Here is a 115,343-nt window from a genome sequence, read left to right as displayed (position 1 = left end):
TTTCCGTGAAACGGCCCGTTCGATCGTTGACTCTCTTAAAGCACCTTCCTGACAGACCAAAATGAGCCCATACGGAGGCAAAGATGAAGGTTAAAGAACAAATCAGCTCGGCGCAAATGTCCGTTTTGTTTTTTGCTTACATGACGGGATCTTCCATCGTCAATATCCCCGCCCCGCTGATCGGCTATGCCAAAAACGGGGCGTGGATATCGCTGCTGCTGTCTCTGTCTGTGGGCACACTGCTTTTATTCTGTGTGCTGTATTTGTTCCGCAAATTTCCCGATCTTACCTTTATTGAATACAGCAACGCCCTGGTCGGCAAGTGGGTCACATTGCTTCTCGCAGTCCCGTTTCTTTCGTTTCAATTTCATATGACATCCGGGATCGTCCTGGACATCGGTCTGTTCTTGAACAGTTCCATGATGCGGCAAACTCCGCTGTCCATTTTTGTATTCTGCGTCTTCGTCGCGGCCGCTCTCACTGTGCGTTCGGGGATCGAAACGTTGGCCCGCATGATATTGGTTCCTTTGATCGGGGTTCTTTGTTTCGTTATTCTGATCATGTTGTTGTCCGGGAACACTTACCGGTACGATCATCTTTTGCCCATTATGCCGGATGGAATCAAACCGGTCATTCTCGGAGCATATTTTTCGTACGGATTTCCCTATGTGGAGCTTGTGCTGATGGCGATGCTCTTTCCATACGTACGACGGGAAGGACGGCCGCATCTGGCAAGGGGAATGTTTCTCGCCTTGTATATGAATGCTTTTTTCCTGATCGCGGTTACGCTGTGTACGATTCTCGTATTTGGGCCGCTTGCAGGGGAGCGAAAATATTCGATGTTTGAAGTGGCGCGTATTATCGATCTGCTGGAAGTGATTCAAAGGATCGAGTCCCTGATGGGCATTTCCCTGATTTTGACCTCTTTTTTCAAGGCGGCGATTACGCTCTTTATCCTGAATTTGACGTTTACCAGGTTGTTCGCTTTAAAGGATGACCGGATACTCGTATTTCCGCTAACGCTGATTTGTTTCATATTCTCCTTGAAGCAAATCGATAAAGGAGCGGCTCACTGGATGTATTCCGTGGCGGTCATTCATCCGCTCTGGGCGACCTGGGCGTATTTGCTTCCGCTGGCGATTGTTGCCGCAGCCGCCGTTCTCAAAAGAAACCGTTCCTGATATTACGCTTTTTTCCGTCTCAGGCGGACCTTACCTACGATCAGCAGCAGCAGCGGCAGCCCGATCATGTTGACAGGGAGCACCACAGGCACCCAGTAATGGTTCAAATACCCCGCAGTCGCTTCCGATACGTTTTGCGGAATAAAGGCAAAGGCTACAGAAATAGGGGCGATGAACCAAATCAAACGCCGCCAGTTCCGGATTTGCAAAAATTGAGCCGTTCCATAGCTGGTAATGAACAGGTAAACCGAGAGCTTGATGAAAACGCTGGTGACCCAGATCACGACGGCCAGCGCGTCGAGGTTTTCGATAAACTCGAAAATTGCGATTTTTTTGGACATTTCAAAAAACGGATACCACGTTCTGGAAGACAGATTGACTCCGCTCGTTAAAATAACCATCATCATCGCAAGCAATGTGGAAAAGGAGGCGATGCCTACGCCCCAAATCGCATACGGCGATCCATTGCGCGGGTTGTTCAAAAAAGATGACAGCATGACGAATTCCACTGCATGACCGAGATAAGATGCGGGAGGCAGCGATCCCCTGAGTATGGCGGATACGCCGCTATCCGCGTAAACGGGCAGCATGCGGTGCCATTGAATGTTATTAACGCTGAAAAGCAGCACAAGAAAAACCATTGACAAGATAATCGGCCCCAATATTTCGCTGCACCGTCCGATGCCGTCAATCCCCCCGGAATAGGTCACGTATACGACGAGCAATATCATAACCGAGATGATGACCGACTTCGGGGTGAAGGGCAGAAGCAAAATCTGGATCAGATCGCTGAATTGGCGGAGAATGATCGGAATGATCGTATACCACTGGACAAGATAGACCATAACAACGAGCTTTCCGAGCCATTTGCCCATGATGGTCTGACTGAATTCGATCAGATTTTGCTGCGGATACAGCAGCACGAGTTTTGCCGAGATGACGGCAATCAGCAGAGCGATGCAGCCGGCCAGCAGCATGGACATCCAGGCGTCCTGCTGCGCAGCCTGCAGTGCGGGGGTATAGGTCATCAGTATGGTCATGCCGAGATCCATGACGGCAATCATCCAGAATGCTTGAATTCCGCTCAGTTTCATTGGCATTCGTCCCTTTGTTCGTATTGGTTACTGAAGTATATGAGCCGGCAATTGGGTTCGGCCGATCCGCGAAATCACAATCTCGACCTTGCAGGCGACCGGAATTTCCGGGTAGAGGTTAATCCACTGATCTTTATGTTTCTTCCAGTAAGCGGGATAGGCCGTATGGATTTTTTCGCCGATTCCGAAGATGTCCGCTTGAAGTTCCTGCTGCGACCGCCGGATCGTTTGTTTGACCAGCTTTTCCGCTTCTTCGGTCAATTTGCTTTCGGCCAGCTTCAAATCGGCTTTTTTACTTAAATCCAGCTTTGAATCGTTTTCGATCACTCTTCCGCCCGCTTTAAGGATGATGGTCATATGCGGCATGTCATTTTTCATTTCAGCTTTCATAGTTGAATGGTTGGTCAGCACCTCGATGCCGATAGTTCCCTTAAAGCCTTCCTCCGGCGGGGTGACCTGAGCTGTAAACCGGGTTTCGTTCAACTTTCCTTTCTGCCATTTGAGAATTTTTTGTTCTTCCTGGGTTAAAAATCCGACCAGTCTCGGCCTGTTGAGCTGGTATACGGCCGCTTCGTCGATCGTAAACGTATTTTTCTCGGTGTCGTTGGAAAAAAGCCGGATGGCGCTGGTAACCGGAGCTTTTCCGGGCAGCGAAAGCTCGTTGAGAAACTCGTCAACCTTTAAGGAATATCCGAGGCCGGACATTTGAATTTTTTTAATGCCGATACCCGGGATCGATTCGAGCAGGTAAGGAGTTTGCAAAATTTTTTTGGCTGTTGTGCCTCTGGCCGTCAGCACGTACATGTTGTATCGGCTGCCCGGGTAACGCAGCGTCTGGTCCAAAACCTGGTCCATGCGGGTTCTTGCGTATTTTTCGCCAATGACAAGGACGCCGCGGTGACCTAAAAAGATATGCCTGGACAAACGTTTTTGCATTTTATGCAAAATGTCCGCACCGTCCTTGCCTTTCTCCGAAACGACCAGAACCGGTTGATTATTTCCGCCTTTGCCCAGTTCGAGCGCATTCGGAAGTTGAGTGGGCAGGGCGATTTGCAGCGTGGATTCCAGCTGTCCGTCCTCTGCGACATCGATCCCGCCGGCAAGCACGAAGGCCAGATCGCTGATTTCGGTGCGATCCCAACAGCCGGTCAAAAGGCACAGGCAGAGGATCGGGAATATAGCGCTCCGCGATAAATTAAGCATCATTGTTTACTCAGCTCCTGTGTCGGCCAAACGCGGTTTTTCCGCTTTTGCATGATCCACCAGGGCGCTCTGCCCAAAACGTCCTTAATGCCGTCCCGGTCGAACGGAGCAAGCGGAGCCATATAGTAGACTCCAAAGGAACGCAGATTGACCAGATGAATCAGGAGGGCGATAAGTCCGGCGCCTACGCCGTACAAGCCGAAGATGCCGGCACACAGCATGAGCGGGAACCGCATTAAACGGATTGCCTGGCTCATATTATAGTTCGGTATCAGAAAAGAAGCGATTCCGGTCAAAGAGACGATGATGACGATCGGCGCCGATACGATCCCCGCCTGCACCGCAGCTTGTCCGATGACAAGCACGCCTACAATGCTGATGGTTTGCCCGACCGGGCGGGGCAGGCGGATACCGGCCTCGCGGATGGCCTCAAAGGCGATCTCCATCATCAAAATTTCGATAAGGGTCGGGAAAGGCACCGGCTCTCTTGCCGCAGCAAGCGTCATCGCCAGGGTGGTTGGTATGAGCTCCGGATTGAACTCGGAAACGGCTACATAAAAAGACGGCAAGGTCAAGGAAATGAAGGCGAAAAAGTAACGCAGCCAGCGCAAAAAAGTCGCAAAAATATAATTCGTATAGTAGTCCTCGACCGTTTGAAAGGCGTGCCATATATTAACAGGAACGATCATCGACACAGGAGACCCGTCCACCAGGATGACAACCCTTCCTTCGAGCAGAGAAGCTGCAGCCGAATCCGGCCGCTCCGTTACGTGTATGACAGGAAAAGGCGAATACGCGGCGTCGCGGATTATTTCTTCTATGAAAGCCGATTCCAGTATCGTATCCAGTTCAATTTGCGACATGCGTTTCTTCACTTCGGCAATTACCGCGGGCGAAGCTGCGCCTTCCATGTATGCAAGGGCTACCTCCGTTTGCGAAACTTTTCCGACAAGCATCTGCTCCATTTTCAGCCGCGGGGTCCTGATGTTCCGGCGGAGCAGCGCCTGATTGATCCCGATATTTTCGATAAACCCGATCTTCGGACCGCGGATAACGGATTCCGTGCTCGGTTCCGACAATGCGCGGTGCATAGTGGATTTTACATTAATAGCGAGGGCCTGCGCGGAATTGTCGGCGATCAAAACGACTTCTCCCTTGATGATCCGGGCGACCGCATCTTTTTTGTTGTCGATGATTTGGGTCAAAGCAACCGGAACGAGATCGCTTTTGATTTGTTCCATGAAAGATATGTCGTTATCTCCGCGTTCCGGCCGCTGCCGCATTAGCGGTTCCAGCAGTTCCTCGTCCAATTGCCTGGCGTCGACCAGCTCTTTAAAATAAACGACAATTCCGGGGACGGAGTGGCGTAGATGCAATTTCCTGACCGTCAAATCGGAACAGTTGGAAAACGTATGCTTCAACCAGGCTTCGTTGTCGGCCAAGCTGCCGGACAGAGGTTTCGCAGCCCCTTCCGCAGCCGCGTCCGGATCTTCAAACATCGGCATTTTCGTTTTGCGGGAGGCGATCATTTTTTTTATCGGCATCCGGTTCACACCCTTTGGATAAGCTTTAAAATGGGCAAAACATCAGCGAAGGAGAGAAGCGATCCATACAATTAGCTTTATCCTGATTTGTGGAAAATATATTGGAATATTTCCCCGCAGGACAGACATTCCAAGGATAGGGACAAGGAGGGCTCAGGCCAATGAACGGACGCATGATCGGAAAAATCGTCGGATTTATATTCATCGTCGGCTTATCGGGTATAGTGCTTTATTATTCGGTTTCCAGGGGATGACAAAACGGGCAGCGGAGCGATGGCTCCGGACTGCCCTTTGTTTGCCCTGAAATCAGGTGAAATAGGCATCCGCCAGCTTATCCGCCGTGCGCGTTGCCAGCGCCTGCGTAGTGAGCGTCGGATTCGGCCCGCCGATTCCGTTGTAATGCACGCTGTTGTCGGCAATAAACAGCCGTTTGACCTGGTAAGCCTCGCAGTTAGTATCCACGACAAAACCCATTCTCATCGTGCTTTCGATATGGAGCAAAAAGCCGGCCGGCGTATCCGATCTGAAAATCTTTCTCGCGCCCGCGGCTTGCAGCGTTTCGCAGGTATAGCGAACGAGCTGATCGCGCCTTTTGAGCGTTTTCTTATTGGGGGTATAATAAATGACCGGTATCGGACCGTGCTCATCTTTCAGCAGCGGGTCCACCTCCACCCGGTTGTTGTATAACGTATCATCGTCCGTCAGCAGCAGCACCGTCATGGTTCTGTTATAGTTCAGCATCAGCTCCTTGAGCTCGGGTCCGACTACCCTGCCCCGAATGTCCCAAGGTTCCCCCGGTTCGGGAGGTGTAAAGGCATCGTAGCCTGCTTCGCTGAAGCCGTACGACAGAAAGGCCATAAGTCCCGGACTCAGGCAGGAAACCTGAAAAACTCCGGTTCCCGGAATATCGACACGCGCTCCCGACGTATGTCCCATGTACGGATACACTTCGGGCAACCCCAAAATGCTCATCAGATCTTTTTCGTCAAAAACGCCGCCGACCCAATCGAAGTAATGATTGGTAAGTCCTCTGCCGACCCAGGCGTTATAAGGCAGTGCGGAGTTGAGCCAGAGCCGCGGCGACTCGAGACACCCGGCGGCCATGACGACCGCCCTGGCCGTCAGTTCGCCGATTTCGCCCGTCCATGTATCGCGGAACTGCACGCCGTTGGCGCAAAGACCGTCTTTTGGGTCGCGCCGCGTTAAAATTTTGACCGCAAAGGAGTTCGGGCGAATGGCGACGTTGCCGGTTTTGAGAGCGAGCGGAACGTAGCTGACCAGCGTGCCCCGTTTGGCGATCCGATCGACCGAGGGTCCGGCGGAGCAGCCGTTGACGCAGTGCCCCTTTAACGTGCATCCTTCCATATTGAAAAGCTGCTCCATCGAATAGTTAGGGTCCATCAGATGTTTGTTCGGCGGCAGGATCGCGTTCGGATTCGGTCGGTACCCCGGGGTCACCACATCGAGCGTCGGGATCAAAGACCAGCCGGCTTTTTTGGCGCCGTAATAAAACAGCTCTTCCTTCGGGGTTGTCGGCGAAAACTGTACGGGGAGCGTCGCTTCCACCTTCTCGTAATACGGGATCAGCTCCCGGTAGCTGATCGGCCACACATTGTCAACCGACGCGGGAAAAGCGCGGGGCGACTGGGCCCAGTAATGCTGCGTCGTTCCGCCGACGCCGGCGAGCTGCCATATGTCGCCTTTCTGCCGCATGACCCGGTGCCAAGGGGCACGGCGACGGTCGGCCGGTCCGAAACGAAACGTGCCGGAAACGACGTCGTTCATATTGTTTTCGTGCGCATTGTAAATTTTTTTGTAAAGATTTACGTCCAGATCCGCATAACTTGAGCTCCATTCCGCTCCGCGATCGGTGTTGGGGCTGGGCCATTTGCTGTTGCCATACCAAGGGCCGGCTTCCAGAACAAGCACCTTGAGCCCTTTTTCCCCGAGCTCTTTGGCGATAACGGCTCCGCCTCCGCCGGATCCGATGACGATGACGTCGGCATCATACATGGGAGGGCCCTCCTCCCGTATGGTTAATCGTCAATAAAAAGCCGCGGAGGGCACGGTACCCCAGCGATGCGCCCGGATATCCGACCTGCCGCCAGCTCACCGGAAAATACTCCAGCCTCCGGGCAGCCGGAGTGTTCAGCCGCGTCGTTCCGTATGCGGACCATTCCGAATAATTGCCGAACATCGTCCCCCGGTTTAAATAATCGATAATAAACTTGACGAGGCCCCCGTCGTCTTTATAGGGGGGAGGCAAGCTTCCGAGATCGATTCGGAGCTGTTCCAGACAGGCCATCGTGCGGATTCGATCGCGGGGGGATAGACTGGCGAAAGGGCCGCCTTCCATGGCCGGATGAATTGGCGGATCGGCTGCCTGGCCTGAGGAAATGAGCTGTACCGCCGCGCTGTCCAGCATCATCGCGGTTGCGGTCGCCAGCGGGACAGCGGTAAGCGCATAACCGATAAACAGTGCCAGACTATGATCCAATTCCCAGACGATGTACTCATGAACGGCCAAATCCGCCGCGCCAGCAGTCAGGACGGTCGGAGGGGCGTTCGGCGGGTGCATACCCGGAACTACAGCTTCGACCATGGCTTTAAATGTCTCCAATGTATATGGAGATGTAAGCATTTCACGATCGTTCGAATGGTACATGCAATACCTCCTTTTGTCGAAAGTTCCATACATAGAACGATATTTGCCGTATGGGCGAATTATGCATATCCGCACAAGCAGGGATATCCTGTGTCATAGAGCATAGACAACAGCGCAGCGATACCATATAGTAAAAAGAAAGACTTCGAGGGAGACTGGGGACGTTCTCGAAAAGGAGCTGGAAGGGATGAAGCTTGTTTCGCTGCAAGTGGGAAAACCGGGAGAACATCTGTTTAACGGCCGTCCGGTGATGACGGGAATATATAAGGAAGCGGTTCTGCATCCGGTTTATTTGGGGGCCGAGCAGCTGGACGGAGACGGTCAAGCCGATCTGGTCAACCACGGCGGTCCGGATAAAGCCGTATGCGTATATTGCGCGGAGCATTACCCGTATTGGCGGCAGCGGTTAGACCGCGAGCTGGAGTACGGCGCATTCGGGGAAAATTTTACGGTCGCCGGAATGCCCGAAACGGATGTGCGCATCGGCGATATTTATGAGATCGGCGAGGCCGTGGTGCAGCTCAGCCAACCGAGACAGCCGTGCTTCAAGCTCGGCGGCAAGCATGAATTGAACGAGCTGCCGCTGTATGTGCAGGAGACCGGGTACACCGGTTATTACTTCCGCGTGCTGAAGCCGGGCATGGTTGCCGCCGGGCAGCCGCTGCGGCTCGTCGAACGCCATTCGCTGCAGGTAACGGTGGCGTATGCGAACGGGATCAAATACCACGACAAGCAAAATGCCGAGGGCGTTCGGCGCATTTTGCAGGTGGCGGAGCTTGCGCAAAGCTGGCGGGAATCGTTCTCCGAGCGCTTGCGCAAGCTGGAGAGCTTGGCGTGAGTGGGGCAGGCCGCGGGGACGGCGCGCCCGTCACCGGCGTCATCCTGGCCGGCGGGAGCAACCGCCGTATGGGCGGCCGCTTCAAGGCACTGCTGCCGTGGAACGGGCGTCCGCTGATCGAGCATCAGCTGGAGCAAATGCGTCGGCTGTGCAGCGACATCGTCATCGTGACGAACCGCCCGGACGACCTTGCGATGTATGCCTGCGGCACGGTGCGGCTGGCGGCGGATCTTCACCCCGGCGAGGGCCCGCTCGCCGGGATGCAGGCGGCATGGGCGGCGGCGCGCGGCGATCTGGCATGGATCGTCGCGTGCGACATGCCGTTTGTTTCCGCCGCGGCCGCCGAAGCGATGGCAGAGCTGCAAGCCGGGAGCGGCTGCGAGGCGGTGGTGCCGCAGCTGGACGGCCGCGTGCAGCCGCTGCACGGCGTGTACAGCCGCTCCTGCGCGGAGCGGATCGACCGGCTGCTGGCCGGCGGAGAGCGCAGGGTGATGCGGCTCTTGGACGGCGTTTCATGGCGTGCGGCGGACGAAGCTTTTTTTGCCGGAAAAGGAATCGATTTGCGGTTTGTTCTCAATATAAACTCGGTGGAGCAGTATGAAGCTTTGTGTTATGATAAATGATGTGATGATATGTGACATTAATCGTCTTTTTTGACGTTCGGCTTCGGATTTGTTAGGTAATGTGACACAAAGGGAAAACGGGGGTGTTTCGAATGTCCAAAGTGCTGGTGGACCGGTTTAACCGAGTGCATGACTATTTGCGCATTTCCGTAACGGACAGATGCAATTTGCGCTGCGTCTACTGTATGCCGGAGGAAGGCATGACGTTCGAGCCCGAAGAGAAGCTTCTGCGCTTCGACGAAATTGCCGAAGTCGTCCGCGTGCTGGCCGGCTACGGAGTGCGCAAGCTGAGGCTTACGGGCGGAGAACCGCTTGTCCGCAAAAATCTCGTGGAGCTCGTCCGCATGTTGTCGGCGATCCCCGGCATCGAAGATATCGCGCTGACGACGAACGGCGTGTTTTTCGCGGCAAAGGCGGATGCTTTCAAAGAGGCGGGGCTGACGCGCATCAACATCAGCCTGGATTCGCTTCGGGCTGACCGGTTTTCCCTGATCACGCGAGGAGGCGACATTCGGCGCGTGTTGGACAGCGTTGCGGCGGCGCAGCGGGTCGGGCTCGACCCGATCAAGCTGAATGTGGTGTTGATGAAGGGGATAAACGACGACGAGATCGAAGATTTTTTACAGCTGACGTTAAGCGGGCGCGTTCAGGTGCGCTTTATCGAATATATGCCGATCGGGCACGACGACGACGGCTGGAAGACGAAATACGTACCTTTGAGCGCTGTACTGGAGCGGTGCGAGCGGATGGGGTGGCACGTTCAGCCCCACGGCGAAGTGTACGGCAACGGGCCCTCCAAAAACTATCGCATCGAAGGCGCGCCCGGATCGTTCGGCCTCATTCATCCGGTCAGCGACCATTTCTGCGAAACGTGCAACCGGCTCCGGCTGACGGCGGACGGCAACATCAAGCCTTGTCTTTATTGGAGCGACGAATTCAACGTGCGCAAATATATCGGCGATGACGAAGCTCTTGCGAAGCTGTTTTTCCGCGCGCTTGACGTGAAGCCGCAAAACCACGAGATGGCGCAGGCGCTGCTCGGGGCGAGCCAGTCTCACGTCCCGACGATGCGGCGCATGTCGCAAATCGGCGGGTGAACCGTGAGTAGTGGTTCATCCAATGTAACCGTCGGGCAGACTCCGGGGCGGTATAAAAATAAAAGTAAGCGAGGCAGGGCATGAAGTTTCAGAGGGAAATCGTTCAAGTGGAAGAAGCTCAGCGCCGCATTCTTCGCCACGCGGCGCCGCTGCCGGCGGAGCGGGTGCCGCTCGCGGAGAGCTTTGGCCGCCGGCTTGCGGAGCCGGTCGCTGCGGACCATCCGGTGCCGCATTTCCGGCGATCCGGCGTTGACGGCTACGCGGTCATAGCGGCGGATACGGAGCATGCCGCACCGGATAGCCCGGCGACGCTGGACGTCGTCGAGCTCATCATGTGCGGCTCCGTCCCTTCGCGGCGGCTTGGGCCCGGACAAGCAGCGCGTATTATGACGGGCGCTGTCGTGCCGGAAGGGGCGGATGCGGTCATCATGCTGGAGATGACCGACAGCATGGATGCCGCGCACAGCGGCGGCGCCGGCGAACCGGTGCGCGTCAAGAAGCGGATGGCCCCGGGAGACAACGTCACCCCGGTCGGCCGGGAGGTGCAGGCGCGGGAGCAGGTGCTGGAGCCGGGACGCGTTATCCGCGCAGGGGAAGCCGCGGTGCTCGCAACGTTCGGCGTGGACCCGGTTCCGGTATACCGGCAGCCGAAGGTTGCGATTTTCTCCACCGGCTCCGAACTGCTGCCGGTGCATGAGCCGCTTTCGCCGGGGAAAATCCGCAACAGCAACAGCTATATGCTGGCCGCCCAGGTTCGTGAGGCGGGCGGACTGCCTTTCGTCATGCCGGTGCTGCCCGACGATGCCGATGCGGTGCTTGCCGCGCTGGAGCGGGCGTTTCGCGAGGCGGACGCGGTCATTACGACGGGAGGGGTTTCCGTCGGCGATAAAGACGTGCTGGTCGATGTTTTCGCGCGGTGGTCCGGCGAAATGCTGTTTAACAAAGTCGCGATGCGGCCGGGCAGCCCGACGACGGTGGGCCTCCTGCATGGCAAACCGCTGTTTGCGCTTTCCGGAAATCCAGGGGCTTCCTTCGTCGGCTTCGAATTATTCGTGCGGCCGTATTTGCGCAGCCTGCTCGGGGAAGACCGGGTGCTTCACGCGGAATGCGCCGCATTTCTCGACGTCAGCTACGACAAAGGTTCCGCCTATCCGAGATATGTCAGAGGCACCATGACGCTGGCGGACGGACAAGTTCGGGTTCGCCCGGCCGGCCATGACAAGTCGAGCATCATGGTTTCAATCAAAGACGCGGACTGCCTCATCCATATCCCGGCCGGGGGCCGGGGAGCGGCGCGGGACGAGCGGGTACGGGTGCTCCGCCTGCAATAGCCGATGCGGCAAGTTCCCGTTCACGCTTTTTCCCTCAGTGAATTTAAATCGTAACATTGAAAACCTCCGATCACGCGGGCATCGGAGGTTTTTCATATGATATAAAGCAAATTAGTGTAGAGAGCAATCTACAAAATGATGGCGCGGCCGACGATAACCAATAGGATGAACAGCACAAGGACGATACCGGTGGTTGTAAAACCGTAACCTGCTACTGCGCTCATTTCCACATCCCCTTTCAGAAGACTTGATATAAAATATGTCATGCGGGCATTAGCTGATTGGACGTACGCCCGATTTCTATCAAAAATTGAAAATATGATGACGAAGTTGATGCTTGGACGTTGACAAACGGGAAATATTTGTATACAATTATACTGAATTTGGAATGAAAACGATTACAAAATATCGAGGTTTCTATTTCTGAGTTTCCATGTTATGTTATATGACATTTAATATGGTCGCATTATGTCGAAAGTTGTCTGAAAACGAAAAGATTGACACGAATTAAGTAATTGTATACAATTATACTAAATCAAATGTTATGTTTTATTACATGCGTGAGATCGTATATGCCTCCTTTTTCTTATTCGCGATGGCAAAAAACATGATGCGAATTAACTGTAAACAGCAATGGATCTGGTTTTACGGGCAATCTTCGGTAATTATGACTTATTATAAGGAGGCTATTAAAATGGACATTTTCTCTAGGGTCGGAAGCGGCTATCTTCTGCGGGTGAGAGGCTCTGAATTCGAGCAAGGCAAACAGCAGGGAGAACAGGCAGCGCATTTGATTGCCGCCAACGTCGTCCGGTTTAAAAAGAGCTTGGCCCAGTTCAAAATGATGCAATCCGAATATCAGGATTTAATCCGAAAAAACCTGGGGTTCCTGGAGAAAGCGGAGCCGGGCGTTGTGGCGGAAATGAAAGGGATCTCCGAAGGGGCGAATATTCCGTTTGAAGATATCCTCCTCATTAATATCCCATTATATTTTATTCTAAGATGGCTTCCACAGGAATGCAGTTCCATCTTGGCCAGAGGGCAGGCTACCTTTGACGGCAAAACATATTTGGTGAAAAACCGGGATATGGGCGGGGACCGCGTTGAACATGTGATTTTACATAGGGAATATGAGGATGGGGGAGTATCGATCGAGGTCAACGGGGCGGGTATAGTGACCTATCCAGGGAGCGGCTTGAATAAACATGGCTTGGCGGTTTCGACGAGCGGCGTTTGGTCCAAGCAAATGACGTTTGACTTGAATAGAGCTGACAGCGCTCATGCGTTGCTAAACGCCCGGTTGATTTTGGAAAAGTGCCGTGATATCCATGAAGCTATCGATTATTTGAAGGCGGAGAAAAGAATGAGCGGCATGAACTTTGTTTTCGCCGACCATAAGCAGGCTGCCGCCGTCGAGGTTACGGTCGACAATGTTTATGTTTCTCCGGATGAAGACGGGATCATCGTTCGCTCCAATCATTATTTAACGCCGGATATCGCTCATTTGAATCAATCCGGCGAAACTTACCCTTCTTCCTATAGAAGATATGAAAGGGCGACTTCCTATTTGATGCAGAAGCACGGTCAGATCAAATTCCAGGATATGCTGGAAATCGCCTCCGACCACGAGCATGGTCCGATCAATACGATTTGCCGACATTCCGTTGAAGAAGGCGGAGCGGTCACCATTTATACAAGCATTACCGTCCTCGAAGACTCTCAGGTTTGGACAACGCTCACGAATCCGTGTGAGGCGCTGAGGGTAGCTTACATCTGATACGATTGAGTTTTATTTTGTAAAAACGCGTAGGGGTGAAGGGATTGGATAAGGCGTCATTATTAAAGAAAAGAATTTTCGGATTGCGGCAAAAAATGGATCGGGAAGGCATCGATCTGGCTATATTTATGAAGCCGGAGAACGTATTTTATTTCAGTGGATTTAATCCTGTGCTGAACAGCCATAAGACGTTTGTGCTTGTGCCTCTCGAAGGGGAACCGGCCCTCTTGGTACACTGTATCCGCGGAGACCACGCCAAAGAGGAGGCATGGCTGCAAAACATTTACTTTCACGGAAAATGGGGCGACAAAGAGCCTGTCGATCTTAATCCGGTTAAGGCCATCGTCAGCATTGCGCAGAAAAACAATATTCCGCTGCGCACACTTGGTCTCGAGCTTGCGTTTCTTCCCTACAATGCGATGCAGGAGCTTGTTCAAGCGGCGGGAGAACCTAAAGTGGCGGATTTGTCGGGTTATTGCGACGAATCCAGATTGATCAAGGACGATTACGAAATCGACATGATCCGTAAATCGTCGGTATTGGCGGATCGGGCGATGGAAGTCATGATCGAAAATTTGCGCAGCGGCGCTACGGAGGCTGAAGCGTGTACCGAAGGACAGTATGCCATGAGGCGGCTGTGGCAAACCGAATTCGCCGAGTATGAAATTTCCGGATTCGGCGGTCAGGAGGGCGGGATTATCGATGCCTTGAACTGCTGGATACTGACCGATTCGCGAATCGCTTACGGCTGTGACTGTCCTACAGCCAAAAAGCCGGAGAAAGGCCAACTTGTACTGCCGATGGTCTGGTCCAAGCTGGGGGGATACCATGCGGAGAACGAAAGAACCTTGTACGCGGGACAGTTGGACGAGTTTAAAACTCGTGCATACGATGCGATGTTAAGGGCCAGGTCAAGCGTCTTTCGGCTTATCCGGCCTGGAGTTTCATTCGAAAGCCTGTATTTGTCGGCGGTTAAGGTTTACGACGAAGCGGGCTTCGGCAGTATACTGCCCGGCCGTATCGGGCATGGTATCGGATTGTCTGCTCACGAGTTCCCTTCCATCAGACAGGGGAATTTAATCGAGCTGCAGCCCGGCATGGTGTTTACGGTAGAGCCAGGGCTGATGTCGGCCGACTGGGGCGGAGTCAGACATGCGGACACCGTGCTTGTCACCGATTCGGGATACGAGCTTTTGACCAAAACAGATAACGGAAACTTATCGATCTAGGGGGCCGATTCATGAAAAAAAGCTTATGTGCAGTACTCGCTGTCATACTGGTAATTGGTGTTTTGGCCGGCTGTACGAATGCTGGCCCGGAAACAAAGCAAGAGAGCGCTGACGGCAGCAGCGGAGAGATTCAAAGACTCACCTTCTCGCAAAATACGGATACGCAAGATATCGAGCCATACAACGGAACAAGCACAAACTCGGCGACCATCACCTTTCAGATGTTTAATGCGCTAACCCGTACCGATACGGACGGTAAAGTCATCGGAGATTTGGCGGAATCCTTTCAAGCCGTCGATGACGTCACCTGGCAGTTCAAGCTGAAGAAGGGGGTCAAATTCCATAACGGCGAAGATTTCAATGCGGAAGCCGTCAAATTCAGCGTCGAGAGAATGATCAATCCCGAAAACAAGTTTCAGCTCGCTCCCGACTTTTCCATACTGAAAGAAGCTGTCATTATCGATGAAAATACCGTTAACATCGTTACCAAAAATTCGTACAACGGGCTGCCTTTGCGGATGATTTATCTAGTTATGGTCCCTCCCAAGTACATTAAGGAAAAAGGAAACGATTATTTTCGCAAAAATCCCGTTGGAACAGGGCCTTTCAAATTCAAGGAATACGTGAAAGACGATCATGTGACGCTGACCGTAAACGATCAATACTTTAAAGGCGCATCGAAGATCAAGGAGCTCGTCTTCAAGCCGATTCCCGAGGAAGCATCGAGAATTGCCGCGCTGGAGGCAGGCGAAGTTGATCTTGTCACCGGTGTTTCCTCCTCTCAGGTCGAACGTCTGAAGAAAAATCAAAACCTGGAAGTCGTCAGCTTTCCGACGACAAGAGCCGTGTATATAGGATTCAATATGCTGAACAATCCCGTGGTGCAAAAAAGAGCGTTCCGTCAGGCACTCAATTATGCGGTCGACGTGGATTCGATAATCAAGAACGTGCTCGACGGTCAAGGAAAAAGACTTGCCACCGTGTTCCTGGATCATTTCCAAGGGTACACCAGCGATGTGAAGCCGTATCCGTTTGATCAGGCCAAAGCGAAGGAGTTGCTCAAGGAATCGGGCTACAACAACGAGCCGTTGACGCTGGTCATTTCATCGGCTCTCGGCAGCTTAAAGGAAGTGGCGGAAACTGTGTCCAGCCAACTGCGGCAGGTCGGTGTCAACGTAAACGTAGTGCAAAAGGAAAACGCGCTGCTAAGAACGGAGCTTGCGGCCGGAAAGATCGATCCTCTGTTCTTCTATACGTTCGGAGGACCATACAATTCGGCAGATCTCATTTCGAAGGTTGCTTTTGGAACGAAGGAAAGATACTCCACTTATTGGAATAAGGATATGGACGATTTGAGGTCGAAGGCAATTTCGGTGATCGATATGAAGGAGTCCAACGCTCTGTGGAAACAATTCCAGGAAATATTCAAGGATGACGCGCCAGCTATATTCCTGTATCAACAGTACGGAATTACCGCATACAGCAAAAAGCTAAAAAACTACAAGCCGCGTATGGACGAACTGGTTCTTTTTGATAATATAAGCAATTAAAACTGGCATAGGAAAAGAGGAGACAAGAAGGAATGCCCTCCTGTCTCCTTCTATGTAACATTTTGCAATCTGGATTCGATATCCGGGAGGGGTCCTTCTGACAGCATACATTTTGCGCCGATTATACCAGTCCATATTTGTGATCCTGGGGGTCACCATGGTGGTATTTCTTATATTGCATATTGCAGGCGACCCCGTCCAATTGTTTTTACCGCCGGGCGCGTCGACTGAAATGATTGAAGAATACCGTCAGGCCTTGGGTTTAAACGATCCGATTTGGGTGCAGTACTTGCGTTTCTTAAAGGGGCTGGTCGTCGGCGACTTCGGAAAGTCGTTTTATTACAACGAACCGGCTATGAAATTGGTGATGGAGCGTTTTCCGGCGACCTTGCAGCTCACGTTCGCCAGTATGATTATGACGATTGCCATCGGTTTTCCAGCAGGGATTATTTCAGCCGTGATGCGCAACTCCAAAACCGACTTTGTCATCCGAATATTGGCATTGCTCGGACAATGCGTACCTGTTTTCTGGATCGGCATTCTCCTTATCATTTTGTTTTCCGTTAAGCTGCACTGGTTGCCGACGTCCGGGAGGGGCACATTTTTGCATTTGCTGATGCCGGCATTTGCGCTAGGCATGTACTCTGCGGCCACGACAACGCGCCTGCTTCGCTCGTCGATGCTGGAAATTTTAAATAAGGAATACATTTTGGTTGCCAGAGCGAAGGGGCTTCACCCCTATTTCGTGATTTTGAAGCATGCTTTGAAAAATGCAGTCAGCGCCGTGCTTACCGTTCTCGGCATGCACATTGCCGGTTTGCTCGGCGGGGCCGTCATTACGGAAACGGTGTTCGCTTGGCCGGGAATCGGTCGACTGGCCGTGCAATCGATCAATAACCGAGATTTTGCCGTTGTCGAAGCGGTCGTTATTTTGATCTCCGTAAGTTATGTAACCATTAATTTGCTGGTGGACATCTGCTACGCGATCATCAATCCACGGATCAAGTTGAATGGGGGAGGCTAGGTCCATGTGGAAAAACTTGAAGCGCAATAAAGCGGGATTGCTTGGCCTCACGATCATTATCGTCGTGCTGTTTTGCGCCCTGGCAGCGAATATTATATCTCCATACGATCCTCTTCAGCAGGATATCGCCAATAAATTAAAACCTCCGGCGTGGAGCGAGGGCGGAAGCGGCGCGCATTTGCTCGGAACGGACCAATTGGGCCGGGATATATTAAGCAGAGTGATTCATGGCAGCCAGATTTCCATCCTGATCAGCGTAGCGGGAACCTTGGTGGCCATCGTTACCGGACTTGTTCTCGGATCGATCAGCGGCTACTACGGGGGCAAATGGGACTCGGTGATCATGAGATTTGTCGATATCAACATGGCGTTTCCTTTCGTGCTGCTTGCCATTTTTATCGTTGCGGTTATGGGGCCCGGGGTGGCAAATATCATATTAGTCGCCGGACTGAGCGCCGGTGTCAGCCTGGCGCGTTTGATCCGGGGGGAAATATTGGCTGTAAAAGAGCTGGAATATATCGAGGCGATCAAATCCGTTGGAGCCAGAGATTCGGCTGTGATCTTCAAGCACATTATTCCGAACATTTTTAACGCAATCATAGTTATCGCCACGCTGGAGATGGCGCAATTGATACTGGTAGAATCCTCGTTAAGCTTCCTAGGTTTGGGAGTGCCTGCGGAAATTCCCACATGGGGAAAAATGTTGTCCGAATCGAGAACGCTCATCCTTTCGGAGCCGTGGGTGGCGATATTTCCGGGTCTGGCTATCACGCTGACCGTGCTCGGTATCAATTTGTTCGGAGACTGGCTAAGGGACTATTTCGATCCTAAGCTCAGCGGCAGCTCCAAATAAAGAGCCAAACTATCATAAACTGAATGAGGGATGGGTTATGTCTTCCGCCGTATTGAAAGTGAATGACCTGACCGTTTATTTTGATACAGCCCATGGAGTAGCCAAGGCGATCGACCGTTTGAATTTTGAGCTTCAAAAGGGGCAAATTATGGGGATTGTTGGCGAATCGGGATGCGGCAAAAGCTTGACATCAAGAGCGGTTATGGGCCTGCTGCCTTCTGTGGTGTCCAAAGTGAGCGGGCAAATTTATTTTTATGGCGACGATTTGCTCGTCAAGTCGGAGCCCGAAATGCGCAAAATTCGCGGCAACGAGATATCGATGATCTTCCAGGAGCCGATGACCTCGTTAAATCCGGTGTACACGATAGGTAATCAACTGACGGAAACGATCAGGCTACATCAAAAAGTGAACAAAAAAGAAGCTTACGTTAAAGCGATCGAGATGCTGCAGCTCGTTCGCATCCCTTCGCCGGAAAAACGGTTTAAACAGTTCCCCCATGAGCTTTCGGGCGGTATGCGGCAAAGGGTGATGATCGCCATCGCGCTTTCCTGCAATCCGAAAATTCTTATAGCGGACGAACCGACAACCGCTCTGGACGTCACTATACAAGCCGAAATTATCGAACTCATGAAAGAATTAAGAAACAGATTGTCCATGTCCATCATTATGATTTCCCACGATTTGGGGGTTATCTCGGAGATGGCGGATAAGGTGATGGTAATGTACGCCGGAAGCGCTGTGGAATACGCGGATATTGACCAAATATTTGAAAATCCGCTTCATCCGTACACGCAGGGTCTCATCAATTCGCTTCCGACTATGAAGGTCAAGAAAGACAGACTGGAGACGATTGAAGGAACGGTTCCGAATAATTACGAAATGCCTCATGGCTGTAAATTCCATGCGAGATGCAGGCACAGCCGCCCGCAATGCGAAGCCGCGGATCCCGAGTTTTATGACGTTCAAGGCGGATTAGTCAAGTGCTGGATGTACACAAAGGAGTGGAATGCCGTTGACAACTGATTTGGCGTTTATCGATGAGCCGCTGCTTAAAGTTCAGAGTCTAAAGAAGTGGTTTCCCGTAAAAGACGGCTTCGCCAAAAAATATGTTCAGGCAGTAAATGGCATCAGTTTAACGTTAAACCGCGGCGAAACACTTGGGATTGTAGGCGAATCCGGTTCGGGCAAATCGACCTTGGGGCGATGCATCATCCGATTGATCGAGCCGTCGTCGGGGGAGGTATGGCTGGGAGATAAGAACATTTTGTCTTTAAGCTCCCATGAATTAAGAAAGATGCGTCGAAAGTTCCAAATGGTGTTCCAGGATCCGTACGCTTCCTTAAATCCGAGGCAAAAAATCGGCGATATCATCGGCGAATCGCTGAAAATTCACCAATTGGCCGGCAGCAAGACGGAGATGGATATGAAAATCGCCGACATATTGAGCATGGTGGGAATCCGGCCGGAATTCGCCAAAAGATACCCGCACGAAATGTCGGGAGGGCAAAGACAAAGGGTCGGGCTAGCTAGAGCGCTCGCTGTTTCGCCCGAGCTCATTGTTTTTGACGAAGCGGTCTCTGCTTTGGACGTGTCGATTCAAGCACAGATTTTAAACTTGATTAAAGATTTGCAGGACGAACTCCGGTTGTCTTACATTTTTATAACCCATGATTTAAGTGTGGTCAGACATGTAGCTACTCACATCGGCGTGATGTATTTGGGAGAGTTGGTGGAAATGGCGGAAGCGGAGGAATTATTTACGAATCCGAAGCATCCTTATACGAGGGCGCTGCTGTCCGCCGTGCCGGTTCACGACAAGCGGCACAAACGCGAGAGAATCCTGCTGGGAGGAGATATTCCCAGTCCGATGGATCCTCCGTCGGGCTGCCGGTTCCATACCCGCTGTCCGCTGGCGCAGCCGGAATGCTCGCGGAAAGCTCCGGAAGTCAGACAAGTCTCCGACGGTCATCTATATACGTGTTCCGTCGTTGAGCACGATTAAATCGCAATGAGAGGACTGATCGCATGAAAAATGTCGTCACCGCACTTTATAAGGTGGCTGCTGCAGGGGAGCCGATGGTTGCCGTCGACGAAGTCAAGACGATTCCCGGGAAAGGCTTGGAAGGAGACCGCTATTCGTACGGGGCCGGCACATGGTCCCAGCGGTCTCCCGATAGAGATTTGACGATTATCGACACGGCGGCTTTGGAGCGCCTACAGTCGGAATTCGGGATTACGCTGGCACCCGGCGAGCATCGGCGAAATATCGAAACAGAAGGGATCAATCCGCTCGATCTGATCGGAAAAGAATTTACGATCGGTTCGGTATCGTTGTATGGGGTTCGTGTTTGCCATCCCTGCAAATACCTGGAAGATCTTACGGGGAAATCGGGATTACTGAAAGGGATGATGAACAGCGGGGTTTTCGTCCGGATTTTGTCAGAAGGCACCATAATGATAGGAGACGAGGTCAAGATCGTTTCCGAATGAGCGAGGAGAGTATTCCATGAAAATAACGGGAACTATGCGAATCAAAGCAGCATTAAGGGGTGAGAAGCTGGATCGGGTCCCATATAGCTTTTGGACCCATTTGCCGCTCATCGATCTTGATCCTGTGCGGCTGGCCGAGGAAACGTACCGTTTTTACAAAACCTATGACTTGGACTTCATTAAAAATATGCCTAACGGTATGTTTTCCATCGAAGACTTCGGCTGCGTGTCCGATTATGCGAAAGTTCCCCATGGGGGCGTAGCGGAGATCGTCAAATACGGAATCGAATCGCCCGATGATTGGACGCGTCTCGTGGAACCGGATGTGACCGATGGCGCCCTCGGCAGAGAGCTGGATTCACTGGAGCTTCTCCTTGACAAAGTGAAGGGGGAGGCTCCGGTCGTCGTCACTATCTTTACTCCTTTGACGACGGCCTCTAAGCTTTGCGGTCCACTGATGCTTAAGCATATCAAACAATATCCGGAGCAAGTCAAAGCGGGTCTGGAGCTGATCACGCGCGTAACAGTAAACTTTGCCAAAGAAGCTTTGCGAAGGGGCTGCGCCGGCGTTTTTTGCGCGAATCAGATGGCAACTTACTCCCAACTAACGGAAGAGGAGTACATACAATTTGGAGTGCCTTATGATAAGCAGGTCCTGAATTCGATTTCAAATGATTCCTGGTTCAACATCCTGCATATTCACGGTACAGACATTATGCATAAGTTGCTCATCGACTATCCGGTTCACGCGTTTAACTGGCATATTTGGGAAACGGCTCCTTCTGTGAGCGAATTTATTAAGCTGGTTCCCGATAAAACGATTGTCGGCGGCCTCCAGAGATTCCATATTACGAATGGCCGAATGGAAGATTTAAGGCACGAAATCAAAGAGGTATCCGGGCTGGTCAACAACAATAAGTTAATACTTGCCCCCGGATGTGTGATCAGATATCCTGTAAGGCAGGCCGTTCTTGAAGAGCTGACTGGCGAAATTATCAGGTCGACAGGAACAGTCGCCGAAAAATAATTGTATACAAATATTCAATTATTCAAGTGTTCATTGCGAAAGAGAGGGACTCGTCAGATGGGAGAATGGAAATTCGATACTCGACTTATTCACGCGGCACAAAAACCGGATCCAGCTACAAGAGCCATATCGCAAACGGTCACCCCTGCGGTAGCTTACGCATTCACTAGCGCTGAAGCTGCGGCTGCGGTCGTTTCCGGGGAGGCGGAGGGTGTTTATTATGGACGGTACGGAAACCCGACATCCCGCGTATTGGAGCAAAAAATCGCCGAACTTGAAGGCGGTGAAGATGCGCTGGCGGTAAGTAGTGGTATGGCCGCTATTTCGATTTCACTGCTGGCTTTTTTGAAGCAAGGCGATCATGTCGTGGTCACCAAAGATGTATATGGCGGGACATACAGCTTTCTGACCTCGCTCGCCCCCAGATTCGGCATCGAATTCGATTTTGTCGATTGCACGGATATAGAGGCCGTACAGCGGGCTATTAAGCCAAGTACGAAAGCATTATATATCGAAACTCCATCCAATCCGTGTCTTACCGTACTCGACATTCGGGCGTTATCGTCCGTAGCCAAAAGGTTTGCCATTCCAATGATTGTTGACAACACCTTTATGACACCGTACTTGCAACGGCCGATCGAGCTGGGAGCAGATGTGGTCGTTCACAGCGCAACCAAATACATTAACGGGCACGGAGATGTGATTGCTGGTTTGATCGTCGGCAAAGAGCAGCACATCCACATGATGCGGAAAAAGCTGATGGGCGATTTGGGGCAAAATTTAAACTCCTGGGAGTCGTTCCTGGCTCTAAGGGGATTAAAAACGATGGGGCTGCGCGTCGAAAGACATTGCAGCAGCGCTCAAAAAATCGCCGAGTTTTTAGAGATTCACCCGGCTATTGAGAATGTGTATTACCCGGGGCTGCAATCTCATCCGCAGCATCTGCTTGCCAAGAAACAAATGAAAGCGATGGGCGGTATCGTCGCTTTCGAGGTTAGAGGGGGCTTCAAAGAAGGCAAGACATTCATCAATTCGTTAAAGCTGGCCATGATCTCGTTCAGTCTCGGTGATCCGGAAACGTTGGTGCAGCACCCTGCTTCCATGACCCACTATTCAATCCCTCCCGGCGAGAGAGCGAAGTTCGGCATTACGGACGGTCTGATCCGTTTCTCCGTCGGACTGGAAGATCCGGAAGATATTATTGCCGATCTTAATCAGGCTTTGCAGAAAATAAAGCTGCCTAAATCGGTCAACAATTGAATTTGTAAATTTGGATTACAAGCTGGCCTCTACTTAAATTCGCAATAAAGTTGTGAATTGGGAACGGGATGCCGGCTTCTCTTTTTTTCATTTATGTAAGCCGTATGTAAAAACTTGAAAAAGCATCTTGTTTATGTTACGTTAATGAAATTAGTAATTTCCCATTTCCCAAATCCCCTCCCCTAACAATGCTCTGGCTCCTAGCTTCCCGATAAAATATTTGATTTAAAACGATAAGGACTGCTAATTTTATTAATTTATATGTTATATTGTATACAAATATACTGTATGCATAAAGAGGTGCAGATAGTGAGGAAAATGGAGCATCGAGCTCGCAGGGTTTCGAAAGATATAGCTTATCTCGAGTTGAAAGAAAGAATTATTAACGGCAAGATGAAGCCGGGCCAAAATTTTAACGAGGAAAGCATTGCGGCGGAACTGGAAATTAGCCGGACCCCACTTCGCGAAGCGATTCAAAGGCTGGAGATGGAAGAACTGGTTCTTCGCCAGTCGAACGGGCGGCTGAAGGTCGCTTCCATTTCCCGAAAGGAAGTTGAAGAAATTTTCATCGTTCGCAGCATGCTTGAAGGATTTGTGGCGAGAAATGCCGCCAGCTGCGCTGAAGAAAAGCATATTCAGGCACTTACGTCTATCCTGGAGAATATTAAATTCGCGACCGAACAAGGAAACGAAGACGATATCACTTTGTATGGAAGCGAATTTCATTCTTACCTTTATGAATTAAGCGGACGAAGCACGACGATAAAAATATTAAGCATGCTCAACGATCATATCAACCGATACCGTTCGCTTATCAAGCACAGCAGGGGCAGGCAGGGGAAGGCCGTTGAGGAACATCAGCGGATTCTAGATTTCATTGCGGCAAAAGATGCCGACGGTGCGGAACGGGCGATGAAGGAGCATATTTTGAGCAGTCTCGACACGGCTATCAAAAGCATTGAAAATTATGAGAAGAACATGGGACAGCTTTCTTGAGAGATTTTTGAAAAGAGCTGCCAATTAGCGACGAAATTAAAAAGTATCACCCAAAAAGCCATCGGTGCGCCTGAGTGCGGCGGTGGCTTTTTTCGTCGGCGGAGGTTGTCAAAAGCTTTGAAGGAAACTGGATGTGACGTAAGATCAAACGTACGGCATTTTTGAAGTGGAGCTGACGCTGCGGCTGCTTCAACCGGTGTCAGTGCATCCGGAGAAGAAAGGGAATGCGGCATCCGCTGCGCAGGCGAAGCTTGAAGCTCGGAGAAGCTGCAAAAGGGCTGCCCCATCCGTCATGAAAATGACCAAATGAGACAACCCTTTATTCGATTGTATGTTTGATAGAGGAGATACGAATCTCAGTTCCTCTGATTACGGATGAATCCATTTGAGCAATAGCGGAACAAGGGGGGAGACATTGATAGATTAATAAGTAGCCCCGCCGAACATGAAGCGCAGCTCCCATGTAGAGCCGGCGATCGTATCGATGCGAACGCCGCCGGATTCCACGGAATACGTGTGAAGCACGCGTCCGTCGCCCAGGTAGATGCCGACATGCGTCACGGTTTCCGCGGATTTGTCTACGGACGCGTAGTCGCTCGGTTTATATCCTTTATAAGACATGAAGAACATCAGGTCGCCTTTTTTCAGCTGATGCCAGTCGGTTTGCGTCTTGCCGATTCCTTTCACGAAGGCGGCCTGGGCGCGGGAATCGCCGGGTATGAGCTGATCGATGCCGTCCAGGTAAGCCTGGCGCGTAAAGTCCGAGCAATCGAAGGTGGACGTATCGTACCGGCTGGAGCCGAACTCGTAAGGCGTCCCCATATATTTCATGCCCGCGTCGATCACCTTCTGCGCGGCGACTGCAGGGTCCAGCAGCTTGTAAGGCTCGACATAAGTGGTGGATATGTATTTGCTGCTTGTGCTGACATAACCCATGACGCCGTTTTTGTCCTGCACGTAGTACCAGTAATCGTTTGTTTTGTCAAGGACGAGCAGCCTTTCTCCCTGGTTCAAATAGCGAATCCGCTCCGAATCGGTCGAGGCCGCCTTGCGGAACGATACGGATGAGACGACAGTCGCATTGGGCGGCGTCGGGAATGAAGCTTCAACCGGCTCGTCCGGGACGTCCTGGAACTGGGTGTCGATATAAACGGGATTCGTGCTGACGTACCCGATCACATTGTTCGTGTCGGCGATTTTATACCAGTAGCTGTTCAGCTTGTCCAATATCCAGACCGGTTCGCCGCTTTGCAAATAGCGGATTCTGGAGTCGTCCGTGGATGGGCCGGTGCGAAACGAAACGGATTTGATCACCTTGCCGTTGGCCGGCGGAGATATTTGTTCGTTGAATTGGGTTATGTATGTGGCGGACGAGCTGACGTACCCGGTTTGCCCATTGCTATCCTTGACTTGCAGCCAGCTGCTGTTCGGCTTGCCAAGCACGTCCAAAATTTCTCCGACCTTCAAGTACCGGATGGCTGTGCCGGAAGTGGAGGGTTCGCTGCGAAAATTGACGGTTTTGACGACCTTGGCTTTGGGTACATCGTAGGTGTAGGCGGCCATGGATGGCGCGGGGGCGAGAGTGGAGCCGAGCCCGAGAAGAAGCGTAACATAAAGCAGTTGACGTTTCATAAACGATGCCTCCATAATATGAAGTTATGTCAGGGCATTTGCAAGCGTTCACACACCCTGTAAGCCGATCATAGCATAGCGGCTAATAAAACATTAGCGGTAAATATTTCCTCCGGTCCTTCCGGGAAACGGCGTAAATAAACGGACGGACGCATGTAAAAGCTCGCCCGGGACCGGTCGGCACATCCCCTTATGCCGGCTTGCAAAAACATGGTATGATGGAAACTGGGCAGATTATCCAAGCATATCGGCAGAGGCATGAAAAATAGCAACCGGCAATAGATAAAGGAGGATGCGCTAATGGCGGAAGAAATTCGCAATTTGAAAGAGGCGGAGCTGGAAGAGAGCATTCGGCTCTCGGCGTTTGCTTTCCAATACGAGCTGAAGGACGGAGAGCTGGAGGAGCGCAAAGCGAAGCTGAAGCCGGAGCAGCAATGGGGTTATTTTGTCGACGGCAAGCTCGCCTCCAAACTGACGCTGCTGGACCTGAACACGTGGATGCAGGGCAGGCTGTTCGCAATGGGGGGGATTGCCAGCGTCGCTACGTGGCCCGAATACCGGCGCGGCGGCATGGTGGCGAAGCTATTGCTGAAGGCGCTGGAGACGATGAAGGAGCAGGGCCAGATGCTGTCATACCTGCACCCGTTCGAATTTCCCTTTTACCGCAAGTACGGCTGGGAAATGCTGACCGAACACAAGCGGTACGAGCTGGAGCGCATGCACCTGCCGGAGCTCCCTCCGCAGCCGGGCCGCATTGAAAGAATCGGTCCGAATGCGAAGCGCCTCGGACCGATCTATGAAGAGTACGCCGCCAGGTACAGCGGGATGCTGCAAAGATCGGCGGAATGGTGGGAGGAGCGGATTCTTCGCAATAAGAAAGGAACCGCCGCCGTATGGATGAATCCGGAAGGTGATGATCGCGGTTACATCCTGTATGAAGTGAAGGACAGGACGATGACGATTCATGAGCTTATTTTGCTGGATGAAGCGGCATGGCGCGGTCTGTGGAAGTTTATCGCGAACCACGACTCGATGATCCGCACCGTGAAGCTGCAGGCTCCCGCCGAGGACCGGCTGCCGGTCAGGCTAGGCAATCCGCGCTGCAAGCAGGAGACCGTTCCTTATTTTATGGTACGCGTGGTCGATGTTGAAGCGTTTTTGCGGCAGTATCCGTTCGCCCGAACGGAAGAAGGGGCCGAGCTGACGCTGCGCGTGGAGGATACGTTTGCTTCATGGAACGACGGGATATTCGGCATTCGCATAACTCCGGATGGAACGGCTTCCATCGAGCGGCCGGCTGCATCCGATAAAGACTTGGCGGCGGATGTATCCTGCGATATCCAGACGCTCTCGACGATGCTGGCCGGTTACCAGCGTCCGGTTTTTTTGCGGCAGACCGGCCGGCTTCAGGCATCGGAAGGAATGGCAGCGCTCCTCGAGAAGCTCATTCCGGACCGTCCTACGTACTTGATGGACTTTTTTTGAGATATTTCAGCAAATCGTGTTTGCGCAAAAAAGGTGTCAGCTCCGCCTGGGTATCGACCAGCAGGGGCTGGCCTTTTTTTGTAAACAGGAGCAGTTGCGCCGGGCGCCGGGGGTCGGCATGAATGATGACGAACACTTCCGAGGCGGGCTCCCGGCTGATTTCGGGCGGAAGTAATGCCGGTTCGGCGAGCTCGATGCGAAGGACGAGTCCGTCCTTCGGTTCGCCTTTGATCTGCGCGGCGAATCCCTTGATCGCGTTAATCCACTGACGCGCTTCCTGCTGGATTTCCGGGGTATTGGGCAGCGCAGCGACGACTTTGCCTTGGGTTACGTCAAACACCTGCACCGGCCGGCCCACCGTTTCTACCGTTACCGGCAAAATCGAGCCCGCCGCTTGGGCGGCATAAGGCGGGATGGAAAAAATCAGGCTCAATGCGGTCAAAACTATTCCAAACAGCTTCATTTCGTTCACCTCGGGGTTAGGTTTGCCAATGGGACTGCCGACTATGTGCCTCCCGGTTGCATCCTTAATGCATTCTTAGGGCGGACTCGTCCCCCGTCTTAGGTCCAGTTGCAAATACCGCCGCAGGTCCGTTTTGAACGGATGGCTCGTCGTTTACAATAAACCTATAACGAGCAACGGGTTAGCATAAAGATGAAGGTGGTAATGGCGATGAAACATAGAAAACGCGGCGGGTTGCTGGCGATTGTGCTGATTTTGGCGGGATGCGTATTTTTGCTGAATCAAATCGGGGTGCTTGCCGGATCGTGGGCTTCTTATTTAGTGCCTTTGGCATTGGTTGGGGCCGGTTATTTTGCGCTGAACTCCGGGCGAACGCTGCTTGGTCTGGCCGTAGGCGGACTCGGAGCGCTCCTCCTGCTCGGCAAGCTGGCCTCGGGACTCATCGTGGTATTGATCGCAGCAGCGCTGATCGGATACGGATTATCTCTATTGAAAAAGAAACGCTCCGCTTAAGGCGCAGCGATAGAAGGAGAAGAGAACGGGCATGAACGTATGGAGAAGAATGGCGGAAATGACGAAGGCCAAGCTGAACGACATGATGGATCGCGCGGAAGACCCGGTGACGATGCTGAATTATTACATGAGGAATCTGGATGCGGATATCGACCGCGCTGAAGCTGCAGCGGCCCGTCAGGCGGCGGCGGCGACCCGCTTGAAGGAGCGGCACGAGGATGCGCTGATGGTCGCGGCGAAAGCGGAAATGCAAGCTCAGGAAGCGCTGAAGGCCGGACGCGACGCGGATGCCAAGCAGGCGACCTTAAGCCGCATATATTATGAGGAGAAGGCCGTCGAATATGCCGAGCAATTTACGCTGGAGAAGGCAAGAGCCGATGAGCTGCTCATTCGGCTCGCGGAGCTGAAGGAAACGAAGCGGCAGATGATCGCGAAGCATGGCGATCTCGCCGCCCGGGCTGCCCACGCTGCGTCGGTGAAGCGGTTGTCCGGCGGAGCCTCCGCCGCGCAGGCCGGCTTCCGGCGCATGGAGGAGAAGCTGGCCGCCGAAGCGGATGCGGCGCCGAATGCCGGCGGCGACACGGGGTTCGCGCCGGGCAAGACGTCGCCGGCGGATGCGCTCGAAGAAGCGCTGCGCCAGCTTGGCGCGCGGCTGAAGGGCACCTCGGCGCGGTCCGGCGAGAAAGTGGCCGCGGCAAATTAGTCTTTGCCCGTGAAGCGGCAAATATGCTAGGATAAGCCATAGGGCGGGAGCGGCTGCCTATGGCTTTTTTCGCAGATACCGGATACACATAAGGAGGTGACCCCATGGAAAAAAACAACAGGAACCGCGCTGCCGCCATTGTGCTCATCGTTGCCGGGCTGTTTTTGCTGGCAGACAATCACATCAGTTTTTTCACGGTGGTCGCTCTCCTTTTTCTGATGCTTGGGGTAAAAAGGGTCCGTTCGGATTCGCCGCGCAAAGGCTTCGTGTTTTTGGCGATCGGCCTTGTGATGCTGTTCGGCGGGCATTTCTCGCTTATTCTCGCGATTATATTGATCTCGCTCGGGCTGTTTTACATCAAGTCGAGACAGCTGCACCGCAGCGAGGCCTACATCCAGAAGCAAAGGCCGATCGACAGCATCCGCTGGGGCAAAGATCCGTGGATCGTGCGCGACTGCGCGATCTGGAACGTCATCGGCGAGATTCAGATCGATCTCACCTTCGCCATTTTTGAGCAAAAGGAAACGACGCTGGTGCTGCAAGGGGTTATCGCCGACGTGGACATCATCGTGCCGGAAGGGGTCGGCGTATCGGTAACGGCCTCCGTGCTGTTCGGACAGCTGGACGTCGGACCGCAGAAGGAAGCCGGCGTCACCAACAAAATCGTCTGGCAATCGCCGGACTACGAATACTGCGATCAGCAGGTGAAACTCATTATCAGCTATATCGTAGGAGATATCGATATCAAAATCGTGTGATGCGTTAGTCCAGGGCCCGGTCCCCGGGGCGATGCGGAACACGATTTCGGAAAGGACTTTAGCCATGTTAGGGTATAAACGGCGGCTGACCAATATGATATGGCGCAGCATGGGCGAGTCGATCTTGCTCAGCTTTGTGCTGTTCGGCGTCGTTATTTATTTTTTGCACTCGGGCGGGTACTTGAAGGATTTTGCCTCGTGGGAGGAAGGCGTCAGCTTCAGTCTGACGCTGATCGGCATCGTGGCGGCGACCGGCGGGGTGTACGGCTATTGGACAAGCAGCAAGACGACCAGGCGTCTCGAGCAAATCCGCGAGGTGATGCTGTCTCTGGAGAAGGGCAACCTCAGCCGTACCGTACCCTTGCTAGGGGAAGACGAAATCGGACGACTGGGCGAACAGCTTAACCAGATCACGAAAAAATGGGAAGAGCAGGTCACCACGCTGCAGCGGCTGTCCTCGAACAACGCTCAGCTCGCGCAGAAGGCGAAATATTCGGCGATCGTCGAGGAGCGGCAGCGTCTTGCCCGCGAGCTGCATGATGCCGTCAGCCAGCAGCTGTTTGCGATTTCGATGACGGCGACGGCGGTCGGCCGGACGCTCGATAAAGATTTTGACAAAGCGCAGCGGCAAATTTATCTGATCGAAGAGATGGCTTCGGTCGCGCAATCGGAGATGAGGGCGCTGCTGCTTCATTTGCGGCCGGTGCATCTGGAGGGCAAGCGGCTCAGCGAAGGGCTCGTCGAGCTGCTGCAGGAGCTGCGGGCCAAGGTGCCGATGGAAATCAGCTGGGAGCTTGCCGAAGATATCCGGCTGCCGAAGGGGATCGAGGACCATCTGTTCCGCATAGTGCAGGAGGCGATGTCGAACGCGCTGCGCCATTCGAAGGCGAACCGGCTGGAGATCAAGCTGACGCAGCCCGGCGATACGATCCGGCTGTCGATTCGCGACGACGGCGTCGGCTTCAAGCTCGACGAGAAAAAACACGCCTCCTACGGCATCGTGACGATGAAGGAGCGCGTCAACGAGATCGGCGGATCGTTTAATATTATAACCGCGCCGGACAAAGGAACCCGGATCGAAATCCGGGTGCCGATTTTGGCTGAAGGAGGAGATGCGATTGGAACCGAAGATTAAGGTGCTGCTGGTCGACGACCATGAGATGGTGCGCATCGGGCTTGCCGCCGTGCTCGGCACGGAGGACGATATCGAAGTGGTCGGGGAAGCGAGCAACGGTCAGGAAGGCATCCGGCTCGCGCAGGAGTACAGGCCGGATGTCGTGCTGATGGACCTCGTCATGGAAGGAATGGACGGCATCGAGACGACGCGCAGACTGCTGCAGCTGTACCCGGATTGCAAGGTGATCGTGCTGACGAGCTTTTTGGACGATGAAAAAATGTACCCCGTCATCGAGGCCGGCGCCTTCAGCTACCTGCTCAAAACGTCCCGCGCCTCCGAAATCGCCCAGGCGATCCGCGCCGCGGTCAAAGGCCAATCCGTACTCGAGTCGCAGGTCGCTTCGAAAATCATGAACCGGTTCCGCCAGCCGGCGAAACCGCAAACGCTCCCGCACGAGGAACTGACCGAGCGGGAGATGGAGGTACTGAGGCTCATCGCCGCGGGCAAGTCCAACCAGGACGTCGCCGACGAGTTGTTCATCGGCATCAAGACCGTCAAGTTTCACGTGACGAACATTCTCGCCAAGCTCGGGGTAGAGGACCGCACGCAGGCGGCGATTTACGCGTTCAAGCACGGGCTGGCGGAGTAGCGGGTAGTTTCGGAAAGTTCATCATTCAAAAATGGACGTTCGCTGCATAAAAAGGTGCGAGTCGCACTTTTTATGCGGCGAGCGTCTTTTTTTGTAGATCCGACAAGTATAGTTTAGCGTGCCCGGCATAGGATTTTGCGCTGGCAAAATCCATGCCGGGCAAACGCGAGTCCTAGGCACGCATTCACTCCTACGGCACCGCGCTCAAGGTAAAGCGTGAAAGCGTAGGATTCTGCGAGGCAGAATCCACGCTATCGAACGCGAGCACGAGGCACGCAAAATCCTCCCGCGGCACCGCACCAAAAGTGCAGCGTGTCCTGCATAGGATTTATTACCTAAAAGCAATAAATCCATGCCGGACAAACGCGAACTAGCAGCGAGCAGTCCCTCAAACCGGGCGGGTCCAGGGCGCCTGAGCGCCTTAAGGGCTTTGCGGAGCAAAGCCGGCTACGGAAGCCTGGGGTCCCCCTTTAAGGGGGATTTAGGGGGTGGCCCAACTTAGGGGGTGGCCCTACTTAAGAGGAATTATTTTCTTTTTATGTTGCACTAATGCAAAATAATTTCGTATAATTCATAATGTAGGTAAAAGGAAAATAAATTGTATTAAGGGAAAAGTTTGTCCTACATAAAACAAAAAGGAGCGAATGGAATGAATCGCAAACGAATTTGGCACAGAGCGATGAGGAGGTTTGGCACGGTTTTGTTCGCGTTTGTCGCAGCGATTTCACTCAGCGCATGCGGAGCGAAGCAGGCGGCGACAAGCCAGGCCCCTTCGGGGGGAACGGTGAAGGCGACTACTACGATAGGCATGATCACGGACATTGTGAAGCAGGTCGGCGGCGAGCATGTGACGGTAACGGGAATCATGAAGGCGGGTGTCGATCCCCATCTGTACAAAGCGTCGCAAGGAGATATCGGCAAACTCGAGCAGGCGGACATTATTTTTTACAATGGGCTGCATCTGGAAGGAAAAATGGCTGAAATTTTTGAAAAGATGGCCAAAAACAAGCCGACTGTCGCGGTGTCGAAAAACATACCCGTTTCAAAGCTCAGAGCGGGCGACCCCGAACAGGGAACCGAGCACGATCCGCATATCTGGTTTGATGTGCAGCACTGGATGACGGCGACGGAAACGGTCAGGGACGAACTGATCAAGGTTGATCCGGCCCATGCCGACGCTTACAGAAAAAACACGGAGGATTACTTAAAGCAGCTGATGGAGCTGGACGCTTACGCGAGGCAGCAGATCGCCTCCATTCCCGAGGGGCAGCGGGTGCTTGTAACGGCCCATGACGCATTTGGCTATTTCGGCGACGCGTATGCGATCAAAGTAACGGGTTTGCAAGGAATGAGCACCGCCTCGGAAGCCGGAACAAAAGATGTGACCGAGCTGAGAGATTTTTTGGTCGCCAATAAAATCAAGGCGGTTTTCATCGAATCCAGCGTACCGCGCAAAGCGATCGATGCGGTCATTCAAGGGGCGAAGGAAAAAGGACACACGATTACGATCGGCGGGGAGCTGTTTTCCGACGCGATGGGCGAGGAAGGTACGCCGGAAGGTACGTACGTCGGGATGGTGCGCCATAACGTCGATACGATCGTCAAAGCATTGAAATAATCGATATGCAGGAGGAGAGGCGAAATGAAATCTTTACCGTTAGCGGTCAGCGACTTGTCCGTCGCCTATCAGAAGAAGCCGGTGCTGCGCGGCGTTACCTTCGAAGTGCCGGAAGGAAAGCTGATCGGCATCATCGGTCCGAACGGAGCGGGAAAATCGACGCTGATCAAAGCGTCGCTGGGCCTCATTCCCCGGCTGACCGGAGATGTATCGATTTATGGCAAATCGTACAAAGAGCAGAGAAAACTCGTCGGTTATGTGCCGCAGCGGGAATCGGTCGATTGGGATTTCCCGACGAATGCGCTTGATGTCGTCATGATGGGCAGATACGGCCATTTGGGCTGGTTCCGGCGGCCTGGGGCGGAAGAGAAGCGGATCGCACTCGAATGTTTGGCCAAGGTCGGGATGGCGGATTACGCCGGGCGGCAAATCAGCCAGCTTTCCGGCGGACAGCAGCAGCGTATCTTTTTGGCGAGAGCGCTGGCCCAGGATGCGCAGCTGTATTTCATGGATGAGCCGTTCGTCGGGGTCGACGCCGCTACCGAGAAAGCGATCGTTGCGCTGCTCGGCGAGCTGAAAAGGCAGGGAAAAACGGTGCTCGTCGTTCACCACGATCTGGCTACGGTCAAGGAATACTTCGATTGGGTCATGCTGCTGAACGTTCACTTGATCGAATTCGGACCGACCGAAAAAGTGTTTACCACACAAAACCTGCAGCGGACGTACGGCGGCAAGCTGGCTGTTTTGGACCGCGACGATCAGCCGATGCTGATCCCTTCGAGGTGACGGCGATGAACAACTGGCTCTTGATGTTTTCCGATCCGAACGCCAGGTGGATTTTGCTCGGCTGCATGCTGCTCGGGCTGAGCAGCGGCGTAATCGGCTGCTTCGCATACTTACGCAAGCAATCGCTTATGGGCGACGCGCTGGCGCATGCGGCGCTGCCGGGCGTATGCATCGCTTTTATGCTGACCGGCTCGAAGTCGATATTCGGTTTCCTGCTCGGTGCCGCGGTAGCCGGAGTGGCGGCTACGCTTACGATCGGCTTCATGACCCGCTACACGCGCATCAAGCAGGATTCGGCGATTGCTGCGACGCTGTCCGTATTTTTCGGTGTCGGGATCATGCTGCTCACCGAAATTCAGCACAGCGGCAGCGGAAATCAAAGCGGTCTTGACAAATTTTTGTTCGGTCAAGCGGCCACGATGGTATTATCCGACGTGTATACGATGACCGTCATCTCCGCTTTGCTGGTCGGCGCCTGCACGCTCTTGTTTAAAGAGTTCAAACTGATCAGCTTTGACCCTGGCTTCGCCCGCGGACTCGGCTTTCCGGTGGCGCTGCTGGATCAGGCGATCATGCTGCTGATCGTCGTAGCCGTCGTCGTCGGCATTCAGGCGGTCGGGGTTGTCCTGATGGCGGCGCTGCTCATTACGCCGGCCGTATCGGCACGTTACTGGACGGAGAGGCTTGGCGTAATGGTAGGTTTGGCGGGGGTGTTCGGGGCGGTTTCCGGCTTCGCCGGCACATGGATCAGCGCGCAGGGAGCCAACCTGCCGACAGGGCCGCTCAGCGTGCTGTGCGCGACCGGTTTGTTCGCCGTATCCGTCGTTTTTGCCCCCCGGAGAGGGCTGCTGTCCAAGCTGCTTATTCGCCTGTCGGTGAAAAAAAGGGTCATAACCGAAAGCGCGGTCGGATCCGGCAAGGGGGAGACGGCATGAATACGTTTTTTGTGATTTTAACGGGAGTGCTCGTGGCGAGCGCCTGCGGTGTGGTCGGCTGTTTCCTCGTGCTGCGCAAAATGGCGATGATCGGCGATGCGATCAGTCACTCGGTGCTGCCCGGGATCGTCATCGCCTTTCTCGTCAGCGGAAGCCGTGAATCGGTGGCGATGATGCTCGGTGCGGCCGTGATCGGGCTGCTCACCGTCTTCCTGATCCAGCTGTTCCACCAAAGCGGGGTACAGTCGGATGCTTCGATCGGAGTCGTTTTTACGGCATTGTTCGCTATAGGGATAACGATGGTCAGCTTGTACACCCGCAATATCGACCTCGATCTAGACTGTGTGTTGTACGGGGAAATCGCTTATGTGCCTTGGAATACGATCGAATGGTTCGGAACGGATATCGGCCCGAAAGCGGTCTGGCTGGTCGGCTTTGCGTTTGCGCTTAACGTGCTCGTCATCGGTTTGTTTTACAAGCAGTTCAAGGTATGCTCGTTCGATCCGGGGCTGGCTGCGGCCGTCGGCATTCCGGTTGCGCTCTTTCATTACTTGCTGATGGGGCTTGTCTCGGTGACGACCGTCGCTTCCTTCGAAAGCGTTGGCGCCATTCTCGTTGTCGGCATGCTTGTCGTCCCACCGCTCACCGCATATTTGCTGACGGAAAAGCTGAGCCGAATGATCGTCTACAGCGTTCTGATCGGCTCCGCCAGCGCGGTAGCGGGGTACTACCTGGCCATGCTGCTGGACGCCTCGATCGCAGCCAGCATGATTACGGTGGCGGGAGCGTTCCTGCTCCTGGCGATTTTATTTTCTCCTACCCATGGGGTGGTGCTGCGCAAGCTGCGGCAAAAACGCGGTCTGGGAGAGGTGGCTGCGGAGGTGTGAGCCTGTTTTCGGTTGCGACCGACTGCTTACAGCACCATGATGCATGTACAGTTCTTTACGCGAATTGAACAAGCGATGATGAAAAAGGGATGTTCCCATCCGGCGATTGTGCCGGGAGGGGAACATCCCTTTCATTGATAGCTGTTTTCCGGGGCAGACAACTTTCTGTCGTTTACCCCTTGGTGTACAGCTTGATTTCGTTAAAAGCCATAAGCAGCGGCGCCACGCCGTGGCCGTTGTTGTCCACGACCGCTTCGCCGTGAATGTAATAATCGAAGCTGCCGTCGCGGATCACGCCGGTGTCCGGATGCTTGCCGAGGCCTGCACTTTTGCAGATGCCGCCGAGCAGCACTTCGCCGTCCTGCTCGCGCAAGTACTTTTGCAGCGTACCGTCAAACGCTTTTTTGCCGATCGCTGCATACTCTTGCGCCAGGTAGCCGAGGCGCACTGCTTTTAAAGCGGCGTAAGCGATCATCAGCGTTCCGCTGGACTCCAGGTAATTTTCCGGATGGTCGCCCTTATCCACAACCTGGTACCACATGCCGCTTTCATGCTGGTGGGGCAGCATATCGTCGATCGTTTCCTTGAGCAGCCGCTTCAGCTGCGCCGTATCCGCGGGTTCGCCCTCCAGCAGCTCCAGCACGTCGACCAGGGCCATCACAAACCAGCCGACGGCGCGTCCCCATACATTCGGAGAGCGGCCGGTCGTTTTGTCGCACCAGAAAATTTCCCGGCTTTCGTCGTAAGCGTGGGCGTATAGGCGTTTTTCTTCGTCGTAGACGAATTTTCGCACGTTGGCGAATTGGTTCAGCGTGTCCGAGTAGTCCTTGCCGTCTTCGAACTCCTTAATATACTGGATATAAAAAGGCTGGCCCATATAAAGCCCGTCGAGCCAAATTTGGTTCGGGTAGTTTTCCTTATGCCAAAAGCTGCCCGATTTCGTTCTTGGGTACGTTTTCAACTGGTTGAAAATGAGATCGAGCACCCGTTTGTATTTCGGATCGTTTTCTTTTTGGTATAGTTCGAACAGGATGGACGCCATCCGAATTTGGTCGATGCTGTAATAGGAGACATCGATTTCCGGGATGCTGCCGTCGGCGTCATACAGCCGGTCGATGAACTGTTTGACGAACTTGTAATCGGTTTCGCTGGCGGTCTGCCCGCAGCTGTCCAAATAAGATTTGAGAATGCATGCTTCAATATAATGCCACCGGAGAGAATACCATTTTTCGGACGACATATATTGCTCTTTCAGTTTTTCCACCAATGCGTAAGACAAAATCCAACACCTCCCGCCTAATTATAGCAAGCCAAGGCGGGCTTATCCAGCATTGACATGGGAGATCCATCCGGATCTGTCGGGCCGGGGCCGGGGCGGCGTCGGCGGCTCGGTCCAAGTGACCGAAGCGGGCGATCAGACAGGCCCGTTACGCCGCCGCTCGCTTGCTGTAGTTCCCAGGGTGCCCCTTATGTGGCTAGCGTACAATCATGTCGTCGCGGCGCGGACCTACGCCGATCCACTTCACCGGCACGCCGATCTGCTCTTCGACGAAGCGCACATAGCTCTGCGCTTCCGCGGGCAGCGCGGCGAAGTCGCGTACGCCGCTGATGTCGCAGCGCCAGCCGGGGAGCTGCTCGTACACCGGCTTCGCCCGGTCCAGCAGCGGCGCCGGCGGAAAATCCGTTGTCGCGACGCCGTCCACGTCGTACGCGACGCAAACCGGGATGTGCTCGAGATACCCGAGCACATCGAGCAGCGACAGCGCGACTTCGTTCGCGCCCTGCACCATGACGCCGTAACGCGTCGCCACGGCGTCGAACCAACCCATGCGGCGCGGCCGTCCCGTCTTGGCGCCGTATTCGCCGGCGTCGCCGCCCCGGCGGCGGAGCTCCTCGGCTTCCGCGCCGTGGAGCTCCGTCACGAACGGGCCGGAACCGACGCAGCTCGAGTACGCCTTGGCGACGGCGATGATGCGGCCGATCGCCTGCGGCGGCAGACCGGCGCCGACCGCCGCGAATCCGGCGAGCGTCGACGACGACGTCGAGAACGGATAGATGCCGTGATCCGGGTCGCGCAATGCGCCGAGCTGGCCTTCCACGACGATGTGCCGGCCCTGCCGCCACGCCTCGTGCAGCAGCTTCGTCGTGTTGCAGACGTACGGGCGAATCCGCTTGCCCCATGCGGCAAGCTCTTCGGCCAGCGCCGCCGCATCCAGCTTCGGCTGCCCTCCGTACAGATGCTCGAGCAGCACATTTTTCGCGGTCAGCGACGCTTCGAGCCGCGCAAGCAGCCGCTGCGGGTGATACAAATCGGCCACCTGCACGCCAAGCTTCGCGTATTTGTCCGCATAAAACGGCGCGATCCCCGATTTGGTCGAGCCGAACGAATGTTTTCCGAGCCGTTCCTCTTCCAGAGCGTCAAACTGCAAATGATAAGGCAGCACAATCTGCGCCCGATCGGAAATGCAAAGCTTTGGCTCGGGGACGCCTCGCTCCTGCAAAGCGGCAAGCTCCTGCAGCAATCCGGGCACATTCAGCGCGACGCCGGGACCGATCACATTGACGACTCCGGGATGAAAAACGCCGGAAGGCAGCATATGCAGCGCAAATTTGCCGGAAGCGTTGATGATCGTGTGTCCCGCGTTGTTGCCTCCTTGGTAACGCACGACATAATCCGCCCGCTCCGCCAAAATATCCGTCAGCTTGCCTTTCCCTTCGTCGCCCCAATTGGCGCCGACTACCGCCGTAACTCCATGGTTCATGCTTCAACCTCTCCTTTGGTATTTGTGCATGTCCTTGCAACGATAGTATACTAATAGGACAAGCCATTAGAAAAATTAATGTTTTTCATACTCGATATAAACGGTGGTAATGTTGAAGTGGATGTCAATTTGGAGCTATACAGGGTGTTTTACGAGACCGCCAAAGCAGGCAGCTTCAGCAAGGCGGCGGAATCGCTGTTTATTACGCAGCCGGCCGTCAGCCATGCTATCAAGCAGCTGGAGGAGAAGCTGGGAGGTACGCTGTTTTTTCGCACGACGAGAGGAGTTACGCTGACCAAAGAAGGAGAAGTGCTGCTGCAGTACATCGGGCAGGCGTTTAATTTTGTGAAAATGGCCGAAAGCAAGCTGAGCGAAATGCATCAGCTCGAAAGCGGCGAAATTCATATCGGGGCGAGCGATACGTTATGCCGCCATGTGCTGCTGCCTCACCTGGAGACCTTCCATAACGATTATCCGTACATCAAGCTTCACGTTACGAACCGTACATCCCCCGAGACGATCCGGCTGCTGAAGGAAGGCAAAATCGATTTCGGTCTGGTCAATCTGCCGGTTGGAGATCCTCAAGTGAAAGTAACCGAGGGGATGGCCGTGCACGATATTTTCATCGGCGGGCCGAAATACGATTCGCTTCGCACGCAGCCTCTTCCTTTTGCCGAGCTTGCGCGGCATCCGCTTATATTGCTGGAAACGGGCAGCACGACGAGGCGCACCTTCGACCGGTATGCGGAGAGCCGGGGGATCCGGCTTGTGCCCGAAATCGAGCTTGGCAGCATCGATCTGCTGGTGCAGTTTGCAAAAATCGGGCTCGGCCTTGCCTGTGTGACCCGCGAATTTGTGCGCGAGGAGCTGGATAGGGGCGATGTGATCGAAATTCCGCTTACGGAACCGCTGCCTGAGCGGCGCATCGGCATCGTTACGCTGAAGGAAGTGCCCCTCTCGGTTGCCGCCAAGCGGATGATGAGCAGGCTCGGATTTGCGATAACGTAAAGGGACGTGTGTCCCTGACGGGCAATAAACGTAAAAAGACCGGCCAAGCCGGTCTTGTCGCTTAAAAGTAGCTGTTAAGCAGCAGCCCCGTCATCGGAACGGGCATATACGATTGCAGGCTGCCGGCGAACGAATAGTTCATATAGCCGCGGAATATCGGGCTGCGTTTGTTGAGCATTGCCTCGGGAGGCATTTCCTGAAGGCGTTCGGCGGCTTTGGCCAAGCCGGCTGCCAGACCGCCAAGTCCGCTCAAGCTGCGCTTCACGCCGTTAAAATCTTCTACGATGCCTCGTTTGAGATCCTCTTCATCGAGCATCAACGTACCGTCCGCCTGTTTGGCAATGCCCAGCGTTCCCAGGGTAAAAATCGACACTGTTTGCTGAAAGCCGCGGGTGGCCGTACCGTTGATCCAACCGTTCACATTTTTGGCCGTCATCTGAAACTCGTTATAGCTGGCGATCAAATTTTGCACCTGCTTCACAATCGCATCGTCGTCAGGTTTAATCGCAATGGTAACCTCGTCGTCCGCCGGTCGATTCAGCGTCAACTCGACTTTCCCGTCGTCGAGAGAGACGCCGTTGCTTTGGTATGTCAGGCTCGGACCGTCGTTGATCCGGTATACGGCATTGGCCGCGGGCCGGGAAACGGTTCCGATTCCCGTGGCGGTGACGGCTTCGCCCGATACATCGGCAAGAGCGAAAGCGTGATCGGTTCCCGTTTCCGCCGATGCCAGCTCTAAAAATACGGTACTCGTCTGATCGTCGTACCGCAAAACAGCGGCAACTCCCGCATTGGAGCCGTTGATCGCGTTTTTCATTTTCGATAGCGTCTGTTCGTTGGTATCCCCGGCGCCAATGTTGATCGAAATAGCCGTTGTTTTGCCGCCCGTGGTCAAGCTGAATTGATGCGTGCCCGCGGACAAAACGGAAGGGGCCGACTTGTCCAGTTCGAGGCCTGTATTTTTTTGCGATACTGCCGTGTTGTCTACCTTGATTCGGTAAGAGGCCGGTTCCGCCCCCGTGTCGGCTGTCGCCGCGACCGCATCCTTGTTGCCCGAGTCGGCCGTCCGCCGGTTCAGGGAGCCCGCGCTTCCGGTCAGCGCCACCGCCGCCTGCTGCACGTTTTTCGCAGATTGAAAAATCGATGCGACACCTGTTGCGGCAGTTTGCACAAACTGATTGTAGGCATACCGCTGAAACGGATAGACGACGGGCAGTCCCGTTCTCGCCGCCGGAGCAGCCGCTTTATTTCGCCGGGCCGCGTCGATGGCGTAGAAGATTGAATTCGTTTGATAGGCGCTTAACAGCTGCCATGTATTTGCCGCCATCTCAAACACCCCACGATCGTTGGAAAAAGTTACCCTCATTATAGCCGATACAGGGACAACCCGTAAATTGGAACTTGACAAATTTAAGTGGTCTTTCCAGTCACCTGGTGATACTATTGTAATTGCCGATTTTTTAAAAAAGGAGCGAACGATTCATGAATTTGACCCATGGCGTCGTCATCGTTATCGTTATCGCCGTAAGCTTGCTGTTCCTTTGGTTTATAGGGAAAAAATACATAAAATAGATGGGTGCCCCGCTTTAAATCCGAGCAATTTCGCTCTCATCGTCATAACATGATACATACGTTGATGACGGGAGCGAAGAGCATGATTCGCAAGCGAAATTCGTCCCTTGACGATAAATTTATCATGGGGCTTATCGAACGGCTGTTGCTGCCGTTTACTCGGCAAACGATGCCGGATATCAGAGTCGATCTGAAAACGATCCGCAAGCGGCTGAACGGATCGATCACCTTTGTCGCTCAGACGGCCGGCCGCAACCCGGTCGGTTTCATTACTATGAGAAGGCAGGAGCATATGATGCTGATCGATATGCTGGCGGTGGATACCGTTTACCAGAGCAAAGGTTTCGGTTCCATGCTGATGAGAAAAGCGGAGCGGACCGCAAAGCAGCTTGGCTGCACGCAATTATCCCTGTGGGTTGACGAGCAAAACCCGCGCGCGCAAACGTTTTACGGCGCCAAAGGCTACAGCCCCGTTCATTATAATCCGCAAATCCGATGTTATTTGATGAGCAAACATATATCCGACTAAAAAACAAACCAAGGCCTGCGACCTTGGTTTTGTTTTTAAATTAAGACAAATAATAAAGCAATGAGGGCCAGATCCAAAACGATGGCGGGCCCGGCCGGGAAGGCCGGATAAAGAGCGTACGAGGCTGCATTCAATTTGGCCTGCCCCTTCCGACCGGATTTTTTAACGGATTTTTTCTTCTTTCCGGCCCTGTTTGTCTGAACGCTCTGTTCCGAGTTCAAATAAAGCTTGCCGTCCTTTACCTCGCTGAGCACCCCTGTAATCTCGGTGCCGTCGTGCATGACGGCGACGATCGTTTTGCCGCAGTGGGGTCTGCATTGCTCTTCCGTAACCGGGTGAATCATCTTCATGTAGACTCGCCTCCTTCTACGCCGCGTTTTCCATATTAGCCTATTCACCGGCGGCATTACGGCTTGGGTGAACGCCCGTATGCAAGCGCCTATTTTGCAGGTTGTTTGCTTGAAAAATGTTCCATGGCAAATGTTGAAAGTCCCCCTTAACTTCGTTATTCTAATATCAAAAGGCAAGAATCGTGCCTTTCACAAAATAACAGGGAAAGAATGATGAGCGATGAGCAATGCGGTTTATTTAATATTTGGCGCAACCGGCGACCTTGCTCGCCGCAAGCTGTTTCCCGCCTTTTACGCACTTTACCGGGAAGGGAAATTGGCTGAAAACTTTGCCGTGGTCGGACTCGCCCGGCGTCCCCGCTCGAACGAGCAGTTTCGGGACGATTTGCTGAGATCGATCCAGGAGTTCGCCCGTTACGACGTATCCAAAGATGAGAAATGGAACCAGTTTGCCTCGCATTTCGAATATTTGTCGCTCGACATCAATAATGTGGACGGCTTCCGTGAACTGAAGGGGTTGACCGACTCGCTGGACCAAAAATTCGACGTTGGCGGCAACCGGCTGTTCTACCTGGCTCTTGCCCCCGAGCTGTTCGGCAGCGTGGCGCACAATTTGCGCGCCGGCGGGCTGCTTGAAGTGGATGGATGGCATCGCCTCGTCATCGAAAAGCCTTTCGGCTACGATCTTCCGTCCGCGCAAAAACTCAACGATGAAATTCGCCAAGTTTTCAGGGAGAAGGACGTATACCGGATCGACCATTATCTCGGCAAGGAAATGGTGCAAAATATCGGCGTGCTCAGGTTCGGCAATGCGTTTTTCGAGCCGCTCTGGAACAACAAGTACATCGCCAACATGCAGATTACGCTCAGTGAAACCGTCGGCGTCGAGGACCGCGGCGGATATTACGACCACTCGGGGGCGCTGCGGGATATGGCGCAAAACCATATGCTGCAAATGCTTGCCATCATGGCCATGGAGCCGCCAAGCCGGCTAAATCCCGAAGATCTTCGCGACGAGAAGGTGAAGGTATTCCGCTCTTTGCGGGGCTATCAGTCGCCCGATGAAGTTCGCGCTCACGTCGTTCGCGGTCAATACGTCGCCGGCGAAGCGAACGGGAAGCATCTGCCCGCGTACCGGGACGAGCCTTCCGTCGATGCGAATTCGACGACCGAAACATATTTTGCCGCCAAAGTATTTGTGGACAACTTCCGCTGGGCAGGCGTGCCTTTTTACATTCGTACGGGAAAACGGCTTCCGGTGAAAACGACCGAGGTTGTCGTCGAGTTCAAAAACGTGCCGAACAACGTCTATTTGGCCCAGAAGAACGACCTGCAGCCCAATTTGCTGGTGTTCCGCATCAATCCGATGGAAGGCATCTATATGAAGATGAATGCGAAACGCCCTGGCTCCGAGGGGACCGTTATTCCTATAGCGATGGATTTTTGCCAAAGCTGCCAGGTCGGCCTGAACACGCCGGAAGCTTACGAGCGTTTGCTGTATGACGCGGCGCGCGGAGATTCGACGTATTTTACGCGCTGGGACGAGGTGTCTTTGGCGTGGGAGTTCATCGATAAAATCGCCGCCGCCTGGAGCGAAAGCTCTCACGATTTGGCGACATATCCCGCAGGGTCCTGGGGACCGGAACGGGCCCATCAACTGCTTGCGGACGACGGCTTCAAGTGGTGGCCGGTCAACGGCCAGCATGAGGGAGAAGTCGTTTGGGCCACTAATCTCGGGTAAGCAGTTTAAAGACGGGGAGGGGGATACCGATGTTCAAGTTATACGATATTTCGATGACGATTCGGGAAAACATGCAGGTGTGGAACAACAAAGACACCAAGAAACCGTCTTTTGAAAACACGGCCAACCACGAGATCGGGCAAACGTACGAAACGCGCATCAGCATGGACGCACACACAGGCACGCATCTTGATGCGCCGCTTCATATGCTCAAAGGCGGAGATACGATCGATAAAATCCCTCTGGATCATCTGATCGGCCCGGCGCGCGTGCTCGATTTGACCCGTGTGGAGGGCAGCATCGGCCGCGAGCATTTGGAGCCCTTTGCAATCCGGGAGAACGAGTGGATTCTTCTGAAAACGCGCAGTTCGTTCAGCGAAGAGTTCGATTTTGACTTTGTTTTTGTCAACATGGAAGGAGCGCGATACTTGGCCGAGCTGAAAATTCGCGGCGTCGGCACGGACGCGCTCGGCATCGAGCGGGCGCAGCCAGATTATTCGACTCATCGCACTTTAATGAGCAATAACGTGCTGATTCTGGAAGGGCTTCGGCTGAAGGATGTCCCTGCCGGTCCTTATTGGTTCGTGCTTGCGCCGCTGAAACTCGAAGGCATCGAAGCTGCCCCCGCCCGGGCTTTTTTGCTCGGAAGCTGACTTCTATTGCGTTGAAGCCACCGAATGGACTTTTGTTCCTTCGGTGGTTTGTTTTTTCATTTGCATTGTACGAGGCATTCGTGATATATTGTAACTCCGGCCGCGAGAGATGCGGCGGAGCGGCAAGCGAGTGAGTTGATCGTCAGCTGCTCGCAAGAGCGCTGGAAATAAACAACCACTTGCAAAAAGCCGCAGAACATGATAGAGTATTTCCTCGGGTCGCCAAAAACGGTGATTCGACAAACGGAAGAAACTTCATGTTGCAAATTGGTTTTAAACATGTTATATTGTTAATCCGGCTGTTTGAAATGAACGGCTTGGAGGGATAATAAGAAAAGTTTTTGCTTCTAAAATAAAGCTTGCTCTTTGAAAACTGAACAACGAGTAGCGTGCGGATCTCGATTCGAATGAGTCGAATCCAACAATAAGTCAGTAACGTAATTGAGCTATACAAACAGCTTCAATCCCAGCAATGGGACTTTATTGGAGAGTTTGATCCTGGCTCAGGACGAACGCTGGCGGCGTGCCTAATACATGCAAGTCGAGCGGATCTTTCCTTCGGGGAAGGTTAGCGGCGGACGGGTGAGTAACACGTAGGCAACCTGCCTGTAAGATCGGGATAACTACCGGAAACGGTAGCTAAGACCGGATAGATGGTTTCTCCGCATGGAGAGATCAAGAAACACGGAGCAATCTGTGGCTTACAGATGGGCCTGCGGCGCATTAGCTAGTTGGTGAGGTAACGGCTCACCAAGGCGACGATGCGTAGCCGACCTGAGAGGGTGATCGGCCACACTGGGACTGAGACACGGCCCAGACTCCTACGGGAGGCAGCAGTAGGGAATCTTCCGCAATGGACGCAAGTCTGACGGAGCAACGCCGCGTGAGTGATGAAGGTTTTCGGATCGTAAAGCTCTGTTGCCCTGGACGAACGCTTGGGAGAGTAACTGCTCTCAAGGTGACGGTACAGGAGAAGAAAGCCCCGGCTAACTACGTGCCAGCAGCCGCGGTAATACGTAGGGGGCAAGCGTTGTCCGGAATTATTGGGCGTAAAGCGCGCGCAGGCGGTTCTTTAAGTCTGGTGTTTAAGCCCAGGGCTCAACCCTGGTTCGCACCGGAAACTGGAGGACTGGAGTGCAGGAGAGGAAAGCGGAATTCCACGTGTAGCGGTGAAATGCGTAGAGATGTGGAGGAACACCAGTGGCGAAGGCGGCTTTCTGGCCTGTAACTGACGCTGAGGCGCGAAAGCGTGGGGAGCAAACAGGATTAGATACCCTGGTAGTCCACGCCGTAAACGATGAGTGCTAGGTGTCGGGGGTTTCGATACCCTCGGTGCCGAAGTCAACACAGTAAGCACTCCGCCTGGGGAGTACGCTCGCAAGAGTGAAACTCAAAGGAATTGACGGGGACCCGCACAAGCAGTGGAGTATGTGGTTTAATTCGAAGCAACGCGAAGAACCTTACCAGGTCTTGACATCCCTCTGAATGTCCTAGAGATAGGGCAGGCCTTCGGGACAGAGGAGACAGGTGGTGCATGGTTGTCGTCAGCTCGTGTCGTGAGATGTTGGGTTAAGTCCCGCAACGAGCGCAACCCTTGATCTTAGTTGCCAGCACGTGAGGTGGGCACTCTAAGATGACTGCCGGTGACAAACCGGAGGAAGGTGGGGATGACGTCAAATCATCATGCCCCTTATGACCTGGGCTACACACGTACTACAATGGCCGGTACAACGGGAAGCGAAGGAGCGATCTGGAGCGAATCTTTAGAAGCCGGTCTCAGTTCGGATTGCAGGCTGCAACTCGCCTGCATGAAGTCGGAATTGCTAGTAATCGCGGATCAGCATGCCGCGGTGAATACGTTCCCGGGTCTTGTACACACCGCCCGTCACACCACGAGAGTTTACAACACCCGAAGTCGGTGGGGTAACCGCAAGGAGCCAGCCGCCGAAGGTGGGGTAGATGATTGGGGTGAAGTCGTAACAAGGTAGCCGTATCGGAAGGTGCGGCTGGATCACCTCCTTTCTATGGAGTCCATGGCATCAGCAGGATGCCGGACAAATACATGCACGTTACTCGTTGCTCAGTTTTGAGAGAGCAATTCTCTCCGTTCAAATAGAAAGGCCTTGTTCTGCGGTATAGCGGAACTGAGGTGCGCTATTTGGGTGAAACATCGCTATTCGGGCTAAATAGAGGAACTACGTTCCTTTATTTAAGCGAAACGGCGATGGAAACGCCAAAATCGAAGCGAATAGCGGAATACAGTTCCGTTATTTATGGCGAGCGGCGTGAATGAGGTGAAATAACGCACCTGAGGTGCGCTATTTTGCAAAGCTCGCGATCTTAGGGTCGCAATTTGTTCCTTGAAAACTAGATAGCGAAACAACTTCAAGCGAAAGCTTAGAATTCCTTAGTTTTGAATTAGCTGGTTAAGCTAATAAGAGCACACGGAGGATGCCTAGGCGCTAGGAGCCGAAGAAGGACGTGGCGAACGACGAAATGCCTCGGGGAGCCGTAAGCAGGCGTTGATCCGGGGATGTCCGAATGGGGGAACCCAGCCGAGGTAATACTCGGTTACCTCTACCTGAATACATAGGGTAGTTGGAGGCATACGAGGGGAACTGAAACATCTAAGTACCCTCAGGAGAAGAAAACAAAAGTGATTCCGTCAGTAGCGGCGAGCGAACGCGGAGTAGCCCAAACCAGGGGGCTTGCCCCCTGGGGTTGTGGGACGTCAATGTGCGAAAAGCAGAGTAAGCGAACAGGTCTGGAAAGGCCGGCCAAAGAAGGTAAAAGCCCTGTAACTGAAACTTTGCGTATCGCTAGACGGATCCCGAGTACCGCGGGACACGAGGAACCCCGTGGGAAGCAGGCAGGACCATCTGCCAAGGCTAAATACTCCCTAGCGACCGATAGTGAAGCAGTACCGTGAGGGAAAGGTGAAAAGAACCGCGGGAGCGGAGTGAAACAGAACCTGAAACCGTGTGCTTACAAGAAGTCAGAGCCCGTTAAAGGGTGATGGCGTGCCTTTTGTAGAATGAACCGGCGAGTTACGTTCACGTGCGAGGTTAAGGTGAAGAGCCGAAGCCGCAGCGAAAGCGAGTCTGAATAGGGCGACTTGAGTACGTGGGCGTAGACCCGAAACCGTGTGATCTACCCCTGTCCAGGGTGAAGGTGCGGTAACACGCACTGGAGGCCCGAACCCACGAATGTTGAAAAATTCGGGGATGAGGTGGGGGTAGGGGAGAAATTCCAATCGAACTCGGAGATAGCTGGTTCTCCCCGAAATAGCTTTAGGGCTAGCCTCGGGATAAGAGTAGCGGAGGTAAAGCACTGATTGGGTGCGGGGCCCGCCAAGGGTTACCAAGTCCAGTCAAACTCTGAATGCCGCATACTTATACCCGGGAGTCAGACGGTGAGTGCTAAGATCCATCGTCAAGAGGGAAACAGCCCAGATCATCAGCTAAGGTCCCCAAGTGTGTGTTAAGTGGGAAAGGATGTGGAGTTGCACAGACAACCAGGATGTTGGCTTAGAAGCAGCCACCATTGAAAGAGTGCGTAATAGCTCACTGGTCGAGTGACTCTGCGCCGAAAATGTAACGGGGCTAAACACACCACCGAAGCTATGGGTCAGCATCGTTTCCACTGCATCTTTGAGGCTGTGTGCAGCCCGGGGCATTCGCCAGATTCAACCGCTAGGTTGATTCAAGAATCTGGCTAAATGCTTTCAGGGGCAAACACACTTCTTCGAAGCTGGAGTGGAAACGATGCGGGCAGTAGGGGAGCGTTGTATACGGGTAGAAGCTTGACTGTAAGGACAGGTGGACTGTATACAAGTGAGAATGCCGGTATGAGTAACGAAAAGATGGGTGAGAATCCCATCCGCCGAAAGCCTAAGGGTTCCTGAGGAAGGTTCGTCCGCTCAGGGTTAGTCGGGACCTAAGGCGAGGCCGAAAGGCGTAGTCGAAGGACAACAGGTCGAAATTCCTGTACCACCGTGAACCGTTATGAGCAATGGGGTGACGCAGAAGGGTAGTGACGCGGACTGATGGATGTCCGTCCAAGCAGTAAGGCTGGTGCGTAGGCAAATCCGCGCATCGATAAGGCTGAGCTGTGATGGGGAGGGAAACTTCGGGAGTACCGAAGGTCATGATCTCAAGCTGCCAAGAAAAGCCTCTAGCCAGGGAGAAGGTGCCCGTACCGCAAACCGACACAGGTAGGCGAGAAGAGAATTCTAAGGCGCGCGGAAGAACTCTCGTTAAGGAACTCGGCAAAATGACCCCGTAACTTCGGGAGAAGGGGTGCCCCGGTAAGGTGAATAGCCGGAGGGGGCCGCAGTGAAAAGGCCCAAGCGACTGTTTAGCAAAAACACAGGTCTGTGCGAAGCCGCAAGGCGAAGTATACGGGCTGACGCCTGCCCGGTGCTGGAAGGTTAAGGGGAGCGGTAAGGTGCAAACCGAAGCTGTGAACCGAAGCCCCAGTAAACGGCGGCCGTAACTATAACGGTCCTAAGGTAGCGAAATTCCTTGTCAGGTAAATTCTGACCCGCACGAATGGCGTAACGACTTGGGCGCTGTCTCGACGAGAGATCCGGTGAAATTTTAATACCTGTGAAGATGCAGGTTACCCGCGACAAGACGGAAAGACCCCATGGAGCTTTACTGCAGCTTGATATTGGACTTTGGTACGATCTGTACAGGATAGGTGGGAGCCTTTGAAGCATGAGCGCCAGCTTGTGTGGAGGCGACGTTGGGATACCACCCTGATCGTATCGGAGTTCTAACCTGGTACCCTAAGCGGGTATGGGGACAGTGTCAGGTGGGCAGTTTGACTGGGGCGGTCGCCTCCTAAAGAGTAACGGAGGCGCCCCAAGGTTCCCTCAGAATGGTTGGAAATCATTCGAAGAGTGCAAAGGCAGAAGGGAGCTTGACTGCGAGACAAACAGGTCGAGCAGGGACGAAAGTCGGGCTTAGTGATCCGGTGGTACCGAATGGAAGGGCCATCGCTCAACGGATAAAAGCTACCCTGGGGATAACAGGCTTATCTCCCCCAAGAGTCCACATCGACGGGGAGGTTTGGCACCTCGATGTCGGCTCATCGCATCCTGGGGCTGAAGTAGGTCCCAAGGGTTGGGCTGTTCGCCCATTAAAGCGGTACGCGAGCTGGGTTCAGAACGTCGTGAGACAGTTCGGTCCCTATCTGTCGCGGGCGTAGGAAATTTGAGAGGAGCTGTCCTTAGTACGAGAGGACCGGGATGGACGTACCGCTGGTGTACCAGTTGTCTCGCCAGAGGCACGGCTGGATAGCCAAGTACGGAAGGGATAAGCGCTGAAAGCATCTAAGCGTGAAGCCCCCCTCAAGATGAGATTTCCCAGTATGTAAGACCCCTTGTAGACGACGAGGTAGATAGGTTCGGGGTGGAAGCGCGGCAACGTGTGGAGCTGACGAATACTAATCGGTCGAGGGCTTAACCATATTACCCAAGAAAGTGAAGCGAAGCGTTGTAGCTTATGCCGATTACTTTCTCGGGGCCCAAAAAGCAATCCCCACAAAGTGAAGCAAATGCTTCGGAGCCTATTCCGAGTACTTTGCGGGGACCCCAAAAGACAATTCTAACGCAGTACTTGAAGTGATTCGCATCTAGTTTTCAGGGAGCAAGTCTTTCTGAATCATAAAATCGGTGTTTTTTGGCGGAAACATCATTTGCGGTTGTGGTGGAATGGCAGACACGCCATCTTGAGGGGGTGGTGGGCTTCGCCCGTGGAGGTTCGAGTCCTCTCAACCGCACCAATTATACTTTGCGTTCGTGGCGGAATTGGCAGACGCGCTAGATTCAGGTTCTAGTGGTGTAACAGCCGTGGAGGTTCGAGTCCTCTCGAGCGCATAACCAAAAAGCTCGTAAATTACGGAAACGTGATTTGCGAGCTTTTTTGCGTGATTGCACACCTAGCAAAGGCTATTCGGGACGGAATTATGGGGAACTAGCAACCAAGCGAATTTTAAGCGTACTGCAAATCGGCATGAACGATTTTCCCGTCTTTAAATTCAAACGTATAATATGCCTTCCAACCATCCGATCCTCGCGGCGCCCAATGAACAAGCAGCTTGACTCCATGAGCGGCGGGCGTAGATTCCAGCACTTCCAGTTTTCCGCCCATCACTTCGTTTTTGGCCCATTCTCGAATTGCCGTTTGACCGGTGATGTGTCGCGATACATCAACGATGACGGCGTTTTCGGCAAAGCTCTCTACAAGCGCATCAAGATCGTTGCTATTGACAGCCTCCACATATGCCATGAACGGATGCGATGTGGCGTCGGGGGCTGCTTCGGAAATTTCCGTTGCCGGTAATTTTCCGGGTGCCGGCGCATCTTGACCGGGGTTTCCGAAATATTGGGCGCAGGATAGCAAAGCAACGGATAAGAGTGCAACTGCGATACTGCTTCTGATGGTGACCGAGCGGCGGGGCGGTACCGATTTTTTCACTTGGATTCCTCCTGTGTATTATTATGACCTTTGCAATTGAATTATAAGAATAATTGGACGGGAAACGATTGAACAAAACAACCGGGATTTTGTACGAAACGATCATCTTTCAAACAAAAAAGCATCGCTCACTCACCTATTGTAACAAGGTGATTGGCGATGCTTTTATTTCCGTGCTTATCAAAAAACGCCGGTAATGGCGACGATGGCGGGGCCGGTCGTCTCACGCTGCAGCGAAACAAATAACGTACGTTCGTCCGGTGCAAATGCGGCTCCGGCACAACGTGCCCCGCGGGGAGCCGAAGCGAACTGGACCGCTTTGCCATCGGCCTGTTTGCGATTCGGAATCACGTACAGCCCGTTGTTTTGAAACGGAGCGTACGCATTGGATTCCGTCCGATCGACAGGCATATCGCTTGTAGCCCATAGGTTGCCCTGGCGGTCAAAAGCAAGAGCGTCGGGCGAGCTGAACCCGCCCTGCCTTCCCCCTGCGGCAAAGACGTCGAAATGGAACGAAGACGCTCCGGCATCGTCATTTTCCTCGAATAAGCGGATGATTTGTCCGTGAATGCTGCCGCGGGCGGGATTGTTCGGGTAAGAAAGGAACACGCTGTTGTCGATAGGGCAAACCGCAATATCCCCAAACCGATCCGTCGGAGTCGCACCTAACAATAGAGCGGATTCATAGGCATATACATAAACATCGGAAGGATCCGCCAGCTTTTCCTTCAAATCTTCCCGGACGCGTCCTATTCCTGCCGGTATCGGCCGAGTCAAATCGGTTAACACGGCTTTCACCGCGTCGAAATCTAGCTGAATCCACGATCCTTTCTCGAGGTTGGCGGCATATAAAGTCCCGTCCGCGAGCAGCTTCGAATTATTTTTCCCGGCATCGGGATTGTAAATGCCTTTGCTTATGTACTTGTAAAGACAGGCTTTATTGGTCGAATCCCCCATATAAACGGCAACTCTGCCGTCTTTCGTCAGGCTGACCGAAATTCCGCCGTGGCGGAACCGTCCTAATGCGGTATGTTTTTGAGGAACAGATTTGGCATCAAAAGGATCCAGCTCGACGATCCAACCGTAATGGGACGGATCGAGCCCGGACGCGCGGCTCGTATCATCGAATGCAGCTTCGCCCGTAATCAGCGTTCCCCATGGGGTCGCTGCAGCGGAGCGATTGGCAAATGTGCCTTGAACGCGGGTGGCGCCGCGAAGCGAACGGCTGCCGCGAGCTGGGCCCGTCAAGTCGGCGGGATCGAGTCCGGAGATGCGGCGGGCATACGGGGAAGAAGTATCCGGCTGCCAGCTGCCTTCCTTGCTTCGGTATACCTCAAGCACGGATACGCCTTGCCGGGATAAGCTTGACTGAGCGTCTTCATCCGGGGCCTCCGCGTGCCCGACAACGAGCAAACCGTTCGAGCTCGAATCGCCGAGCGGGAAAAAACGGGAGAATGTTGCGCCGGTTCCGAAGGTCTCCCCTTTATCGTTGAGGGGATCGCCGAAGGCGGCGATCGTATCGATTTTATATCCGGACGGAACTATGAACCGGTCGCTGCCGGAGGGCTCGATCGGCGTAAACGAACCGGAAATCACGCTTGTTTTTTTGTCGAACAATCTGTCTGCCGCGGCCGCAGACGCAGTCGTCCCTCCGAGAACAAGCGAAAGTCCCGAAGAGGCGGTGGCAATGGTCGCTGCGCCGGTCCCCAAATAAGCCAAAAACCTGCGGCGGGTAATCTGTTTGTTCTTATCCATACAAGCCCTCCGTAAACCAGATTCATAGGGAAAATAATCCGATTTTACCAACTCATACACCTTAGACTATGTTATTATATTATACGGTTGAACTTTTCTACAAGAGACAAATAGGGACGGGATACGCTGCATGGAAAAAGATAGCTTGGCCGCGTATCAAGCGGCGGAGGGAACGGTTTTTGAAGCGGTATTCGACGACGGCGTGCTGCCGCTTGAATTGATCAAGGTCGCGGTTAAACGGTCATCCGCGGAGACGGAGCTGTTCTCGCTGCTATTTCGCGGTCCGAAGACGCCTTTTTTGCCACAGAGAATCTATCATCTTCGTCATCGCGCGGTCGGGGAGCAGACGCTGTTCATGGTTCCGGTCGGCCAGGATGAGAGCGGGTATTTGTATGAAATAATATTTAATCGGCTCACAGGCCATGCCGGTGGTAAGGAGGAGTGAGGACGGATGGCGGTTCCGTATGTTGGAGAAATCCGGATGATTGCCGGAAATTTTGCACCGGTGGGATGGGCGTTTTGCAACGGGCAAATCCTTAGCATCTCAGAATATACTTTGCTTTATTCCCTCATCGGAACTACATATGGGGGAGACGGGGTGACTACATTTTGCCTTCCCGATTTGCGGGGACGCGCACCGATGCACATGGGGCAGGGCCCCGGGCTTTCGTTTCGCTCGATCGGAGAAAGAGGCGGAGTAGAAGCGGTGACCTTGACGGTTTCCCAAATACCGTCTCATTCCCATGAGGCGGGAGGACAGTCCGAGCGGGGAACGAGCAACATTCCGACGAACGGCGTCTGGGCTCAGTCCACGATGAATCAATATAAAAGCCCGTTTACTCCGGTAGGGAAGACAATGCATTCGCAGGCTGTAGGTTCGGCCGGCGGCGGCGCAGCGCATGACAATATGATGCCGTATACGGCGATTCATTTTATCATTGCATTAGACGGCACTATCCCTCCTCGAGCCTAGGAGTTATGGGATGCGATGAGGCAAGTTGAATATGGAGGAGATTCCGGATGTCCGAGCCCTTTTTGGGTGAAATTCGCATAGTCAGCTTTAATTATACTCCAAGAGGTTGGGCCATTTGTGACGGCTCTCTTCTGCCGATCAACCAAAATCAAGCGTTGTTTTCGCTCCTGGGGACGACTTACGGAGGCAACGGACAAACCAACTTTGCGCTGCCCGATTTCAGAGGCCGGGTTCCCGTGCATGCCGGGAACGGCATTGGTTTGGGGATAGCCGCAGGGAACGAGTCGCATATTTTGACGATAAGCGAGCTCCCTTCGCATTCTCACCCTGTAAGGGCGGGCGGGAGTGCGGCTGCGGAAACGTCGCCCGTAGGAAATCTGTGGGCCGCTACGACGACAAGCTCTTATTATCCGAACGCCAATACGACGATGAGTTCACTCGCTGTACAGCCGTTCGGAGGAGGTCAGCCGCATAACAATATGCAGCCTTTTTTGGTGTTCAATTTTGTGATTGCTTTGGAGGGCATATTTCCCAGTAGACCTTAAGGGAATGGAGGTGAGTTAATGTCTGATCCTTTTGTGGGTGAAATACGGATGTTTGCAGGAACCTATGCACCTAGGGGCTGGGCGTTTTGCAACGGGCAACTTCTGCCGATAAGCCAAAATACGGCGCTGTTTTCCCTCCTCGGAACGAATTATGGCGGGAATGGGACGACTACATTCGCTCTTCCCGACTTGCAGGGGCGGGTTCCCATTCATGCAGGCCAAGGCTCCGGGCCGGGGTTGACCCCGAGAACGGTAGGGGAAAAAGGCGGCGCGGCTGCGGTCACGCTGATGACCTCACAACTTCCGGCACATTCTCACGCGATGAATTGCAGTTCGGAAACGGGAGCAAGCAGCGGCCCCGGTGAAGGGATTTGGGCGGTTCCGCAGGGGCGCCGAGCTCCTGCCGCATACACGAGCGATACGAGCAGCCTTAAGTCAATGGGAGCGCAAGCTCTTTCTACCGCAGGTGGAAATCAGCCTCATAATAATATGCAGCCTTATTTGGCCGTCAATTTTATTATCGCGTTGGAAGGCATTTTTCCGCAAAGGCCCTGATGCTTTTGTTTCTTACATATTTCCAGGAGAGAAGGTCGGGAGAGTGGAGGCCGGTATATCGATAGTAAGGTTCGCGTCTGTAACATGCAGGTTTCGTCTTGCCTTCTTGCTGGCAGCGGCGTTCCTGCTGGGGGGCGTCCCATTCGCAGGGTTCGTGTCGGCGGAGGCTGCTGCTTTTACGGTCAATACGACTGGCGATACGTTGGATGCGACTCCCGGGGACGGAGTATGCGCTGATAGCAGCGGAAAGTGTTCGCTGCGGGCCGCGGTAATGGAAAGCAACGCGCATGACGGCAGCGAGGCGATCAATATTCCCGCAGGAACGTATACGTTAACCTTGGGCGGCGCTTCCGAAAATAATGCCGCCGAGGGGGACTTGGACATTCTCGGACCTGTCTCCATCGTCGGGGCGGGAGGAAACCGGGACGGGGACCCGTCAGCGACCGTCATTCAAGCGGGGAACGGAGCGGGCGGCGGGAATGACCGGGTGTTTGACATCAATCCGGGGTTACTGTCTGCGGGATTTACGGTTTCCATAGAAGCGCTGACGGTGCGAAACGGAAACGTGCCGGCCGGCGATGCATATGGAGGCGGGGGCATAGCCGGCGATACCGGAACCAGCGCGATCAGCTTGTATAATACCGTCGTAGAATACAGCAGCGCTTCGGCGGGAGCCGGTCAATATGGCGGGGGCGTTCTCATCTCCGGGCTGCCCGGAGGGACGTTTTCGCTGCAAAAATCGATTATCCGCCATAATACCTCTGGCGGACGGGGCGGCGGAGTTTACGTCGAAGGGGATATCGACGTCGGCATATCGGAGACGACGATCGACAGTAACAGCGTGACCGCATCTTCCGACGGGATCGGCGGAGGTCTCGCGTTTTTTCCCCAAACTCAAAATCAAGCGGCGGTAACCATCGACCGGAGTACGATTTCACGGAACGCCGTCTTGACGAACGGGAATGGCGGCGGAATGTATTTGGCAGAACCGGCAACGGTGCAAAATTCGACGATCAGCGGCAATACGGCGGCCGATGATGGCGGCGGTTTGTACATATCCAACTTTTTCGGCGCGATGAGGCTGACAGGCAATACGATCTACAACAACACGGCTTCCGGAGGCAGCGGCGGCGGGGTGTATGTAGAAGCGGGGCAGCCTGCTCTGCATAACACGATTGTTGCGGGAAACACCTCGGGCGGTTTGGCCGGCGATATAGGAGGGGCCGACGGCGTCGGACTCGCGGCGGAGAGCGGCCATAATTTGGTCGGTACGGGCGGCTCCGGCGGTTTGGTTCATGGAGCGAACGGCAACATTGTGGGAAGCCCGGACCCGGGGCTGCTGCCGCTGGCGAATTACGGAGGGCTTACGGAAACTCACGCATTGAAAGCAGGGAGTGCTGCACTGGACGCGGGTGACAATGCTCAAGCCGTTTCTGCCGTTGACCAGCGCGGGGTAAGCCGGATAGCCGACTCGGCGGATGCGGATGCGACGGCCGTCGTGGATATCGGCGCGTTCGAGGCGTTTCCGACGATCGCGGCGATAGCGGACCAAACCGTAACGAGAGGCGGAACGCTCTCTATCGGGGTTTCCGTGGGAGATGTCTCCCTTGGCGAATTATCGGTAACCGGGGTTTCATCCAATCCGGTTCTGGTTCCGGATGCCAATATTCAGGCAGCGGGAACGGGAACCGCCTGCACGTTAACGGTGACTCCGGCGACCGGCCAAACGGGAACGGCGGTCATTACATTAACGGTGAGCGCTGTATCGAACGGCGTTACTTATTCCGCGCAAACCTCGTTCACATTGACCGTTACCGGTGCGTCCCCAAGCAGCAATGCGGATTTGAGCGGCCTGCAGCTGTCGCAGGGCAGTCTGAACCCCGCATTTGCCAGCAGCACGACCGATTACACGGTGAGTGTGGGCAGCACGGCGGAAAGCATAGACATAAAGGCGACCGCAGCGGATGCGGCGGCGACGCTAACCGTGAACGGCACGGTGGCAGCCGGCGGAACGGCGGTTAATGTACGGCTGAACGTCGGCAGCACGGCAATTCCGATTGTGGTGACCGCTCAGGATGGAACGACGAAGACATACACGGTCACCGTTACCCGTCGTGCGAAGAGCGGCAATGCGGACTTAAGCAATTTGACCTTGTCGCCCGGCACGATAGCTTTTACCGGTGCGACGAGCTATACGACAACGGTCGCAAGCGATGTTTACAGCGTTGCGGTGACGCCGACCGCAGCGGATACGGCGGCGACGTTAACCGTCAACGGTACGGCGGCGGCAAGCGGGGCTGCTGTGAACGTGCCGCTGAATGCAAATAGCAGCGAGATTACGATCGTGGTGACCGCCGAAGACGGTACGACGAAAACGTACACGATCGTCGTCATCCGTGCGGACAGCAGCAATGACAACGCCGAGCTGACCCAGATTCGGCTGAATGGCGGAGGTACCAGCCAATTGCTTGCTCCGCAAGCGACCAACCGTTACGTTTACGATGTGCTGATCGATCCGGCGATATCGGGCGCGACGATTACGGCGCAAATGCCGGCAAGCGCCGGCGTTACCGTCACCGGCAGCGTATATTATTGGATTGCGGAAACGGCAGGCCAGAGGCAGCTCGTCATTAACGCGCCGGCTTCGTCGCAAACTGTAACAGCCAATGTGTATGCGGGCAGTGCAAGTCGGCTGTATACTTTTAATTTTTATCGCGATACGGCCATCCCGGTCACGATCCCGGATGACGGAAAAGTTACTTTGCCGGGCGGCGTCGCGATCGACTTCTCCGGTGCCGGGCTGCCGCAAGGAACAACCGTAAAAGCGTCGGTCATTGATCCGCCGTCGATCGGCGGGATGAAGCCGGCCGGTGCGACGATGGAAATTACGTTATCCGGAAATGCGGCCATAAATCAGCCGGTGCGTCTGGAAATCCCTTTGACGAATCCGAATGCGGATCCGTCAAAAATCGGCGTATTTTATTACAACCCGGCAGCGAATCAATGGGAATATCAGAAGACGGACGTATCCGGCGGCAAAGCTGTCGCTTATGTACGGCATTTCTCCACCTATGGGGTATTCGAAGCGGAACGGACCGAAGTTTTTCCGACGTTTGCTTATGTGACGGACGATACCGCGGAAATCGGGTACAGCGATGCACCGGCGGGGACGGTCATTTATTACACACTGGACGGAAGTACGCCGACGGAAAACAGCGCGAAGCTGGACGTAACGAAAAAACTGACGGTTTCCGCCGGTCAAACCTTTACAGCTTACGCGGTCAGCCCCGGCAGAACGGGCAGCTTGTTGTTCTCGCTGCATCTGCCTAAGAGAACCGGCATTTCCGATGCGGTAAGTGCGGTCAAACAGCAGACGGATCAAAACGCCGATCAAGTGTTCAATGCGGACGACGTTACACGCCTGCTCGAACAGATTATGCCTTTTACGGTGGTGCCGTCACACTAAAGCTCCAAAGCCGGCTTCGTCGATGAAATGTCGATGGGGCCGGCTTTTTCGATGAGAATCCAAATGAGTGATGCAGCGTAAACGATGCTTCCACGGACATAGTCCGCTCCGAAAAAAACATGTATAATGATGGAAGACGCTAAAACGGGTAGCGGCTTTAGGAGGGGGAGCATGACGAGACGAAAGTTTATCCGCTGGCTGCTGGCACTCGCCGTGCTTGCCGGCGCAGGCATCTTCGGTTTGCCCCGGCTGCTGAGGCGCGGCGGTGCGGATGCGAGTGCGGAGGAGCTGAGGCTGCCTAGAACCGAACCGCCTGCGGCTATCGGCCGGTCGGCGCCCGAAGGCGGCAAAGAGCCGCTGCTGTCTTATTTTATATTAAGCGACCTGCATATATCCCTGGACGATCCGAATACTGTAGAGTGCCAAATTTTTTGACAAAAAGTTTCACTTTTTATGTCACAAAGACGGGGTAGGCGGTTTGGATATATATACAGGATTAACGCATACATTCTCAATGAATTTGTCAAAAACCGCGTTCAAAAATCGCCGCGAGTTAATCCCCAATGACTATTTCCCGAGCACGGCGTTCGCTCAATCCATACTTTTTAGCTAATTCCTTAACGCTCCCACCGGTGTATTCTTTCTTCATTTTGTAGTCCCGAATGACCCGTAGAAAGTATTTGCCGGATGGAATATAAATGGTGTCCCCTTTAGAATAATCGCCCAGTTTAACGAGGTTCTCGACGCCGATCAGTTCCGCGATTGGGCGGTATCTTTCCGGTACATCTTCCGGCGTTAGTTCTGCAACCCACTGTTCTTTCAAGGCTGTCACCTTCTTCATTTTAGGTTAAAAAAGGCGTGCGCAGGAGACGAAACCGCCCCCTGCGTTATGCTCATTGCTTATTCAGAATGTGCCGGGTTTGCCGTTCGCTCAGTCGGAATTTCCGGCAAATTTCAACCAGGTTGTGTCCATTGTATTCCTGCTTGATTCGCTGATTTCTTAGTGGCATAAGCATGGTTTCATCCCTCGGGAAATAGACATTGCTGCCTCCATAATAGGAGCAAAGCTTCAAAAAAGTTTCGATGCCCGTCATTTCAACCAAAGGATGAAGATTATTTGGAATTAAATCAAGACTCAATTCCTTCATCCAGTCTTCCAAAAGAATCGCCCCCCCTTAATAGAATAAGCTTCATGTCTCATTACCGGATGCGATCTTGCTAATGATGACGGGATCATCCCGTACCCACAATACCAGCACCCGATCCCCTGGCCGGAGAGCTTTGGCGAAGTGCAGTTCCAAAGTTGGAATGTGGCTGCTGTCGTCTCCGGCGACAAAATCCATCCTGGAGAGTGGGGAATAGGTCGTCTCCGGCGTATCGTCGCCGGATGAACTGACCGGCGACGCGCTCCGATAGACGCGGGATTCAACCGGAATTGAAGCGTTCACCGTCCAGTCGGCCACCAAGTAGTCACTGCTGGGGATGGAGGGGCCGAATCGGTCTAGCCGCAAGCTGCCATCTTCTCCGATGACTCCTAAATCAACGATGTCCGGTGTCGCGGATTTCTTCTTGACTCTCTCGTTAATTGCATTTGCAAGCTGGCTGATTCCCCGTCCCATAGTCAGCCCCCTTTCTTAAAAGCGGCAAAGGTTATGGTTAGACACCGTTGGCCCAAGAATCCTCTAACCCGCGCTTGATAATACCCGCAAGATCGTCCGCGATTTCTTGCCCATTCCGTCGAATCGTCTCCATCACGTTTTGATCGTCCGATTTCAATTCAAAGGTCACGTTCACGTCGCCCAGTCGTATACCTCCAACATTCACGCTTGGACGCATATCTAAAGCGCCGACGCTCCCCAGCGAAGGAGAATTCAGACGGATCGGCGGCCCGCCCACGAATCCGCCCTGGCCGTAGGGAGTGGCTCCGAGCCATTGTCCGGCCTGCTGCCAAAGCTCCAGGCCACGCCCACGCATAGCCGCCGAAAGGGGAATAATCACTTCCGGTCCAGCTTCACCCACGAGCCCGACATGCGGCCTTGTGATCATGCCGCCGCGAGCGTAAGCTTTCGGCCCGCCTGCGGCCTGCTGTCCGGCCTCTCGGCCTTCCTGGAAGGCTCCGCTAATCTTGCCCCAGAAGCTGCCCCATTTGCCCTTGATGCTCTCCCAGGCGGTAGAGGCCCAATCTTCAACACCTTTCCATTTCTCCTGCCACCATTTGCCGTCAAACAACGTGCTGCTGATGGCTTCGCGCGTATCGCTCCAAATCTGCTGAGCGCCTTCCCAAGTGTTCTTGGCCCAATCCTGCACGCCCTGCCATTTTTCCTGCCACCATTTGCCATTGAAGATCGTGGATTCAATGGCCGCGACCGTGTTGTTCCAGGTTCCTTTCGTCCGCTCCCAGGCGTTTAAAGCCCATGCTTCGACGGAGGCCCATTTCTCATTCCACCATTCCCCGGAAAATAACGTGCTGCCGATGTACCCGACCGCATAGCCAACACCCTTCGCGATAGCCTGCGGGCCGGTATCCGAAATCCAAGTCCAGGTTGTCCTAGCGCCATCTTTGAGCGACGGCCATAAGGTGGAGTCGAACCAGCGGGAAATGTCCTCGCCTTTGCTGCCGATCCAGTCACCGATTGCCCCGCCGCCGATGCTGCCGAGGATGCCGCCGATCAGCCCGCCAACCGCCGTTCCCAGACCGGGGATGACCGACCCAATCGCCGCGCCGCCAGCAGCGCCCGCCGCAAATCCGGCCCATCCGCCCGCAGCGCCGCCGATCGCCCGGTTTCGTTCTTGGCCGGGCTTGGCCGCGACAATGCTCAGCGCATCCATGCCGATGGAGAGGGGGAGAGCCAGCTTCCCGGCACCTCGGGCCAGCAGTCCCAAGCCTCTTCCGCTGCCGCCGGTGGGAAGAAGTCGTTGCCACCAACTCGCTTTAGGCGCTATGGCTCTGCCGAATGTTTTTTCCAGTTCGTTATAGCGCTGAAGTTCTCCGGCGTTTGCCATGCGCACGATGTCGTCGCGGCGGTAAGTATGATCCATCGGGATGTTTTTCCAAAATTGTTTGCCTGCCGGCCTGTAGCCGCGAGAGAATTGCGCGGAAGGCCCAGCCGTCGCCATAGGAATGCCTTCCGCTGCCGTCGCGGTCGTTACGCTTGGCAAGCGTTCCAATAAGCGCCGATACCAGGGCAATCGCCCTGCCGTTTCAGCGGCGGCGGATGCGGTGTGTCTCGCCGTTGTCGCTGCGGCGACGGACGCCGTTGCATCAGCGGCAGTTGCGACGGCAGCCCCGCCGCCAACCCTTCGCATGCCACGGCCTCTTTTGAACGCCCATTTGGAAAAATCGATCAACCCTTTGCCTACGGAGTACGGTCCCTTCAACAGATTGACCGCTTTGGTGACCAACCAGGCATCCATCGCGAGCGCGAGGGCTTGGCCTGCTCCACTGCTCGTTTCACCGCCCAGCCAAGTCGGTTGCAGATTTTTGAACGCTTCGGCAGCTTTTTGGGCAATCCGCTTGGCGTCGAAGGCTTCCAGAAAGGATTCCAAGAAGGCACGCCCCGCCGTTGATCCGGCCTGAATGAATGGGGATTCGCTTACTTGGACGCCGCGCGGATCGGCTGCGCCCAAAGCCGTCATGATGAATCCGCCAATCGTGCCGCCGATGGCCCCGCCAATTTGGCCGGATATTTTTTCAACCTGAGCCTTGCCTTTGCTTTGCCACCAATCCGCAAAGAGGCTCTGTATGTCATCGAAGATAAAGCGGATTTTGCCCGCGAAATCCAGCCGTTGAAATTCAGGGTTGTCCAAATACTTCCGACGAACATGATCCATTGTCCGGTCAAAAAGATCGCCAACGCGGCGACCGAACCAAATGGCCTGTTGAACCCCCCAATCCAGCGCCTTGCCCCAGGCGGCAATCATCCGCTTTGCTCTTTCGCTCGAAAAGAAGTCGTTCAGTTGCTGAAGAACCGGTTTGAGTCGTTCCAACGCTTGGGAACCGGCACGTTTCAAAGCCATTTCCATGTTCGATTTGAGGTTGTCCCATTGCGCCGCCGCCGATCCGTTGACCTTGGTCAAATACGCCTGCGTGTAACCCATTTGATTCAGGATGTTGTCCAGGGCTTTGATGCGACCGGTCATGTCCGTTGCATTCTTCAGGTTGGCGAGCATGGATCGGGGAACGTTAAAGCGCTCCTGGAGCGAAACCATGTCCCCGGACAACGCCTCCCGGATCGAGAAGGCGGCTCCTTGCATCCCCTCATACGGATTGGAAGCCGCGAGACGTTCCTGAAGGCGAACCAATTGGTTGATTTGATCCAAATCTTTGGTCAAAGGCAAAAACGTTTTGGCCCCCTCCAGGAAGTCCCTTTCGGAGAACGTCGATTTCATGCCTAACTGGTTCATCTGTTGGAATAGCTTCTGCGCTTTTTCCGCATTTCCAACGAGCGCTTCAAGCTGCATGGCTTGCAATTCCAATTCTGCCGCACCGCCAATGGAGGTTGACGCCGCCTTGTACGCCCCCACGGCGGCTAATCCCGAAGTGAGCAATCCCGCCGTCGATACCGACAATCTACCGATGGCCCGTAGGGGCCGAGTCGCCAAGTCCATCACGCGAACGGTCAGACGGTAGGAGCCGCTTGCCACTCGGCGGGCTTCGGCTCCGACGCGTTGAATCACGCCGGAAGCCCGATCCAGCGTATGCAGCACAAGCTGCCAACGGGTTTGGTTCATGCGCTCCAAACGCTTGCGGGTGCGGTCTACCGTCTGATCAAAACGACTCACTTTCTTCTCCGCATTGGAAAGGCCGGGTTCGGAATGATCTTCCACGGATACCGGAATTTCAATGCGATAGACTTCTTCCGCCATATTCGTCTTCACCCCTTTCTTCATTTAATGAAAGGCTTATATGGTATGCCGCTCCGCATAGAGCATCCAATCGGGATGCAAGACGGAGGCGCGGCTAGGATCGTATAGGATATACATTTCACCGCTGGACGTTTTCCTTTGCAGCGCTTTTTGCAAGGCTGGAATCAGTTCGGCTTCGGTCTGTACCCCAAGCAGTGTCTTCATTTGTCCGAGAATAGAAAGGGCGGTCGTTCGCTTTGCTGCCTCTTCGGGCGACAGGGCGCGAAGCACTTCATCCAGCGAAATCTCGCCGGATTGCAATTGCTGTTTTAATTGAAGCAGCGCTACGTTTGTTGCACCTCCCTCCGGGGCTGGGCTGTCGCTTCGGCGGATGACATCCATTTCGCCGATGGCGACAATGCGCGTCGGCATGCCCGAACGGTTAAGCGGTGTCCAGTCGATGGACAAGGGCTTATAATCCGTCACTTCGGTTTCGCCGCCGACTGTCCGCAATTGCGGCTGGCCGTAAATGCTCACTTGCTTGATGCGCCCCGCCCGAATCCAGCGCTTCAAGTCTTGCGCCGCCGCGTCGATCACGCCGCGAAAGTAGGCGCGTCCGTTTTCCATCCTTGCCCCGATCCAGTGGGTGACGGGTGTTTCAAAGGCTGTATCCACTTCGTCCGGTTTTTGGTGGCCGAGAAATCCGGACAGGGTATGCCGGTTGACGTGGTTGACGATGGCGTTCAGGCTTTGCGGCAAGTAGTTCCAACCCCGCGCGGATTTTCCCGCCGGAACTTCCACGACAACCTCCATTGGATCGGCGTCCCCGGCTTTAATGGCCTCCACATCAATGCCGGGCGCTGCCGGAATGTCCGCTGGCCGCATTTCGCCGGAAAGGAAGGCGGACAGCCACATGCTTTGACTCATGATTCCGACCTCCTTTCAGGGGTGGTGTCCTGTGTTTTGTCAAATTTATTGAGAATGGGCGGATGCTCACACGCCGCTGTCGTTCTCTTGGAATGCGGCTTCCTTCGCTTGTTGCTCAAGCTCCTCCAGTTCAATCGCCAGCCGTTCGCGCTCGTTTCTAGCCTTGTCGAACAGGGACGAGGGAACTCTTCTCTGCTCCCAATACTCCCGTTGCGCGTTGTGGTATTCGGCTTCCTTTTTCTCAAATGCTTGACGAAGTTTAGCAAGCTCCTGGTTGTACTTCTGCTCCAGCGCCTCGCATTCTTGAATTTTGTTTCGCAAGTAGTCCGCTTTGTGCGGCTGCATCGCCGTCTCCAGGGTGTTGATTTCGATGGAGATGAGCGCCAGCGCTTCCGAAACCTCTTTGATTTGCGCGGCGATTTTGCCCGAAACCTTATCTTCCAAAATCGCCGTTTGAAGCTCGCTTTCAAGCCGCCTCCGCTCTTGTTCCAGTTCCGTTTGCTTTGCCCGTTTGCCTTCGATCCGTTTCTGATACTTCTCGTATTCCGTCTCCTTCGGGGTAAACAGTCCCATCGGTTACACGCTCCTTGTCGGTTTGTTTAATGCCACTTGAAATGATACGCAGCGCCGGGGAATCGTCCCAACGATCCGACGAATTGGCTCATCAGCCGTTGGGTGTTGGCTTGCCGAACTGTATCCAGCAACCATTCGTCCTGGACGACGCCGAACGCTTCTTTGACTTGCTCCAGCAACGCCAATCGCTCGGCGAGAGCGGGATCAAGCTCCGTCAATACCTGGTGGAGCGTTATCTTTCCGCTGGCAATCTCGTCTCTCAGCCTATCGACGATGGACTTCCAATCCATGTTGTTTTCACCCCTTCGCGCTGTTTCATATCCTTATTTTACTAAGGGGAATACCTCGGAAACCGTCATCTTGACGAACAAAAAGAGAGGGTGTATGGAACCCTCTCAGCGGTTAAATTCCAAAATGGTCTGCTATCTTACGAATCAAGCGCATTTTTGCTCGATACACTGTCTTTTCACTCATATGCATGGCGATGGAAACGGCGACATAGGTTTTCTTTTGCCGATAAAACAAGTCCAACAAGCGTTGTTCTTCCTGATCGAGTTCCCGAAGCGCACGCTCGATCCGTTCAACCTGGTCAAAAAGGTGGAAGGTGAACAGATCGGGCGAAGGGGGCAGGTTTTGCTTAATGGCCGGATACTCTTTAATCCAGCGCTCTGCTTCCTTGAACCAAGGCTCCTTTGCTAAGCCCATCCTACCGCCCGCCTTCTCAGCCGCATTGCTTGGCTAAGGGGGAAGAGTGGGGGCTTTTGATCTCGGCCAGCAATGCGGAGAATAGGCGGTAGCCATGCAGCATGCCATACATGAAATACGTTTCTTTTGTGTTTTGAAACAAAAGCAAATACAAGCGTTCCATTTCTTGCAGCAAATTGCTGATAAGCTGTTGGTCGTTACTTGAGGCTTGTTGATAAATACTCAGTTGAAGCCGCCGAATATTCTCCTGTTCCTCCTGAATATCTGCTTGTTCAGCCGAACTTAATTCGCGTTGAAAAATCTCACTTTTAGTGTACTCCAGCATGTGAGTATGAGCGGTGGCTACGGTTACGGCATCAGATTCAAACGCAAAGCTTGTATGCTGCGTTGTGGATTGATAAACAAGGGCGAAGCCTCTACGAAAAAATAATTCACGGTATACACTTCCCCAACGGGCATACGCATCATCCAAATCAAAGAGTATGTCCCCGACATCCGCAAACCCCTGAAGAGCTTCTTTCAGAAGATTTTCCGTTTTTCCGATCATGCAGAAGTAAATATCCAACTGCTCATTTTCGGGGCCTTTCTCACTATCTCGGTTTATCCAATCCGCTACATACTCTTTCAAAAAGGTCATGCATTATCCCTCCCTGTATTCACATTAGAATTTGTCATTTTAATTGAGAGTGGGGCGGCTTATCGCCCCGATTTTCCCAATGACAGCGCGCTTAAGTTTTGCCGAAATCAAAGTCCGGCCTGCCGCCGAAGTTCAGCAATGGAAACGACATTGTTGTAGCCCTGGTGTTCGAGCATCCCTTCAATATAACCCTGAACACGTTCGCGCTGACGTTTGCTTAGCTGATAGCCGAATGTGAGCCATTCCCATTCCTCGGAGAACAGGGCAATGGGGTTTGATTGGTCAATGTCCAGCAGCCCCGACAGTTCCCGGCCTTGCTGGAATCCAAGCAGAAAGCTTTCCTGTTCATACTCCGTAATCATGCGGCGAGTGGCAGAGGCCACAATATCGCATAACTGGACATGCGCAGCCGGGAGCAAGCTCTGGATCGTGTTCAAGCTTTCGGTATGCTGCTGCTTTGCGAATTGCAAGGCCGGATTCTTCCTCAATCGGGCGGCAATCTCCTTATGAGCGCTGCCCATCAAAATGGTTCGTTGTTTTGCCATGAGCGCCCGTCCTTTCCGTTATATAGGGTGATGCATAAGAGGAATGCCACCGCAGACCCCGTTATAACGCGTTATAACGGGGGTGTATAGAAAAACCCGAAGGTTGGATGCCCTCCGGGCGTTGAAACGCCACACAGGGCGATTACGGCGGCTATGCCTTTTCTTTCCTTGCGGCCATGTTTTTCAGCGACTCAATGAGCTTGGAGGCTTTCGGCTGCGTCAGCCAGTCGATATGATCGACCTTGTAATACTTCTTGATGAAGTTCTTCAAGTGCTGCGGTTCGTCCGACCAGCCGAGTTCCTTTTCAAGCTCAGCAATTTTCCATCGTTGCGCCTTCGATATGCGCCCTCTCGGACGAGCCCTCGTCTTCCCGGCAACTTCGTTCATTGTATCAATGATCAAACAAGCTTCCGCCTTGCTTAGGGTGGACAGCCGGGCCTCTCCGGTGATCCGTTCGGCTATCGCGCGTACGTCCTCTTCACTCATTTTGATTTCTTTGGCTAATGCCCATATCTTCTTGAGGAGTTGCGGCGGTGTCTTAATGGATGTACCCGTTTGCATAGTACCACTCCATTTCTGCGGGGGTGATCCGCTCCAGCCAATCCTGCCGATCTGGAGCGTCTGCGTTGAAAATCAAATCCAAGCTTGCTGCCATGTCAAACACTTCATTAGTAAGCACCGAAAATTTCACTCCATTCCTATTCAGAAATCCGTTCTCCGCTTCGGGGGGCGACCAAAGCATTTTACATGCAGCGACTGGATGTCGAGTTCTCCACTTTATTCGATATGTTGTTCGACCTTCTCGCTATAGTCGCGGATAAACACTTGGGAGAATAACTCATGAAAACTTTCAGGCACATCTATTTCCGTAAACGGGTCTTTCTCGGACAACCAACCATCGACAGTTACGACGCGTTCCAAGAGGAGCAATTGCAATTCAATTGGCGCTTTGCGAACTTTGGTTTGCAGACGGTGAAAAGGTTCCGTTTCCATCATGTCAGCAATCTCTTCCAGGAATTGATTTGTTGCTTCTAAATGCTTCATACGAAAATCCTGGAAGGAGCCTTGAACCACCTTATTCATTTCCCGTTTGCATTTACGAGCAACGGTTTCGGGGATGATGTTTCTAAAAGTCTCTCCCAACGCCATTCGTAACGCTAAGACCGGCATTACTTTACGCCCTGTCATTGACTTCACCAACCTTTCTTGACCTGTCATCTTCAGGCGGGGGATGTCATTTCCCCGCGACGCCCGATTAGGGCGTTTCGACTTTGCCGCTATCGCAAAGGAGTCGCTTGTGCTATAATGAAAGGCAAATACTTCGGGGGCGACCAAAGTATTTTACCAGTGAAGGAGCAGGGTATCCGCTTGGCGAATGATGTCGGCGGTAATCCTGCTTCCTTTCTTGTCTGCCAATGATTTCGCCGTTTTTAACAGCTTCATGAACCGCCGCAGGTTGCCGCCTTGATTCAGGGAACGGGCTACCAATTCGTCTTTAGCGTCATGATCCATATCCGGCCTGTCCATAATCGGTTCCACGTCCTTGCGCTCCGTGCCGCCGAATTCTCGTCCCCTGAACACCCGGTTCCAAAGCTGCGTAAGATTTTCCTTCATGCTCGGGCCGTGCAGGAAAAACCCTTTGAAACGTGTCATGCCGCAAAGAATAAGGCCGAATGATTCCGTTTCGTCGTGCAGTGTGCGCAGCATTTCCAATTTCCGCATGGGCGTGGCGCTGTTAGGGTTAATCAGGTATTCCGCCTCGTCGATCAGGAAGACAACATGTTCGGAGGCCAGCTTTTCGATCAGCGCATCGATCATGGAGCCTATATCGTGATAGCGGAACGTTAGCCCGATGGATGCGCCCATTTTTCGAAGTAACGTTTTCTGCGTCATGTTCCCGTGTGCGCGTATGTACACGGCCTTGGGGTTGCTGGCAGCGTACTTCTCCAGCGCAGTCGTCTTGCCGATCCCGGACTCTCCGACGATCAGGCCAATGTCCCGATGGTTGAAGCATTGTTCGCAAACGCCCACGATATCGACCGCAACGCCTGTCGGATAGAAATCGCTGATTCCCGGCGCAGGGGCCGTTTCGCCGTTTTCAAGGTCGCCCCGTCCAATGAGGAAGGCGCGGGCGGCGCTCTCCAACTCGGTGCTATGGTAGTCTTTGCGGATATACCGGGACAGCGAGGAATGAGAGTAGCCCAGCGCCTCGGCAATGTCCTTCAATTTCAACCCTTGCTTATCCACCAAGTCCTCCAGCTTGGCGCGTACCGCCTCATCTTTGCTTGTTGTCATGCCTTGCCAGCCTCCTTTAGTCGTTCAAATACTTTTTGGGCATCTTCACGCAGATACTGCGCAGCCAAATCATCGTGCTGTTCCGCCTGCCGTCTTGTGTCTGCAACCTTACGATGTCGATTCACTTCCCGCGCCTGCCGCTCATGACCGGTAAGCTGTGTCACCTTGCCATGATCCGGCTGCTTGCCTGACTTGTTTTTTTGACTGCCTTCCAGCGTGGAAGGCCCGCGCCGCAAGCGTTTTTCAACCTGTGCTTCCAGTGTGTTTTCCCGGTAGCCCCGAATAGCTTCCTTAATCCGCTTTTTCTCCTGGCCTTGCGCCTTCAGATGAGCTTTCAAATCCTCTTCATTGGCGCCAAGGAACCGCAGGCGCTTGTTGACGGCAATTCCGATGAATTTGCCCTCGTGGTACACGAAGAGTTGGCTTACATCGTCAGGGTCATAGAACACATCGACGTATTGCTCGCGCAGCGGATGCAATTCGTGACACCAATACTCGTGATTCTGGAAGTGAATACCATCGATCAGCACTTTGCGGCGTACCTTCTTCATCATTGTGAAGTTCAGAGCCTGCACGTCTACACTGCCTGGACGTGCTTTCGCGACCTTCTCCATCGCTTCGAACGGCGTGCAACCAAGCTCGCTATGAACGGTGTTATGGTAATCCATGATCGCCTCGTCAACCAATTGAAGGGCTGTTTCCATGTTCACCAGCTTGCCCGCCGCGCATTGCTTCTTCTCGTCGAAGCCGACCGGTCGATTTTTCTTGGCGTCACTTCCGCAGTATCCCGGCCAGAAGCGCGTGTAATTATTCGTCAGTGTCTCGAAAAAGCGTTCAATCGGCTTCGAATTCGGCCATTTGATTTTGCAAAGCTTGTGATCAATTTGAAGACGCTCAAACACCTGTTCCATATATTCGCTGTCATAGTCTTTCCCGTGGTCGGTGTAAGCGATTTGCGGCAATCCGTAGTTCAGAATGCCGTTTCGGAGCGCCCGGCCAATTCGATAGGCGTTCCCTTGCAGCGTGACAGCATATCCGACGATCACGCGCGTTCGAACATCCTGCCAAGCAATCAATTGCGGGCGAATCGGTTTCCCATCCACTTCAATGAAGAAGTCCAAATCGTGCGTATCTCCGTTCCAGACTTCGTTGGCTAACACTTCCTCAAGCGCCCGCCTCATTTTATACAGCAGCTTGCGCTCCCACTCCTGTTCGCCGAAATTGGCAAAGTGCTTGATTGTAGGCTCGATTTGCTCGATGATCCGATAGCAAGTTGCGCGGCTCCCGATCTTCCAGCCTTGTTCTTTAGCTTCTTCAACCAATTGGCGATACACCCATGCGATTTTCGGCGGCGGATTGACCAGATATAGGGAGCGAACAAAGTTCACGGCGCTTTCGTCCATGCTGCGGAAGTTGACTTCCGGTTTGGTCTTCTCCAGATGCTTGCGAATCGGTTTGGATACCAGGCCGATCACACCTTCTTTCTTGTAAGCGTCTATCCAGCGATACAACGTTCGTTTCGATGTTCCGATCCGTTCGGCGAGCGCGGCCTTTTTTTGGTCGGTGCATTCTTCAAACTCATAGTTGATCGCCTGACGAACCCATTTCAGCCGTTTCAATATATCGGTTTCCGCTTCTGCACCAAATTTCTCACGGATTTCTAACCAATCGAATAGCTCATCCTGCCGCTCGGCTTCTTCCAATTTCCTCTTTTCCTTGAGTAATTGACGGTAGGCTTCAGGCGGAAGCTGACTCGCATCAAGGAGGTATGCCTCCTTGTGGTTGATCGTTCCGATTTTTGCTTTTAATTTCCCTTTTGAAACATTATCCTGTATGGTTCTTATTGATTTTCCACACAAAGAAGCGTACTCTTTGACGGATAACTCCACGTAGGGCATACCTCCTTGTCTAATGTAGGTATGTTTAGCGAAAAATGGTTAATACTAGTTTTTGAGGTTAGCTTCTTCTTCAAAAAGTTGCGACACAGTAATTCCAAGCCCTTGAGCTAGTTTGTCGATGGTTTTCAGAGAAGGATAATGCTTGTCTTCTTCAAGTGCTGTCATATAAGAAAACGAAATGCCAGACTTGATAGCCAGCCGATACCTAGTCAATCCTTGGTTTTCCCTCAATTTTGCAATTCGGGAGCCGATTTTCGTCATATGACCACCTCCTGAAATCTATTATATATCAATTTACCGTAATATCAATATACTGAAATAAAGGATAATCCCTTAAATCATTTGATTTCCTCCATAAATCTCCCGATTACTCTGATATTCTCCGATTTCTTGACTATTTTAGTATTGTGAAATAAAATTATTTCTGTATTCAGAAATAAAATTGAAGGTGATTCGCATGGAACTGGTCGAAAAAATAAAAGAGGTAATGAAGTCAAAAGGACTCACGCAATATAAATTAGCAAAGAATTCAAAAATACCTCACTCGACTATGAGCACTCTATTGAACGGGGGCATAAAGAGTCCTACAATTGAATTGATTGCGAAAATAGCCGATACACTTGAGGTTCCTGTTTCTGTTTTGCTTGGAGAGGATGAACTGGGGGAATTATTAACCAGAGAGAAAGAGGAACTTGAATTAAATCAAAAGATATATGTGCTGTTAAATCTCGTTTCCAATAACGGAAAGGTATTTCCTGCCGAAGCACATCAGGAAATTTTTAACATATTCGGGGGATCGTTATTCGCAAAGGTTCCAGAAGTTAATTTGTTTGATGAGTGGTATAGGAAATATCTTGAAGAAGGGGATTCTCTCTATACTTCCAATGAGGCAGAAGAAAAGTTTAATAAATTTTATAACCCTGCTACTATAATGCACAGACTGCGCGAATGGAAAGATGTAGATTTTCGAATAAAGGAACGTTATCTATCGAAGTTGAAACAATTAAAGGTGAGCCTGACTACGCCTTCTTGGATTTCAGAAAATGACAAAGTGTTCCAAATCGAGGATTTAACAAGTTACCAGATTTCATACAAGGGAAAAGAACTCACCAGCGATCAAAAGCAGAAGCTATTGAAATTGACCCAAGCTCTATTAGATTAGTGCAGAAATGTATTTGTGAATATAAATTCATTTATTTCGATTTTTATTCAATTTTACTTATGATAATCACGTTGATTCAAAATAACACGGATTTCCTTGGTGTTGCTGGATTTTTAGAGGATGCGCAAGGTAAAATGATTGCGCAAGTAAAATTGCGTAAGGTCGATAACCGCATTAAGAACGTTGAATCGAGTTTCGAAGCAAAAAAACCGCTATATAACAAGCATTTGCTTGTTACTAACGGTTAGTTACAAAACGAGCAGATTAATTTGATTTCTATGAAATGGTGCCAATCACGAGGTTTTCGCCAAGTTTTTCTCACATTTTATGTCACTCCTTTTTTTGTTTCAAATTTCTCCTTTTTGATCCGCCCCGAAGCCCTTCTATTAAGCTACTATAAGTGGTATAATCCCTTATGTAGCAAGCATTTATCGAAAATTGCCTTGTCCCGCAGAATCCCGTACTGTCCCCCTTTATCCCTCCATTTCCCGCATCGTTTTTAGGTTTTTTTACACTACGTTATGTGACAAGAAAAGTGGAAAGTTACAAATACGATCAAGCATTTGAAAGAAGCCATGGAGGACATGAAGCAGTTCGAATCGAAGATAGAGGCCATCATTATCACCGGGGATATTACCGAATACGGGCGGGACAGCGATTACAGGGAGTTTCAAAAAATATTGCAGGGCTACAAGCTGCCGCCGATTTACGCGAATATGGGCAATCATGATTATTATCACGTATGGATCGATAAAAACGGCGCTTTTAACCGGGATACGTTTCCGAACGGCAAGACGGATGCGCAGTCGCGGGAGAAGTTCATGAAGTTTTTCGGCATGGAAAAACCATATCAAGACATAAAGCTGGGCGGCTACCAGTTCCTTCTCTTGTCGCAGGAAACGTACCAGCAGGAGAAGCCCGAGGTCGGCGAGGGCGCCTGGTATTCCGATGAGCAAATGAGCTGGCTGAAGCAAAAATTAAGCGAAAACAAGGACGGCAAGCCGGTGTTCGTGATGATCCATCAGCCGCTGCCGCCGGCGGGAAAAGATGGCGGATCGCATCAACTTATGCGCGCCAAGCTGTTTCGCGATACGGTGAAGAAGTATCCTAACGTGTTTGTGTTCTGCGGCCACCGGCATCAGGATTTTCAAAACGGGGCGCCGCATTACGAGAAGGAAACGTTTCATCTGTTCCATAATTCGTCCGTCGGCCGCGTGCTGAACCGCAGCTTCCAAAACGAGGCGAAGGAAAAGTCGCAGGCGCTGTACGTTCAGGTATATGCCGACAAGGTGGTCGTCCGCGGCCGTGAATTCGCGAAGCGCGCTTGGGTGGCGGAAGCGAACTGGTCGATTCCGCTCAAACCGGCTGCCAAGAGTTAACGTATTCTTTAACGCAGCCATCAAGATAGAGAGGGGTAACTTGGGTTATATGTCCAGACGAGCGTTTGTCCGCTTGCTAATGATGCTGCTCGGCGCCGTAGCCGCCGGGCTCAGCGGCTGCATGAAGCTGTTCACGAAAGAAGAAGAAGCGGCACTGCCGGTAACGCAAAAGCCGGAGGAGCCGCAGCCGCCGAAAGCGGAGGAGAAGCCGCCCGCACAGCCTGGGGCCGGTGCCGAGCCGCTCGCGTCCTTTTTCATATTCAGCGACCTGCACGTTTCCAATGCCGATCCGAATACGATCAAAAATTTGCGGAAAGCGCTGGAGGATGTAAAGCAGGCCGAGCTGAAGATGGACGCACTGGTCATTTCCGGCGATATTACGGAATACGGCACGGAGAACGATTACAAGGAATACCGCAACGTGATGAAAGATTTCAAGCTTCCGCCGGTATACGCCAATATGGGCAACCACGATTATTACCATGTTTGGATCGACAAAAACGGCGCGTTCAGCACGGAGACGTTCCCGAACGGCAGGACGGACGCGCAGGCGCGGGAGCGGTTTATGAAGGAGTTCGGCATCGGCAAGCCGTATTCCGAAGCGAAAGTAGGCGGCTATCAGGTGATCATGATGTCGCAGGAATGCTACCAGCAGGAGAAAAAGGAAGTCGGCGAAGGGGCCTGGTACTCCGACGAGCAGTTGGAATGGCTGAAGGCGACGCTGGAAAAAAACAAGGACGGCAAGCCGATTTTCGTCATGATCCACCAGCCGCTGCCCCCTGCGGGGCAGGACGGCGGCACGCACCGCTTGATTCCCGCAAAGAAGTTCCGCGAGATTTTGAAGCCGTACCCGAACGTGTTTGTTTTCTGCGGGCATGGTCATCAGGATTTTTTGAACGGGGCGTCGCATTATGAGAAGGAATCGTTCCATTATTTCATCAATTCGTCCGTCGGCCGCGTGTATAACCGAAACTATCAGAAAAACGACCCGGCCAAGTCGCAAGCTCTTTACGTGCAGGTATACGGCGACAAGGTCGTGCTTCGCGGCCGCGAGTTCAGCACGAAGTCGTGGCTGAAGGAAGCCGATTGGACGATTCCGCTGCAAAAGGTGTGATTCGGGGCAGAGCTGCCTTGTAAAAAAGCCCGCGATGCTGATTGCTTGAGAATCGGCAGCGCGGGCTGCTCGTTTATTTCACGATCGACTCGTGCAGAAACGATTGGCCGTTTCGGTAAAAGCGTGGGTCGTAAATGCCGAGCTCCTTGTCGTTGTTCACGACGACAACGAACGGCGCCCAGACGTACAGCGTCCATGCGCGCGGATTGCGGTCGAACAGCGGCCGCAGGTTCGCATTGTCGTCGGAGGCCAGCGTCTCCCGCAGCACCGGCGTCCGCCATGCGGTGGCATCCATAATATCGACGAGGCCGGGATTTTTGCCGAACACCTGGAACTGCCCGGGAACGAAGCCGGCCGATACGGCGATGCGTTCGTAGCGGTCCGCTACCGCGTTATGTATCGTTACAACCTGGCTCACCTGAAGCAGCGAATACAGCGCCATGATCCCCCAGGCGGCGCGCAGCATATAGTGGGAAGGAATTTTTTTCACATACCAGGCCAAAAACCAGCCGAGCAGCATCGCCAGCATGTACACGACGTCCACGATCGGAATGGCTCCGATGCTGACGCGAAACGAGGACGCCGGCTCGAAAAAGCCCGTCCCCCAGGCGTTCAGCATATCGCTCAAGTCGTGGATGAACACGGCGAGCACGCCGAGCCACATGACGCGCCTTTCGCGGATTTTCCAGATCCAGCGGCAGATGTACCAGATCAGCAGCGCCCATACCGGGATCATAAAGACCGAATGCGTTATGCCGCGGTGCCACATTTGATGCATGATATGGCCCGTTTCGGTGAAGCGGGTGACGAAGTCGATGTCGGGAATTTGGCTGCCGGCCAGCGCGGTGAACAGCAGGCTTTTTTTCATGGCGGGGGAGGCCCCGGATTTGTTCAGAGCTCCGTATAAAGTAAGGCCGAATAAAGTATGGGTGACGGTATCCATCGTTTTCTCCCTATTGCAAAATCAATTGTCTGCAGCCTCATGGTAACATACGCCAAAAGGGTGCAGCAAGCCGCCGCGCTGTAGATTTGTGGACGGCAAAAGGTGTATAATGCTTGTTAGCTAAATGAATGATGGAAGGGACTTTTCATACGATGACAAATGTTTTGGAGCAAGAAGTAGCGAAGCGGCGCACGTTCGCCATCATCTCCCACCCGGACGCGGGCAAAACGACGCTGACCGAGAAGTTGCTGCTGTTCGGAGGCGCGATCCGTTTGGCCGGTACGGTCAAGGGACGCAAGGCGAATCGGCACGCGACGAGCGACTGGATGGAGATCGAGAAGCAGAGAGGGATTTCCGTCACCTCGTCGGTTATGCAGTTCGATTATGAGGGGCACCGGGTCAACATTCTCGACACACCGGGTCACCAGGACTTCAGTGAAGATACGTACCGGACGCTCACCGCAGCGGACAGCGCCGTCATGCTGATCGACTCCGCCAAGGGCGTCGAGGCGCAGACGAAGAAGCTGTTCCAGGTTTGCCGCATGCGGGGGATTCCGATTTTTACATTTATCAATAAAATGGACCGCGAAGGCCGCGACCCGTTCGATTTATTGGAGGAGCTTGAAAACCTGCTCGGCATCCGTTCCTACCCGATGAACTGGCCGATCGGCTCGGGCAAGCAGTTTTGCGGCGTGTACGACCGGGAGAAGTCGCAGCTTGAGCTGTTCCAAGGCGGCGACCATAAGGAGATCACGGTGCGTAAGGTGGACGGGTACACCGATCCGCTCGTCAAGGAAATCGCCGGTAACTTTTTGTACGATCAGCTGGTGCAAAATCTCGAGCTGCTCGACGTCGCCGGCGACCCGTTCGATATGGAAAAGGTGCGCCGCGGCGAGCTGACGCCGGTCTTTTTCGGCAGCGCGATCAATAACTTCGGGGTGCAGACGTTTCTCGAAAACTTCCTGCAGCTCGCTCCGGCCCCGGAGCCGCGTAACAGCAGCCAGGGCAAGGTAGAGCCGCTCGACAACAATTTCTCCGGCTACGTGTTCAAAATCCAGGCGAACATGAATCCGGCGCACCGCGACCGGATCGCGTTTCTGCGCATCGTGTCGGGCAAGTTCGAACGCGGCATGACGGTGAAGCATGTGCGCGAAGGCAAAAACATCAAGCTCGCGCAGCCGCAGCAGTTTCTCGCCCAGGACCGGGACATCGTCGAGGACGCGTACCCGGGCGATATTATCGGTCTGTTCGATCCGGGTATTTTCCGGATCGGCGATTCGCTCAGCCAAAAAGGCGACATCGTGTTCGAGGAGCTGCCGACGTTCTCGCCGGAGCTGTTTTGCAAGGTGAGCGTGAAAAACGCGCTGAAATACAAGCAGTATCAGAAAGGGCTCGATCAGTTGACGGAGGAAGGCATGATCCAGCTGTTCACGACGATCGGCTTCGAAGACACGATTGTCGGTGTTGTCGGCCAGCTCCAGTTCGAGGTGTTCGAGTACCGGATGAAAAACGAATACGGCGTCGACATCCAGCTGCACCGCACGAACTTCCAGTTTGCGCGGTGGATCGTCGCGGACAACGTGGATCCCGCGAAGTTCCGCATCAATTCGCAGCTGGTGAAAGACAAGAAAGGCAACTTCGTCGCCTTGTTCGAGAACGAATACGCGATGCGGACGGCGATGGAAAAAATGCCGGAAGCGAAGTTTCTCGAAGTCGCGCCGTAAGGCGATGCAAAAAAAAATCCCTGCAAACCCGAGGTGCAAGCACGGCGGGTTGCGGGGATTTTTTTAAAATTCGACGATTGATCGATTATACAAGCGGCTTTTGAATGAGCGTGGCGAAGTTAAATCGATGTTTGTGGCCATCATTCAACGTCGTCGTGCCCGTAACAAAATGAACATGTTTTCCGTTTCCGACAGGAATCGCCGGCCCGGTCCTGATTTTTTTCAGCTTATGGAAATGGTTCAAAAAGTCGGTACGCGTCAAATCGATTTCATGCACATGGCTGTTGCCTACCGGAATCACTTGCCCGGTAACGCCGGCAAACCGATGGTTGTGGCGGTCCGCCCCTTGTTCCGCCAGTTTGGTGCTGCCCAGAAATTCATGCACATGCGTCTGTCTTCTCGCTGAAACGCCTCTTTTCACCTTCACATCACATACCTCCTCAATTGGATCCGTCATGCTATCATATTGGAGATGAATGGAAGAAGTGTTAGGCTTGCGCCACCTCTTTTTTCTGCTAACATTTCCAGACCCGCTTACATAAGATATGGTGTCAAAACGCAAGGCGGAATTCTACTCACACAATGAGGTGTTGCAAACGTGAAAAGACGTGTCGGCGTCAAAAAGACCCCATTGCAATACAGACGGCACATCATCAGCAAATGGCTGAAAACGAAGGCGCTGCTGGCTAATCCGAAGCTGCACGGCTTCGTTCCGGATACGAGAAAGATGAATCGGAATACCCTCAAAACGATGCTCGATCAGTATAAAATGGTATATGTCAAGCCGGATATCGGCACCTTCGGCAACGGAGTCATGCGGGTGGAATACAAAGCGGGCGATGCGAAGCCATACAGCTACCAGAGCGGAACCGCCGTCAGAAGCTTCGCCTCCTATGACGCGATGTACGAATCGATTCGGAAGAGCACGCGAAAACGGGGGTATTTGGCGCAAAAAGGAATTCAACTGCTCAAATATAAAAAACGCCGTTTCGATCTTCGTGTGATGGTTCAGCAAACGCCGAAAAAAACGTGGGAGACGACGGGTGTGATCGGAAGGGTGGCGCATCCGAATAAAATTGTGACCAACTTCCACAACGGGGGGACGCTCACGCCGGTCGAAACGCTGCTTCAAGCTTATTTGCCGCCGGAGCAGCGGAAGCAATATATTCAGGCTCTGCGCTCGCTCGGAGTCCGGCTAGCCCGACAGCTGCACGTAAGGTACAAGGGGCTGAAGGAAATCGGCGCGGATATCGGGCTGGATGCCAGCCTGAATCCTTGGGTGCTGGAGGTCAACACAAGTCCGGACCCGTATATTTTCCGCAGGCTGAAGGATAAAAGCATTTTTCGGCGCATTATGAGCTATGCCAGGGCATACGGGAAATACAAGCGGGTAAGTTCCGGAGCCGGCGTTAAGTCCAAACTTTAAAAATACCGCGAGCAACAGGCGCAGCGGCGCACAAAAAAACACCGGGCAGCCAAAGGGCGGCCGTCCGGATACATATCGCGGGCTGCGGGATAAGCATCCGGCTCAGCCTCCATGGGGCAAGGCGGCTGATGGAGCCGTCTCTTCTTTGGGCAGCAAAATGGTGAAAGTCGTGCCCATGCCGGGGGCGCTTTCGACAGTAATCGTTCCTCCATGCGCCTCGACAAGCCGCTTCACGATGGACAAGCCGAGCCCGGTTTCGCTTTTGTTTTTCGAACGGGAAGGGTCCGCCTTGTAAAATCGTTCCCAGATGTACGATTGCTCCTCCATTGTCATTCCTTTACCCGTATCGGCGATATCGATGCGGGTCATCCGCTCCGTCTCCGAGCCGGTCAGCCGAACGGTGCCGTAGTCGGTGAACTGGATGCTGTTCTTCGCCAGATTGATCAAAATTTGCATCAGCCGGTCGTAATCGCCGTAAACGGCAAGCTCCGGCGGGCAGTCGACGATGAGGTGCAGCTTTTTTTCGCTCACGAGCACCTCCAGCGACTCCGCAACAACCTCGAGCAGCTCGCGAAGCGGGCTGCTTCGCTTTTGCAGCGTGATGAGGCCGTTTTCGATTTTTTCCATGTCGAGCAGTTCGTTGATCAGGCGGATGAGCCGGAACGTTTCTTTTTCGATGATGCCGTAATATTTTTGCGTATCTTCAGGCCCGGTGACCAGGTTGTTTTTGAGGCCTTCGACGATGCCGCGAATGGATGTGAGCGGAGTGCGCAGCTCGTGGCTGACGTCGGTGATAAACTGCCGGCGGCGCGCTTCGAACTGCTGCAGCTTGCGCGAGGTCTCCTCAAGGCGGTCCGCCATCGCGTTAAAATCGCCCGACAGCTCGCCGAGCTCATCCGATCTTCGCACGGGAGAACGCGCCGCCAGATCGCCCTGCGCGATCCGGTTGGTCGCCTGCTGAAGCGAGCGGATGCTTCTGCTCAGGTTTCGCGAGATGAACAGGCTGACGACGACCGCAAGCAGCGCCACGACGCCGCTCATATACAGGAAAGGCTCTTTCAATGACTGTAAAATATCCGGAATGCCGCGGTGCGAGGTGAGAACAAACAGGAACAGCTCTTTGTTTTGCGCCTTCAGCCGGATCAGCCGCGGCACGACGATCATCTTTTCGCCGCCGTTCTCAAGCAGAAAGCTTTGATTGTCCTTGATGGTGAAAATATGGCTGCGCAGCCCGTCCAAAAACGGCTTCGTCCGTACGTTTCCGGCCATTTTCGGGTCACGGTAGACGACGTCGCCGCTTTTGTCGAGAATGATGAATGAAATTTTCCGTTCGGCGAGCAGGCTGCGGTAAGCGGCAATGGCTGACGTCGGGTCCTCGTCTTCCTTCTGGATCAGCCGGGCGATGGCACGCCCTGCACTGACAAGCTCCTCGGCTTCGGTATTGTAAATATTTCCCTGGTAATAATAAATAAAGCCGCCGCTCAGCAGCGTAAAAACGAGCAGCGAGACAAGCAGGTGGCTCAAAAATTGCCGCCAAAAAAAAGTAAACCGGTAGCGGAAGCGCGGCTTCTTCATCAGCATCACTCCTCGAGCTTGTAGCCGACGCCCCATACGGTGACGATAAGCTGCCTGTCCGGCCGCGACACTTTGTTGCGCAGCCGCTTGATATGTACGTCGACGGTCCGCTCATCGCCGAAATAATCGAAGCCCCAGACGCTTTCCAAAAGCTGCTCGCGGGTAAACACCTTTTTCGGGTGTCTCACGAACAGCCGGAACAGATCGAATTCCTTCGGTGTGAGGTTGGTGATCTCATATGTGTCGATCGTGACGATTCGCGTAGCCAGATTGATCGTGATTTGGTTATGCTGCAGCAGCTCGTCCTTATCGCCCGGCTGCTCCTCTCCGGACGTCGTCTGAGCGGCCGGGGCCGCTTTGTAACGGCGAAGCACCGCCTTCATGCGGGCGATCAGCTCCATCGGGCTGAACGGCTTGGTGACGTAGTCATCGGCTCCGAGCTCCAGCCCGAGAATGCGGTCGGCCTCGTGATCCCGTGCGGTCAGCAAAATGACGGGCGTCTGTTCGCGGCGGCGGATGTCACGGCACAGCGACAGGCCATCCTTGCCGGGGAGCATCCAATCGAGGATGACGAAGTCCCACTTGTTCTCCCGGATTTGCCGCTCCGCCTCCAGCCCGTCGTGAACGAACGTAACATGATAGGCTTCTTTTTGAAAAAACAATCGGAGCATCTCGCAAACGGAGATGTCGTCTTCGGCAACGAGCAGGTTCATGGTCACAACTCCTAAGGGCTTTCCGAAGGAAAGCCGGCATCGTAAGCATTCGCTGGGCTTTCCGAAGGAAAGCCGGCATCGTAAGCAAGTCGGGCGTGCTCAAGTCAAGCATATTCCGTTCCCCGGCAATTATCAAGAGCCGCTTCGCTGCAAAAAACGATTGACAAATCCATCCTTTCGATGAGAAAATGTACGCGTGTACATTGTAAGTGACTGTAACGGGATTAACGTTCAAGGAGGGACTCGCCATCGCTACAAGAAAAGAAGTCGCAGATCTGGCCGGCGTGTCCGAGGCGACGGTATCCCGTGTGCTGAACGGCGTCGGACCGATGAAGGAGGAGACCAGGCGCCGCGTGCTCGAAGCGGTCGAGCGGCTCGGCTATCATCCGAATGCGATCGCGCAAAGCTTTGCCCGCGGACGAAGCGGCAACATCGGCGTCGTGCTGCCGTATGTGCCGAAGGTGCACCTGTTTTCGACGTATTATTTCTCCGAGACGCTGAGCGGCATCGGGGCGACGGCGGCGGAAAAAGGGTACGACCTGCTGCTGAAGTTCCGGTCGCCGGACAAGGAAAGCGATTACACCAATCTGTTTCAGCGGCAAAAGGTTGACGCCTGCATCATTTTGGGCGCACGAAACACGCCTGCGGAAAAGGAGTCGCTGCTGCGGCTGAAGGAGGGCGGCATTCCGTTTTGCCTCGTGAATCAGCACTTCGAGGATGCAGGCTTTAACGAGGTCGACGCCGATCACATCGAGGGCAGCTACAGCGCGACCCGGCACCTGCTCGGCAAAGGCTACCGGCGCATCGCTTTTCTGAATGGATCGCCGGAGTACTCCAACAGCCGGGACCGGCTTGAGGGCTACCGGAAGGCGTTGGAGGAAGCGGGCATCGCGAGCGTGTCATCGCTATTGTTTGAGGGCAACTACAGCCGTACGAGCGGCTACCGCGCGGCGGCCGCGATCCGCGATTCCGGAGCGGAGGCGGTTGTTGCCGCCAACGATCGGATGGCGATCGGGCTGATGCAAGGGCTGCGTGAGCTCGGTGTGAGCGTCGGCCGGCATGTTGCGCTCGTCGGCTACGACGACTCGGACGCCGCGCGCATTGCCGATCCGCCGCTGACGAGCGTGGCTGTGCCTTTCTTTGAGATGGGGAAGGCCGCCGCCGGACAGCTGCTGTCTTTGCTGGAATCGCAGACGAATGAGCCCGCATTCCATGTGAAATTGCCCACAGCTCTGGTCATTCGTCAATCATGCTCCACTACCCAATAAGTAAGGAGAGGAAAAAGGATGAAGCAAGTGAATGTGGGAATGGTCGGTTACAAGTTTATGGGGAAGGCGCACAGCCACGCTTACCGGGATTTGCACATGTTTTTTCCGAAGACGGCGCGGCCGGTCATGAAGCTGATCTGCGGGCGAGACGTGCAGGGAGTGGCCCAGGCGGCCGAGCAGTTCGGCTGGGAAGGTTATGTTACCGATTGGCGGGAGCTTGTCGAACGGCCGGACATCGATCTTATCGACATCAATGCGCCGAGCGACGCTCATAAAGAAATCGCGCTGGCGGCCGCCAAGGCGGGCAAGCACATTTTCTGCGAGAAGCCTTTGGCGCTGACGCTTGCGGACGCACGCGAGATGCTGCAGGCGGCGGAGCAGGCCGGTGTGACGCATATGGTCGGCTTCAACTACCGGTTCGCACCGGCGGTCATGCTGGCGAAGAAGCTGATCGAAGAAGGCCGGCTCGGGCAAATTTATCATTTCCGCGCATGGTTTTTGCAGGATTGGATCATCGATCCGGATTTCCCGCTCGTCTGGAGGCTGCAGAAGGATGTCGCCGGCTCCGGTTCGCACGGCGACCTGGGCGCGCATTTGATCGACCTCGCTCATTACTTGGTCGGCGGTATGCGGGAAGTGATCGGCATGAGCGAGACGTTTATCAAGGAGCGGCCGCTGCCGACTTCGATGACCGGTCTCAGTGCCAAAGGCAGCAAGGACGCGCCGCGCGGCCCGGTAACGGTCGACGATGCGACGCTGTTCCTGACGCGCTTCGAAAACGGCACACTGGGCAGCTTCGAGGCGACCCGCTTCGCTGCCGGACACCGGTGCACGAACGCTTTTGAAATTAACGGCAGCAAAGGCAGCGTCCGCTTCGACTTCGAACGGATGAACGAGCTGGAGGTTTACTTCACGGACGACGCAGCAGACGTGCAGGGCTTCCGCCGCGTGCTCGCGACCGATCCGGCTCATGCGTATGCGGACGCCTGGTGGCCGCCGGGCCATACGATCGGTTATGAGCATACGTTCATTCACGAGGTCGTGGAGCTGATGCAGGCGCTCGAACAGAAACGCCAGCCGGTGCCGAATTTTGTGGACGGGGTCAAATGCCAGGAGGTGCTCGAAGCGGTCGACCGCTCGATTGCCGAACGCCGCTGGGTCGGTCTCAGCGAAGTATAAATCTGACATAAGGAGCGTACTTATTTATGAAAAAAGCGCTGATCGTATGGGGCGGCTGGCTTGGGCATCAGCCGCAGGAGGTCGCGGGCATTTTTCGCGATGTATTGCAGGAGGAAGGCTTCGAGGTCGAAGTGTCGGATACGCTGGAGTCGTTCGCCGATGCGGATAAATTAAAAGCGCTCGACCTGATCGTGCCGGTATGGACGATGGGCCAGATTGAAAAGCAGTATGTGGCAAACGTTTCCGCCGCAGTGCAAAGCGGCGTCGGCCTTGCCGGCTGCCACGGCGGCATGTGCGACGCGTTCCGCAACAACGTCGACTGGCAGTTTATGACCGGCGGAAACTGGGTCGCTCATCCGGGCAACGACGGGGTGGAGCACGTGATCAACATCAAGCACAGCTCCAGCACGCTGCTTGCCGGCATTGACGATTTTACCGTGAAAACGGAGCAGTACTATCTGCACGTCGACCCGGCGGTTGAAGTGCTGGCGACTACTCGCTTTCCGGTCGTGCCGGGCCCGCATTCGCTGAACGGCGCGGTCGATATGCCGGTCGTCTGGACGAAGCGCTGGGGCGTCGGCCGCGTGTTTTACTGCTCGCTCGGCCATCAGGCGGACATTGTGGAAATGCCGCAGGTGAAGCTGATCATGCGCAGAGGGTTCCGTTGGTCGGCCGAAGGAAAGCAGTTAGCTGCGGATGCGGAAGCTGCCGCGGCAGTGGGCTCCAAATACACCGGCATGGGAGACAGCAACTGATCGGAACGATTGCCTTAAAGAGGTTAAGAGCTATAGCGCCGTAATGGCGGGGAGGAATGGAACGTACGATGAAACAGGTGAACATTGGTATCGTCGGCTGCGGCAAAATCAGCGGCATTTATTTTCAAAACTGCGCCAAGTTTCCGCTTTTGCAGGTAACGGCTTGCGCCGACCTTGACCTCGAGCGGGCAAGAGCGGCGGCAGCGGAGCACGGCATTCCGAAAGCATGCACAGTAAGCGAGCTGTTGGCCGATCCCGGCATCGACATCGTCATTAATCTGACGATCCCGGCGGCTCATGCCGAGGTGTGCCTGCAGGCGCTTGAAGCAGGCAAGCACGTATATGTCGAAAAGCCGCTGGCCGTTACCCGTGAGGAAGGCCGACGCATTCTCGAGAAATCGCAAAGCAAAGGACTGCTCGTCGGCAGCGCCCCGGATACGTTCCTGGGCGGCGGCATTCAGACGTGCGTCAAGCTGATCCGCGATGGCTGGATCGGCACGCCGGTTGCCGCGACCGCATTTATGATGGGGCGCGGTCATGAGCATTGGCATCCGGACCCGGAGTTTTATTATGCCAAGGGCGGCGGACCGATGTTCGACATGGGACCGTATTACTTGACCGCGCTTGTGGCGATGCTTGGGCCGATGAAGCGGGTAACCGGCTCGACGAAGATCACCTTTCCGGAGCGTACGATCAAGAGCGAGAAAAAATACGGCAACAAGATTACCGTCGAAACGCCCACTCATGTGGCAGGTGTGATCGACTTCCACAGCGGAGCCGTCGGCACGATCATCACCAGCTTCGACGTCTTCGGCGGGCATAACCTGCCGCGCATCGAGATTTACGGCAGCGAAGGGACGCTCAGCGTACCGGATCCGAATACGTTCGGCGGCCCGGTGATGGTCCGCCGCCACGATGCGACCGAGTTTTCGCCGATTCCGCTGACGCACGGGTACACGGGTAACAGCCGCGGCGTCGGCGTGCTCGACATGGCGTACGCGATCCGCAGCGGCCGCCCTCATCGCGCGAACGGCGAGCTCGCATTCCACGTGCTCGAGGCGATGCACGGCTTCCACGATGCTTCCGATCAAGGGAAGCATTACGAGATGCAGTCTAGCTGCGAAAGCCCGCTGCCGATCCCGACCGGCCTGCTGGAGAATACGTTGGACTGATTCCTTGGATATAGATTTGGAATAGATGCATGTAACGCAAAAACGGAGCGTAGCGGAAATGTTTTTCCGTCAACGCTCCGTTTTATCATTTATACGAGTTTTCGAGATACGATGTTTCCATCCCTCCTCTCGCCACTGTTAAGCGTGTCCGGTACCAATTCGGCACCAGCCGAAACGTGCCGGACAAACGCGGGCCGGAGGCACGTCCCCTCTCTCCGCTTCACCGCTCCCAAAGTAAAGCGTGTCCAGAATAGGATTTTGGCGATAAGCCCAAAATCCATGCCGGACAGACGCGACCTAGCAGCGAGCAGTAACTCTCTACGGGCGGGTCCAGGGCGCTTGGGGCGCCTGGGGTCCCCCTTAAGGGGGATTTGATGGGAAAATAGACGGTGGCGCCCATTTTCATTCCCCATTGTGACGCTCGGTCATCTTGTTTAGGGGGTGGCCCTAAGTTTAGGGTGTGCCTACTGATTAATATTAATAGTCAACGGACCATGTATAGAAGCAATCGGGACAAACCTTTTCGCCGTTCGGCATTGTGATCAGATCAGGACATGTGCATAAGCTTTGTTCGTAGACAATAGATTCGTCGATCTGTTTTAACCGCTCCTGCAAAGCCGCCCGTTCCAAAAATAATTGCTCCAATTTGCTTCGATCCGCTTTCACCCGAAAATCCCCCATTCCTCTATACCGGTTTCCTTCATACGTTAGGAAAAATTATACCAATAATTGTCCGGCCCGTCATTATATCTCCAGATCTTATATCGTAGAATGCGACGGCAATTTGCGGTTTGTCCGCTATTTTGTAATATTTTATCCTCTTAGCCGAGAAGACTCCTGCTTCTAAGCGTCGCGAAAACGGGGGATGAATCGGCTTTTCTTTGAATAACGCGAACATATGTGCTAGAATACTCGCGTGAGGAGGTGTTTCTTTGATACGCCATAAAGCGTTTCAGTTCCGCATCTATCCCTCTGAGGAACAAGCCACTCTCATTCACAAGATGTTCGGCTGCTGCCGCTTCGTGTTCAACCACTTCCTTGACCTCTGGAATGAGACGTACCGGAAAACCGGCAAAGGCTTATCCTATAACACGTGCGCCACTCAGCTTCCCGCATTGAAGAAAGTCTATGGTTGGCTCGGGGAAGTGGATAGTATCGCGCTGCAGTCGACGGTACGCTATCTGGCCGATGCGTTTGCCCGATTCTTCCAAAGGCAGAACGATCCGCCCCGGTTCAAGAGCCGCAAAAATCCGATCCAGTCCTACACCACCAAGTATACCAACGATAATATCGCCATCAAGGGGGACCACCTTAAGCTTCCCAAACTGGGATGGGTTCGTTTTGCCAAATCCCGAGAGGTGGAAGGCCGCATCTTATCGGTAACGGTTCGCCGAAATGCCGCAGGCAAATATTTCGCTTCCCTTGTCTGTGAAGTGGATATTCAGCCGCTACCTCAAGTAAGTAAAACCGTTGGCATTGATCTGGGGATTAAAGCCTTTGCCGTATGTTCCGACGGGCAAGTATTCGCGAACCCGAAGTATATGCGTAAGTATGAAAAGCAGCTGGCCCGCTGGCAACGGATGATGGCAAGACGTAAAAAAGGCGGCTCCGGTTGGCATCGTGCCAAACTGAAAGTAGCCCGAATCCATGAGCGGATCGTGAACTGCCGCAATGATTTCTTGCATCAAGTCTCCTCCAAGCTGATTCGTGAAAACCAAACAATCTGCCTGGAGGACTTGCAAGTCTCTCATCTTCTCAAGAATCAAAAGCTGGCCAAATCGATCGCCGAAGTATCGTGGGCGAAGTTTCGTTCGTTTGTGGAATACAAAGCCGAATGGTACGGACGTACCGTATCGGTAGTGGCCAAGAACTTTCCTTCCAGTCAGTTATGCTCCTTTTGCGGATACAAGCATAGGGACGTGAGGCAGCTTTCTTTACGAGAGTGGGTCTGTCCGGAATGCGGCATAGAGCATGACCGGGATGAGAATGCGAGCCGAAACATTGAGCAAGAAGGATTACGAGTGTTGGCATAGCCGACGAACTGCGGGAACCGCAGGGATCGCTTGGTAAATTTCACTTCACCGGAAGTGACTACCCAAGAATCCCCCACTTCAGCGGCAGCGCGCAAGTGGTGGGGGTGTTCAACATATTAAGCAAGGTTGGAAAGTAAAAGATCCTTAATGTTATGAAATGCTTGTTTTATTTACAAATCCCCGATTGTTTAGTTAAATGGAAGCAAGCCGGATCATATACACAGAGGAGGAGTGGGGCGGATGAAACTTGCGGTCGTAACGGATTTCGACGGGACGCTGATGCATCAGGACGTCGGAGATTATTTGATGGAGCATTTGCGGGTGATGGAGGAGCCGGGAACGGAAGAGATCAGACGATTGTTTCGGGAGAAAAAAATCGGTTCTTTCGAATGGATCAAGGTAGCCTATTCTTTTTTGGAACCGCATCAGGCGAGAATCGACAAACTGCTGGATGAAGTGTATTTGCGCGACGGAGCGGAAACATTCCTGCAGTTTTGCCGGGATGGGGGCATTCCGGTCACCGTTTTGAGCGACGGGATGGAGTACTATGTAAGGCGAATATTGGAAAGGGAACGTGTGCCGGTCGATCGGGTTATCGTCAACCCGATCCGTTTTGACAAGCACGGACGGTATGAGCTTGGACTTCAAAACGATAACGAAGCGTGCCGCTGGTGCGGCTGCTGCAAAGCGAACGTCGTGCGCAGCATGAAGGCGCAAGGCCGCCGGATTGTATATATCGGAGACGGATCGAGCGATTACTTCGGTTCGAGCTTTGCCGACTGGGTATTTGCCAGGGGCAGCTTGGCCCGATATTTGCAGAACGATGGAATCGATTATTATCCGTTCGAGTCGTTTCATGACGTGCTGGATGTGCTTCGCCACCATCTGGCGGAATTTGAGGCAGGCACCGCTGCGCGGAGAATCGACAGTTCGCACCCGCAGTGCCGGTTTGCCTGAAACATGCATACGAAGTAAAGGGCCACCTGCGGTTCCCCCGCTTGTGGCCTCGTTTTTTTCATGAATTGACGTGGCTTTGCAGCGTCGAAACGAGCTCCGCATGTACGTTCTCAGCGCTATTTTTCCAAATGATCTCAAAAAGTACGCCCAGTCCCGGCAAAGCACGCTCCTCCCCGTCGACTGACCCTTCTATAATATCGACCAGTTCTTCGTCGCTTTTGCCCTGAACCCGCTGAATAATCGCTTGGCGTAAATTCAAATTCATTTTTGGTTCCTCACTTCCGTTGTCGTTTCGTTACTTCCGTAAGTATGCGCAACTTTGTTTCCGTTCATGCTTCGGACAAAACGGTTACTGCCCGTCATTAAAGAGAATGAAAGGGAATTTTATGGTATACTAAGGGAGATTGTTCGCTGATCATCGGCTTTTGATTCATGGCCACTTTATGCTTCTTGCAAGGGAAGGCGGGATGCTTCGTGAAAAAACAATTTGCGGTTATCGGCATGGGAAGATTCGGTTCCAGCGTAGCGAAAACGTTAAGCGACCTCGGGTTTGAAGTGCTTGCGATCGATCAGGATGAAGAGCGTACTCAGGACGTTGTCAATATCGTTACCCATGTCGTTCAGGCGGATTCCACCGACGAAGAGGCGATGAGATCGCTCGGACTGCGTAATTTCGACGTGGTTGTAGTCGCGATCGGGCAGGATATTCAGTCCAGCATTTTAACAACGATCATTTTAAAAGAAATTGGAGTTTCTACCGTTATAGTTAAAGCGCAAACCGAGCTGCACGGCAAAGTCCTCCGCAAAGTAGGGGCCGATAAAGTGATTTTTCCGGAGCGGGATATGGGCCAACGGGTGGCTCACCATTTGGTCTCCCCGAACATTCTCGACTATATCGAGCTTTCCGAGGATCACAGTATCGTTGAAATCAAAGCTTCACGCCAAATGATCGGGCAAAATTTACGCCAGCTCGACATACGGGCCAAGCATCGCTGCAACGTCATCGGCATCAAGACAGGGGACAAAATGAACATCGCCCCGCATGCGGAAGATACAATCAAAGATAATGACGTGCTCGTCGTTGTCGGAAGAAACAAGGATCTGCAAAATTTTGAGCTGTACTACTCGGAATAGGAGTTATTATGGATAAATTAATCGTTTCCGTTCAAAATTCGCGGGTCAAGGAATGGGCCCAACTGCTCGATAAAAAAGGTCGGGATAGGCAGGGGAAATATATTATCGAAGGCGTGCATCTGGTGCAGGAAGCTTTTGCGTCGAATGCCGATGTCGAAACGGTCGTTTATTGCGCGGATAGAGCCATTTCCCGGGAAATAGAAGAGCTTTTGTCGCGCGATGTCGAGAAGGTAGGCGTCAGCGAAGAAGTGCTTGCCCGGTGTACCGATACGAAAACGCCGCAAAACGTGTTTGCCGTCATGCGCAAGCCGCAAATGAAAACAGAGCGTCTGACCAAGCTGAAAAACGAGCTCATCGTCGTGGTCGACGGCGTGCAGGATCCGGGCAATCTGGGCACGATCATCCGCAGTGCGGACGCCGTAGGTGCGGATGCGGTGCTGCTCGGGAAAGGCACGGCCGATCTCTACAACCCGAAGACGGTTCGCTCCACCATGGGCTCGCTCTTCCACCTGCCAGTAATCGAGGGCGATCTGCAGGAGTGGTTACCCTTAGCGCGGGATAAAGGCGCACAAATCGTCGTATCCAGCACGCGAAAAAGCCGCAGCCTCTACGAGGCGGATTTCCGCCAGCCTACGTGGCTGGTCGTCGGAAATGAGGGGCAGGGCATCTCTCCGCAGGTTGAAGCGTGGGCGACGGACCGCGTCGTCATCCCGATGCCCGGCAAAGCCGAATCACTGAACGTAGCGATGGCGACGACGGTTATTCTGTTTGAAGCTATGCGCCAGCGGCAAATTTAAGAAATAAAAATTCCTGTCCACGACCCTAATTAACTGTCCAGGAATAAAAATTACTGTCCTGCAACTCACCCAAGACTGGATCCTGGTCGGATATGCCTCCGATCAAACTCCAGTCTTTTCTCATGTCGTCGCGGCAAACGGAGCAGGGATTTTTCAGGTTTATCTCGAATATTTAATCAACCATAAACTCAGGCGAAACAAGGGTTTTGGGGATGTAGGGGAAGGGCAGTTCTCAAGCTTTATTCAAGCTCCGACCCCTCAAAAGAAAGGCAGAACTTTTATTCAATTCTATTTAACGGGTTCCGACAACAGTGATTATCGAAGAATAATAAAAAAACTAACCGAATCAACGTGGGATTATTTCAAATAAACTAACACATTCACAGAATGCTACTTTTTACGAAGGTTCAACGTGTGTTTACGAAAATGTCAGGCAAAAGGTCATTAACCCTCTTGCGAAGACGTCACAGAAATTAAGCTCGAGAATTCTATGCATATAAAAACAGCGGCTAGTCTAGGTCTTTTATTTCCGCCCAGACTGCCGCTGTTTCGTTTTTTTTTAACTCCCTTATGGCCAACATGCCTAAGAGTGTTTGGATTTGGAACGGGCCTATTCCCTCAACAAACGTGCGGCATCCAAACAAATCGAATAAGCGAGCTTGATCTTTCAGTTTCATGGGATGAGGACGATTCGATGGGACATATCGTCATAGGGGGGCGTCGGATAAATTGTATCACCGTTATATGGTTCTCGGCAGTAATCGGGTTACCGTTGAATCCCAAAGCGAAGACGAAGGTGTGTGATTGATGTTGCAATCCGCATACCCGTACAGAAATTGCAGAATTTATACAATATATTTGGCTATATTACAATTCTATCGGGTTAAATATGTTTTGGTGTTCCGTCATACTCATGTTAGAAATGAGAGGTGAATAACCAATGGGAAAAATGAAGTTTGCTTAGGGATTCAAAGTATCGAAAGCATATGAGGCGATTGTTGCCGATCCAGAAATTGACATTGTATACATTGGGACACTGCATCCTATGTACAAAGAAGGCGTCTTGATGTGTCTGAAAGCGGGTAAAGCTGCCTTCTGTGAGAAGCTGTTAATAATGAACGCACAGCTCCGGAAGAGTCTGTGGAACTTATTTATAAAATTGCTGTTTTATGAAAATTCATCCAAATCAATCAAAAAATCCGGGTGGGATCGGAATTGAAACTCGCATTTATCGGGCTTGGGAATATGGGATTGCCAATGGCGTCAAATCTGCTGAAGGCCGGTTATGAAGTGTACGGAATAAACCGGAGCAAAGGCAGAGAAGAGTTGTTTGCACAAGTCGGCGGAAAGGTCGGATTGACAGTCCGGGAACTGGTCGGGCAAGTCGATGTGATCATGACTTGTCTGCCGATGCCGGCGGATGTGGAGAAAGTCTATCTTGGACCGGATGGGATCGTAAACAGCGGCCGCAAAGGCCTAACGCTAATTGATTTCAGCACGGTATCGTCGGAGCTCAGCGTGAAAATGGCATCGGCAGCAGAACAGGCGGGAATGAATTTTCTGGATGCGCCGGTCAGCGGTGGGACTACAGGGGCGGAGCAAGCGACATTGTCCATCATGGTCGGAGGCAGCAAGCAAATTTTTGACAGAATGCTTCCCGTGCTCGAGAAGCTCGGCAAAAACTTGTACCATGTCGGGGACATCGGAAGTGGAACTGTCGTCAAGTTGCTGAACCAGTTGATGGTCGGCATACATACGCAGGCCGCCAGCGAAGCGATGATACTAGCCGATAAAATGAACCTGCCCAAACATACGCTGCACCGAATCTTGAGCGAAAGCTTTGCGCAGAGCAGGATTTACGATCGCCATTATACGCATTTTGTCCAAAAGGACCAGTTTCAGCCCGGGTTCGCTTTAAGCCTGTTGCACAAAGATATGGCACTTGTGAAGAAGATGGCGGACGAGAGCGGCGCTGTATTGCCGATCGGCGCCCAAGTGGAGAGGCTGCTTGGCGCGGCCAAAGTGGAGGGTTTCGGGGACAAAGACATGTCCGGCATGTATGCGTATCTAAAAGAAAACGGCAGGCGGTTTCAGGAACGAAAGTATTTTGCAGTTTTCCTCCCGATGAAGGACGCGGAGAAAAGTCAAATCTTTCTGCCTCAGCACCTGGCATATCTCGAAGAACAGCGGAACATGGGACGATTGTTTGCCAACGGACGGTTTGGTGATGAATGGGGCGGATTGGTCGTCTATATCGCATGCAACGAGGAAGAGGTTCGCGGCTGGGTATCGCAGGACCCATACTTCATCGAAGGAGCTCGTGATTTTGAGATTCATGAATGGGATTTGGTAAAGGGGCACGTGTATTAATTTGAGAAGAAGTTTAATAGACAGAAGTAAATAATGTCATTGGCCCAACGATCATTTTTTTTAACTGATTCCATGAACGACGCATCTGCAATCAACATTAACCACCGTAACCTTGATTCGGCCGTCGACCGATCCCGCAGCAGCCCATCCTTCCGTCAGTTGGGCGGAGGAGAAGCTGACCGAAGCTCTCGCACGGAGCAATATCGCGGTCCGGAAAGGATCTTGGAATAATCATTCCGGCTTAGTATTTTGCAATTATAACAACCTCACCTATGTAATTATAATAAGAGGAGGCATGCCAAAATGAATGATTACTTACCGATGGAACCACGTATTATCAGAATCAGTGCTGTAGGAAACAACATTCTGGCCATTCAGGTTGAAGAGGGGTGGATTGAAGGAGGCGTACAAATTCCATATGAGCCCCAGGAGGGGGAGACGCTTTGCCCCGATGTTCAAAATCCACACTTGATATGGATTGATAAGAACGGTGAGCATATTGGCGTATTAGTAAAAGATAAAGCAAATGGCGATCAACGATTTGTATTTGAAACACTTCACGGGAATAAATTAAGCGAGAAAGCAGATTTGTCTGCAAGTTATCATGTCAATGGTCAAAACCCACACATGGTTTGGCGTAAATCAAAACCTTCTAATATGGAAGATCCCGCCGGTGGCGTTACGTTGGAACATATGATTTATCTCATATTGGATGAAGAATTTCATATTAGTACAAAATATCGTCTTCAATTCGAAAAAGGATTATTTGACCTTGATGAATATGAATTTGTGCACGACCCAATGAATCATCGTTCTGAAGCTGTGCATGTAACGCAGTTGGGTTTCCGGCCGAATGATCCTTCAAAAAAAGCATATCTCTCCCAATGGATGGGCTTGGGCGGCGGAGTGCAATATAACGGATACAAGACATTCCATATACTGGATGATGCGACCGGCGAAGCGTTGTATACAGGTCAAATTCAAATGCAAAATGATGGCATGCCTGTTCCGATAAATAATAGTGGTATTGACTCAGAAAGAAAGAAAAGCGAACCTCGTGTAAAGTATGATGAAATTACAATCCATTCCGCAGTATATGAAATGGACTTCTCTGATTTTACTAAAGAAGGATGCTTCCGCATTTATGTTCCGGCTCTTGGCTGCAGTTTCCCTTTTCACATAGATGAAAGCACCACCTGGCTCCGCGGATTTAAGCTTTCTATGAAAGGTATGTACCATCAACGAAGCGGTATCGTTACTGGCGAACCGTATACTTCTTTCTCAAGGCCGCGTTGTTATCACCCTGACGATGGTCGTGTGATTTATCATTCTGATTGTTCTTTGTTCGAAAGCGGTAATGGTTTGAACTGCTATGGGACTGATGTCGACAATTTCGGGAACCTGATGCGGAAAAGCACAGATATTGTCGTTGAGAATGCATGGGGCGGATATTTTGATGCATGCGACTGGGATCGGCGTATTCAGCATCTGCATGCCACGCAGATGCACCTTGAATTATATCTCATGTTCCCTGATTTCTTCAGGAATCTTGATTTGAACATTCCTGAATCCGGCAATGGCATTCCGGACATTATCAATGAAGGATTGTATAACATTGATCATTATCGCCGTATGCAAACTGCCGAAGGCGGTATTCGTGGCGGCATTGAGGCGGAAGAACATCCTATTCTGGGCCAAGGCGGATGGCAAGATTCCTGGCCGGCTTTTGCATATGCTCCTGATTTCTGGAGCAGCCACTGGTATGTCTCTGCAGCTGCACGTGCTTCTTATGCATTACGTAAGATACAGCCTGAACTGGCTGAGGTATACCGCGAAAGCGCACAGCGTGCTATGGACTGGGCCGAGGATCAATATGTGTCATTATTGGAAAAAGAGGGTCACAAATGGACTCAGCGTGCCCATCATAAAGCGCGAGAAACACGTGAACTGGCAGCGGTGGATATGTTCCGCCTTACCGGTGATGTCAAATATGATGTTTTGTACCAAGAGCTTCGCCAAGAACACAGCTATGAAGCTTCGTTTGTATATGCGACTCTTCCACAGGGGCATGGCGACTCTCATATTAGGCAGAAGTGCATTCATAGTATACTGATGGCGGCAGAACGTGCTTTGCAATTTGCTGCAAAAGCGCCTTTTCGATTGGCAACCTCAGATCCCGAACACACACGCATTGGTCCGTGGGCATCTTTCTATACGGTTCCAAACAATGTTGAATTGATGCGTGCGCATTATCTGACCGGTGATAGCCGGTATTTGGCAGGAGCAATTGATGCAAGCCAATTCGCTTGTGGTGCCAATCCCACCAATCTATGCTACACAACCGGAGTCGGACCAAAATGTCCAGTCAATGTGCTGCATCACGACAGTCGATTGACCGGGCAATCTGTTCCTGTAGGAATTACAGTATGTGGTCCTCATAATATGAACTTCAGTGATCGTGCTGGTTTTATTCCGTTTTTGCGAGCAGATTGTTTCTGGCCTGGCATCTATTCCTGGCCGGCATCCGAGAGTTACTTTGATGTATATCGATTACCTAGTCAAACAGAATATACTGTACAAGGCAACATTGGACCGAATGCATATAATTGGGGCTACTTGGCAGCAGCCAAAGCGTAAGTTACATCCATCCATGGAACTTGAATTTTACCCCCAGCAAGCGAATAGAAAACCATCCTTCTTGAACAATCGCAAAGGAGAGAATGTACAGTATACGGGAGGGATCGCATGATCACCATCGAGGTTATACCGAAAAATGACTCGGAGCTTATCCAATTTGCTATCGGAAAGCTGAAGCAAGCTCTAGAAGATACAGGGACCCCTAGTGAAGAAATCTCCCTCTATATTGCCTATGAAGAAAACCTTTATGGAATAATGGCTAGCGACACCGTCGGTCCCGAAGGGTTCGAATTCCGCAGAATCTTCATGGCTAATAAGAGCGAAGCATTCTTATGCATCCTTGCTAATGGCGAAAGAGGTGCGATGTACGGCACGTTGGAGTTAGCTGAACAGATCCGCAACGGCACGTCCATCGTCGAGGTCAAGGAAGGTGTTATAAATGCGCGATTTCCTTTCCGCGCCATCAAGTTCAACCTGCCTTGGTCCAGCTACCGAAGGAACGAATGCTTCGATCTGCAGATGGATACCATCCGTGACTTGGACTTTTGGCAAGGCTTTCTGGACATGATGGCCGAAAACCGGTATAATGCTTTGACCCTATGGAACCTCCACCCTTTTCCCTACATGTTCCGAACCGATGCCTTCCCTGAGGCCACCCCGCTGACGGATGAACAGCTTGCAGAGTGGAAGCAGTATTGGACGCAGCTGTTCCGAATGGCGAAGAATCGCGGGATTGAGACCTATATGGTCAATTGGAACATCATCGTCTCCGAGGCATTCCGTGATGCCTACGATGAAAATGCGGTGGTTGATACGGGGGACCATTATGGCTTCTCCTACGATAGTGAGCAAATTCGGCAATATACCCGTCAGAGCGTCACACAAATGATCGACGAGTATCCAGATCTGACGGGCTTTGGTGTTGCGCTGGGGGAGCGTATGAACGATATGACGCCCGAAGCTAGACAAGCTTGGGTTGAGGATGTCTATTACGAGGGAATCAAACGAGCAAGTCGTCCGATCAAATTCATCCATCGCGCGCCATTCTCCGTGGACCCGTCAATCACTCGAAACTCCATTGAGCAGAACGACCTGTTTGAAGGCCCCGTTTGGCTTGAGATCAAGTTTAACTGGTCCCATTCCTATACTTCTACTGAGCTGATGCTAACGCATGGTGGCTCCGACGGGATGAGCGGCTACTGGGAGCCTGCGCCGAGTAATTATAAAGTGACCTGGATGATACGCAACGAGGATTTCTTCACGTTGCGTTGGGCGAAGCCGGACTTTATTCGTGGGCATATCGCCAAAAACGGCCAAGACTATGTCGGTGGATATTATATCGGATCGGAATGCATGATTCCAGGCAAGGATTACTCCCATATCCAACCTCATCCGCATAAGCACTGGACGTATTCCTACGAGAAACATTGGCTGTACTATATGCTTTGGGGACGATTGTTGTACGATCCTTCCACGCCAGACTCTATCTTTACCAATGAGATGAATCGTCGACTTGGTGTGAATGTAGGAGAGACGCTCCTGCATGCCTATTCCCTTGCTTGCACGATGCCCATGGCACTCGGATCCTTTTATCAGTTCACATGGGACTTCACGTTATATGTGGAAGGTTTTCTTTCTACGAGCCAATGGGAATATGATGATGGCAAGGCCTTCATCTCGCTTGAGGACTTGCTGGCTAGTAAGCCAACCGATCCTTCCTATGTGTCGATCCGCGACTACGTTTCTTTGATGCGCAGCGGCCAATCTCTCAAAGGCCGTACAACTCCGCTACAGCTCGCGGATCAACTGGAGCACAATGCTCGGCAAGCGCTCGACTTAGTCGTAACGCTTCAATCCGACTCGCCGGGACTGCACTGCGAGATCGCCGACATACAGGCATGGTGCTATCTCTGCCTATACTTTGCCGATAAACTTCGTGCAGGCGTAGCCTATGAGACATTCCGAGTAACAGGTGACAAGGCCGAGCAAGCTAAGGCGGTAAACCTGATCCAAGCTACAGGGGCCGCCGGGCATTGGGAGGCGCTCGTGGAGATTACCAAGTCCCACTATGATCCGCAACCACTGATGCATCTTGGAAAAACGCCATTTCACTGGGAGCTTTTCCTGCCCCAGGTATACGAGGATGTCGAATACGTTCAACGTGAGCTTGTATAAAGGAATAACTCCAGCAACAGTACCAATGTCATTAAGTTAACGCGAAGGGCCAAATATCAAGAAAAAGAGCAGGTATTGAAGATAGCCTGCTCTTTTTTTCGTCTGAAAAAAATGCTTGACAAGTGGGTCAAATGTGTGCCGTAGACCCTTAAAAGCGAGGAGGTTACGCCAATGAATGAGTACGCCAATTCGCTAAAACAAACGCTGTCATCCCGTTCACGTTGTTAGACATTATCTGCGCTCTGGGGACGATGACCCCCCGCCCGATGTTGAAGGGCTGATTTACAAAAACATTTTGCCGATTCGACCCATTCGCCAACAATAAGAAATGGACGGCTTGACCAATCCGTCTGCCGGTTTATCGGCAAGGCACAAACCGTGCTCTCCTAGTCATTGTCGGAGGGGGCCTTATATCCATCGGTTATCAGGTAGATTCCTTAACGGACACGTATCTTGGCGATTGTGTTAAACGAGCTATCCTTCTTTTCTCAATTTCCTAGCGGGTATACGGACCGTTACGGCAGTCCCCATACCAAGTTTGCTATCAAAAGTAAGGCCGTAAACCGAACCATAAACCAGATGGATCCGTTCATTAATGTTTCGCAGTCCGTATCCGCTCCCTCTGGTTCGATTGTTAAGATCATTCGTGAACAGTTTCGATAGAATTTCAGGAGGAATCCCTGCACCGTCATCAGAAACGGTAATCACGATGTCTCCTTTGTCCAAATCGCCAGTAATCCGAATCGTTCCCGATTCCTCTTCTTTGCACAGTATGCCATGGATAATCGCATTCTCGACGATTGGTTGAAGAGTTATTTTCAAAATTCCATAGTCCATAATCTCTTCAGTCACTTGAATGTCAAACAGGATTTTATTCGCATAACGGGTACTTTGTATATGCATGTAACTGCTGACGTGGAGAAGCTCGTCACGGACGGAGATGATCGTATCTCCTTTGCTTAGGCTGAGCTTATAGAATTTGGAGAGAGAGGTTATCACCTGTTCAATCTCATCATTCATTCCTTTACGAGCCATCCAATTCAACATATCCAGTGTGTTGTATAGGAAGTGGGGGTTAATTTGCGCTTGCAGCGCCTTTAACTCCGCACTCTTGATTTCTTGTCCGGACCGGAATTGATCCTCCAACAATAGACCGATTTTGCCGACCATATAATTGTAATTCTCGATCAACTCACCGAATTCGTCCTTGGAAGACGGCAAGGAGAGTGCTGCTATGTTGCCTTCTTGCACGTTACGGATTTTACGCATGATCTGGGTTAAACGCGAAGTCATATAATTGGAAATCAGAACGGATAGAAGAAAAGCAATCAAGGCGATCACGATGAGCAGGATTAGCGAGTTTTGCAGCATGGCTCTGCTCTCGGAAGCAATCTCTTTTAGCGGAACTGCCGTAACCATATACCAATCCGTCCCGGGTATCATTCTGCTTTGGAGAAATACTTGATGGGATGAATTAGCCAGTTTGACAAAGTGAGGGCCTCTCTTCGCAGAGCTAATCACCTCATCCTTACCGATCTTATATTCCAGTTGAAGCGTATGATTCGCACTGGCGATAATTTCTCCGTTGGAATTTTGGATATATGTCAGGCTGTTCCGAATGGGGGCCGCGTTGACAAGAATATCAATGACCGCGTCTTCCGGGATGTCCAATCGGATGACGCCACGCAATTTCGAATAATCCTTAGGGTCGCGAAAGGGCCGGAGAACCGCAAGGAAATGTTCTCCGTTCACTTCCGAATCGGTGAAGTAAGAGCCGGGAGCCCATAGAATCCCTTTGCCGCTGTCCATCAAGCGCTTAAACCAATATGTCTGACGTGCTTCCTGCATACTAAACAGGTTGACATTCTCTTTGGAGAAAAACAATCGCTCGTCAACAAATAATTTGATGCTTTGGATATCCCGCTGGTCCTCAAAAGAGGATAAGAACGGCCGTAAATCCAGAAAATCTTTGTACTGAGTAAAGAAATCTTCGGTATGCTTCTCTGATGTCAGTAAATCGGTAAGCATCTTTTCAGACATAAGGATATCACTCACATAGCGGATATTCTGAAATTTATAGGATAAAAAAGAGAAGGACTGGTCAAAATTCCGTTCGACCGAGAATGAGGTCCGATTTAAGAATTGTTTGTAAATCTGCTCGGAAGATAGATAGAAAAAGCCGCCAAGCGGAAGGACAATTAAAATGAAGAAGGCAAGGATCAGCTTATGTCTAAGCTTAAGATCGGAGAAAAATCTGAACGCACGGTCCGAATGCAGCCTCATCGTCGGAGTCCCTCCCTGTACTCGGATGGCGTGCATCCGGCGATCTTACGAAAGCACTTCGCGAAGTAGTCACCGTTGATATACCCCACGCTTATCGAAATATCGGCGACTTTGCGTGTAGGATCGCGCAAAAGCTCTTTGGCTCTATCGATACGGTACTCCGTAATATATTGATTAATCGTTTGACCCGTTTCCTGCTTGAAGCGGTTGCACAGATACGAGGTTGTTAGCATTGTCTTGGCGCTGATTTGACCAATGGACAGATCGATATCCGAGTAATGGTCGTGCACGAATTGAAGGATACTGTTAACAACGCCGCTATAAGGAGACTTTTCCATGATCAGAGCCGCATAACGTTCCACCTTCATGACGAGGAAATTTCTCAGCTCGCTTAAGGTGTCGAAATCGTTTATCAAGTTCCACAAGAAGCCGGAGCTATCGACATCGTCGAATAAGCGGATGTTCTGATCCGCAGACACTCGAATTAGTGACATTAGAAGTTGAAAATAGATATCTTTAACATGATTGACCATCGTGTTCTTATGCTGCTTGATATCGAATGTAAGGCTGGAGATGAGCCGAAGCGCTTGAGCAATTTCTTGTTTGGACAGATGCTCTCTAAACAAATCCACTAAACGAGAATCGAATGAATACGCGGGACTTTGATTCTCATTATAACCGTATACGGAATAACCGTTAAAGTACATATGCTGCAAGGCAATAACGGCTGTGCGGTAAGATTCTTCGGCTAAGGCCAATCCAATGACCGGCTTGCCTATTGCGACAAAAACACTTTCCTTGTCCGGTAGTGTATCCAATAAATTCGAGGCGAACCGATCGGTAGCATCCTGTAGGTCGTCCAGATTGCCGGATGTGACATACAGGTGGATGATGATATGAGACTCGTCCTTCAGGGCAGCAATGCCTGTCGTACTGGATTCCGTCAATAAACTAGAAACCCAGCCATAGATGTACTCCGCTGTCAATTCCAGCGGTTTCCGCTTCAACATGTTCTTCTTACGGACCTTAATAAGCAGTGTCTGCAGACGCATCTTGGAAGAAAATGTATATCCGGCTAGCAGCGTTAACTCTCTAATCCGCTCTTTATCGAATAGCGGTTTCGTAATCGCTAATGCGAGTTCGCTTGAAATGAGCGGCACTGCGGCGGAGAGCATATTCATTTCTGCTGTGGACTTCAATCCTGTCGATCGAATCTGCGAAACCGCGAGCCGAAGGGCCTCCTGCAATTCGCTTAATTCTAAGGGTTTCTCGACATAGGATACGGCTCTAAGCTTAATGGCCGATTTCAGATATTGCTTGTCAGAGAAGCCGCTCATAAAGATAATCTGACAATTCGGCTCCAGCTCCCGATAAGCGGTCGCAAGCTCTATCCCATCCATTTTAGGCATTCGCACGTCGGTTAGCAACAACTGCGGGCGCTCCCGGCGTGCGATATCGAGTGCTTTGCTCCCATTGCTGGCCTGAAACACGGTCACGATTCCGAATTCGTTCCAGGTAATTGCCCCTGCAACCCCCTCTAGCGTAAATGGATCATCGTCCGCGATTATAATCTTAAGCACGATTCGTACCTTCTTTCGTCAAACTTATATTACTGATGGTACAAAATATTTGGCTAGATTACAACTCTGTCGGGTTATAAACATGTAGGTGATCCGTCATACTAATGATATCGCTTTCGTGATAACGTCAAAGAGAACAGGGGGTTCAACAGTGAAACGCGAGCCGTTGGTGAGACATCTGATCAAAAACCGGCTACTAGTATTGATGTCACTGCCGGCAGTCATCTTTTTCTTCATCTTCAGCTATTTGCCCATAGCCGGATTGGTTATCGCTTTTAAGCAATACAACTATCACGACGGTATTTTGGGAAGCCCGTGGGTGGGATTTGACAATTTTCGGTTTTTCTTTATCTCAGGCAAGGCTTTGCTTGTGACGACTAACACCTTTCTGTACAACATCGCTTTTATTATCGTTAACAATATTCTGGAGATCATACTCGCGATCGCGCTAGTGGAATTGACAGGCAAGTGGTTCCGCAAAATCACGCAATCCATGATGCTCTTGCCGTATTTCGTATCTTGGGTAACTGTTGGGCTGCTGGTCTACGGATTTATTAATTATGATTCGGGCATCATTAACGGCTTCATGCGAACGAGCGGCAACGAACCGATCGACATATACAATTCCCCAGGATACTGGCCTTTCTTGATTATCCTTGTCAATGCATGGAAGTCGATTGGTTACGGTATGATTTACTATCTGGCCGCGATTATGAGTATGGATACCGAAGTATATGAAGCGGCACATATTGACGGGGCGAACATTTTCCGACGGGTTTGGCATCTGACCTTGCCTCATCTTGTCCCAACCATCGTCATTCTGGTGCTCCTCGCAATCGGGAATATCTTTCGAGGCGATTTCGGCTTGTTTTACCAGCTAGTTCAGAATAACGGCGTCCTGTTCGACAAGACCGATGTCATCGACACATTCGTCTTCCGTTCCCTGCTCACTACAAGAGAGGAAGGTATGGCGGCAGCGGCAGGCTTCTATCAATCGATTCTGTGCTTTGTCACGATTATTGCTGCGAATTATATGGTCAAAAAATACGACAAAGATTACTCGTTATTCTAGGAAGGAGGAACCAGCTTGAAAAAAACAACTGCGGATATCGTGATTTTCAATATCCTATCGTATCTGCTGCTTGGTGTCTTCGCAGTCCTTTGTGTCGTGCCATTCCTGATGGTCTTGTCCTCCTCCTTAACGAATGAGCAGGAGATTATACGGAACGGATATACTCTTATCCCGAAATCCATGACGCTCGAAGCTTACAAGGTTGCTCTGCAGGACCCGATGATCATTCTGAGAGCTTACGGCGTTACGATATTTGTTACCGTAATCGGTACCATCGTTAGCGTATATCTGATGGCGATGACAGCTTACGTCATTCATAAACGCAATTTCCGCATAGCGAACGGTTTAGCTTTCTATTTCTTCTTCACTACGCTGTTCAATGCCGGTCTAGTTCCCTGGTATATCTTGATCACGCAATACTTGCACATGAAAGACAATTTGCTAGTCCTTATTGTGCCTGCGCTGTTCAATGTTTTCTACATGATAGTTATGAAAGCGTTCATGCGGGGAGTGCCGGAAGCGTTAAGTGAATCTGCGGTCATGGATGGGGCGAACGAGTTTCGCATATTCAATTCCATTATGCTTCCCTTAAGCAAACCGATGCTTGCTACCATTACGCTCTTCGTTGCCTTGTTCTATTGGAACGACTGGTATCTTTCCATGCTGTTCATCTCGGAAGAGAAGCTGCGGCCGCTGCAGTTGCTTCTGTACAATCTGGTCACAAACTCTGATGAGCTGCGAAGAATTATGCAGCTATCCGGCGGAGGTGCATCCGTTGACTTGAGCAGCATGCCTACAAACTCGCTCAAAATGGCGGTTACCATAATCGCCACCGGCCCAATTCTCTTACTGTACCCCTTCGTACAGCGGTTCTTTGTGAAAGGACTTACCTTGGGCGCTGTGAAAGGCTAAAACCGGATTAGCTTATATAACTTTTTAGGAGGGTCAATATGCAAAACAAACGATTTAGATGGTTTTCCGTTCTGGCTGTTGTTATGGCATTTGCGCTGGTATTGTCAGCATGCAACGGGAACAACGGTAATTCCGAGAATGGAAACAAGCCGGACAATACAACTGGCTTGGAAGAAGTAACGCTTAAGATGATTCTGCTTGGAGACAAGCCGGCTGATGCCGACCTCGTCTATGAGAAATTAAGCAAAATGGCAAAGTCCGATATCAACGCCAAAATCGAAGTGACAAACTTTACCTGGGGCGAGTGGTCACAGAGATACCCTCTGCTTTTCTCCGCCGGAGAGGATTTTGACCTGATCTACGCATCCACTTGGACTGATTATCAAGGTTATGCGAATAAGAAAGGGTTTCTGGAGCTGACTGAGCAGCTTTTGTCAAAGAACGCGCCGATTACGTGGGAGAAAACGCCGAAAGATGCTTGGGAACAAGCCAAAGTTAACGGCAAGGTGTACGCTGTGCCGCAGGCTGTGCAGGAGAATGGGGCGATGGCTTTCCTGCTGCGAGGAGATCTAAGGGAACAATACAAGGTGCCGCCTGTTAAGGATTTGGCTGGGCTTGATGCCTATTTAACGGCGATTGCTAAAAACGATCAAGGAATCATCCCGTTTGCTTATCATCGTGCGACTGAAGGATTCTTTAAGTGGTTATTCGTTCCAAATCCGCAAGACTATGACAACAAAAATATAAATGAGATCGTGAGTTATAGTATCTTTAGCAAAGATGGTTTAAAAGCTAATGATGAATACAAGTCTGAAAAGTATAAAAAATTTGCAAACACCATGTTCCGCTGGCAAAAAGACGGCATTATCTCAAAGAATGCATTATCGCAAAAAGAAAAATCATTTGAGTTGTACCAAGCAGGGAAATCAGCGGCAGCCGTCTCATCACTAGATCAAATATCAAACATTGCCGTCGCTGTTAACAAAGCCCACCCAGAATGGAAGACGGAAATATTCATTCCGGAATTAAAATATTCTCCTTCAAGCTATATGCAAAATGGTGTTGCCATCAACGCGCGATCGAAGAATCCTGAGCGCGCACTTATGTTCCTTGACCTGTTGAAGTGGAATAAGGCTTACTCCGATTTGACGTGGTACGGCATTGAGGGCAAGCACTGGGAGCCTGTAGGCGAGGATCGCTTCAAACCACTTGCCGATTCTTCTAAATATCCGCCAGGGGCAAACGACCCTTGGGGCTGGCGCGGACCGAACGAAAGATGGAGCGTCGAGTCGCCCGATGAAATCGTGAAAAATTTGAAGGACTATCGGAAAGAAGTACATGAGATGCCATATGGAGCAAACTTTGTATACAGTGGGGACAAGGTGAAAAATGAATTGGCAGCGATTAAAAATCTTGCCGAGCAATATATGTATCCTGCTTCTGTCGGTTTAATTGAGTACGAAAAAGCGTATGCGAAGTATATAGAAGCAGCTAAAAAAGCAGGTTTAGAGAGAGTGCTTCAGGATGTGCAGGAGCAGATGGATGCTTACAAGGCAAACCATCCTTAACCTTTAGTACCTAAATAAATAAGAGACCCGCAGCGCGGATGACGCTGCGGGTTTCTTTCAAAATAAACATGAACCTCAACAAAATGAAAAGCGAGTTGATTCTTATGATCGGCACTTGGCAATTTCTGCATCGTACGCCAGAATCCACCATCAAAATGCAGTTTTCCATCGAAGAGAAAGAATCTTACGTATTATCCGGTCGTACTTGAACCATTCCCGTTCCCGATCAGCATTGACACACTGAACGTTGAAGGAAATGTTCTTACAGCCACGGGTTCATCGGCTTTTGTGCCCGATGAGCAGTTTACATTTGAATTGATTTTCGAGAAAGAGGAGTTCCAGGGAAAGGTTAAGCTGGCCTATCAGGATGTGTTTGTGGCGAAGGGTGCGAAAGGACCTGGCCCGACACTGGAAGAAATGTTGATCTCCGAGGTTGCCCCTTATCGGAAGCAGGATGTGAAGAAAAGGGATAGTCAAGAGATCCGTATAGCCGTTGACGCTCTTCTCAGCAAGATGTCCATCACGGATAAAATCGGTCAAATGAGCCAGTGTATGTCGACAAACATCTCCCTCGGAACAGATATTGAATCTGAGTCGCCGGAGAAATTGATTCGAGAAGGCCGGGCAGGGTCGGTACTTGCGGCGGTCAATAGCTATCGCGTGTTCGAGCTGCAGAAAATCGCGGTGGAGCAATCCCCGCACGGTATTCCGTTGCTATTCAACTTTGACGTGATCCACGGGTTTCAGACCGTATTTCCCGTGCCGCTCGCTTGGTCCTGCAGCTGGGATTTGGAAGCCATTCAAGAAGCTTGCTCGATTGCCGCGAGGGAAGCGACCGCAAGCGGGATTACTTACAACCACGGCCCGATGGTCGATGTTACAAGAGACCCGCGTTGGGGCAGAGTCGTGGAAGGCGCAGGCGAAGATCCTTACCTGGGAAGTCTGATCGCCAAAGCTCAGGTAGAAGGCTACCAAGGCAACAATTTACATGACCCGGAGTCACTTATCGCATGTTTAAAGCACTTCATCGCCTATGGAGCTGCCGAGGCAGGGCGCGATTACAATACGGTGGATATATCGGAAGGCACTTTGCGGAATGTGTATTTGCCGCCCTTCCAAGCCGGGATTGAAGCGGGAGCCGGGTCCGTGATGAACGCCTTTAATACGTACCAAGGGGTTCCGGTGGCAGGAAACCGTTACATCCTGAACGATTTGCTGAGAGATGAACTGGGTTTTGACGGGATACTGATATCCGATTACGGCTCCATTGACGAGATCGTCGCGCATGGGAATGCCAAGGACAGCAAGGAAGCGGCGAAGAAAGCTCTTGATGCAACGTTGGATATCGAAATGGTAACCCGTTCATATGATTATTTGCATGAATTAATCGAACAAGGTCTCGTTAGAGTAGAGCAACTGGACGAAGCGGTTCGCCGCATCCTGACTTATAAGTATAAGATCGGCATTATGGATGATCCGTTTCGCTACATCCGTCCGGAGAAGGAACAGGAATACCACTTCAATGTAAGTCATCTGGAAGCAAGCCGAGACTTAGCGCGAAAATCCATCGTCATGTTGAAGAATAACGGCGTCCTTCCGCTAGCAAGCAAGGAAAGTAAGGTGGCAGTGATCGGGCCATTTGGCGATAGCCAAGACTTGCTTGGACCTTGGCAGTGGTCTCGCTATGCGAATAAAACCGTTACGCTCCGGCAAGGACTCGAGGAACAAGGAGTATCGGCCGAGCGCATCATAATCGAAGAAGGTTGCAAGGTTGAAGCCGCAATCCAGGGCGGTTTAGAGCGGGCAGTTGCTGCGGCGAGGGAGGCGGACATTGTTATTCTTGCGCTCGGTGAGAGCAGCGAGATGTCCGGTGAAGCCGCATCCCGCATGGACATTACGCTTCCGAAGATCCAGCAGGAGCTTGCGGAAGCAGTTGTCAAGGCAGGTAAACCTACCGTTCTGGTGCTGACCAATGGCCGTCCGCTTATTTTGGGTTGGTTCGAGCGCAATGTGGATGCGATCTTAGAGACGTGGTTCCTGGGATCGCAAGCCGGGCATGCAATAGCCGATGTGCTCTTCGGAAACTATAATCCGTCCGGCAGGCTGACGATGAGTTTTCCTGCTCATATCGGGCAAGTGCCGGTATACTACAATCACTTCAGCACCGGAAGGCCAGTAACGGAAAGCAACAAGCATCTGAAATTCTTCTCAAAATATATTGATGGTCCCAATGAGCCGCTATATCCTTTCGGCTACGGACTAAGTTATACGAAATTTGAATATACGGATATTCGTCTATCCCACTCCCGCATGAACGCTGCGGAGACCATTACCGCCAGCGTAGTGGTGTCGAATACAGGGACTGTGCAGGGAGAGGAAACGGTACAGCTATATATTCAGGACATCTGTGGCAGTGTGGTTCGTCCGGTAAAAGAACTTAAGGGGTTCAAGAAGGTGACACTAGCCGGGGGAGAAGCAAGAAAAATTACCTTCAACATTACCGCAGCAGAGTTGGCTTTTTGGAACGCAGATAGGCACTATGAGGCTGAACCGGGAGAATTCAAGGTTTATATCGGGCCTAATTCCCGTGACGTAAAAGAAGCGTCGTTCGAACTTATCCCTTTGGAGGAAGAGACATGACCTACAAAGATGCCAGCAAGCCTATCCATGAGAGAGTCGAAGACTTAATGGAAAGAATGACATTGAAGGAGAAAGTAGCGCAGCTGTTTTGCGCAAATTCATACGGTGGAGAGACCGTGTATGACACCAGATACGAGAAGTTAATAGATGGAATTGGAACCATCAGTTATTTGAATGACTCCCTGACGGGTGACAATAAGAAGGACAAGGAAACGATAAGAAGCATACAAAAATTTTTGGTTGAAGAAACCAGACTAGGTATTCCAGGGCTGTTCCATAGCGAGGGAATATCTGGCGCGCAGATCCCCGGCGCAACGACCTTCCCGCAGTCTACCAATCTTGCTGCGACCTGGGAGCCGGCTTTAGCCCGAAAAATGGGTGAGGTTGTCAAAAAACAACTAAGAGCGTATGGGTTCAAGGCTGTGCATTCCCCTCTTTTCGATTTGGGACGAGATCCGAGGTTTGGAAGAATCGGCGAGACCTATGGGGAAGACCCCTATTTAGTTGCACAAATGGGCGTAGCTTTTGTCAAAGGCATTCAAGGTGATGATGAAGTCATGGCGGCCGCCAAGCACTTTGTCGGTTATGGAAACGCGGAAGGGGGAAGAGGCGGCGGGGAGCAGCAAATAGCGGAAAGAAAATTGCTGGATAGTTATTGTTTTCCATTCGAAGCGGCCATTCATGAGGGGAATGTGAAAGCCATCATGAATAGTTACGGAATTCTCAACGATCAGGCCGTGTCTACATCAAAGTGGTTGCTTACCGATATTCTAAGAAACAAATTAGGATTCAATGGGCTGGTCGTCGCAGATTATGGCAGTATCACGCATTCCACTCTACGGTATAGAGTGGCGGAAGATGCGAAAGAGGCAGCCATTCTGGCGCTCAAAGCGGGGATGGATGTCGAACAGCCTGGCAATCAATGCTATCAGCACTTGGTGGAAGCCGTTGAATCCGGCGAAATCGAAGAAGCCTATATCAACCAGTCCGTCAGACGGGTGCTCGAGACCAAATTCAGATTAGGGCTATTCGAGAACCCTTATGAAGACGGTGATTTCTTCTATGAGATTCAAAAAGAGGAGAATGCAGAATTATCACGGGAGATCGCGGAAAAATCGATGGTATTGGTGAAGAATGAAGACCACATTCTGCCGCTCAACAAGAGCCTGAAAGTAGCGCTGATCGGCCCCAACTCCGACACCAAAACCAACTTCTTTGGCGGATATTCATCGGTAGGGTCCGCTAGCACAAGAAGCAGCGATTTCGACAAATCCGAAGAAGACAGCTTCCTGAGAATGCTTTACACGGGGACGATTACCGAGCATAAAGAATCATTAAAGTCGGCTGGAATTGAGTTTGAAGACCAGCCAACCCCTGAGCAAAGAGAAATCATTATGAACATGATCAGGCAGAATTTAGCGGCAGATGCTTCCTCCAAAAGAATCTACAAGACGAATGAAGAATTTGTTCAAATGTTCTATCCAGATTGTAAATCCGTCAAAGATGCGCTGGAAGAAGCACTTGGAGCAGAGCGTGTGCTGCACGCCAATGGCTGCAAGATATTCAAGGCCATCGATGGCGGGATTGAAGCCGTAAAAGCTGCGGTAGTGCAGGCGGATGTTGTCATTGCAGTATTAGGCGGCAAAGAAAGCATGATCGATCCTGAAGCGACTTGCGGGGAGAATAAAGATAACATCAACATCGGTCTGGAAAAGGCTCAATTGGAACTTATGGAAGAAGTATTTAAGATGAATAAACCGGTGATCTCCGTTATTGTGGATGGCCGGCCGTTAGCTACGCCATCTGTGAGCGAACATAGTAAAGCCGTCTTGTACGCTTGGCTTCCGGCACAGTCTGGAGCCGAGGCGATCGTGAATATCCTTACCGGAAAGACGAATCCAAGCGGGAAACTGCCGGTGACCATTGTCAAGGATGCAGGTCAGATCCCCATGTACAACAGCAGATTGCCGCTCTACGTGGAGATCAATGAATGGGCGGAGTATATTGACAACAACAAGAATAGACCGTTATATCCTTTTGGACATGGATTAAGCTATACAGCGTTCGCATACAGCGACCTAAAACACGACAGTTTGGTTCAACCTGACGGAGATCTGAACATGGAATTTAAGCTGAGCAATAGGGGACAGGCTGCCGGGGATGAAGTGGTTCAGGTTTATATCCGGGATCGAGTGAGCAGCGTGGCAAGACCTGTGAAGCAGCTGGTTGGATTTGCACGGGTTAGCTTGGATGTGAACGAAACGAAGAAGGTTGCGTTCAAGATCAACATGAAGCAGCTCGCCTTCCATGACTTGAACATGGATCAGGTCGTGGAACCGGGCATGATGGATGTGTTCATCGGCGCATCATCCCAGGATATCCGATTGAAGGGTGTTTTTGAAATTACAGGAGAAAAACGGATTGTGGAACGAAAGGCATTCTCATCAAAGGTGATGATTACAACACTTTAATAACTGGAACGAAAAGCGAGAAAAAGAAAGTGGACAACAGCGACGGTCATGGACGATTAACTTGTCCATGGCCGTCGAGACTTTCTTAATTTGAATACACAAGAACTTTAAAAAAGACAATCCATACGCCGCCGGGCGGAAAAAAAACGCGAGCCTGATTACGCTGCCGGTAATGGAGGGCCCCCACGGGAATAACCGCCTATTTACAGAAGGGGTTCACCGGCGGTTTCTACATCGCCGGTAAAATAAATGAAATTAAAATTAGGAGGAATTATCCATGGCATGGTGGAGAAATAAGCCGATGAGGCTGATTCAGACAAATTTGAGAGAGATTGACGCAGGGCTGGATATCGACGAGTTTATGGAGAGCCTGGAGGAGTTCTCGGCCAATGTTCTGCTGTTTAATGTAGGAGGAATTGTAGCCAACTATCCATCCCTGCTTGAATTCCATTATGTCAATCCCAATATGAAGGACGATTTTACCGGGAAGGTTATTAAACGCGTTCATGAACGGGGCATGAAATTTATTGCACGGTTCGATTTCAGCCGCATAAATGAGGCTTGCGCTTTACCCAATCCGGACTGGCTGTATCGAAGCGTTGACGGAGAAATCGTCAATTATAACGGACAGGTTCATACTTGCGTCAATGGGTACTACCAGCAGAAATATTCGCTCTTAATATTGCGGGAAGTGGCCGAAAAATATCCCATTGACGGTGTATTCTTCAATATGCACGGGTATGTGACTCACGACTACAGCTACAATTATTTTGGAATTTGTCAATGCGGCAGCTGCCAAAAGCGGTTTTTCGAATGGACCGGCCATGAGCGTCTGCCTCTTAAAGAGGACCCGAACGATCCGGTGTTCAGGGATTATGAACGGTTCCGCACCGAGACCGTCGAGGAATTGTTTCTGCGAAGGGTAGCTGTAGTTAAAAGCGTCAATCCTCATATCGCGGTTTGCAACTATACGCATGAAGGCACCGACATCTTCCGCAAGGAATCCAACACGGGGATTAATCGGCCTCTTCCGGAATGGAATTACTCCGCTACGGAAAACGTACGAACGGTTCTCTGCTCTTGGGAAGGGATGGCCGTGAGCAATTCGGCGGTTCACTTCGTTGATTTCGCTATGCGACATACGGCGGTTTCTCCGTTTTTAACCGGGCAACGTTTGGCTCAAGATCTCGTGAACGGCGGCTGGCTCGATTACTACGTGATTGGGACGCTTATTAATCAGAATGACCGACTTTGCTTCGATCTCGTAAAGGATATTTTCCGTTACCATCAGGAGCATGAAGCGTATTATGCGAACCTCAAATCTTTAGCCGAGGTGTGCCTGGTCGTTCCGGAGAGCAGCGGGATCTACGGAAGTAAAAATGAGTTTAAAGGAATCATGAGGATTTTGGCGGAAAACCACGTGCAATACGACCTTCTGCACGATAGCGAGCTGCAATCGCCGCAGGCTTATCATAAGCTTTGCCAATATAAGGTTCTGATCCTTGCCGACCAGCGAAGCATGAGCGACGATGCCGTGAAAGCTATTGACCGGTTCGTCGAGCAGGGAGGCAAACTCCTGGCAACCGGTCTCACGTCGACCTGCGATCTTAAAGGACATCCGCTCGGACGCATCCGTCTGGATAGCATTGGCGCTACGGAGTTTGTCCTTAAACCGAAGGTACAGGGAGCTTATTTCCGAATTCGTGAGGAAGATAAAAAGACGCTCCGAAACTTTGAACAGCTTGATCTGGTGTACCTGTACGGGGAAGCGTTGGAATGCAAGCTTGAGGAAGGAGCAGCAGGACTCCTTGGGTTAATTCCGTCGTGTATGTTCGGACCGCCGGAGAAATGCTACATCACCGAGGAGACGGACATTCCCGGATTGATTTACAGTCGCTACGGAAAAGGGGAAACAGCCTATATTCCATGGGGTATCGGAGCGCACTACGAGAAGCTGAGCTATCACGGCCATGCCCTCCTCCTGATTGCAGCGCTCCAGGATGTACTCGCCCACCGGGAGCCGCTGCAGGTGAGTGCCCCAGCCGTCGTTGAAGTATCCTTCCATCAGGGGCCTTCGCGACGCTTGGTAAGCGCCGTAAATGTATCCGGCCAGCTAGGGACCGCCTTCCATGCGCCGATTCCGATCCGGGACATTCGCATCACCTTGCAGGCCGACTCACCTCCTTCCCGAGTTTATGGGCTACGCCGCGCCGGGGATATTCCGTTCGTTTACAACGAAGGACAAGTTTCATTTGGTCTGGAGGAGCTGGACTTATTTGAGACGATTGTGATTGAGGAGTAAACGGCAAGATTACTAAGGAGGCTAATACATTGAGAGACATTAAAGTCGTTCTTACAACGGTGGACTATAAAGAAGAGCATTACCGCAAATTAGCTCAAGCCTTTGAACCGGCATCGCTTATCCGCCTGCGCGGAGACGATCATGAGGGCATCCGGCAAGCGCTTGAGGTTGCCGATGTGGCAGTGCTGACCGGCGATCTTGACGAACGCTTCGTTCAAGCACCGCAGCTCCGGTGGATTCATTGTGATCACGCCGGACTCAACGGGTGTGCCCGGCCGGAGTTGTTCGAGCGCGGCTTGCTCGTCACCAGCTCGGCGGGTCGTTCGTCCCCCGTCCTGGCGGAACATGCGCTATTTTTTATGCTGGCTTTGGCTTATCAATACCCGAGATTCCTCGAAGCTCAGCGGGCCCATCAATGGGGGGTACCCGGTCAGAACGAGCTTCGGGGATTGTACGGACAAACGGTCGGCATTATCGGTATGGGCAATACCGGTATGGAACTGGCAGTGCGGTCTAAGGCACTGGGCATGCGCGTGCTCGGGTATCGCCGGAGCAGCGCTCCCCCATCACCAGGGGTGGATCGGCTCTACTGCGCCGCTGACGGTGGTTCCTTGGACGAACTGCTCGCCGAAAGCGATTTTATTGTGCTCGCGATTCCGCTCAGCGATGCTACCCATCACTTGATTGGCCGCCGGGAGCTGGCATTGATGAAGCGTTCCGCTTGTATTGTCAATATGGCGCGCGGAGCCGTCATAGACGAGGAAGCATTAATTGAAGCTCTTTACGCAGGACGGATCGGCGGTGCCGGGCTCGACACCTTCACACAGGAACCGCTGCCATCGGACAGTCCATTGTGGGAGGCGCCCAACACGCTGATTACACCGCATACAACGCCGCAGGTACCGGACCGTACCGGCCGCTCCATCGATATTATCGCGGAAAATGTACGACGCTACAGAGCCGGAGAGACGCTGATCAATCAGCTGCGGCCCGGCGATGTGTATACGAAGCAATCGTAAGAGGAATTACAGCGAATCGTGACATGAAATGCGATTGTGTACCTCGGCACATTGACCGGTGAGTATCGTTAGATTATTACGGCTTGTCCTGCGCAAGGATAGGATTCGGAAACTGCAGGGTGAATTCAATTGCACGGATTAGCGAAGCAACGAACTGTACCGGTCAATAGGGGGAGGGCCTAAGATTTTTATATTATTCGACATTACCACTCATTTTTTGATTTCTCCTTTATCTCGCTTGACAGTCATTTAATAATCCAGGCGTAAAATGTCCATACGTAACGGGTTTGAATCACGGGTTGGAAATTCATCAAATAATGTCTGTATCTGCCTCTTCGGTTCGTTTGATAAGAATGATTACGGGAACGATTACGTCTCCAGGAGAAAATCCAGAACAAGCTCCTCGGCAGTATTTATTATTATAACCACGCAGCCGGCCTGGTGTTGTCGACCAGCTCCGGACATCAGGCGGTCAATGATTTCCGGTATAAGGAAGACATTGAATGGCTGGAGCAAACGGGCTTGGACGGACAATGGATGAATTTGCCGAAGGGCCAGGAAGATGGATACATTTCATTCTCGCTGAGACTGCCTATGCTCGCTTCCAAGCAATTTCAAGGACTGCTGGTCATGCAGGTCGACGTCAACCAGATCATCCAATATTTCTCCAGTGTATCGATGCTAGCCAAAGTCCAATCGATTGTAGTGCTTGACGAGCGGCATCTCCCCCTGTTCCAAACGCCACAAGGAAGCACACCTAACCAATACGTCAGCAGCACCATGATCCAAGCGATCTCTGCGGACAGCGGCAAGAAGGGCAATACGCTTAGGGGAACTGATTCTGAAGGAGAACCGGTTTATTATTCCTATAAAAAATCGTCTTCCGGGAACGTGTATATTTCCATAATGCCATCCCGTCTCATGTTGGAACAGCTTGGCTGGATTCGCTGGATTACCTTTTCTGCGGTCCTGGTCTTGTTGGCGCTCGGTATTATGATCGCTTTTATTACTCTGAGGCGGGCATACAATCCGATCCAACAGTGGGTCACTTACCTCACAAAGGAAAAAACGTGGCTCGGCGAACAGCTCGACCGCTCGATTCCCCCTCTGATGGAACGGTTGCTTCAGCAGTGGCTGGCCGGCAATTACATCCACAGCCCTACGCTCTATGACGAGTGCCGAAAATATGGCATTCCCGTGGACGGCGTTTATGTGACGCTGCTCGTGAAGGTGGAGAATCTGTTTAAGGAGGGGCGGTTCAAGCCGGAGGATAAACCGATTATCACCTTCGCGATAATTAATGTGATGAACGAGTTGCTGGCAAACTCCGATCATCTGCATGGCAACGTGCTGCACGATCATTAGGGACAAGGTACAGCCATCTTGTACTTCAGCCGGAACATGGCGGAGGATCGGATGCTGCAGCAAACCATGCAATTCGCCGCCACGATCCAGACGGCGCTCAGTCAATATTTGAAGCTGAGCATCTCGATTGGCATCGGCAGGTTCTACCCGCACATCGCGGACATCCGCCTCTCTTACCGGGAAGCGAAACTTGCATTGCAGAACCGAATGTATAAAGAGGACGAATCGATTCTGTATATCGGAGATCTGGAGGACGGGCTGAAGCAATCGGCGTTCCGCTATCCCCGCTCTATGGAGCAATCCGTTGTGAAGGCACTCTCTCTCGGCAAGCTGCAGGACGCTCAATCCGCGTTAGACCAATTTATTCGCGAGCTTCAGCCTTCGCGCTCTTATGCGATCAGCTCCCAAAGCTGCTACATGCTGCTTGCTGCCATTGTCGCATCCCTGGAAGAGAAGGGCGGCCGCACGCCGGATTTGCTGGAATTCGATGTGTTCGAACAGCTCCAGGCCAAGGAAACACGCGAGGATATGTATGAATGGTTTGCCGAATATTTGTTCCCGCTGTACGAAAAAATTGCCGACGACAATTTCAGTAAGTCGTTGGCTGGGGCACGATTATATTCCTGGCTGCAACACCGTACCTACGACGGTGACGAAGATAGACGCTAAAACAGCAAAACGTTTGCCGAGAAATCTGTGTACAAGAATGGAAACATCTTAGATTTGTTTAACGGCGAGATCGTAGCGAGCACCATTTCTGACAAGCAAGACACCACCTTTGTACTGGATACGGCTCAATCAATTGCCATCCCTTCCAGGAGCGATGCTCCATAGCGATCAGGGCAGTGTCTACACGTCTCAGGCGTCCCAAAGGAAAAGGCATTACCATGAGCATGTCCCGCAAGGGAACGCCTGCTTATAATGCCCCCATCGAATCGTTTCATTCCACACTAAAGTCTGAAACGTTCTATCTCGAAGGTTTGACCCATACAACGACGGCAATCGTTGAACAGACCGTTCGAGACTACATCATTTACTATAACTCAGTTCGCATTCAAACAAAACTAAATAACCAGTCGCCGGCTGATTACCGACGACTGGCTGCTTAACTTGAAAGGTGTTTTGATCCTTGCCTCAAAAACGGATTTTCCAGGAGTATGACGGGCCTTGTCAGACAAGAGCATGGCTGTTGGTTGAAAGGTCTAAGTTTGTTTTTATGTATCTTATAAACATTCACGGTTTATCCGGCAGTGTTATATAATATCAGTCTTAAGTTGATGTTATAAAAACAACCCTAAACGGACGTTTTTTGTCTCAAATGATCATATAACCCACACCGGACGAACAGAAGACAACTATCCGGACATGCACCAAAGACTGGAGATTAGCCCGGGTTTGTTGCCCGAACATCTCCAGTCTTTTTTCAGCTTGATCAATATTTATTTCTGAGAATCAATAAGGATACACTGGCC

100 protein-coding genes, 2 tRNA genes, 2 rRNA genes and 2 pseudogenes (2 of these 106 cut by a window edge) are annotated in these 115,343 nt (G+C 52.3%); 68 read left to right on the top strand and 38 right to left on the bottom strand.

From position 1 onward, the window contains the following. Nucleotides 1–52: the final stretch of a hypothetical protein gene (locus MYS68_RS23775; protein ID WP_248928240.1), read on the top strand. Its footprint begins 191 nt before the window's first position; the window shows 52 of its 243 coding nt (coding positions 192–243); its start codon lies off the left edge, out of view; it ends in the stop codon at nucleotides 50–52. A 31-nt stretch (nucleotides 53–83) separates the two neighbouring features. Next, the gene (locus tag MYS68_RS23770; RefSeq protein ID WP_248928239.1) at nucleotides 84–1,181 is read left to right on the top strand and encodes a GerAB/ArcD/ProY family transporter; all 1,098 of its coding nucleotides are present in this window, start codon (nucleotides 84–86) and stop codon (nucleotides 1,179–1,181) included. 2 nt (nucleotides 1,182–1,183) lie between these two features. Here MYS68_RS23770 and MYS68_RS23765 read toward each other — a convergent pair whose 3' ends face one another. The 5 genes from MYS68_RS23765 to MYS68_RS23745 all read right to left on the bottom strand — a co-directional run bounded on the left by MYS68_RS23765 (nucleotide 1,184) and on the right by MYS68_RS23745 (nucleotide 7,687). Beyond that, on the bottom strand, nucleotides 1,184–2,275 hold the full coding sequence (locus MYS68_RS23765) for a GerAB/ArcD/ProY family transporter (RefSeq protein WP_248928238.1): 1,092 nt from the start codon (nucleotides 2,273–2,275) through the stop codon (nucleotides 1,184–1,186). A 27-nt stretch (nucleotides 2,276–2,302) separates the two neighbouring features. Then, nucleotides 2,303–3,481: a Ger(x)C family spore germination protein gene (locus MYS68_RS23760; RefSeq protein WP_248928237.1), complete on the bottom strand. Its 1,179-nt coding sequence runs from the start codon at nucleotides 3,479–3,481 to the stop codon at nucleotides 2,303–2,305. Then, entirely contained in the window at nucleotides 3,478–5,022 is a 1,545-nt protein-coding gene (locus MYS68_RS23755) for a spore germination protein (protein WP_248928236.1), read from the bottom strand. Before MYS68_RS23755 ends, MYS68_RS23760 begins: the two co-directional genes overlap by 4 nt. Nucleotides 5,023–5,328: 306 nt before the next feature. After that, the gene (locus MYS68_RS23750) at nucleotides 5,329–7,035 is read right to left on the bottom strand and encodes a GMC family oxidoreductase N-terminal domain-containing protein (RefSeq protein ID WP_248928235.1); all 1,707 of its coding nucleotides are present in this window, start codon (nucleotides 7,033–7,035) and stop codon (nucleotides 5,329–5,331) included. After that, nucleotides 7,028–7,687 (bottom strand): hypothetical protein, encoded by a 660-nt coding sequence (locus MYS68_RS23745; RefSeq protein WP_248928234.1) that lies wholly within the window; start codon nucleotides 7,685–7,687, stop codon nucleotides 7,028–7,030. Before MYS68_RS23745 ends, MYS68_RS23750 begins: the two co-directional genes overlap by 8 nt. Before the next feature lie 187 nt (nucleotides 7,688–7,874). Here MYS68_RS23745 and MYS68_RS23740 point away from each other — a divergent pair, with 187 nt between their 5' ends. The 4 genes from MYS68_RS23740 to MYS68_RS23725 all read left to right on the top strand — a co-directional run bounded on the left by MYS68_RS23740 (nucleotide 7,875) and on the right by MYS68_RS23725 (nucleotide 11,576). Then, nucleotides 7,875–8,525, top strand: a complete 651-nt coding sequence (locus MYS68_RS23740) for an MOSC domain-containing protein (protein WP_248928233.1) — start codon at nucleotides 7,875–7,877, stop codon at nucleotides 8,523–8,525. Next, nucleotides 8,522–9,148 carry a molybdenum cofactor guanylyltransferase gene (gene mobA / locus MYS68_RS23735; RefSeq protein ID WP_248928232.1) on the top strand — a complete coding sequence of 209 codons (627 nt, stop codon included), beginning with the start codon at nucleotides 8,522–8,524 and terminating at the stop codon, nucleotides 9,146–9,148. Before MYS68_RS23740 ends, mobA begins: the two co-directional genes overlap by 4 nt. 92 nt (nucleotides 9,149–9,240) lie before the next feature. Further along, a complete protein-coding gene (gene moaA, locus MYS68_RS23730) occupies nucleotides 9,241–10,245 on the top strand; it encodes a GTP 3',8-cyclase MoaA (RefSeq protein ID WP_248928231.1) in 1,005 nt (334 codons plus the stop codon). Between the two features lie 80 nt (nucleotides 10,246–10,325). After that, complete coding sequence (locus MYS68_RS23725) at nucleotides 10,326–11,576, top strand: molybdopterin molybdotransferase MoeA (RefSeq protein ID WP_248928230.1); 1,251 nt, start codon at nucleotides 10,326–10,328, stop codon at nucleotides 11,574–11,576. Between the two features lie 128 nt (nucleotides 11,577–11,704). Here the strand turns inward: MYS68_RS23725 and MYS68_RS23720 are convergent, their stop codons facing one another. After that, nucleotides 11,705–11,800, bottom strand: a complete 96-nt coding sequence (locus MYS68_RS23720; RefSeq protein ID WP_248928229.1) for a YjcZ family sporulation protein — start codon at nucleotides 11,798–11,800, stop codon at nucleotides 11,705–11,707. A gap of 470 nt (nucleotides 11,801–12,270) precedes the next feature. On the opposite strand from MYS68_RS23720, the gene MYS68_RS23715 reads away from it, so the two are divergent. From MYS68_RS23715 to MYS68_RS23665, 11 genes are all read left to right on the top strand, one after another. Beyond that, nucleotides 12,271–13,353: a C45 family autoproteolytic acyltransferase/hydrolase gene (locus MYS68_RS23715; protein ID WP_248928228.1), complete on the top strand. Its 1,083-nt coding sequence runs from the start codon at nucleotides 12,271–12,273 to the stop codon at nucleotides 13,351–13,353. A gap of 44 nt (nucleotides 13,354–13,397) precedes the next feature. Continuing rightward, nucleotides 13,398–14,582, top strand: coding sequence for a M24 family metallopeptidase (locus tag MYS68_RS23710; RefSeq protein WP_248928227.1), 1,185 nt, complete (start codon nucleotides 13,398–13,400; stop codon nucleotides 14,580–14,582). Nucleotides 14,583–14,593: 11 nt separating this feature from the next. Further along, entirely contained in the window at nucleotides 14,594–16,132 is a 1,539-nt protein-coding gene (locus MYS68_RS23705; protein ID WP_248928226.1) for an ABC transporter substrate-binding protein, read from the top strand. Nucleotides 16,133–16,244: 112 nt separating this feature from the next. Then, nucleotides 16,245–17,156: an ABC transporter permease gene (locus tag MYS68_RS23700; protein WP_275983512.1), complete on the top strand. Its 912-nt coding sequence runs from the start codon at nucleotides 16,245–16,247 to the stop codon at nucleotides 17,154–17,156. Between the two features lie 4 nt (nucleotides 17,157–17,160). After that, nucleotides 17,161–18,009, top strand: coding sequence for an ABC transporter permease (locus tag MYS68_RS23695; RefSeq protein ID WP_248928224.1), 849 nt, complete (start codon nucleotides 17,161–17,163; stop codon nucleotides 18,007–18,009). Nucleotides 18,010–18,046: 37 nt separating this feature from the next. Further along, a complete protein-coding gene (locus tag MYS68_RS23690; protein WP_248928223.1) occupies nucleotides 18,047–19,033 on the top strand; it encodes an ABC transporter ATP-binding protein in 987 nt (328 codons plus the stop codon). Between the two features lie 10 nt (nucleotides 19,034–19,043). After that, nucleotides 19,044–20,012, top strand: a complete 969-nt coding sequence (locus tag MYS68_RS23685; protein ID WP_248930993.1) for an ABC transporter ATP-binding protein — start codon at nucleotides 19,044–19,046, stop codon at nucleotides 20,010–20,012. A 23-nt stretch (nucleotides 20,013–20,035) separates the two neighbouring features. Beyond that, entirely contained in the window at nucleotides 20,036–20,500 is a 465-nt protein-coding gene (locus MYS68_RS23680) for an MOSC domain-containing protein (RefSeq protein ID WP_248928222.1), read from the top strand. Nucleotides 20,501–20,516: 16 nt separating this feature from the next. After that, the gene (locus MYS68_RS23675; RefSeq protein WP_248928221.1) at nucleotides 20,517–21,527 is read left to right on the top strand and encodes a uroporphyrinogen decarboxylase family protein; all 1,011 of its coding nucleotides are present in this window, start codon (nucleotides 20,517–20,519) and stop codon (nucleotides 21,525–21,527) included. 57 nt (nucleotides 21,528–21,584) lie between these two features. Continuing rightward, nucleotides 21,585–22,787: a trans-sulfuration enzyme family protein gene (locus tag MYS68_RS23670; RefSeq protein WP_248928220.1), complete on the top strand. Its 1,203-nt coding sequence runs from the start codon at nucleotides 21,585–21,587 to the stop codon at nucleotides 22,785–22,787. A 318-nt stretch (nucleotides 22,788–23,105) separates the two neighbouring features. Then, nucleotides 23,106–23,783, top strand: coding sequence for a GntR family transcriptional regulator (locus MYS68_RS23665; RefSeq protein ID WP_248930992.1), 678 nt, complete (start codon nucleotides 23,106–23,108; stop codon nucleotides 23,781–23,783). A gap of 423 nt (nucleotides 23,784–24,206) precedes the next feature. Here MYS68_RS23665 and MYS68_RS23660 read toward each other — a convergent pair whose 3' ends face one another. Then, nucleotides 24,207–25,415, bottom strand: coding sequence for a C40 family peptidase (locus MYS68_RS23660; protein ID WP_248928219.1), 1,209 nt, complete (start codon nucleotides 25,413–25,415; stop codon nucleotides 24,207–24,209). Between the two features lie 300 nt (nucleotides 25,416–25,715). Here MYS68_RS23660 and MYS68_RS23655 point away from each other — a divergent pair, with 300 nt between their 5' ends. Then, nucleotides 25,716–26,900: a GNAT family N-acetyltransferase gene (locus MYS68_RS23655; protein ID WP_248928218.1), complete on the top strand. Its 1,185-nt coding sequence runs from the start codon at nucleotides 25,716–25,718 to the stop codon at nucleotides 26,898–26,900. Here the strand turns inward: MYS68_RS23655 and MYS68_RS23650 are convergent. Beyond that, a complete protein-coding gene (locus tag MYS68_RS23650) occupies nucleotides 26,875–27,363 on the bottom strand; it encodes a hypothetical protein (RefSeq protein WP_248928217.1) in 489 nt (162 codons plus the stop codon). The genes MYS68_RS23655 and MYS68_RS23650 overlap by 26 nt on opposite strands. 210 nt (nucleotides 27,364–27,573) lie before the next feature. Between MYS68_RS23650 and MYS68_RS23645 the strand changes: the two genes are divergently transcribed. The 9 genes from MYS68_RS23645 to MYS68_RS23605 all read left to right on the top strand — a co-directional run bounded on the left by MYS68_RS23645 (nucleotide 27,574) and on the right by MYS68_RS23605 (nucleotide 35,329). Then, entirely contained in the window at nucleotides 27,574–27,876 is a 303-nt protein-coding gene (locus MYS68_RS23645; protein WP_248928216.1) for a LiaF transmembrane domain-containing protein, read from the top strand. Nucleotides 27,877–27,907: 31 nt separating this feature from the next. After that, nucleotides 27,908–28,579, top strand: coding sequence for a PspA/IM30 family protein (locus tag MYS68_RS23640; protein WP_248928215.1), 672 nt, complete (start codon nucleotides 27,908–27,910; stop codon nucleotides 28,577–28,579). A gap of 104 nt (nucleotides 28,580–28,683) precedes the next feature. Beyond that, nucleotides 28,684–29,337, top strand: a complete 654-nt coding sequence (gene liaF, locus MYS68_RS23635) for a cell wall-active antibiotics response protein LiaF (protein WP_248928214.1) — start codon at nucleotides 28,684–28,686, stop codon at nucleotides 29,335–29,337. Between the two features lie 64 nt (nucleotides 29,338–29,401). Further along, nucleotides 29,402–30,472 (top strand): sensor histidine kinase, encoded by a 1,071-nt coding sequence (locus tag MYS68_RS23630; protein WP_248928213.1) that lies wholly within the window; start codon nucleotides 29,402–29,404, stop codon nucleotides 30,470–30,472. Then, the gene (locus MYS68_RS23625) at nucleotides 30,456–31,103 is read left to right on the top strand and encodes a response regulator (RefSeq protein ID WP_420852154.1); all 648 of its coding nucleotides are present in this window, start codon (nucleotides 30,456–30,458) and stop codon (nucleotides 31,101–31,103) included. Before MYS68_RS23630 ends, MYS68_RS23625 begins: the two co-directional genes overlap by 17 nt. Nucleotides 31,104–31,752: 649 nt before the next feature. After that, a complete protein-coding gene (locus MYS68_RS23620; RefSeq protein WP_248928211.1) occupies nucleotides 31,753–32,721 on the top strand; it encodes a metal ABC transporter solute-binding protein, Zn/Mn family in 969 nt (322 codons plus the stop codon). Between the two features lie 24 nt (nucleotides 32,722–32,745). Then, the gene (locus MYS68_RS23615; protein WP_248928210.1) at nucleotides 32,746–33,507 is read left to right on the top strand and encodes a metal ABC transporter ATP-binding protein; all 762 of its coding nucleotides are present in this window, start codon (nucleotides 32,746–32,748) and stop codon (nucleotides 33,505–33,507) included. Between the two features lie 5 nt (nucleotides 33,508–33,512). Further along, nucleotides 33,513–34,442, top strand: a complete 930-nt coding sequence (locus MYS68_RS23610) for a metal ABC transporter permease (RefSeq protein WP_248928209.1) — start codon at nucleotides 33,513–33,515, stop codon at nucleotides 34,440–34,442. Next, nucleotides 34,439–35,329 (top strand): metal ABC transporter permease, encoded by an 891-nt coding sequence (locus MYS68_RS23605; protein ID WP_248928208.1) that lies wholly within the window; start codon nucleotides 34,439–34,441, stop codon nucleotides 35,327–35,329. The genes MYS68_RS23610 and MYS68_RS23605 overlap by 4 nt, the downstream gene beginning before the upstream one ends. Nucleotides 35,330–35,501: 172 nt before the next feature. On the opposite strand, the gene MYS68_RS23600 is transcribed toward MYS68_RS23605, so the two are convergent. Together MYS68_RS23600 and MYS68_RS23595 are read right to left on the bottom strand one after the other, a co-directional pair. Then, nucleotides 35,502–36,608 carry a glycoside hydrolase family 88/105 protein gene (locus tag MYS68_RS23600; RefSeq protein ID WP_248928207.1) on the bottom strand — a complete coding sequence of 369 codons (1,107 nt, stop codon included), beginning with the start codon at nucleotides 36,606–36,608 and terminating at the stop codon, nucleotides 35,502–35,504. Nucleotides 36,609–36,804: 196 nt separating this feature from the next. After that, nucleotides 36,805–38,091 (bottom strand): adenylosuccinate synthase, encoded by a 1,287-nt coding sequence (locus MYS68_RS23595; RefSeq protein ID WP_248928206.1) that lies wholly within the window; start codon nucleotides 38,089–38,091, stop codon nucleotides 36,805–36,807. Nucleotides 38,092–38,208: 117 nt separating this feature from the next. On the opposite strand from MYS68_RS23595, the gene MYS68_RS23590 reads away from it, so the two are divergent. Then, complete coding sequence (locus MYS68_RS23590) at nucleotides 38,209–39,099, top strand: LysR family transcriptional regulator (RefSeq protein ID WP_248928205.1); 891 nt, start codon at nucleotides 38,209–38,211, stop codon at nucleotides 39,097–39,099. A 61-nt stretch (nucleotides 39,100–39,160) separates the two neighbouring features. Here MYS68_RS23590 and fliD read toward each other — a convergent pair whose 3' ends face one another. Further along, complete coding sequence (fliD, locus tag MYS68_RS23585) at nucleotides 39,161–40,426, bottom strand: flagellar filament capping protein FliD (protein WP_248928204.1); 1,266 nt, start codon at nucleotides 40,424–40,426, stop codon at nucleotides 39,161–39,163. Nucleotides 40,427–40,753: 327 nt separating this feature from the next. On the opposite strand from fliD, the gene MYS68_RS23580 reads away from it, so the two are divergent. Beyond that, nucleotides 40,754–41,200 (top strand): GNAT family N-acetyltransferase, encoded by a 447-nt coding sequence (locus MYS68_RS23580; RefSeq protein ID WP_248928203.1) that lies wholly within the window; start codon nucleotides 40,754–40,756, stop codon nucleotides 41,198–41,200. Between the two features lie 35 nt (nucleotides 41,201–41,235). Here MYS68_RS23580 and MYS68_RS23575 read toward each other — a convergent pair whose 3' ends face one another. Beyond that, nucleotides 41,236–41,550, bottom strand: coding sequence for a hypothetical protein (locus tag MYS68_RS23575; protein WP_248928202.1), 315 nt, complete (start codon nucleotides 41,548–41,550; stop codon nucleotides 41,236–41,238). A gap of 220 nt (nucleotides 41,551–41,770) precedes the next feature. Here MYS68_RS23575 and zwf point away from each other — a divergent pair, with 220 nt between their 5' ends. The 6 genes from zwf (at nucleotide 41,771) to MYS68_RS23545 (ending at nucleotide 49,825) form a co-directional block, all read left to right on the top strand. After that, on the top strand, nucleotides 41,771–43,291 hold the full coding sequence (gene zwf, locus MYS68_RS23570; protein ID WP_248928201.1) for a glucose-6-phosphate dehydrogenase: 1,521 nt from the start codon (nucleotides 41,771–41,773) through the stop codon (nucleotides 43,289–43,291). Between the two features lie 29 nt (nucleotides 43,292–43,320). Continuing rightward, on the top strand, nucleotides 43,321–43,944 hold the full coding sequence (locus MYS68_RS23565; RefSeq protein ID WP_248928200.1) for a cyclase family protein: 624 nt from the start codon (nucleotides 43,321–43,323) through the stop codon (nucleotides 43,942–43,944). Nucleotides 43,945–44,424: 480 nt separating this feature from the next. Further along, a 16S ribosomal RNA gene (locus MYS68_RS23560) occupies nucleotides 44,425–45,966 on the top strand. Nucleotides 45,967–46,368: 402 nt separating this feature from the next. Continuing rightward, nucleotides 46,369–49,416 (top strand): 23S ribosomal RNA (locus MYS68_RS23555). Together the 16S and 23S rRNA genes with 2 tRNA genes alongside form the textbook arrangement of a ribosomal RNA operon. A gap of 230 nt (nucleotides 49,417–49,646) precedes the next feature. After that, nucleotides 49,647–49,731: transfer RNA gene (locus MYS68_RS23550), tRNA-Leu, on the top strand. A gap of 10 nt (nucleotides 49,732–49,741) precedes the next feature. Then, nucleotides 49,742–49,825 (top strand) — tRNA-Leu (locus MYS68_RS23545). A 115-nt stretch (nucleotides 49,826–49,940) separates the two neighbouring features. Here the strand turns inward: MYS68_RS23545 and MYS68_RS38915 are convergent. Then, nucleotides 49,941–50,426: a nuclear transport factor 2 family protein gene (locus MYS68_RS38915; protein WP_248928199.1), complete on the bottom strand. Its 486-nt coding sequence runs from the start codon at nucleotides 50,424–50,426 to the stop codon at nucleotides 49,941–49,943. Nucleotides 50,427–50,606: 180 nt separating this feature from the next. Continuing rightward, nucleotides 50,607–52,181, bottom strand: a complete 1,575-nt coding sequence (locus MYS68_RS23535) for a PhoX family protein (RefSeq protein ID WP_248928198.1) — start codon at nucleotides 52,179–52,181, stop codon at nucleotides 50,607–50,609. A gap of 130 nt (nucleotides 52,182–52,311) precedes the next feature. Between MYS68_RS23535 and MYS68_RS23530 the strand changes: the two genes are divergently transcribed. The 6 genes from MYS68_RS23530 (at nucleotide 52,312) to MYS68_RS23505 (ending at nucleotide 58,155) form a co-directional block, all read left to right on the top strand. Next, the gene (locus MYS68_RS23530) at nucleotides 52,312–52,626 is read left to right on the top strand and encodes a DUF6916 family protein (protein WP_248928197.1); all 315 of its coding nucleotides are present in this window, start codon (nucleotides 52,312–52,314) and stop codon (nucleotides 52,624–52,626) included. Between the two features lie 6 nt (nucleotides 52,627–52,632). Then, nucleotides 52,633–53,154: a phage tail protein gene (locus tag MYS68_RS23525; protein ID WP_248928196.1), complete on the top strand. Its 522-nt coding sequence runs from the start codon at nucleotides 52,633–52,635 to the stop codon at nucleotides 53,152–53,154. 47 nt (nucleotides 53,155–53,201) lie between these two features. Next, entirely contained in the window at nucleotides 53,202–53,699 is a 498-nt protein-coding gene (locus MYS68_RS23520; RefSeq protein ID WP_248928195.1) for a phage tail protein, read from the top strand. A gap of 18 nt (nucleotides 53,700–53,717) precedes the next feature. After that, nucleotides 53,718–54,254, top strand: a complete 537-nt coding sequence (locus tag MYS68_RS23515) for a phage tail protein (protein WP_248928194.1) — start codon at nucleotides 53,718–53,720, stop codon at nucleotides 54,252–54,254. A 43-nt stretch (nucleotides 54,255–54,297) separates the two neighbouring features. After that, nucleotides 54,298–57,720: a cadherin-like beta sandwich domain-containing protein gene (locus MYS68_RS23510; protein ID WP_248928193.1), complete on the top strand. Its 3,423-nt coding sequence runs from the start codon at nucleotides 54,298–54,300 to the stop codon at nucleotides 57,718–57,720. Nucleotides 57,721–57,891: 171 nt separating this feature from the next. Further along, nucleotides 57,892–58,155 (top strand): hypothetical protein, encoded by a 264-nt coding sequence (locus MYS68_RS23505; protein ID WP_248928192.1) that lies wholly within the window; start codon nucleotides 57,892–57,894, stop codon nucleotides 58,153–58,155. A 118-nt stretch (nucleotides 58,156–58,273) separates the two neighbouring features. Here MYS68_RS23505 and MYS68_RS23500 read toward each other — a convergent pair whose 3' ends face one another. From MYS68_RS23500 to MYS68_RS23430, 15 genes are all read right to left on the bottom strand, one after another. Then, nucleotides 58,274–58,543: a Mor transcription activator family protein gene (locus tag MYS68_RS23500; protein WP_248928191.1), complete on the bottom strand. Its 270-nt coding sequence runs from the start codon at nucleotides 58,541–58,543 to the stop codon at nucleotides 58,274–58,276. A gap of 70 nt (nucleotides 58,544–58,613) precedes the next feature. Then, entirely contained in the window at nucleotides 58,614–58,880 is a 267-nt protein-coding gene (locus MYS68_RS23495) for a Mor transcription activator family protein (RefSeq protein WP_248928190.1), read from the bottom strand. A 30-nt stretch (nucleotides 58,881–58,910) separates the two neighbouring features. Then, nucleotides 58,911–59,339, bottom strand: a complete 429-nt coding sequence (locus tag MYS68_RS23490) for a peptide methionine sulfoxide reductase (protein ID WP_248928189.1) — start codon at nucleotides 59,337–59,339, stop codon at nucleotides 58,911–58,913. Between the two features lie 37 nt (nucleotides 59,340–59,376). Then, nucleotides 59,377–62,586: a lysozyme family protein gene (locus MYS68_RS23485; RefSeq protein ID WP_248928188.1), complete on the bottom strand. Its 3,210-nt coding sequence runs from the start codon at nucleotides 62,584–62,586 to the stop codon at nucleotides 59,377–59,379. 36 nt (nucleotides 62,587–62,622) lie between these two features. Then, nucleotides 62,623–63,492, bottom strand: a complete 870-nt coding sequence (locus MYS68_RS23480) for a hypothetical protein (protein ID WP_248928187.1) — start codon at nucleotides 63,490–63,492, stop codon at nucleotides 62,623–62,625. A gap of 66 nt (nucleotides 63,493–63,558) precedes the next feature. After that, nucleotides 63,559–64,065, bottom strand: a complete 507-nt coding sequence (locus MYS68_RS23475) for a hypothetical protein (RefSeq protein ID WP_248928186.1) — start codon at nucleotides 64,063–64,065, stop codon at nucleotides 63,559–63,561. Nucleotides 64,066–64,091: 26 nt separating this feature from the next. After that, nucleotides 64,092–64,355 carry a hypothetical protein gene (locus MYS68_RS23470; RefSeq protein ID WP_248928185.1) on the bottom strand — a complete coding sequence of 88 codons (264 nt, stop codon included), beginning with the start codon at nucleotides 64,353–64,355 and terminating at the stop codon, nucleotides 64,092–64,094. Between the two features lie 112 nt (nucleotides 64,356–64,467). Further along, nucleotides 64,468–64,770 (bottom strand): sigma-70 RNA polymerase sigma factor region 4 domain-containing protein, encoded by a 303-nt coding sequence (locus MYS68_RS23465; RefSeq protein ID WP_248928184.1) that lies wholly within the window; start codon nucleotides 64,768–64,770, stop codon nucleotides 64,468–64,470. Nucleotides 64,771–64,786: 16 nt separating this feature from the next. Continuing rightward, nucleotides 64,787–65,407, bottom strand: coding sequence for a hypothetical protein (locus MYS68_RS23460; protein ID WP_248928183.1), 621 nt, complete (start codon nucleotides 65,405–65,407; stop codon nucleotides 64,787–64,789). Between the two features lie 107 nt (nucleotides 65,408–65,514). Continuing rightward, on the bottom strand, nucleotides 65,515–65,952 hold the full coding sequence (locus tag MYS68_RS23455) for a hypothetical protein (protein ID WP_248928182.1): 438 nt from the start codon (nucleotides 65,950–65,952) through the stop codon (nucleotides 65,515–65,517). Nucleotides 65,953–66,103: 151 nt separating this feature from the next. After that, entirely contained in the window at nucleotides 66,104–66,514 is a 411-nt protein-coding gene (locus MYS68_RS23450; protein WP_248928181.1) for a regulatory protein GemA, read from the bottom strand. A gap of 216 nt (nucleotides 66,515–66,730) precedes the next feature. Continuing rightward, the gene (locus tag MYS68_RS23445; RefSeq protein ID WP_248928180.1) at nucleotides 66,731–67,141 is read right to left on the bottom strand and encodes a hypothetical protein; all 411 of its coding nucleotides are present in this window, start codon (nucleotides 67,139–67,141) and stop codon (nucleotides 66,731–66,733) included. Between the two features lie 153 nt (nucleotides 67,142–67,294). Then, entirely contained in the window at nucleotides 67,295–68,248 is a 954-nt protein-coding gene (locus tag MYS68_RS23440) for an AAA family ATPase (RefSeq protein WP_248928179.1), read from the bottom strand. Beyond that, complete coding sequence (locus tag MYS68_RS23435; RefSeq protein WP_248928178.1) at nucleotides 68,245–70,137, bottom strand: Mu transposase C-terminal domain-containing protein; 1,893 nt, start codon at nucleotides 70,135–70,137, stop codon at nucleotides 68,245–68,247. The genes MYS68_RS23440 and MYS68_RS23435 overlap by 4 nt, the downstream gene beginning before the upstream one ends. 54 nt (nucleotides 70,138–70,191) lie before the next feature. After that, the gene (locus MYS68_RS23430; protein WP_248928177.1) at nucleotides 70,192–70,407 is read right to left on the bottom strand and encodes a helix-turn-helix domain-containing protein; all 216 of its coding nucleotides are present in this window, start codon (nucleotides 70,405–70,407) and stop codon (nucleotides 70,192–70,194) included. A gap of 196 nt (nucleotides 70,408–70,603) precedes the next feature. Here MYS68_RS23430 and MYS68_RS23425 point away from each other — a divergent pair, with 196 nt between their 5' ends. From MYS68_RS23425 to MYS68_RS23415, 3 genes are all read left to right on the top strand, one after another. Continuing rightward, entirely contained in the window at nucleotides 70,604–71,308 is a 705-nt protein-coding gene (locus MYS68_RS23425) for a helix-turn-helix domain-containing protein (RefSeq protein ID WP_248928176.1), read from the top strand. Between the two features lie 575 nt (nucleotides 71,309–71,883). Beyond that, on the top strand, nucleotides 71,884–72,687 hold the full coding sequence (locus MYS68_RS23420; RefSeq protein ID WP_338043675.1) for a metallophosphoesterase family protein: 804 nt from the start codon (nucleotides 71,884–71,886) through the stop codon (nucleotides 72,685–72,687). A gap of 49 nt (nucleotides 72,688–72,736) precedes the next feature. Beyond that, nucleotides 72,737–73,801, top strand: coding sequence for a metallophosphoesterase family protein (locus MYS68_RS23415; RefSeq protein ID WP_248928174.1), 1,065 nt, complete (start codon nucleotides 72,737–72,739; stop codon nucleotides 73,799–73,801). Between the two features lie 73 nt (nucleotides 73,802–73,874). Here the strand turns inward: MYS68_RS23415 and MYS68_RS23410 are convergent, their stop codons facing one another. Continuing rightward, complete coding sequence (locus tag MYS68_RS23410; protein WP_248928173.1) at nucleotides 73,875–74,744, bottom strand: metal-dependent hydrolase; 870 nt, start codon at nucleotides 74,742–74,744, stop codon at nucleotides 73,875–73,877. Between the two features lie 152 nt (nucleotides 74,745–74,896). On the opposite strand from MYS68_RS23410, the gene MYS68_RS23405 reads away from it, so the two are divergent. Next, nucleotides 74,897–76,468 (top strand): peptide chain release factor 3, encoded by a 1,572-nt coding sequence (locus MYS68_RS23405; RefSeq protein ID WP_248928172.1) that lies wholly within the window; start codon nucleotides 74,897–74,899, stop codon nucleotides 76,466–76,468. Between the two features lie 85 nt (nucleotides 76,469–76,553). On the opposite strand, the gene MYS68_RS23400 is transcribed toward MYS68_RS23405, so the two are convergent. After that, on the bottom strand, nucleotides 76,554–76,895 hold the full coding sequence (locus MYS68_RS23400; RefSeq protein ID WP_420852153.1) for a YmaF family protein: 342 nt from the start codon (nucleotides 76,893–76,895) through the stop codon (nucleotides 76,554–76,556). Nucleotides 76,896–77,066: 171 nt separating this feature from the next. Between MYS68_RS23400 and MYS68_RS23395 the strand changes: the two genes are divergently transcribed. After that, on the top strand, nucleotides 77,067–77,894 hold the full coding sequence (locus MYS68_RS23395; RefSeq protein WP_248928170.1) for a YheC/YheD family protein: 828 nt from the start codon (nucleotides 77,067–77,069) through the stop codon (nucleotides 77,892–77,894). A gap of 102 nt (nucleotides 77,895–77,996) precedes the next feature. Here the strand turns inward: MYS68_RS23395 and MYS68_RS23390 are convergent, their stop codons facing one another. Then, the gene (locus MYS68_RS23390; protein ID WP_248928169.1) at nucleotides 77,997–79,469 is read right to left on the bottom strand and encodes a sensor histidine kinase; all 1,473 of its coding nucleotides are present in this window, start codon (nucleotides 79,467–79,469) and stop codon (nucleotides 77,997–77,999) included. A gap of 5 nt (nucleotides 79,470–79,474) precedes the next feature. Beyond that, complete coding sequence (locus MYS68_RS23385) at nucleotides 79,475–80,182, bottom strand: response regulator transcription factor (RefSeq protein ID WP_248928168.1); 708 nt, start codon at nucleotides 80,180–80,182, stop codon at nucleotides 79,475–79,477. A 209-nt stretch (nucleotides 80,183–80,391) separates the two neighbouring features. Between MYS68_RS23385 and MYS68_RS23380 the strand changes: the two genes are divergently transcribed. The 4 genes from MYS68_RS23380 to MYS68_RS23365 all read left to right on the top strand — a co-directional run bounded on the left by MYS68_RS23380 (nucleotide 80,392) and on the right by MYS68_RS23365 (nucleotide 84,556). Continuing rightward, a complete protein-coding gene (locus MYS68_RS23380; protein ID WP_420852152.1) occupies nucleotides 80,392–81,450 on the top strand; it encodes a LacI family DNA-binding transcriptional regulator in 1,059 nt (352 codons plus the stop codon). 18 nt (nucleotides 81,451–81,468) lie between these two features. Then, complete coding sequence (locus MYS68_RS23375) at nucleotides 81,469–82,629, top strand: Gfo/Idh/MocA family protein (RefSeq protein ID WP_248928167.1); 1,161 nt, start codon at nucleotides 81,469–81,471, stop codon at nucleotides 82,627–82,629. Nucleotides 82,630–82,655: 26 nt separating this feature from the next. Continuing rightward, entirely contained in the window at nucleotides 82,656–83,384 is a 729-nt protein-coding gene (locus tag MYS68_RS23370) for a ThuA domain-containing protein (RefSeq protein WP_248928166.1), read from the top strand. 68 nt (nucleotides 83,385–83,452) lie between these two features. Then, a complete protein-coding gene (locus MYS68_RS23365) occupies nucleotides 83,453–84,556 on the top strand; it encodes a Gfo/Idh/MocA family protein (protein ID WP_248928165.1) in 1,104 nt (367 codons plus the stop codon). A 477-nt stretch (nucleotides 84,557–85,033) separates the two neighbouring features. On the opposite strand, the gene MYS68_RS23360 is transcribed toward MYS68_RS23365, so the two are convergent. Then, the gene (locus MYS68_RS23360) at nucleotides 85,034–85,222 is read right to left on the bottom strand and encodes a hypothetical protein (RefSeq protein WP_248928164.1); all 189 of its coding nucleotides are present in this window, start codon (nucleotides 85,220–85,222) and stop codon (nucleotides 85,034–85,036) included. A 266-nt stretch (nucleotides 85,223–85,488) separates the two neighbouring features. Between MYS68_RS23360 and tnpB the strand changes: the two genes are divergently transcribed. Both tnpB and MYS68_RS23350 read left to right on the top strand, forming a co-directional pair. Beyond that, complete coding sequence (gene tnpB, locus MYS68_RS23355; RefSeq protein WP_248928163.1) at nucleotides 85,489–86,589, top strand: IS200/IS605 family element RNA-guided endonuclease TnpB; 1,101 nt, start codon at nucleotides 85,489–85,491, stop codon at nucleotides 86,587–86,589. Nucleotides 86,590–86,829: 240 nt separating this feature from the next. Beyond that, nucleotides 86,830–87,546 (top strand): MtnX-like HAD-IB family phosphatase, encoded by a 717-nt coding sequence (locus MYS68_RS23350; RefSeq protein ID WP_248928162.1) that lies wholly within the window; start codon nucleotides 86,830–86,832, stop codon nucleotides 87,544–87,546. A 58-nt stretch (nucleotides 87,547–87,604) separates the two neighbouring features. Here MYS68_RS23350 and sspI read toward each other — a convergent pair whose 3' ends face one another. Next, the gene (gene sspI, locus MYS68_RS23345; protein WP_248928161.1) at nucleotides 87,605–87,811 is read right to left on the bottom strand and encodes a small acid-soluble spore protein SspI; all 207 of its coding nucleotides are present in this window, start codon (nucleotides 87,809–87,811) and stop codon (nucleotides 87,605–87,607) included. Nucleotides 87,812–88,020: 209 nt separating this feature from the next. Between sspI and MYS68_RS23340 the strand changes: the two genes are divergently transcribed. The 6 genes and pseudogenes from MYS68_RS23340 (at nucleotide 88,021) to MYS68_RS23320 (ending at nucleotide 96,659) form a co-directional block, all read left to right on the top strand. Continuing rightward, nucleotides 88,021–88,680 carry a potassium channel family protein gene (locus MYS68_RS23340; protein WP_248928160.1) on the top strand — a complete coding sequence of 220 codons (660 nt, stop codon included), beginning with the start codon at nucleotides 88,021–88,023 and terminating at the stop codon, nucleotides 88,678–88,680. Between the two features lie 8 nt (nucleotides 88,681–88,688). Beyond that, the gene (locus MYS68_RS23335) at nucleotides 88,689–89,477 is read left to right on the top strand and encodes a TrmH family RNA methyltransferase (RefSeq protein ID WP_248928159.1); all 789 of its coding nucleotides are present in this window, start codon (nucleotides 88,689–88,691) and stop codon (nucleotides 89,475–89,477) included. Nucleotides 89,478–90,465: 988 nt separating this feature from the next. Then, a pseudogene (locus MYS68_RS38910) lies at nucleotides 90,466–90,696 on the top strand (hypothetical protein); the annotation flags it as partial. Continuing rightward, nucleotides 90,693–91,847, top strand: coding sequence for an NAD(P)-binding domain-containing protein (locus MYS68_RS23330; protein WP_248928158.1), 1,155 nt, complete (start codon nucleotides 90,693–90,695; stop codon nucleotides 91,845–91,847). The pseudogene MYS68_RS38910 and the gene MYS68_RS23330, both read left to right, overlap by 4 nt. 303 nt (nucleotides 91,848–92,150) lie before the next feature. After that, complete coding sequence (locus MYS68_RS23325; RefSeq protein ID WP_248928157.1) at nucleotides 92,151–94,484, top strand: glycoside hydrolase family 9 protein; 2,334 nt, start codon at nucleotides 92,151–92,153, stop codon at nucleotides 94,482–94,484. Between the two features lie 108 nt (nucleotides 94,485–94,592). Beyond that, a complete protein-coding gene (locus tag MYS68_RS23320; protein ID WP_248928156.1) occupies nucleotides 94,593–96,659 on the top strand; it encodes a beta-N-acetylhexosaminidase family protein in 2,067 nt (688 codons plus the stop codon). A 474-nt stretch (nucleotides 96,660–97,133) separates the two neighbouring features. On the opposite strand, the gene MYS68_RS23315 is transcribed toward MYS68_RS23320, so the two are convergent. After that, complete coding sequence (locus tag MYS68_RS23315) at nucleotides 97,134–98,942, bottom strand: cache domain-containing sensor histidine kinase (RefSeq protein ID WP_248928155.1); 1,809 nt, start codon at nucleotides 98,940–98,942, stop codon at nucleotides 97,134–97,136. After that, nucleotides 98,939–100,522 (bottom strand): response regulator, encoded by a 1,584-nt coding sequence (locus tag MYS68_RS38905; RefSeq protein ID WP_248928154.1) that lies wholly within the window; start codon nucleotides 100,520–100,522, stop codon nucleotides 98,939–98,941. The genes MYS68_RS23315 and MYS68_RS38905 overlap by 4 nt, the downstream gene beginning before the upstream one ends. 205 nt (nucleotides 100,523–100,727) lie before the next feature. On the opposite strand from MYS68_RS38905, the gene MYS68_RS23305 reads away from it, so the two are divergent. From MYS68_RS23305 to MYS68_RS23260, 10 genes and pseudogenes are all read left to right on the top strand, one after another. After that, nucleotides 100,728–101,594: an ABC transporter permease gene (locus MYS68_RS23305; RefSeq protein WP_275983979.1), complete on the top strand. Its 867-nt coding sequence runs from the start codon at nucleotides 100,728–100,730 to the stop codon at nucleotides 101,592–101,594. Nucleotides 101,595–101,609: 15 nt separating this feature from the next. Next, on the top strand, nucleotides 101,610–102,506 hold the full coding sequence (locus MYS68_RS23300) for a carbohydrate ABC transporter permease (protein ID WP_248928152.1): 897 nt from the start codon (nucleotides 101,610–101,612) through the stop codon (nucleotides 102,504–102,506). Between the two features lie 38 nt (nucleotides 102,507–102,544). Then, a complete protein-coding gene (locus tag MYS68_RS23295; RefSeq protein WP_248928151.1) occupies nucleotides 102,545–104,074 on the top strand; it encodes an ABC transporter substrate-binding protein in 1,530 nt (509 codons plus the stop codon). 288 nt (nucleotides 104,075–104,362) lie between these two features. Then, nucleotides 104,363–106,714, top strand: coding sequence for a glycoside hydrolase family 3 N-terminal domain-containing protein (locus MYS68_RS23290; protein ID WP_248928150.1), 2,352 nt, complete (start codon nucleotides 104,363–104,365; stop codon nucleotides 106,712–106,714). Next, complete coding sequence (locus tag MYS68_RS23285) at nucleotides 106,711–109,185, top strand: glycoside hydrolase family 3 N-terminal domain-containing protein (protein WP_248928149.1); 2,475 nt, start codon at nucleotides 106,711–106,713, stop codon at nucleotides 109,183–109,185. The genes MYS68_RS23290 and MYS68_RS23285 overlap by 4 nt, the downstream gene beginning before the upstream one ends. A gap of 277 nt (nucleotides 109,186–109,462) precedes the next feature. Next, on the top strand, nucleotides 109,463–111,487 hold the full coding sequence (locus MYS68_RS23280; protein WP_248928148.1) for a family 10 glycosylhydrolase: 2,025 nt from the start codon (nucleotides 109,463–109,465) through the stop codon (nucleotides 111,485–111,487). Nucleotides 111,488–111,516: 29 nt separating this feature from the next. Beyond that, nucleotides 111,517–112,506 (top strand): D-2-hydroxyacid dehydrogenase, encoded by a 990-nt coding sequence (locus MYS68_RS23275; RefSeq protein WP_248928147.1) that lies wholly within the window; start codon nucleotides 111,517–111,519, stop codon nucleotides 112,504–112,506. A gap of 441 nt (nucleotides 112,507–112,947) precedes the next feature. Continuing rightward, entirely contained in the window at nucleotides 112,948–113,871 is a 924-nt protein-coding gene (locus MYS68_RS23270; protein WP_248928146.1) for a hypothetical protein, read from the top strand. A gap of 51 nt (nucleotides 113,872–113,922) precedes the next feature. Beyond that, entirely contained in the window at nucleotides 113,923–114,540 is a 618-nt protein-coding gene (locus tag MYS68_RS23265) for a hypothetical protein (RefSeq protein WP_248928145.1), read from the top strand. 42 nt (nucleotides 114,541–114,582) lie between these two features. Next, a pseudogene (locus MYS68_RS23260) lies at nucleotides 114,583–114,980 on the top strand (transposase); the annotation flags it as partial. Between the two features lie 323 nt (nucleotides 114,981–115,303). Here MYS68_RS23260 and MYS68_RS23255 read toward each other — a convergent pair. Next, a protein-coding gene (locus MYS68_RS23255; RefSeq protein WP_248928144.1) for a hypothetical protein crosses the window boundary here: on the bottom strand, nucleotides 115,304–115,343 show its 3' end. 263 nt of this gene lie beyond the right edge of the window; 40 of the gene's 303 nt are visible here — the last part of the coding sequence; its start codon lies beyond the right edge, outside the window; the stop codon is at nucleotides 115,304–115,306.

Origin of the sequence: Paenibacillus hamazuiensis, assembly GCF_023276405.1 — a bacterium.
GTDB classification, from domain to species: Bacteria; Bacillota; Bacilli; order Paenibacillales; family NBRC-103111; genus Paenibacillus_AF; species Paenibacillus_AF hamazuiensis.
The sequence above is the reverse complement of the archived record's forward strand: the minus strand, read 5'-3'. Positions and strand labels throughout refer to the sequence as shown.

Excerpts from the sequence above, each read along its gene's own strand:
- MYS68_RS23770 (WP_248928239.1), top strand. The coding sequence starts at position 84 with ATGAAGGTTAAAGAACAAATCAGCTCGGCGCAAATGTCCGTTTTGTTT.
- MYS68_RS23765 (WP_248928238.1), bottom strand. The coding sequence starts at position 2,275 with ATGAAACTGAGCGGAATTCAAGCATTCTGGATGATTGCCGTCATGGAT.
- MYS68_RS23760 (WP_248928237.1), bottom strand. The coding sequence starts at position 3,481 with ATGATGCTTAATTTATCGCGGAGCGCTATATTCCCGATCCTCTGCCTG.
- MYS68_RS23755 (WP_248928236.1), bottom strand. The coding sequence starts at position 5,022 with ATGCCGATAAAAAAAATGATCGCCTCCCGCAAAACGAAAATGCCGATG.
- MYS68_RS23750 (WP_248928235.1), bottom strand. The coding sequence starts at position 7,035 with ATGTATGATGCCGACGTCATCGTCATCGGATCCGGCGGAGGCGGAGCC.
- MYS68_RS23745 (WP_248928234.1), bottom strand. The coding sequence starts at position 7,687 with ATGTACCATTCGAACGATCGTGAAATGCTTACATCTCCATATACATTG.
- MYS68_RS23740 (WP_248928233.1), top strand. The coding sequence starts at position 7,875 with ATGAAGCTTGTTTCGCTGCAAGTGGGAAAACCGGGAGAACATCTGTTT.
- moaA (WP_248928231.1), top strand. The coding sequence starts at position 9,241 with ATGTCCAAAGTGCTGGTGGACCGGTTTAACCGAGTGCATGACTATTTG.
- MYS68_RS23725 (WP_248928230.1), top strand. The coding sequence starts at position 10,326 with ATGAAGTTTCAGAGGGAAATCGTTCAAGTGGAAGAAGCTCAGCGCCGC.
- MYS68_RS23720 (WP_248928229.1), bottom strand. The coding sequence starts at position 11,800 with ATGAGCGCAGTAGCAGGTTACGGTTTTACAACCACCGGTATCGTCCTT.
- MYS68_RS23715 (WP_248928228.1), top strand. The coding sequence starts at position 12,271 with ATGGACATTTTCTCTAGGGTCGGAAGCGGCTATCTTCTGCGGGTGAGA.
- MYS68_RS23705 (WP_248928226.1), top strand. The coding sequence starts at position 14,594 with ATGAAAAAAAGCTTATGTGCAGTACTCGCTGTCATACTGGTAATTGGT.
- MYS68_RS23695 (WP_248928224.1), top strand. The coding sequence starts at position 17,161 with ATGTGGAAAAACTTGAAGCGCAATAAAGCGGGATTGCTTGGCCTCACG.
- MYS68_RS23690 (WP_248928223.1), top strand. The coding sequence starts at position 18,047 with ATGTCTTCCGCCGTATTGAAAGTGAATGACCTGACCGTTTATTTTGAT.
- MYS68_RS23680 (WP_248928222.1), top strand. The coding sequence starts at position 20,036 with ATGAAAAATGTCGTCACCGCACTTTATAAGGTGGCTGCTGCAGGGGAG.
- MYS68_RS23675 (WP_248928221.1), top strand. The coding sequence starts at position 20,517 with ATGAAAATAACGGGAACTATGCGAATCAAAGCAGCATTAAGGGGTGAG.
- MYS68_RS23670 (WP_248928220.1), top strand. The coding sequence starts at position 21,585 with ATGGGAGAATGGAAATTCGATACTCGACTTATTCACGCGGCACAAAAA.
- MYS68_RS23665 (WP_248930992.1), top strand. The coding sequence starts at position 23,106 with ATGGAGCATCGAGCTCGCAGGGTTTCGAAAGATATAGCTTATCTCGAG.
- MYS68_RS23660 (WP_248928219.1), bottom strand. The coding sequence starts at position 25,415 with ATGAAACGTCAACTGCTTTATGTTACGCTTCTTCTCGGGCTCGGCTCC.
- MYS68_RS23655 (WP_248928218.1), top strand. The coding sequence starts at position 25,716 with ATGGCGGAAGAAATTCGCAATTTGAAAGAGGCGGAGCTGGAAGAGAGC.
- MYS68_RS23650 (WP_248928217.1), bottom strand. The coding sequence starts at position 27,363 with ATGAAGCTGTTTGGAATAGTTTTGACCGCATTGAGCCTGATTTTTTCC.
- MYS68_RS23645 (WP_248928216.1), top strand. The coding sequence starts at position 27,574 with ATGAAACATAGAAAACGCGGCGGGTTGCTGGCGATTGTGCTGATTTTG.
- MYS68_RS23640 (WP_248928215.1), top strand. The coding sequence starts at position 27,908 with ATGAACGTATGGAGAAGAATGGCGGAAATGACGAAGGCCAAGCTGAAC.
- liaF (WP_248928214.1), top strand. The coding sequence starts at position 28,684 with ATGGAAAAAAACAACAGGAACCGCGCTGCCGCCATTGTGCTCATCGTT.
- MYS68_RS23630 (WP_248928213.1), top strand. The coding sequence starts at position 29,402 with ATGTTAGGGTATAAACGGCGGCTGACCAATATGATATGGCGCAGCATG.
- MYS68_RS23620 (WP_248928211.1), top strand. The coding sequence starts at position 31,753 with ATGAATCGCAAACGAATTTGGCACAGAGCGATGAGGAGGTTTGGCACG.
- MYS68_RS23615 (WP_248928210.1), top strand. The coding sequence starts at position 32,746 with ATGAAATCTTTACCGTTAGCGGTCAGCGACTTGTCCGTCGCCTATCAG.
- MYS68_RS23610 (WP_248928209.1), top strand. The coding sequence starts at position 33,513 with ATGAACAACTGGCTCTTGATGTTTTCCGATCCGAACGCCAGGTGGATT.
- MYS68_RS23605 (WP_248928208.1), top strand. The coding sequence starts at position 34,439 with ATGAATACGTTTTTTGTGATTTTAACGGGAGTGCTCGTGGCGAGCGCC.
- MYS68_RS23595 (WP_248928206.1), bottom strand. The coding sequence starts at position 38,091 with ATGAACCATGGAGTTACGGCGGTAGTCGGCGCCAATTGGGGCGACGAA.
- fliD (WP_248928204.1), bottom strand. The coding sequence starts at position 40,426 with ATGGCGGCAAATACATGGCAGCTGTTAAGCGCCTATCAAACGAATTCA.
- MYS68_RS23580 (WP_248928203.1), top strand. The coding sequence starts at position 40,754 with ATGATTCGCAAGCGAAATTCGTCCCTTGACGATAAATTTATCATGGGG.
- MYS68_RS23575 (WP_248928202.1), bottom strand. The coding sequence starts at position 41,550 with ATGAAGATGATTCACCCGGTTACGGAAGAGCAATGCAGACCCCACTGC.
- zwf (WP_248928201.1), top strand. The coding sequence starts at position 41,771 with ATGAGCAATGCGGTTTATTTAATATTTGGCGCAACCGGCGACCTTGCT.
- MYS68_RS23565 (WP_248928200.1), top strand. The coding sequence starts at position 43,321 with ATGTTCAAGTTATACGATATTTCGATGACGATTCGGGAAAACATGCAG.
- MYS68_RS23535 (WP_248928198.1), bottom strand. The coding sequence starts at position 52,181 with ATGGATAAGAACAAACAGATTACCCGCCGCAGGTTTTTGGCTTATTTG.
- MYS68_RS23530 (WP_248928197.1), top strand. The coding sequence starts at position 52,312 with ATGGAAAAAGATAGCTTGGCCGCGTATCAAGCGGCGGAGGGAACGGTT.
- MYS68_RS23525 (WP_248928196.1), top strand. The coding sequence starts at position 52,633 with ATGGCGGTTCCGTATGTTGGAGAAATCCGGATGATTGCCGGAAATTTT.
- MYS68_RS23520 (WP_248928195.1), top strand. The coding sequence starts at position 53,202 with ATGTCCGAGCCCTTTTTGGGTGAAATTCGCATAGTCAGCTTTAATTAT.
- MYS68_RS23515 (WP_248928194.1), top strand. The coding sequence starts at position 53,718 with ATGTCTGATCCTTTTGTGGGTGAAATACGGATGTTTGCAGGAACCTAT.
- MYS68_RS23505 (WP_248928192.1), top strand. The coding sequence starts at position 57,892 with ATGACGAGACGAAAGTTTATCCGCTGGCTGCTGGCACTCGCCGTGCTT.
- MYS68_RS23490 (WP_248928189.1), bottom strand. The coding sequence starts at position 59,339 with ATGGGACGGGGAATCAGCCAGCTTGCAAATGCAATTAACGAGAGAGTC.
- MYS68_RS23485 (WP_248928188.1), bottom strand. The coding sequence starts at position 62,586 with ATGGCGGAAGAAGTCTATCGCATTGAAATTCCGGTATCCGTGGAAGAT.
- MYS68_RS23480 (WP_248928187.1), bottom strand. The coding sequence starts at position 63,492 with ATGAGTCAAAGCATGTGGCTGTCCGCCTTCCTTTCCGGCGAAATGCGG.
- MYS68_RS23475 (WP_248928186.1), bottom strand. The coding sequence starts at position 64,065 with ATGGGACTGTTTACCCCGAAGGAGACGGAATACGAGAAGTATCAGAAA.
- MYS68_RS23470 (WP_248928185.1), bottom strand. The coding sequence starts at position 64,355 with ATGGATTGGAAGTCCATCGTCGATAGGCTGAGAGACGAGATTGCCAGC.
- MYS68_RS23465 (WP_248928184.1), bottom strand. The coding sequence starts at position 64,770 with ATGGGCTTAGCAAAGGAGCCTTGGTTCAAGGAAGCAGAGCGCTGGATT.
- MYS68_RS23460 (WP_248928183.1), bottom strand. The coding sequence starts at position 65,407 with ATGACCTTTTTGAAAGAGTATGTAGCGGATTGGATAAACCGAGATAGT.
- MYS68_RS23455 (WP_248928182.1), bottom strand. The coding sequence starts at position 65,952 with ATGGCAAAACAACGAACCATTTTGATGGGCAGCGCTCATAAGGAGATT.
- MYS68_RS23450 (WP_248928181.1), bottom strand. The coding sequence starts at position 66,514 with ATGCAAACGGGTACATCCATTAAGACACCGCCGCAACTCCTCAAGAAG.
- MYS68_RS23445 (WP_248928180.1), bottom strand. The coding sequence starts at position 67,141 with ATGACAGGGCGTAAAGTAATGCCGGTCTTAGCGTTACGAATGGCGTTG.
- MYS68_RS23440 (WP_248928179.1), bottom strand. The coding sequence starts at position 68,248 with ATGACAACAAGCAAAGATGAGGCGGTACGCGCCAAGCTGGAGGACTTG.
- MYS68_RS23430 (WP_248928177.1), bottom strand. The coding sequence starts at position 70,407 with ATGACGAAAATCGGCTCCCGAATTGCAAAATTGAGGGAAAACCAAGGA.
- MYS68_RS23425 (WP_248928176.1), top strand. The coding sequence starts at position 70,604 with ATGGAACTGGTCGAAAAAATAAAAGAGGTAATGAAGTCAAAAGGACTC.
- MYS68_RS23420 (WP_338043675.1), top strand. The coding sequence starts at position 71,884 with ATGGAGGACATGAAGCAGTTCGAATCGAAGATAGAGGCCATCATTATC.
- MYS68_RS23415 (WP_248928174.1), top strand. The coding sequence starts at position 72,737 with ATGTCCAGACGAGCGTTTGTCCGCTTGCTAATGATGCTGCTCGGCGCC.
- MYS68_RS23410 (WP_248928173.1), bottom strand. The coding sequence starts at position 74,744 with ATGGATACCGTCACCCATACTTTATTCGGCCTTACTTTATACGGAGCT.
- MYS68_RS23405 (WP_248928172.1), top strand. The coding sequence starts at position 74,897 with ATGACAAATGTTTTGGAGCAAGAAGTAGCGAAGCGGCGCACGTTCGCC.
- MYS68_RS23390 (WP_248928169.1), bottom strand. The coding sequence starts at position 79,469 with ATGAAGAAGCCGCGCTTCCGCTACCGGTTTACTTTTTTTTGGCGGCAA.
- MYS68_RS23385 (WP_248928168.1), bottom strand. The coding sequence starts at position 80,182 with ATGAACCTGCTCGTTGCCGAAGACGACATCTCCGTTTGCGAGATGCTC.
- MYS68_RS23375 (WP_248928167.1), top strand. The coding sequence starts at position 81,469 with ATGAAGCAAGTGAATGTGGGAATGGTCGGTTACAAGTTTATGGGGAAG.
- MYS68_RS23370 (WP_248928166.1), top strand. The coding sequence starts at position 82,656 with ATGAAAAAAGCGCTGATCGTATGGGGCGGCTGGCTTGGGCATCAGCCG.
- MYS68_RS23365 (WP_248928165.1), top strand. The coding sequence starts at position 83,453 with ATGAAACAGGTGAACATTGGTATCGTCGGCTGCGGCAAAATCAGCGGC.
- MYS68_RS23350 (WP_248928162.1), top strand. The coding sequence starts at position 86,830 with ATGAAACTTGCGGTCGTAACGGATTTCGACGGGACGCTGATGCATCAG.
- sspI (WP_248928161.1), bottom strand. The coding sequence starts at position 87,811 with ATGAATTTGAATTTACGCCAAGCGATTATTCAGCGGGTTCAGGGCAAA.
- MYS68_RS23335 (WP_248928159.1), top strand. The coding sequence starts at position 88,689 with ATGGATAAATTAATCGTTTCCGTTCAAAATTCGCGGGTCAAGGAATGG.
- MYS68_RS23325 (WP_248928157.1), top strand. The coding sequence starts at position 92,151 with ATGAATGATTACTTACCGATGGAACCACGTATTATCAGAATCAGTGCT.
- MYS68_RS23320 (WP_248928156.1), top strand. The coding sequence starts at position 94,593 with ATGATCACCATCGAGGTTATACCGAAAAATGACTCGGAGCTTATCCAA.
- MYS68_RS23315 (WP_248928155.1), bottom strand. The coding sequence starts at position 98,942 with ATGAGGCTGCATTCGGACCGTGCGTTCAGATTTTTCTCCGATCTTAAG.
- MYS68_RS23305 (WP_275983979.1), top strand. The coding sequence starts at position 100,728 with ATGTCACTGCCGGCAGTCATCTTTTTCTTCATCTTCAGCTATTTGCCC.
- MYS68_RS23295 (WP_248928151.1), top strand. The coding sequence starts at position 102,545 with ATGCAAAACAAACGATTTAGATGGTTTTCCGTTCTGGCTGTTGTTATG.
- MYS68_RS23285 (WP_248928149.1), top strand. The coding sequence starts at position 106,711 with ATGACCTACAAAGATGCCAGCAAGCCTATCCATGAGAGAGTCGAAGAC.
- MYS68_RS23280 (WP_248928148.1), top strand. The coding sequence starts at position 109,463 with ATGGCATGGTGGAGAAATAAGCCGATGAGGCTGATTCAGACAAATTTG.
- MYS68_RS23265 (WP_248928145.1), top strand. The coding sequence starts at position 113,923 with ATGCTGCAGCAAACCATGCAATTCGCCGCCACGATCCAGACGGCGCTC.